103 protein-coding genes, 1 tRNA gene and 1 riboswitch (1 of these 105 cut by a window edge) are annotated in these 114041 nt (G+C 59.5%); of the genes, 54 read left to right on the top strand and 50 right to left on the bottom strand.

The window, feature by feature from the left end; genetic code table 11:
- Positions 1 to 117: 117 nt before the first annotated feature.
- Entirely contained in the window at positions 118 to 2364 is a 2247-nt protein-coding gene (locus JOD69_RS05655; RefSeq protein ID WP_086133013.1) for a CHASE2 domain-containing protein, read from the bottom strand.
- Positions 2365 to 2924: 560 nt separating this feature from the next.
- On the opposite strand from JOD69_RS05655, the gene JOD69_RS05660 reads away from it, so the two are divergent.
- The gene (locus JOD69_RS05660; RefSeq protein ID WP_086133012.1) at positions 2925 to 3350 is read left to right on the top strand and encodes a hypothetical protein; all 426 of its coding nucleotides are present in this window, start codon (positions 2925 to 2927) and stop codon (positions 3348 to 3350) included.
- A 27-nt stretch (positions 3351 to 3377) separates the two neighbouring features.
- Here JOD69_RS05660 and JOD69_RS05665 read toward each other — a convergent pair whose 3' ends face one another.
- Positions 3378 to 3557, bottom strand: coding sequence for a hypothetical protein (locus JOD69_RS05665; RefSeq protein WP_133716295.1), 180 nt, complete (start codon positions 3555 to 3557; stop codon positions 3378 to 3380).
- A gap of 149 nt (positions 3558 to 3706) precedes the next feature.
- A riboswitch (TPP riboswitch) is annotated at positions 3707 to 3855 on the top strand.
- A gap of 57 nt (positions 3856 to 3912) precedes the next feature.
- On the opposite strand from JOD69_RS05665, the gene thiC reads away from it, so the two are divergent.
- Together thiC and JOD69_RS05675 are read left to right on the top strand one after the other, a co-directional pair.
- Complete coding sequence (gene thiC / locus JOD69_RS05670; protein ID WP_086133011.1) at positions 3913 to 5787, top strand: phosphomethylpyrimidine synthase ThiC; 1875 nt, start codon at positions 3913 to 3915, stop codon at positions 5785 to 5787.
- A gap of 218 nt (positions 5788 to 6005) precedes the next feature.
- Positions 6006 to 6404, top strand: coding sequence for a hypothetical protein (locus tag JOD69_RS05675; protein WP_086133010.1), 399 nt, complete (start codon positions 6006 to 6008; stop codon positions 6402 to 6404).
- Positions 6405 to 6516: 112 nt separating this feature from the next.
- Here JOD69_RS05675 and JOD69_RS05680 read toward each other — a convergent pair whose 3' ends face one another.
- From JOD69_RS05680 to minC, 4 genes are all read right to left on the bottom strand, one after another.
- The gene (locus JOD69_RS05680) at positions 6517 to 8205 is read right to left on the bottom strand and encodes an AarF/UbiB family protein (RefSeq protein ID WP_077730957.1); all 1689 of its coding nucleotides are present in this window, start codon (positions 8203 to 8205) and stop codon (positions 6517 to 6519) included.
- 557 nt (positions 8206 to 8762) lie between these two features.
- Positions 8763 to 9041 carry a cell division topological specificity factor MinE gene (minE, locus tag JOD69_RS05685; RefSeq protein ID WP_077730956.1) on the bottom strand — a complete coding sequence of 93 codons (279 nt, stop codon included), beginning with the start codon at positions 9039 to 9041 and terminating at the stop codon, positions 8763 to 8765.
- Between the two features lie 2 nt (positions 9042 to 9043).
- Entirely contained in the window at positions 9044 to 9853 is an 810-nt protein-coding gene (gene minD / locus JOD69_RS05690) for a septum site-determining protein MinD (RefSeq protein ID WP_077730955.1), read from the bottom strand.
- Between the two features lie 29 nt (positions 9854 to 9882).
- Positions 9883 to 10620: a septum site-determining protein MinC gene (minC, locus tag JOD69_RS05695; protein WP_086133009.1), complete on the bottom strand. Its 738-nt coding sequence runs from the start codon at positions 10618 to 10620 to the stop codon at positions 9883 to 9885.
- Between the two features lie 200 nt (positions 10621 to 10820).
- On the opposite strand from minC, the gene JOD69_RS05700 reads away from it, so the two are divergent.
- The 3 genes from JOD69_RS05700 (at position 10821) to JOD69_RS05710 (ending at position 13346) form a co-directional block, all read left to right on the top strand.
- Entirely contained in the window at positions 10821 to 11693 is an 873-nt protein-coding gene (locus tag JOD69_RS05700) for an aldo/keto reductase (RefSeq protein ID WP_077730953.1), read from the top strand.
- Positions 11690 to 12100, top strand: coding sequence for a DMT family transporter (locus tag JOD69_RS05705; RefSeq protein ID WP_086133008.1), 411 nt, complete (start codon positions 11690 to 11692; stop codon positions 12098 to 12100). The genes JOD69_RS05700 and JOD69_RS05705 overlap by 4 nt, the downstream gene beginning before the upstream one ends.
- A gap of 85 nt (positions 12101 to 12185) precedes the next feature.
- A complete protein-coding gene (locus tag JOD69_RS05710) occupies positions 12186 to 13346 on the top strand; it encodes a nucleotide pyrophosphatase/phosphodiesterase family protein (protein WP_086133007.1) in 1161 nt (386 codons plus the stop codon).
- A 193-nt stretch (positions 13347 to 13539) separates the two neighbouring features.
- Here the strand turns inward: JOD69_RS05710 and JOD69_RS05715 are convergent, their stop codons facing one another.
- Positions 13540 to 14346 carry a VacJ family lipoprotein gene (locus tag JOD69_RS05715; RefSeq protein ID WP_086133006.1) on the bottom strand — a complete coding sequence of 269 codons (807 nt, stop codon included), beginning with the start codon at positions 14344 to 14346 and terminating at the stop codon, positions 13540 to 13542.
- Positions 14347 to 14497: 151 nt separating this feature from the next.
- Here JOD69_RS05715 and rnt point away from each other — a divergent pair, with 151 nt between their 5' ends.
- On the top strand, positions 14498 to 15148 hold the full coding sequence (gene rnt / locus JOD69_RS05720; RefSeq protein WP_086133005.1) for a ribonuclease T: 651 nt from the start codon (positions 14498 to 14500) through the stop codon (positions 15146 to 15148).
- Here the strand turns inward: rnt and grxD are convergent.
- On the bottom strand, positions 15137 to 15472 hold the full coding sequence (gene grxD, locus JOD69_RS05725) for a Grx4 family monothiol glutaredoxin (protein ID WP_077730948.1): 336 nt from the start codon (positions 15470 to 15472) through the stop codon (positions 15137 to 15139). The genes rnt and grxD overlap by 12 nt on opposite strands.
- Positions 15473 to 15634: 162 nt before the next feature.
- Between grxD and JOD69_RS05730 the strand changes: the two genes are divergently transcribed.
- Together JOD69_RS05730 and JOD69_RS05735 are read left to right on the top strand one after the other, a co-directional pair.
- The gene (locus JOD69_RS05730) at positions 15635 to 16654 is read left to right on the top strand and encodes an isocitrate/isopropylmalate family dehydrogenase (RefSeq protein WP_086133004.1); all 1020 of its coding nucleotides are present in this window, start codon (positions 15635 to 15637) and stop codon (positions 16652 to 16654) included.
- A 193-nt stretch (positions 16655 to 16847) separates the two neighbouring features.
- A tRNA-Glu gene (locus JOD69_RS05735) sits at positions 16848 to 16923 on the top strand.
- Between the two features lie 182 nt (positions 16924 to 17105).
- Here JOD69_RS05735 and JOD69_RS05740 read toward each other — a convergent pair.
- The 4 genes from JOD69_RS05740 to JOD69_RS05755 form a co-directional block, all read right to left on the bottom strand.
- Entirely contained in the window at positions 17106 to 18563 is a 1458-nt protein-coding gene (locus JOD69_RS05740; protein ID WP_077730946.1) for a potassium transporter TrkG, read from the bottom strand.
- Between the two features lie 128 nt (positions 18564 to 18691).
- A complete protein-coding gene (nhaD, locus tag JOD69_RS05745; protein WP_077730945.1) occupies positions 18692 to 20119 on the bottom strand; it encodes a sodium:proton antiporter NhaD in 1428 nt (475 codons plus the stop codon).
- Between the two features lie 218 nt (positions 20120 to 20337).
- Entirely contained in the window at positions 20338 to 21042 is a 705-nt protein-coding gene (locus tag JOD69_RS05750) for a response regulator (protein WP_086134836.1), read from the bottom strand.
- On the bottom strand, positions 21039 to 22622 hold the full coding sequence (locus JOD69_RS05755) for a DUF4118 domain-containing protein (RefSeq protein WP_086134837.1): 1584 nt from the start codon (positions 22620 to 22622) through the stop codon (positions 21039 to 21041). Before JOD69_RS05755 ends, JOD69_RS05750 begins: the two co-directional genes overlap by 4 nt.
- A gap of 597 nt (positions 22623 to 23219) precedes the next feature.
- Here JOD69_RS05755 and JOD69_RS05760 point away from each other — a divergent pair.
- The gene (locus JOD69_RS05760) at positions 23220 to 24806 is read left to right on the top strand and encodes a glucan biosynthesis protein D (protein ID WP_086134838.1); all 1587 of its coding nucleotides are present in this window, start codon (positions 23220 to 23222) and stop codon (positions 24804 to 24806) included.
- A 141-nt stretch (positions 24807 to 24947) separates the two neighbouring features.
- On the opposite strand, the gene JOD69_RS05765 is transcribed toward JOD69_RS05760, so the two are convergent.
- The gene (locus JOD69_RS05765) at positions 24948 to 27821 is read right to left on the bottom strand and encodes a discoidin domain-containing protein (protein ID WP_086134839.1); all 2874 of its coding nucleotides are present in this window, start codon (positions 27819 to 27821) and stop codon (positions 24948 to 24950) included.
- 27 nt (positions 27822 to 27848) lie between these two features.
- On the opposite strand from JOD69_RS05765, the gene JOD69_RS05770 reads away from it, so the two are divergent.
- Complete coding sequence (locus JOD69_RS05770; protein ID WP_168183856.1) at positions 27849 to 28001, top strand: hypothetical protein; 153 nt, start codon at positions 27849 to 27851, stop codon at positions 27999 to 28001.
- Between the two features lie 5 nt (positions 28002 to 28006).
- On the opposite strand, the gene JOD69_RS05775 is transcribed toward JOD69_RS05770, so the two are convergent.
- Complete coding sequence (locus JOD69_RS05775; RefSeq protein WP_086134840.1) at positions 28007 to 28912, bottom strand: alpha/beta hydrolase; 906 nt, start codon at positions 28910 to 28912, stop codon at positions 28007 to 28009.
- 27 nt (positions 28913 to 28939) lie between these two features.
- Positions 28940 to 29572, bottom strand: a complete 633-nt coding sequence (locus JOD69_RS05780; protein WP_205781112.1) for a hypothetical protein — start codon at positions 29570 to 29572, stop codon at positions 28940 to 28942.
- Positions 29573 to 29821: 249 nt separating this feature from the next.
- Between JOD69_RS05780 and JOD69_RS05785 the strand changes: the two genes are divergently transcribed.
- The 6 genes from JOD69_RS05785 to JOD69_RS05805 are packed head-to-tail and all read left to right on the top strand — an operon-like array spanning position 29822 to position 33725.
- Entirely contained in the window at positions 29822 to 30580 is a 759-nt protein-coding gene (locus JOD69_RS05785) for a BON domain-containing protein (RefSeq protein WP_086134841.1), read from the top strand.
- A 17-nt stretch (positions 30581 to 30597) separates the two neighbouring features.
- A complete protein-coding gene (locus JOD69_RS05790) occupies positions 30598 to 31113 on the top strand; it encodes a type 1 glutamine amidotransferase domain-containing protein (RefSeq protein ID WP_077730938.1) in 516 nt (171 codons plus the stop codon).
- Between the two features lie 24 nt (positions 31114 to 31137).
- Positions 31138 to 31335 carry a hypothetical protein gene (locus JOD69_RS05795; RefSeq protein WP_210023813.1) on the top strand — a complete coding sequence of 66 codons (198 nt, stop codon included), beginning with the start codon at positions 31138 to 31140 and terminating at the stop codon, positions 31333 to 31335.
- Between the two features lie 55 nt (positions 31336 to 31390).
- A complete protein-coding gene (locus tag JOD69_RS24525; protein ID WP_245245480.1) occupies positions 31391 to 32047 on the top strand; it encodes a phosphoribosyltransferase in 657 nt (218 codons plus the stop codon).
- A gap of 32 nt (positions 32048 to 32079) precedes the next feature.
- Positions 32080 to 32745: an alpha/beta family hydrolase gene (locus JOD69_RS24530; RefSeq protein WP_245245481.1), complete on the top strand. Its 666-nt coding sequence runs from the start codon at positions 32080 to 32082 to the stop codon at positions 32743 to 32745.
- Positions 32742 to 33725, top strand: a complete 984-nt coding sequence (locus JOD69_RS05805; protein WP_210023814.1) for a ribose-phosphate pyrophosphokinase — start codon at positions 32742 to 32744, stop codon at positions 33723 to 33725. Before JOD69_RS24530 ends, JOD69_RS05805 begins: the two co-directional genes overlap by 4 nt.
- A 140-nt stretch (positions 33726 to 33865) precedes the next feature.
- Here the strand turns inward: JOD69_RS05805 and JOD69_RS05810 are convergent, their stop codons facing one another.
- On the bottom strand, positions 33866 to 34096 hold the full coding sequence (locus JOD69_RS05810) for a hypothetical protein (RefSeq protein ID WP_205780798.1): 231 nt from the start codon (positions 34094 to 34096) through the stop codon (positions 33866 to 33868).
- Positions 34097 to 34517: 421 nt separating this feature from the next.
- On the opposite strand from JOD69_RS05810, the gene JOD69_RS05815 reads away from it, so the two are divergent.
- Positions 34518 to 35213: an SDR family oxidoreductase gene (locus JOD69_RS05815; RefSeq protein WP_077730933.1), complete on the top strand. Its 696-nt coding sequence runs from the start codon at positions 34518 to 34520 to the stop codon at positions 35211 to 35213.
- 47 nt (positions 35214 to 35260) lie between these two features.
- Here the strand turns inward: JOD69_RS05815 and JOD69_RS05820 are convergent, their stop codons facing one another.
- Positions 35261 to 35890: a ribonuclease H family protein gene (locus tag JOD69_RS05820; protein WP_168175448.1), complete on the bottom strand. Its 630-nt coding sequence runs from the start codon at positions 35888 to 35890 to the stop codon at positions 35261 to 35263.
- A gap of 760 nt (positions 35891 to 36650) precedes the next feature.
- Here JOD69_RS05820 and JOD69_RS05825 point away from each other — a divergent pair.
- From JOD69_RS05825 to JOD69_RS05850, 6 genes are all read left to right on the top strand, one after another.
- Positions 36651 to 37052, top strand: coding sequence for a hypothetical protein (locus JOD69_RS05825; RefSeq protein ID WP_077730931.1), 402 nt, complete (start codon positions 36651 to 36653; stop codon positions 37050 to 37052).
- Between the two features lie 179 nt (positions 37053 to 37231).
- Complete coding sequence (locus JOD69_RS05830) at positions 37232 to 37450, top strand: hypothetical protein (protein ID WP_077730930.1); 219 nt, start codon at positions 37232 to 37234, stop codon at positions 37448 to 37450.
- Positions 37447 to 37848 carry an ATP-binding protein gene (locus JOD69_RS05835; RefSeq protein WP_077730929.1) on the top strand — a complete coding sequence of 134 codons (402 nt, stop codon included), beginning with the start codon at positions 37447 to 37449 and terminating at the stop codon, positions 37846 to 37848. Before JOD69_RS05830 ends, JOD69_RS05835 begins: the two co-directional genes overlap by 4 nt.
- A 166-nt stretch (positions 37849 to 38014) precedes the next feature.
- A complete protein-coding gene (locus tag JOD69_RS24535; RefSeq protein ID WP_086134847.1) occupies positions 38015 to 40426 on the top strand; it encodes a PAS domain S-box protein in 2412 nt (803 codons plus the stop codon).
- 68 nt (positions 40427 to 40494) lie between these two features.
- Positions 40495 to 41388, top strand: coding sequence for a methane monooxygenase/ammonia monooxygenase subunit C (locus tag JOD69_RS05845; protein WP_240502553.1), 894 nt, complete (start codon positions 40495 to 40497; stop codon positions 41386 to 41388).
- Between the two features lie 155 nt (positions 41389 to 41543).
- Complete coding sequence (locus JOD69_RS05850) at positions 41544 to 41981, top strand: nucleoside deaminase (protein WP_086134849.1); 438 nt, start codon at positions 41544 to 41546, stop codon at positions 41979 to 41981.
- Positions 41982 to 42629: 648 nt separating this feature from the next.
- Here JOD69_RS05850 and JOD69_RS05855 read toward each other — a convergent pair.
- The gene (locus JOD69_RS05855) at positions 42630 to 43865 is read right to left on the bottom strand and encodes a GNAT family N-acetyltransferase (RefSeq protein ID WP_168183771.1); all 1236 of its coding nucleotides are present in this window, start codon (positions 43863 to 43865) and stop codon (positions 42630 to 42632) included.
- Between the two features lie 354 nt (positions 43866 to 44219).
- Here JOD69_RS05855 and JOD69_RS05860 point away from each other — a divergent pair, with 354 nt between their 5' ends.
- Positions 44220 to 45041, top strand: a complete 822-nt coding sequence (locus tag JOD69_RS05860; RefSeq protein ID WP_086133732.1) for a cyclase family protein — start codon at positions 44220 to 44222, stop codon at positions 45039 to 45041.
- Between the two features lie 137 nt (positions 45042 to 45178).
- On the opposite strand, the gene JOD69_RS05865 is transcribed toward JOD69_RS05860, so the two are convergent.
- Positions 45179 to 46750 (bottom strand): aldehyde dehydrogenase family protein, encoded by a 1572-nt coding sequence (locus tag JOD69_RS05865; protein WP_086133731.1) that lies wholly within the window; start codon positions 46748 to 46750, stop codon positions 45179 to 45181.
- A 341-nt stretch (positions 46751 to 47091) separates the two neighbouring features.
- Between JOD69_RS05865 and JOD69_RS05870 the strand changes: the two genes are divergently transcribed.
- Positions 47092 to 48267, top strand: a complete 1176-nt coding sequence (locus JOD69_RS05870) for a hypothetical protein (RefSeq protein ID WP_086133730.1) — start codon at positions 47092 to 47094, stop codon at positions 48265 to 48267.
- Positions 48268 to 48282: 15 nt separating this feature from the next.
- Positions 48283 to 49371: a saccharopine dehydrogenase C-terminal domain-containing protein gene (locus JOD69_RS05875; protein ID WP_086133729.1), complete on the top strand. Its 1089-nt coding sequence runs from the start codon at positions 48283 to 48285 to the stop codon at positions 49369 to 49371.
- A gap of 80 nt (positions 49372 to 49451) precedes the next feature.
- Here JOD69_RS05875 and JOD69_RS05880 read toward each other — a convergent pair whose 3' ends face one another.
- The 3 genes from JOD69_RS05880 to JOD69_RS05890 form a co-directional block, all read right to left on the bottom strand.
- The gene (locus JOD69_RS05880) at positions 49452 to 51152 is read right to left on the bottom strand and encodes a SulP family inorganic anion transporter (protein WP_086133728.1); all 1701 of its coding nucleotides are present in this window, start codon (positions 51150 to 51152) and stop codon (positions 49452 to 49454) included.
- A gap of 189 nt (positions 51153 to 51341) precedes the next feature.
- Positions 51342 to 52016: a carbonic anhydrase gene (locus JOD69_RS05885; protein WP_086133727.1), complete on the bottom strand. Its 675-nt coding sequence runs from the start codon at positions 52014 to 52016 to the stop codon at positions 51342 to 51344.
- A 595-nt stretch (positions 52017 to 52611) separates the two neighbouring features.
- Complete coding sequence (locus tag JOD69_RS05890; protein ID WP_086133726.1) at positions 52612 to 55521, bottom strand: FAD-binding and (Fe-S)-binding domain-containing protein; 2910 nt, start codon at positions 55519 to 55521, stop codon at positions 52612 to 52614.
- 333 nt (positions 55522 to 55854) lie between these two features.
- Here JOD69_RS05890 and JOD69_RS05895 point away from each other — a divergent pair, with 333 nt between their 5' ends.
- From JOD69_RS05895 to JOD69_RS05940, 10 genes are all read left to right on the top strand, one after another.
- Entirely contained in the window at positions 55855 to 56640 is a 786-nt protein-coding gene (locus JOD69_RS05895; protein WP_086133725.1) for an SDR family oxidoreductase, read from the top strand.
- 2 nt (positions 56641 to 56642) lie between these two features.
- Complete coding sequence (locus JOD69_RS05900; RefSeq protein ID WP_086133724.1) at positions 56643 to 58091, top strand: aldehyde dehydrogenase; 1449 nt, start codon at positions 56643 to 56645, stop codon at positions 58089 to 58091.
- A 5-nt stretch (positions 58092 to 58096) separates the two neighbouring features.
- The gene (locus tag JOD69_RS05905) at positions 58097 to 58516 is read left to right on the top strand and encodes a RidA family protein (RefSeq protein WP_077730918.1); all 420 of its coding nucleotides are present in this window, start codon (positions 58097 to 58099) and stop codon (positions 58514 to 58516) included.
- A 15-nt stretch (positions 58517 to 58531) separates the two neighbouring features.
- On the top strand, positions 58532 to 59044 hold the full coding sequence (locus tag JOD69_RS05910) for a 3-hydroxyanthranilate 3,4-dioxygenase (RefSeq protein WP_086133723.1): 513 nt from the start codon (positions 58532 to 58534) through the stop codon (positions 59042 to 59044).
- A gap of 130 nt (positions 59045 to 59174) precedes the next feature.
- Positions 59175 to 59573: an endonuclease domain-containing protein gene (locus tag JOD69_RS05915; RefSeq protein ID WP_086133722.1), complete on the top strand. Its 399-nt coding sequence runs from the start codon at positions 59175 to 59177 to the stop codon at positions 59571 to 59573.
- 34 nt (positions 59574 to 59607) lie between these two features.
- Positions 59608 to 60618, top strand: a complete 1011-nt coding sequence (locus tag JOD69_RS05920; RefSeq protein ID WP_086133721.1) for an amidohydrolase family protein — start codon at positions 59608 to 59610, stop codon at positions 60616 to 60618.
- Positions 60615 to 61433: a cyclase family protein gene (locus JOD69_RS05925; protein ID WP_168183770.1), complete on the top strand. Its 819-nt coding sequence runs from the start codon at positions 60615 to 60617 to the stop codon at positions 61431 to 61433. The genes JOD69_RS05920 and JOD69_RS05925 overlap by 4 nt, the downstream gene beginning before the upstream one ends.
- Entirely contained in the window at positions 61430 to 62701 is a 1272-nt protein-coding gene (gene kynU, locus JOD69_RS05930; protein ID WP_086133719.1) for a kynureninase, read from the top strand. Before JOD69_RS05925 ends, kynU begins: the two co-directional genes overlap by 4 nt.
- Positions 62691 to 64058: an NAD(P)/FAD-dependent oxidoreductase gene (locus tag JOD69_RS05935; protein WP_086133718.1), complete on the top strand. Its 1368-nt coding sequence runs from the start codon at positions 62691 to 62693 to the stop codon at positions 64056 to 64058. The genes kynU and JOD69_RS05935 overlap by 11 nt, the downstream gene beginning before the upstream one ends.
- 304 nt (positions 64059 to 64362) lie before the next feature.
- Complete coding sequence (locus JOD69_RS05940) at positions 64363 to 65901, top strand: cytochrome B6 (RefSeq protein ID WP_240506862.1); 1539 nt, start codon at positions 64363 to 64365, stop codon at positions 65899 to 65901.
- A 116-nt stretch (positions 65902 to 66017) separates the two neighbouring features.
- Here the strand turns inward: JOD69_RS05940 and JOD69_RS05945 are convergent, their stop codons facing one another.
- A complete protein-coding gene (locus tag JOD69_RS05945) occupies positions 66018 to 66935 on the bottom strand; it encodes a dihydrodipicolinate synthase family protein (RefSeq protein WP_086133717.1) in 918 nt (305 codons plus the stop codon).
- A gap of 544 nt (positions 66936 to 67479) precedes the next feature.
- Between JOD69_RS05945 and JOD69_RS05950 the strand changes: the two genes are divergently transcribed.
- Positions 67480 to 67851 carry a DUF393 domain-containing protein gene (locus JOD69_RS05950; RefSeq protein ID WP_086133716.1) on the top strand — a complete coding sequence of 124 codons (372 nt, stop codon included), beginning with the start codon at positions 67480 to 67482 and terminating at the stop codon, positions 67849 to 67851.
- A 124-nt stretch (positions 67852 to 67975) separates the two neighbouring features.
- Here the strand turns inward: JOD69_RS05950 and JOD69_RS05955 are convergent, their stop codons facing one another.
- Positions 67976 to 69157 carry a hypothetical protein gene (locus JOD69_RS05955; protein ID WP_086133715.1) on the bottom strand — a complete coding sequence of 394 codons (1182 nt, stop codon included), beginning with the start codon at positions 69155 to 69157 and terminating at the stop codon, positions 67976 to 67978.
- A gap of 520 nt (positions 69158 to 69677) precedes the next feature.
- On the opposite strand from JOD69_RS05955, the gene JOD69_RS05960 reads away from it, so the two are divergent.
- The 4 genes from JOD69_RS05960 (at position 69678) to JOD69_RS05975 (ending at position 75048) form a co-directional block, all read left to right on the top strand.
- Positions 69678 to 71702, top strand: coding sequence for a methyl-accepting chemotaxis protein (locus JOD69_RS05960; protein ID WP_086133714.1), 2025 nt, complete (start codon positions 69678 to 69680; stop codon positions 71700 to 71702).
- A 25-nt stretch (positions 71703 to 71727) separates the two neighbouring features.
- The gene (locus tag JOD69_RS05965) at positions 71728 to 72702 is read left to right on the top strand and encodes a nitrate- and nitrite sensing domain-containing protein (RefSeq protein ID WP_086133713.1); all 975 of its coding nucleotides are present in this window, start codon (positions 71728 to 71730) and stop codon (positions 72700 to 72702) included.
- A 338-nt stretch (positions 72703 to 73040) separates the two neighbouring features.
- On the top strand, positions 73041 to 74366 hold the full coding sequence (locus JOD69_RS05970; RefSeq protein WP_168175446.1) for an amidohydrolase family protein: 1326 nt from the start codon (positions 73041 to 73043) through the stop codon (positions 74364 to 74366).
- Positions 74367 to 74412: 46 nt separating this feature from the next.
- Positions 74413 to 75048, top strand: coding sequence for an NAD(P)H-dependent oxidoreductase (locus JOD69_RS05975; RefSeq protein ID WP_077730904.1), 636 nt, complete (start codon positions 74413 to 74415; stop codon positions 75046 to 75048).
- Between the two features lie 93 nt (positions 75049 to 75141).
- Here the strand turns inward: JOD69_RS05975 and JOD69_RS05980 are convergent, their stop codons facing one another.
- A complete protein-coding gene (locus JOD69_RS05980; protein WP_168183768.1) occupies positions 75142 to 77046 on the bottom strand; it encodes a heparinase II/III family protein in 1905 nt (634 codons plus the stop codon).
- A gap of 692 nt (positions 77047 to 77738) precedes the next feature.
- Between JOD69_RS05980 and ampD the strand changes: the two genes are divergently transcribed.
- Positions 77739 to 78323: a 1,6-anhydro-N-acetylmuramyl-L-alanine amidase AmpD gene (gene ampD, locus JOD69_RS05985; protein ID WP_077732080.1), complete on the top strand. Its 585-nt coding sequence runs from the start codon at positions 77739 to 77741 to the stop codon at positions 78321 to 78323.
- A gap of 210 nt (positions 78324 to 78533) precedes the next feature.
- Here the strand turns inward: ampD and lspA are convergent, their stop codons facing one another.
- From lspA to murJ, 4 genes are read right to left on the bottom strand one after another with little or no spacing between them, the layout of a single operon-like run.
- On the bottom strand, positions 78534 to 79010 hold the full coding sequence (gene lspA, locus JOD69_RS05990) for a signal peptidase II (protein WP_077732079.1): 477 nt from the start codon (positions 79008 to 79010) through the stop codon (positions 78534 to 78536).
- Between the two features lie 4 nt (positions 79011 to 79014).
- Positions 79015 to 81834, bottom strand: a complete 2820-nt coding sequence (ileS, locus tag JOD69_RS05995) for an isoleucine--tRNA ligase (RefSeq protein ID WP_086133711.1) — start codon at positions 81832 to 81834, stop codon at positions 79015 to 79017.
- Complete coding sequence (gene ribF / locus JOD69_RS06000; protein WP_086133710.1) at positions 81831 to 82787, bottom strand: bifunctional riboflavin kinase/FAD synthetase; 957 nt, start codon at positions 82785 to 82787, stop codon at positions 81831 to 81833. The genes ileS and ribF overlap by 4 nt, the downstream gene beginning before the upstream one ends.
- Before the next feature lie 10 nt (positions 82788 to 82797).
- A complete protein-coding gene (murJ, locus tag JOD69_RS06005) occupies positions 82798 to 84354 on the bottom strand; it encodes a murein biosynthesis integral membrane protein MurJ (RefSeq protein WP_086133709.1) in 1557 nt (518 codons plus the stop codon).
- Between the two features lie 224 nt (positions 84355 to 84578).
- Here murJ and rpsT point away from each other — a divergent pair, with 224 nt between their 5' ends.
- On the top strand, positions 84579 to 84857 hold the full coding sequence (rpsT, locus tag JOD69_RS06010) for a 30S ribosomal protein S20 (protein WP_086133708.1): 279 nt from the start codon (positions 84579 to 84581) through the stop codon (positions 84855 to 84857).
- Between the two features lie 43 nt (positions 84858 to 84900).
- On the opposite strand, the gene proB is transcribed toward rpsT, so the two are convergent.
- The 19 genes from proB to JOD69_RS06105 form a co-directional block, all read right to left on the bottom strand.
- Positions 84901 to 86025 (bottom strand): glutamate 5-kinase, encoded by a 1125-nt coding sequence (proB, locus tag JOD69_RS06015; RefSeq protein WP_086133707.1) that lies wholly within the window; start codon positions 86023 to 86025, stop codon positions 84901 to 84903.
- Positions 86009 to 87043: an Obg family GTPase CgtA gene (gene cgtA / locus JOD69_RS06020; protein WP_077732073.1), complete on the bottom strand. Its 1035-nt coding sequence runs from the start codon at positions 87041 to 87043 to the stop codon at positions 86009 to 86011. The genes proB and cgtA overlap by 17 nt, the downstream gene beginning before the upstream one ends.
- A gap of 77 nt (positions 87044 to 87120) precedes the next feature.
- The gene (gene rpmA, locus JOD69_RS06025; RefSeq protein WP_077732072.1) at positions 87121 to 87384 is read right to left on the bottom strand and encodes a 50S ribosomal protein L27; all 264 of its coding nucleotides are present in this window, start codon (positions 87382 to 87384) and stop codon (positions 87121 to 87123) included.
- 20 nt (positions 87385 to 87404) lie between these two features.
- Positions 87405 to 87716, bottom strand: coding sequence for a 50S ribosomal protein L21 (gene rplU, locus JOD69_RS06030; RefSeq protein ID WP_086133706.1), 312 nt, complete (start codon positions 87714 to 87716; stop codon positions 87405 to 87407).
- 148 nt (positions 87717 to 87864) lie between these two features.
- A complete protein-coding gene (locus JOD69_RS06035) occupies positions 87865 to 88677 on the bottom strand; it encodes a formylmethanofuran dehydrogenase subunit C (protein ID WP_086133705.1) in 813 nt (270 codons plus the stop codon).
- Positions 88674 to 89570, bottom strand: a complete 897-nt coding sequence (gene fhcD / locus JOD69_RS06040; RefSeq protein ID WP_077732069.1) for a formylmethanofuran--tetrahydromethanopterin N-formyltransferase — start codon at positions 89568 to 89570, stop codon at positions 88674 to 88676. The genes JOD69_RS06035 and fhcD overlap by 4 nt, the downstream gene beginning before the upstream one ends.
- 84 nt (positions 89571 to 89654) lie before the next feature.
- On the bottom strand, positions 89655 to 91325 hold the full coding sequence (locus JOD69_RS06045) for a formylmethanofuran dehydrogenase subunit A (RefSeq protein WP_086133704.1): 1671 nt from the start codon (positions 91323 to 91325) through the stop codon (positions 89655 to 89657).
- Between the two features lie 601 nt (positions 91326 to 91926).
- Entirely contained in the window at positions 91927 to 93210 is a 1284-nt protein-coding gene (locus JOD69_RS06050) for a formylmethanofuran dehydrogenase subunit B (protein ID WP_086133703.1), read from the bottom strand.
- A 167-nt stretch (positions 93211 to 93377) separates the two neighbouring features.
- Positions 93378 to 93602, bottom strand: a complete 225-nt coding sequence (locus tag JOD69_RS06055; RefSeq protein ID WP_077732066.1) for a hypothetical protein — start codon at positions 93600 to 93602, stop codon at positions 93378 to 93380.
- A gap of 130 nt (positions 93603 to 93732) precedes the next feature.
- Positions 93733 to 94278 carry a hypothetical protein gene (locus JOD69_RS06060; RefSeq protein WP_086133702.1) on the bottom strand — a complete coding sequence of 182 codons (546 nt, stop codon included), beginning with the start codon at positions 94276 to 94278 and terminating at the stop codon, positions 93733 to 93735.
- 61 nt (positions 94279 to 94339) lie between these two features.
- The gene (locus JOD69_RS06065; RefSeq protein WP_086133701.1) at positions 94340 to 94708 is read right to left on the bottom strand and encodes a hypothetical protein; all 369 of its coding nucleotides are present in this window, start codon (positions 94706 to 94708) and stop codon (positions 94340 to 94342) included.
- Between the two features lie 19 nt (positions 94709 to 94727).
- Positions 94728 to 96947 (bottom strand): hypothetical protein, encoded by a 2220-nt coding sequence (locus tag JOD69_RS06070; protein WP_086133700.1) that lies wholly within the window; start codon positions 96945 to 96947, stop codon positions 94728 to 94730.
- Positions 96944 to 97624, bottom strand: a complete 681-nt coding sequence (locus JOD69_RS06075) for a carboxypeptidase-like regulatory domain-containing protein (protein WP_086133699.1) — start codon at positions 97622 to 97624, stop codon at positions 96944 to 96946. Before JOD69_RS06075 ends, JOD69_RS06070 begins: the two co-directional genes overlap by 4 nt.
- Before the next feature lie 9 nt (positions 97625 to 97633).
- Positions 97634 to 98482 (bottom strand): hypothetical protein, encoded by an 849-nt coding sequence (locus JOD69_RS06080; RefSeq protein ID WP_077732060.1) that lies wholly within the window; start codon positions 98480 to 98482, stop codon positions 97634 to 97636.
- 9 nt (positions 98483 to 98491) lie between these two features.
- Complete coding sequence (locus JOD69_RS06085) at positions 98492 to 98896, bottom strand: hypothetical protein (RefSeq protein ID WP_077732059.1); 405 nt, start codon at positions 98894 to 98896, stop codon at positions 98492 to 98494.
- Positions 98893 to 99588, bottom strand: coding sequence for a hypothetical protein (locus tag JOD69_RS06090; protein ID WP_077732058.1), 696 nt, complete (start codon positions 99586 to 99588; stop codon positions 98893 to 98895). The genes JOD69_RS06085 and JOD69_RS06090 overlap by 4 nt, the downstream gene beginning before the upstream one ends.
- Positions 99589 to 99599: 11 nt before the next feature.
- Positions 99600 to 101915 carry an Ig-like domain-containing protein gene (locus tag JOD69_RS06095; RefSeq protein WP_086133698.1) on the bottom strand — a complete coding sequence of 772 codons (2316 nt, stop codon included), beginning with the start codon at positions 101913 to 101915 and terminating at the stop codon, positions 99600 to 99602.
- A 27-nt stretch (positions 101916 to 101942) separates the two neighbouring features.
- Complete coding sequence (locus tag JOD69_RS06100) at positions 101943 to 103355, bottom strand: SBBP repeat-containing protein (protein WP_086133697.1); 1413 nt, start codon at positions 103353 to 103355, stop codon at positions 101943 to 101945.
- Positions 103352 to 103690 (bottom strand): SBBP repeat-containing protein, encoded by a 339-nt coding sequence (locus tag JOD69_RS06105; protein WP_086133696.1) that lies wholly within the window; start codon positions 103688 to 103690, stop codon positions 103352 to 103354. The genes JOD69_RS06100 and JOD69_RS06105 overlap by 4 nt, the downstream gene beginning before the upstream one ends.
- 111 nt (positions 103691 to 103801) lie before the next feature.
- Between JOD69_RS06105 and JOD69_RS06110 the strand changes: the two genes are divergently transcribed.
- Positions 103802 to 103993, top strand: a complete 192-nt coding sequence (locus JOD69_RS06110) for a hypothetical protein (RefSeq protein WP_139841037.1) — start codon at positions 103802 to 103804, stop codon at positions 103991 to 103993.
- Here JOD69_RS06110 and JOD69_RS06115 read toward each other — a convergent pair.
- Positions 103990 to 104454 (bottom strand): hypothetical protein, encoded by a 465-nt coding sequence (locus JOD69_RS06115; protein ID WP_077732054.1) that lies wholly within the window; start codon positions 104452 to 104454, stop codon positions 103990 to 103992. The genes JOD69_RS06110 and JOD69_RS06115 overlap by 4 nt on opposite strands.
- A 408-nt stretch (positions 104455 to 104862) precedes the next feature.
- On the opposite strand from JOD69_RS06115, the gene JOD69_RS06120 reads away from it, so the two are divergent.
- From JOD69_RS06120 to fae, 6 genes are all read left to right on the top strand, one after another.
- Positions 104863 to 105876: a beta-ribofuranosylaminobenzene 5'-phosphate synthase family protein gene (locus tag JOD69_RS06120; RefSeq protein ID WP_086133694.1), complete on the top strand. Its 1014-nt coding sequence runs from the start codon at positions 104863 to 104865 to the stop codon at positions 105874 to 105876.
- 36 nt (positions 105877 to 105912) lie between these two features.
- Positions 105913 to 107037: an ATP-grasp domain-containing protein gene (locus tag JOD69_RS06125; RefSeq protein ID WP_086133693.1), complete on the top strand. Its 1125-nt coding sequence runs from the start codon at positions 105913 to 105915 to the stop codon at positions 107035 to 107037.
- Positions 107038 to 107079: 42 nt separating this feature from the next.
- Positions 107080 to 108075, top strand: a complete 996-nt coding sequence (gene mch, locus JOD69_RS06130) for a methenyltetrahydromethanopterin cyclohydrolase (RefSeq protein WP_086133692.1) — start codon at positions 107080 to 107082, stop codon at positions 108073 to 108075.
- Position 108076: 1 nt separating this feature from the next.
- Positions 108077 to 108991 carry a RimK family alpha-L-glutamate ligase gene (locus tag JOD69_RS06135; RefSeq protein WP_240502624.1) on the top strand — a complete coding sequence of 305 codons (915 nt, stop codon included), beginning with the start codon at positions 108077 to 108079 and terminating at the stop codon, positions 108989 to 108991.
- A 35-nt stretch (positions 108992 to 109026) separates the two neighbouring features.
- Positions 109027 to 109890 (top strand): triphosphoribosyl-dephospho-CoA synthase, encoded by an 864-nt coding sequence (locus JOD69_RS06140; RefSeq protein WP_348529946.1) that lies wholly within the window; start codon positions 109027 to 109029, stop codon positions 109888 to 109890.
- A gap of 107 nt (positions 109891 to 109997) precedes the next feature.
- A complete protein-coding gene (gene fae, locus JOD69_RS06145) occupies positions 109998 to 110510 on the top strand; it encodes a formaldehyde-activating enzyme (protein ID WP_077732049.1) in 513 nt (170 codons plus the stop codon).
- Between the two features lie 83 nt (positions 110511 to 110593).
- Here fae and JOD69_RS06150 read toward each other — a convergent pair whose 3' ends face one another.
- Positions 110594 to 111313 carry a HisA/HisF-related TIM barrel protein gene (locus JOD69_RS06150; RefSeq protein WP_086133691.1) on the bottom strand — a complete coding sequence of 240 codons (720 nt, stop codon included), beginning with the start codon at positions 111311 to 111313 and terminating at the stop codon, positions 110594 to 110596.
- Between the two features lie 11 nt (positions 111314 to 111324).
- Between JOD69_RS06150 and JOD69_RS06155 the strand changes: the two genes are divergently transcribed.
- The 3 genes in view from JOD69_RS06155 to pabB are tightly spaced (at most 1 nt apart) and all read left to right on the top strand, a layout consistent with a single transcriptional unit that may run on beyond the window.
- Positions 111325 to 112323, top strand: a complete 999-nt coding sequence (locus JOD69_RS06155; protein ID WP_086133690.1) for an ATP-grasp domain-containing protein — start codon at positions 111325 to 111327, stop codon at positions 112321 to 112323.
- A 1-nt stretch (position 112324) separates the two neighbouring features.
- Positions 112325 to 113383 carry a hydantoinase/oxoprolinase family protein gene (locus JOD69_RS06160; protein WP_086133689.1) on the top strand — a complete coding sequence of 353 codons (1059 nt, stop codon included), beginning with the start codon at positions 112325 to 112327 and terminating at the stop codon, positions 113381 to 113383.
- Positions 113380 to 114041 carry the 5' portion of an aminodeoxychorismate synthase component I gene (gene pabB, locus JOD69_RS06165; protein ID WP_077732045.1) on the top strand. The gene runs 745 nt beyond the window's last position, so 662 of the gene's 1407 nt are visible here — the first part of the coding sequence; its start codon is at positions 113380 to 113382; the stop codon falls past the right edge of the window. Before JOD69_RS06160 ends, pabB begins: the two co-directional genes overlap by 4 nt.

A 114041-nucleotide genomic window follows, 5' to 3' on the forward strand; every position in this document is an offset into this window, starting at 1 on the left:
GCACCGAATACCGTGCTCCCGATCGCAAACGGCGGTTTGTCGGCAAGGGATTGCCGACCTACGTCTAAACGCCGTTGCCTGCCTGGTGGATTAAAAACCCATTGCGTCGCTACCGCGTCACTTGGTCAACGGACGGGCCGAGTCCGATTTTTCGATGCGAATGCCGAGCGGCCGGCCGCCGGCCGAATGCGCTCCCCCGAGACGCGTCTCGCATGTTTTAAGATAAAACCGGGCCGGTCCGTCATCGGGTAATTGTAGGACAAGCTGATTGAAAGCGGCATAGGCTTCGGGCCACCGCTCTGCCTCGAAGTGCCCTAGGGCAATCTGAAACCGGGCATTGAGTTCTTGCCAGCGGGACATTTCCGGCTCCGAGGGAGAAATCAACTGCGCTACGGATACCGGCCTGGTTTTTCCGGCCAGGAGAAATTGTCCCAAGCGTCTGGCCCGGATCTCGGCAATGTCCGCCAGCACCGCTTCCGACACCAGGATTTCGGTGCCGAGTATCTTGTTCAAGGCTTCCAGTCGCGCGGCGATGTTGACCGTATCGCCGACCGCCCGGATTTCGCCGCGGCTGTCGGTGCCGATATAACCTATGCGGAGCTCGCCGCAGTGAATCCCGATCCGCACCGGAAAATCGAGCCCATGAGTTTGTTCGAACCGGCGGACCGCTTGCTGGATTTCCAAGGCGGCCTGCAGCACGTTGCGCCTCGTTTCGGAATCGTCTCCCTCGGTGATCCAAATCGCCAGCATGGCATCCCCGATTACGTCGGAGATCCAACCCCCGTGCCGCGCCACGGGCTGAAAGATGACCCGGTAATAATCGTTCATAAGATCGGCGAGAGCCATCGGCTCCATGGTCTCGGCCAAGGATGAGTAGCGCCCCGCGTCGGTGGCGAGGCAGATGCCGTGGGTCAAACGTCCGTACGACGGCAATGCTTTTATGTCCTCATCGCGGGTGAGCTGGCTGAACACGTCGACCGGAATGAAACGCTCGATCACCGACTGCATTTTTTCCTCGCGCCGAACCCGCCGTAGGTGGCTAATGAGCACACTGCTCATTACGGCTGCCGGTGCCTGCCAAATCAGCGGGATGAACAGGGGCAGCCACAAGCCGTCGGCGCGGAATAGCGCCCATGCCGTCAACAAATACCCGCCGCTCAGCGCCGCGATAAAGACCATAGCCCTTTGAATCGAGAGCAGTTGAGCGCATGAACCGAGCGCAAGTCCCCAAAGGAATAGCCAAATGAGTTCCTTCAGCGGTGTAAGCGCCGGCAGCACCGATTTGTCTTCGAGCAGGTTGGCCAGCGCCGTCGCCGCCAGCTCCACCGAACTGACCGTGGAGTACGGTGAATTGAACAGACCTTCGGTATATTCGGGTTGAAAATCCTCGAGATACCCGATCAGGACGATCTTGCCCCCGAGCGACTTCAAGAGTTCTTCGGATGACGACTCGGCAAGTTTGTAATAGGGAATGGTCGGAAAGGTGCGAGTGGGTCCGTAGTGATTGAAATAACGCGACCGCCCGTTTTCATGAACACGGAACAGGGCGCGCAGCATCAGGCGCGTTTTTTCCGGTATGAGTCTTTGCTGCAGGGTCTCTTCGAGAATTGGAAGCAGATCGGACCGCGATTGGAGCAGTGCGGTGAGTTCCCTCTGCAAGGTATCGAATTGCTCCCGCTCGGTCGGCTGATTTTTGAGGAAGTCTGCGGCGCCCGGTGCGGCTTCCCCGAAAACGCGTAACAAATCGTCACGGGCCTTAAGCAAGGCATGGGCCAACAACAGCCGGGTGGGCAAGGTCGCCTGACCTTCTTCTCCGAAGAAGGTGAGAAAGCGGTTTATCCCATTGTCCTCCCTCGGCAGCAGAAACGGCGCGGTCGCCAGAGCCGCATCGGCCAATTGGTCCGTGGAATGTACCACCGATTCCAGGTATACGCCCTCGGAAACCTGGCGCGGCTTGACGTAATCGGTCAGTACGACGCGTCCCATCCGGCGCATGGCGTCGGCCATGTCCCGGTCGTCGTCCGGATCGGACGCCGGACTGAAAAAAAACACATTGAACGCGAGCAGTTCGGCATCGGATGCTTGAATGTTCCGAATGACCTGCGCATTGAGCCGACGAGGCCATGACTGCGGATCGTTCGGCGTCTGCAGGCGCAACGCGGACTCGTGATCAATGCCGACGATCACGATATCCTCGGGAGGTTTTTCTGCGCCTCTCAGACGGTAAAGCAGGCCGAGATCGAATTCCTGTTCGAGTTGTGTCCGTGCGGGTACGACGCCGAGCATTAAACCGCTGAGCGCGATCAGAAGCGGCGCTCGGACGCGCCGAAGGCCCTCAAGCACCAGGCGGATACGAATGCTCATAAGGTGTTTCGAGTCCCGTGATTCGCACTTTGACGAGGGGAACGGTTATTGGCTGATGTCACTACAACAAATCCTGAAAGGAATCCGTCCTGATCGCAAGAATCCTTCGCCGGTTGGGGGGAACTGTCCAGAACAGTCCACGGTCCCGCCGGCACTAGCCCGCATTTCTCACACCCTCCAATCGCAAACGGTCATCCGGGGAAGGGGCTGGCCGGCGCTCCCGGCCAGGTCGTTTGCGATTGGAGCACCCGAATGACCCTTCCAATCGCAAACAGAGGCAGTAGGATGCCGTGAGGAACGAACCGCCCTTCGACTAAGCTCAGGACGGGCATCGTTCGCGATCTCGACGTAGTGTCAGCTACGCCTTCGCCGTCGCTCAGTCCGTGCGGCGCGCCACAGCGGCGTCTCGAGGCCCTCGCTACGAAAAGGTGTGAGCAATGCGGGCTAGTTCCCGGAGCCGGCTACATTATACGGAGTGAAATTGGGAAATACGTCACGGAATTATCGTTTGCTTCGTCCTAGCCTAAGTCATCTACGAAACGTTGGAGGGGCCCCGGCCGATGAAGACAAATCCGCATAATGAAAGGGCGTCGGACCTGGAGATTTATACGTTTCGCTTGCGTTTCGAAGGTTCCACCGATATTCCCCTCGAGACCGGCGGGTATTGGTGCGATGCGGAGGGGCGCCTGATCGAGGGTGCCGATGCGGTCAACGGGAAACTGCTGCTGGCGCTGACGGAGCCGGAGCTCAAACATGGGCGCTTGCTCATTGCCCCGGTATCTCCCGACACGTTTCGCGCCGGCCGGCTCACGGCTGACGATCTGCGGTCGTACGATGCGTTCGAGCCGCGAGCGCTATTCGATTCCGGACTGCGGCATCACACTCTGCCGGAAATTCCGGAATCCGTGTGGCGATTCTGGTTCATATACCGACAGTTTGCGCTCGGACGGCCGAGACGGTCGCAAGCCGCCATTCAGAGCTGGTAGGGGCCGCGGAGCACCCTGTCTCCACGCTCAAAGCACCATGATCAGTTGACTTCCGAAAACGTCGACTTCGTAATGGGTCAGATTAATGATCTGAAAGGCACATGCCTGTGCCTGGGCGGGATCGTCGAAAAAGCCGATCACGACGCCCGCAACGGCATAGCCATATCCGTTAAACATGCGAATGACATTTTTGATTACCGTTTCCATCGGTACCTCCTTGGCAATCTGCGTACGCCATTCATTTCGGCAGATAAATCCGCTCGATGGGCGGAAGAATCGAAACGCTCCGATCGCCTCGCACTCGGCGGCCCCCTGCCTTGCCAAATCCCCTTTCATGCTTTAGCTTAGCCCCATATCCGTAAGGCTGGGGGTGCCCTGCTGCCGTTCTCGGCGTGGTCGATCATTTGCGAACCGGCTCACCGACGACCGTGTCCCGCAGGGCTGAGAAACACCCTTCGAACCTGATCCGGTTAACACCGGCGTAGGAAAGCCTGTCCTGAGCCTGGCGATGGACCCGTCTTGCCTGCGCCCCCTTTTTCCGTTTTTGAACCAGGAGAAAGCGATGAGCGCATTTCCCGAAGAATTCCTGCATGAAGCAGTAACCGCCAAACGAGCTTCCATACGGCCGTTCGCCGCTTCAGAAAAGATTTATGTCCAGGGCAGCCGTCCCGATGTCCGCGTGCCCATGCGCCAGGTCGTTCAATCCGACACTCCGGCCAGTTTCGGCGCCGAAAAGAACCCGCCGATTTATGTCTATGACACATCCGGGCCTTATACCGATCCGCAAGTAAGTATTAATCTGCGTCTGGGCTTGCCGCCTTTGCGCGAAGCCTGGATCGGGGAGCGCGGCGATACCGAGGAGCTTTCCGGGCCGAGTTCCGAGTATGGACGGAAGCGCCAGGCCGACCCCGCTCTCGCCCATTTCCGCTTCGAGCATATCCGCCGGCCGCGCCGGGCCAAAACCGGGGCTAACGTGACTCAGATGCATTACGCGAGGAAAGGCATCGTCACGCCGGAAATGGAATTCATCGCCATCCGCGAAAATCAGCGCCTGGAAGCGGTCAGCGAGATGTACAAGCTCCAGCATCCGGGCGAATCCTACGGCGCGTCCATCCCCAAGGTCATCACCCCGGAGTTCGTCCGGGACGAAGTCGCCCGCGGCCGCGCCATCATCCCGGCCAATATCAATCATCCGGAATCCGAGCCGATGATCATCGGCCGCAATTTCCTGGTGAAGATCAACTGCAACCTGGGCAACTCGGCCGTCACCTCCTCGATCGAGGAAGAGGTGGAAAAAATGCTGTGGTCGATCCGCTGGGGCGGGGACACGGTGATGGATTTGTCCACCGGCAAAAACATCCACGAGACCCGCGAGTGGATCATCCGCAATTCGCCGGTGCCGATCGGTACGGTACCCATTTATCAGGCCTTGGAAAAAGTGGACGGCAAAGCCGAGGAACTGACCTGGGAGATCTTCCGCGATACCCTGATCGAGCAGGCCGAGCAGGGCGTGGATTATTTCACCATCCATGCCGGCGTGCGCCTCGGGTATATCCCGCTGACCGCGAAACGCGTGACCGGCATCGTGTCGCGCGGCGGCTCGATCCTGGCCAAGTGGTGCCTGGCCCATCACAAGGAGAATTTCCTCTACACGCATTTCGAGGAAATCTGCGAGATCATGAAAGCCTACGACGTTAGCTTCAGCCTGGGCGACGGCCTCAGGCCCGGCTCCATCGCCGATGCCAACGACGAGGCGCAGTTCGCCGAACTCAAAACCTTGGGCGAGCTGACGGAAATCGCCTGGAAACACGACGTGCAGACCATGATCGAAGGCCCCGGCCACGTGCCCATGCACATGATCAAGGAAAACGTTGAAAAGCAATTGGAACTTTGCCGGGAAGCGCCCTTCTACACCCTGGGGCCGCTCACCACCGACATCGCGCCGGGCTACGATCACATCACCTCGGCCATCGGCGCCGCCATGATCGGCTGGTTCGGAACCGCCATGCTCTGCTACGTCACGCCCAAGGAGCACTTGGGACTGCCCAACAAGCAGGATGTCCGCGACGGCATCATCGCCTACAAGATCGCCGCCCACGCCGCCGATCTCGCCAAGGGCCATCCGGGTGCTCAGGTTCGCGACAACGCCTTGTCCAAGGCGCGTTTCGAATTCCGCTGGGCGGACCAGTTCAATCTCAGCCTGGACCCGGAAAAGGCCCTGGAATTCCACGACGAAACACTGCCCCAGGAAGGCGCCAAGCTGGCCCATTTCTGCTCCATGTGCGGCCCGCACTTCTGCTCGATGCGGATTACCCAGGACGTGCGCGATTACGCGCAAACCCATGGACTCAAGGAAAACGAGGCCTTGACGGCGGGCATGGAGGAGAAGGCGGAGGAATTCGTGAAGAGCGGGGCGGAGATTTACCGTAAGGCGTGACCGTTGCCGAATGGAATCTTGCTCATATCGTGGTGACGCTCGCCTGCGGTCGCAATACGCGGTTGCAGGCTGTCCCCTCTCTGATGCCCCATAGCAGTGCCGTGCCGCGCAGAAAAATTTTATCGAGGCGGCGGTTGAGTTGACGGCAGGTGACCTAATGTATCGTGATTTTTGCTATAGTCGCCTGCGTTTCCAACCATAAGAAAAGAGAGGAAATCATGGAATCGAACGTCGTCAAAGGCGCAATCGGGTTCGCCATCGTCATGATCGTCGGTTTTATCATCGTCGGCACGACGCGCGAAACTCAGCAGGAAAAAATGCAAGGCGCCTTCCTGCAAACATCGAACCTGCTCAGCAGTTTGGCTTTGGACAAATGCACCGAGGCGGTAAAGAGTGAAATCGGCACTCATCCCTACAGCCCGTCCGAATCCGACAGCGATCACGTTAAATACGTCACCTTGATCTGGAACAACGTCGGCTCGGCGAAACGCGCCGAATGCCGTTACATCATGGATCAGGGCATCACCCTTCTGAAGATCGACGACCGCACCATCATCGAGAACGATGTAGCCGCGACCACCGCTCCCAGCGCGCCGCGTCCGGTACACCACCAATAAGCCTCGGAGAACGAAGACCCGCCTGCAGGGATCGAGCGGATCGCGACGGCGATTCCGCCGCGGGCGGTCTCCGGCGGCGCGACGAAAATCTGCGCTAAGAACCGATTCGAGGCTATCTTTCCCCTCTGCGCGAGGTTTTCCAAATCGAGATCAGCACCCATAATCCGCCGATGCCGGCGGCGGTAAACCCCAAAACGCCGAGGGCGGGCAGGCCGAACAGGGTGGGGCCGCCGCTGACGGTCATGACGATGGACGATCCGATGATGAGCGAAGCGGTCACCATGCCTACGGTTAATCGGCTGGCGGCCCGGTCCATGAGCATCCCGAAACGGTCCAACTGGCTGAGGTCTACGTGAACGTTGACGGCTCCGCTCCGGAGGAGCCTCATTAGTCTTCGGATGTCTTGCGGCAGGGCACTCAGGACCGACATCAGGCTGGCCAGATTGCGCCGGCCTTTTCGAAGCAGTGTGTCCGGGTGGTACCGAAGCACGCTGGCTTGCTGCAATAGCGGAGTCGCTTGCGCGACGATGTCGAAATCGGGATCGAGCTGGCGTCCGGTACCCTCGAGTGTGATCAGCGCCTTGAACAGCATGGTCAAATCTGGCGGCAGGGTAAGCTGGTGGTCCCGCATCAGACTCGTCATTTCTGTGAGCATGTCGCCCAGACGGAGCTGTTTGAGCGCGACACCGTGATATTTATCGATGAACATGCCCACTTCGGCGACCAGTCGCTCGGTGCTGGGCGCGGCTTCGCCTGCCCAATCCAGCAATACGTCCACCACCGTGGCGGCATCCCGGACCACGATGGCATTGAGCATGTCCACCACTTGGTCCCGCCGCGATTCCGACAGCGAGCCGACCATGCCGAAATCGATGAAAGCCAGCCTGTTTTCGGGTAGAAAAATAAAGTTGCCGGGGTGTGGGTCGGCATGGAAAAAGCCGTCGATCAATACCATCTTGAGCACGGCGTCCGCGCCGCGTTGAGCCAGAATCTTGCGATCGAGTCCCGTGGCGTCGAGCGCCTTGAGATCCCGTCCGGCTATCCCTTCGATATATTGCTGAACATTGATCCGCTCGCCGCAGTATTCCCAGTAAACTTTGGGGATCACGATCGTGGGGTCGCCCGCGAAATTATCGGCGGCCCGCTCGGTGTTCCGTCCCTCGGTCAGCAGATCGAGCTCGTTGCGCAGGGAGATCTTGAATTGCCGCAGTACTTCTTGCGGATGGAATCGACTGACGTCGGGGAATTCGTGCTCGACGATTCCAACCAGACGCTCGAGCAGGCGTAAATCCGCTTCGATGGTCGGGCGGATACCGGGGCGGCGAATCTTGACGATCACCTGTTGACCGTCGGGAAGACGGGCTCGATGGACCTGTGCGATGGAGGCGGCGGCCAAAGGCGTTTCGTCGAACTCGACAAACACTTCGCTGACCGACCCGCTCAAATCTTCCTCGATCTGCGATCGCAGTTTCTCGAAAGGAAGCGGCGGCACCCGGTCATGCAGTTTTTCGAATTCCGTGATCCAGTCCGGTGGAAACAAGTCCACGCGAGTGGCAAGGATTTGGCCGAACTTGATGAAGGTCGGCCCCATCTCTTCCATGGCCTTGCGCACGCGTTGCGGCGGATCGAGGCGAAGCAGCTCCTCGAAGCGGGTCCAGTTGAGCGCCCGCCCGGCCTTTTCCAGCAGCCGCTCGAGTCCCAGGCGCTTGACCATGTCGCCGAAACCATAGCGGATCAGGATGGACGCGATGTCGTGCAATCGCCCGAGATCACGCATTGCACTCAGAGTTTCAAGTATCATCGTCGAATGATTCGCTATTGGAGGAAACGCTCAAAATCCGTGCCGATCGCCGCGACGGAATTCGACGAGCGCGGTTGTGTGGCGGGCTGCCTGAACGCCGCTATCCTAGCCCGCATTCCTTACACCCTCCAATCGCAAACGGTCATCCGGGGAACACCCGGACGACCCTTCCAATCGCAAACGTCATCCGGGGAGCACCCGGACGACCCTTCCAATCGCAAACGGTCGCTTCGGGAAGGGGCTGGCCGGCGCTCCCGGCCAGGCCGTTTGCGATTGGAGCACCGAAGCGCCCCTTCCAATCGCAAACGGCATCTCTGGGAGCGCCAGAGATGCCCATCCCGCTGCGGACGCCGATTCGCTCGCCGAACCCTTAGATCGGTTGCCAAGGGGGATATTTCTTACCTTATGTTACACGATTGGCTTATCGCGCCAGCCAGCCGAGCGTCTGCTGGACATCGTACCTATCTAGGTCGGTTTCCCGGCTGCGCGTCGGGGCGCATTCAGCTTTCGTCGGCAGCGGCGTCGACGCTTGGCTGAGGGTCATTATGGCGTGTCATTCAGCGCCGTGGACTTCGCTTGCGCTCGTTATCTTCGGGCAGGACGATATTGAGTTCCAAAATCTCGCGGTTTTCATCCTGTTCCATGGAAACCGTGATGGCGTTTTGGTCTATGTTCACGTATTTGCGGATCACTTCCAGCAAATCCTTTTGCATGGCGGCGAGATATTCGGGTTGAGAGCGCTGCGAGCGTTCGTGCGCCACCAGGATCTGAAGACGCTCTTTGGCGATAGCCGCACTCGACGGCCGAGAACTTCGAAAATAATCCAAGAGTCCCATAATTAACCCCCGAACAGCCGACCGAACAAGCCTTTCCTTTCCTCTTCGAGGAAGCGATGGGGGACATTTTCGCCTAAGTACCGGCGTATCACATCGGCATATGCCTGGCCGGCATCGCTCTTGTCGTCGAGAATGACCGGCGTTCCCGCGTTGGATGCACTGAGCACGGCTTTCGATTCCGGTATTACGCCGAGCAGATGCAAGGAGAGAATCTCCTGTACGTCGTCCACGCTGAGCATTTCGCCCAGTTTGACCCGTTGCGGGGAATAGCGGGTCAAGAGGAGATATTCCTTGATCGGTTCGAGTCCCTGTTCGGCGCGGCGGGACTTGCTGGCGAGTATGCCCAGCATGCGATCCGAGTCGCGGACCGAAGAAACTTCCGGGTTGGTGACGACAATCGCGTCGTCGGCAAAATACATCGCCAGATTCGCGCCGCGTTCGATGCCGGCGGGGGAGTCGCAGACGATGTATTCGAAGGTTTCGGACAACTCGTTCAGAACTCGCTCGACACCATCCAGGGTGAGCGCATCCTTATCGCGGGTTTGCGAAGCGGGCAGAATGTAAAGGTTCTCGCAGCGTTTGTCTCGGATCAGGGCCTGATTCAAGGTGGCTTCCTGATTGATGACGTTCACGAAGTCATAGACCACGCGTCTCTCGCACCCCATGATGAGATCCAGGTTGCGCAGCCCGATGTCGAAATCGATGACAGCGGTGCGGTGGCCTTTCAACGCCAATCCCATGGAAACGGCGGCGCTGGTGGTCGTTTTGCCAACACCCCCCTTTCCGGAAGTCACAACGATAATTCTCGCCACTCGTGCTCTCCAGATTCAAAAAGCTTTGTTTACAGGTTTTCGATGATTAACGAACTGTCGCGCAGATAAATTTGCACCGGCTTGCCGCGCATGGATTCGTCCAAATTTTCGCTGATCTTGTAGTGTCCGCCGATGGCAATCAGTTCTGCTTGCAGGTCCGCGCAGAAAATCCGCGCATCCAGGTTTCCCTGTACCCCCGCCAATGCACGTCCGCGGAGTGAGCCGTAAATATGGATATTTCCGTCCGCCATGACCTCCGCCCCGGGACTGACTTGGGACAGAACAATCAGGTCGGCGCCGGAGGCGTAAATCCGCTGCCCGGAACGGACCGGCTGCTCGATCAGTTTGCTTCCGCTCGGCAGCTTGGCCGTCGCGCGCGATGAGGATTTCGAAGCGGAAGGCGCAGGCGCTGGTCCGGCGACGGTTTCGTGCTTATGTTCCGGAAATATGGCCAGTTTCGCGTCTTGCGCCGCCGCTTGCAGCCTTGAACTTCCGCCGCGGGTGCCGACCGGAACCAAATGATGATCGTGCAGGATGTCGATCAAATCGAAGAAATCGACATAGGCGTTGTTGGGAAGGTCGCTGAGATCGATCACCACCGGGGCGTTACGGAAAAATTCCGGTGCTTGCCGGATCTTGTCTCTGAGCTGTTGGGCGACAAGCGCGTTGTCGCTGTTCGAAAGCTTCAGGATCGGCAGCGTAATGGAACCCGATTTGATTTCGAGCGAAACGGACCGGGCCGACTGTTCGTTAGACTTGACGGGCATCCTGATTGGGCGGGGCTCATCGGCGGAATTTGCGATGGGCGCATTCTATCACTCCCTTAAAATTTGCGTAAACGCAAGCCGCGAAAAGCGAATTTCTCGACTGAGGTTCCATCGAGCGAGCAGGGCGCGCGCCAACGATGCTATGATCTTCGAAACGATCGCCAGTTTGCTGCGTCGCGCGTAGCCAGGAGGGAAGCTTCATGAGCCAAAGAGAGATAGATGGTACCGGCATTAGGGTTGTGCCCGTTGGGCTAGGTGCCATGCCGTTGTCCATCCAAGGCAGGCCCAGCGAAGAACAAGCGTTTCAGGTCATCGAGACCTTTCTCGCCGAGGGCGGCAATTTTATCGATACGGCAAACGTTTATTGTCTGGACGATTCCGACATCGGGCACAATGAACGCCTCATCGCCAAAGTTCTGGACCAACTCGGCAAACGGGATCAGGTTGTCATCGCAACCAAAGGCGGTCTCAGGCGCCCGGGCGGCGAGTGGGTGATCGACGGGGACCCGAAATTTTTGCGGGAGTCCTGCGAACGAAGCCTCAAAGACCTGAAGACGGATTGCATCGAGTTATATCAGCTTCATGCCGTTGATCCCAATATCGGCTTGCTGCCTTCTCTGGAAGAGCTGATAAAGCTCCGGGACGAAGGCAAAATCAGGCATATCGGGCTATCCAATATCACTAGCCTGGACATTCTCCAGGCCGCTCTCGATCACGCGCCTATCGTTTCCGTCCAGAACCGTTGCAATCCGTTCGAAAAGCAGGATTTCGCCAACGGCGTGATCGACTATTGCGGTTTGAAAGGCATCACCTATATCCCTCATAGTCCGGTAGGCGGACACTACGGTCACGTTCGTCTCGGTCACAGCGAATTGTTCGAACGTCTGGCCGAAAAGTACCGATCGTCCCGTTACGGCATCGCCTTGGCCTGGCTGCTGGCCAAAGGCGAGCATATCATTCCCATTCCGGGAGCCAGCAAGCCGACCAGCATCGCGGACAGCATGCGCGCCTTGCACGTCCACCTCGATCCGGAGGATGTTCGCGCAATCGACAACATACCGGAACTTCGGTGACTCATTGGCTTTTGCCCGCGACGACGGCATTCATCTGCTGGGGAATTTGGGCATTTCTGCCGAAACTCACCACGCGCTATATCGATCCCAAAAGCGCCATTATTTACGAGGCTGCCGGCGGGCTCGTCGTAGCGTTGGTTGTTCTGGCCCTTTTTGTCTTCAAGCCGGCCACGGAGCCGCGCGGCATGGTGTTGGCGTTGAGCACCGGGGTCCTCGGGGCCATGGGAGCTTTCGCTTATCTTTACGCCATGACCAAAGGCCCGGTTGTGTTGGTCTCCACGGCTACGGCCTTGTATCCGACCGTCGCCGTGGTTCTGGCCTATTTTTTCTTGAACGAGTCGGTTACTCTCAAGCAAGCGATCGGGATCGTACTAGGTCTGATCGCGATGGTATTGGTTAGCACTTGAAGAGCGATTAGTCGGTTCTGCGCAACGCGCCTTAAGGTTGCGTAGCCCATACCGGCAATGATGCTTGCCAGGGAATAAAACGCGCATGCAATTACCGGACTATCAAGGCGCCGGCATCGTAAATCTGCTCAGCTCGCTCATTACCGGGCTCGGTGGCGAGCCGAACGGCTATGCGCCCCTCAACGGCCTGTCATCGGCGGAGGTGGGCGCTTACCGCAATGTTGTTCTGATCGTAGTCGATGGACTCGGTTATGAATACTTGATCAGGCAGGACCGCGGCAGTTTCTTGCGGCAACATCTCCGCGGACGCATGACATCGGTCTTTCCGTCCACTACCGCGACGGCCATAACGAGCTTCTTGACCGGACTGGCGCCGCAACAGCACGGTTTGACCGGATGGCACATGTATTTCAAGGAGTTGGGTGCCGTACTGTCGGTATTGCCTGGTGTGCCTCGATACGGCGGGATACCGCTGGGGAAATGCGGCATCGAAGCCGAAAAATTTTTCGGCCATGTGCCGATCTTCAATCGCATTCCGCTGCCTTGCTATATCGTTTCCCCGCGCCGTATAGCCCATTCGGACTTCAATTTGGCGCATCAAGGCAGAGCCGAATTGCGAGATTTCGATACGATCGAGGAATTTTTCGGCGTGATCGTTCGGACTCTCCGGAAGGATGTTCATCGCAAATTCATTTATGCCTACTGGTCTGAGCTCGACCATATCGGCCATGAGAATGGATCGGCAAGCCCGGAGGCGGAACAGCATCTGGCTGAACTGGACAGCGCCTTCGAGGCGTTTTTCGGAAACATTGCGGGAAGCGATACGCTGCTCATCGTCGCGGCGGACCACGGTCAAATCGATACCAGCCCCGAGCGTGTCATCGAGCTGGACGATCATTCGGAGCTGAATGAATGCCTGATATTACCTTTATGCGGTGAAAGACGGGCTGCATATTGCTATGTGAAATCGGGCGAGACGCAACGCTTCGAACGTTATGTACAAGATAACTTGGCCGCTTACCTCGAATTGCATCTCAGTCGGGATCTTCTCGCTTCCGGCTGTTTCGGTTCAGGCACGCCTCACCCCCGGTTGACCGAACGCATAGGCGATTACATGCTGATCATGAAGGAGAATTACGTGATAAAGGATTGGCTCCCCGGCGAACGCCCATATCGGCAGATCGGTGTCCACGGCGGCATGAGCCCGGAGGAGATGTTCGTCCCGCTTATCGTGGCGGCGGCTTAGGCGGGAAGGCTGCGTACGAGTAGGCTCGGGTTATGCGGAGACTCGGTTAGATGCGGCCTCGGAGATCGCACTTCGACCCGAAGAGTCGAAGCTTTGTCTATCACGATGCGAATGGATTCGAAGGTAGGCGTGCAAAGAAAAAAACCGGCACGGGAACGTCCGGTGCCGGTTTATGCGTCTTCTGACGTAGCGCTTAAAGCTGTTCGTTTTCCGGTTTTTCCTTCTTTTCGGTATCTCCGTTGTTTGGGCTCAAGCCTTCCAATTCAAGGTCCATTTCCTGCTCGAACTCATCCTCCAGAGGAGGGTTGCCGTCATGGATCAGGTAATTGCGCTGCTGAAAGTAAGCGTTACGAATAAACTCGTAACGGTCGACCGAGGCCTCGTCAACGATTTTGGTGGCGCTCAGCAGGTCGGCGCGCATGTCGACCGTTTTCAGAGTGCCCGTTCCATAGGGAATCGCGGCCGGAGTGATCCAGTTAATGGGGTTGGCGGCGGTGTCTCCGGCCAAGCCGAGGGCGCCGCGGGGCGTGCTCGGTCCGATGAACGGCAGAACCAGATAGGGACCCGACGGAATGCCCCAGGCGCCCAAGGTCTGATCAGTATCTTCGTTGTGTTTCGGTAGATCGAGCTTGGAGGCGACATCGATGAATCCGCCCACACCCAGAACCGTATTGACCAGGAATCGGCCGGTGTCTTGCCCGGTTTGGAGAAGCTTGAATTGCAATAGGTCGTTGGCGATTACGCCAATGTCGTCCACATTGCTGAAGAAGTTGGTGATACCCTTATCGACGAACGACGGCGTGATATATTGATAGCCCTGACTGACGGGCTTCATGACATAATCGTCCAGAGTATCGTTAAATTTCTGAACGCCGCGGTTCCACCCTTCCCAAGGGTCGCGTGGATCATGCTTGGTGGCGGTCGCGCAGCCGGCAAGACTCACGATAAGCGCGAGTCCGAAGACCGGCAATGAAGGGCGTAACTGGCGAGTTGTTTTCATTTTTTTTGTTCCTTTCCCGAAGTCGATCAGGCTTTCTCTAAAATTAGCATATCCAGGGCGAAGCTTCGAGCTACCGTGAACTTAAATTCGAGTTGACGGGAAAATATAATGAGCTTAGCGAACCTAGTCGAGAAAAAAATGCGATCGAATAATGCCTGATCATCATCTCGCCAGTTTGGCGCGCCGCTTCCGCGGCTATTTGCCTGTCGTCGTCGACGTCGAAACCTCGGGTCTAAGCCCTTCGGAACATGCTTTGCTGGAAATTGCCGTGGTTATTCCCGAGATGAACGGCAACGGCCATCTCCAGATCTGTGAGACCCATTCCACTCATATCAAGCCGTTTCCAGGTGCTCGCATGGATCCGGCTGCCTTGAGTTTCAACAAGATCGATCCTTATCACCCGTTTCGATTCGCGGTGGATGAGAAGGAAGCGCTCTCGAAGATCTTCCAGCCCGTTCGCGCCGCCGTCCGGCGCACCGAGTGTACTCGGGCGATCCTGGTCGGGCACAATCCCGCCTTCGACATCGGTTTTTTGAACGCGGCAGTAGCGCGGTGCGGGATCAAGCGGAATCCTTTTCACCCTTTCAGCACTTTCGATACCGCTACTTTAAGCGGTCTGGTTTACGGCCAAACCGTGCTGGCGAAGGCGGTGCAAGCGGCGGGATTCGAGTGGAACAACGACCAAGCGCATTCCGCGATTTATGACGCCGAGCAAACCGCTCGCCTGTTCTGTACGATCGTAAATCGCTGGAAAGACCTGGTAACGATTGAAAAAGGCAGCCCGGAGGATTTACTCGGATGAATCCACCGAAGTAGGAGCCGCTTCGCTCAGCCGCTTCTGCAACTCGCCGCTTTCGAACAGCTCCAACATGATATCGCTTCCGCCGACCAGCTCGCCGTTAATGTAAAGCTGCGGAAACGTCGGCCATTGAGAAAATACCTTCAGCCCCTCTCTCAGCTCGGGATCTTCGAAGATGTTCACGTAAGCGTACTCGACGCCGCAGCGTTCCAAAATTTGCACTGCCCGTCCCGAAAAGCCGCACTGAGGAAAATCGGGAGACCCCTTCATGTAAAGGATCACCGGATTCTCGGCGAGTTGTTTCTTGATGCGTTCTGTAACATCCATACCGGCTGTCTCAAATTAAAGTGGATAAAATACCTTAGTGAATCTATCAGAAATGATCGGCGCTCGGAAGGCCGACTCTGATGCTTAAACTTTGTCGTTTACTGTTGGATAATCCGCTAAAGCGACAATTTCATCACTCAAAATAAATAAGGAATTCTCTGCATGCATCAGATTACCCTCATTCCCGGTGACGGTATCGGACCTTCCATCGTCGATGCCGCGGTCAGCGTGATCGAAGCGACCGGCGTAAGAATCCACTGGGATCGGCAATTAGCCGGCATGGCGGCTGTCGAAAAACATGCCGATCCATTGCCCGATGCGACCATCGAATCAATCCGGAACAATCGAATTTGCTTCAAAGGCCCGCTGACCACGCCGGTCGGCGGGGGTTACCGAAGCGTCAACGTAACCTTGCGACAGACATTCAACTTGTATGCGAATGTTCGTCCGGCCATTTCTTTCGAAGGCACCAGCACACCGTTTCAAAATGTAAACCTGGTGACGGTTCGCGAGAATACGGAAGGCCTCTACGCCGGTATCGAGCATTTCATCAAGGTCGATGCGGAAAAACTGGGAGCAGAAAGCATCGCGATCGTTACCAAGAAAGGCTCCGAACGGATCATCGAATACGCCTTTCAATATGCGCGCAAAACCCAGCGCAAAAAAGTGACGCTGGTGCACAAAGCCAACATTTTGAAGTGTACCTCCGGGCTGTTTTTGGAAATCGGTCGGGAAGTCGCCAAGGCTTATCCGGAGATCGAGTTCGAAGACAAGATCGTCGACGCCTGCTCGATGCAACTGGTCATGAGGCCGGAAGTGTTCGATGTGATCGTTACCACCAACTTATTCGGGGATATTCTGTCCGACTTGGCGGCAGGTCTCATCGGCGGGTTGGGATTGACCGCAGGCGCGAACATCGGCACCGATGCCGCTTTATTCGAGGCCGTGCACGGCAGCGCGCCGGATATTGCCGACAAGGGCATTGCCAATCCGACGGCCATGATCCTGGCGGGCGCCATGATGCTCGAACATATCGGGGAGCTCGACGCTGCCCGGAAAATCGAACAAGCCGTCCGTAAGGTCATCCGCGACGGCAGAATCGTGACGCCCGACCTAAACGCGAATTCGCCCTACGGAACGCAACATATGGCCGATGCCATAATCCGCGAGCTCATCGAGTAAGGCTGATCGGAAAGCACCGTTCTCGTAGAAGTTTTCTGCTGCCAGGCAGCCCAACACAGTATCTCAAGATTGGCCCCATGACCGACTTACATGGGGCCAAACGCAGACGGACCTTGTTCGCCAAGGCGCGAATAGGAAAAATTGGATTTGATCAATCGGACGTCTCGCGCTAATCTATTAGGCCTTCCGCTACGTCCCCATCGTCTAGCGGCCCAGGACTCCGCCCTCTCACGGCGGCAACAGGGGTTCGAACCCCCTTGGGGACGCCAAGTTTATATAACCTTGGGACAGTAAGGTCCCGACGGTCGTTTGTCCTTCCGCCCGCAATACTTTCTTGCCTTTCCGTTCCACCGGAATACACCGAATCGGTTCCTTGAGCAGTTGCCGGAGCGCTTTTCGTGCCGCGGCCACATCGCGCTGCATCCAGCGCGTCAAACCTCTGGAGTGACGCTCATTTGCGCCAGTAGGCCGGCGTGAACAGGATCAGCGCCGTGAACACCTCGATGCGGCCAAGAAACATGGCCAAGGTGCAGATCCACGTTTGAAAGTCGGTCAATCCGCCATAATTCGTGGCAGGCCCTACTTCTCCTAACCCCGGACCCGCATTGTTGATGCTGGCGAGCACGGCGGAGAACGATGACAGGAAATCGAGTCCACTGATTACGAGCAATAAGGTAAGGACCACGACGCTCATGAAATAGACAAAAATAAATCCGAGCACCGACAGGACGATCGGTGACTGAATGACCATATTGCCGAGTTTGAGCGGGTTGACCGAAGTGGGGTGAGTCAGCAGGAACATCTGGAGCTGGCTTTGTTTGACGAGAATCAGGGTCCGCATCATCTTGATGCCGCCGCCGGTGGATCCGGTGCAGACGGCAACGCAACTCACGAAGAACATCCACAGCGGCGCAAAAATCGGCCACTCGTTGAAATCGGCGGTGACAAACCCGCAGTCGGTGCCGATGGACACCAAGCTGAAGCTCGCGTGGCGAAGGGCGGTCGGAAAATCCGCATAAGTGCCCTGAAGCCACAGATAAAGCCCAATTGCCACGCAACTGCCCACCACAAGCACCAGATAAGGTAGCAACTCGACATCATGCTTGTACGGCATCAGGCTCCTGCCGCGGAGCGCCAGAAAATGCGTGGCGAAGTTCATCCCCGCCAGCAGCATGAAAACGATCAAAACCGCCTCGATTGCGGGCGAATTGAAATGGCCGACACCGGCGTCGTAGGTGGAGAACCCGCCGAGCGACAAGGTTGCAAATGCATGGCAGACAGCGTCCAGCCACGTCATCCCTGCCCATTTCAAGGCAAAAATGCAGGCCACGGTGATGCTGCCGTAAACCAGCCAGAGATTCTTGGCCGTCTCGGTAATGCGCGGCGTGAGCTGGCTGTCTTTCATGGGGCCGGGCGTTTCAGCCATAAACAGCTGGCGGCCACCGACACCGAGCACCGGGAGAATCGCCACCGCCAAGACGATGATTCCCATGCCCCCCAACCAGTTGAGTTCATGCCGCCATAAATTGATGGCGGGCGGCAGCCGATCCAATCCGGTCAGAGTCGTGGCGCCGGTAGTCGAAAGTCCGGACATCGTTTCGAAGTAGGCGTCGGTAAACGACAGGTTCTTCAGATACGACATCAGTGGAAAAGTTGCAAAGGCGGCCATTCCGGTCCAGGCGAGCACCACCAGCATAAAGCCCTGTTTGGCCTTTAACTCCCTATCGAATTGGCGGGTCAGTATCCAAAGTAGCAAACCCGCACCCAAGGTGAGCAGCATGTCCTCGATGAAAAGCAGTTCCGTCCCATCCCGATAAATGAGCGACGTCAAAATAGGCAAGATGTAGGTCATGCTGAAGACCATTAGCATCAGCCCGAAAACCCGGGCCAGTGACAGAAATTGAATCATGCTGAAATGCTTTTTTGTTCTTAAGATTTCTGTATGCGCAGAATAAAAGGCATCGGAATTTCCGTCCGTAAGCGATCACTATCCCATTTTCTTTGAGACGATAGCCATTCCAGAACTTACCCGGCGCGCTAAAAATACCGGGCATTGATCACGAAATGCGCGACTATGCTGCCGGCATACCCGAGCGCAATGGCCGGAACCCATTTCAGGTGCGTGCTGAAGGTATAGAAGCCTTTGGCTTGACCGAGAAGTCCCACACCCGCCGCCGAGCCGATGGCGAGCAGGCTTCCCCCGACACCCGCCGTCAGCGTCACCAATAACCATTGCCCCTGTGAGATATCGGGCATCATCGTCAGCACGGCGAACATGATGGTGCCGTTATCGATGAAGGCGGAGATGATGCCCACCAGCACGTTGGCGATGGTGGGGTCGAGATCGGTATAAAGGAACTGCGAGGCGTAGTTCAAATAGCCGATGAAGCTCAAACCCCCGACGCTGACCATGACGCCGTAGAAGAACAGCAGCGTGTCCCATTCCAATCGCGAGACGTTGTGGAATACGTCGAAATGATGCCGTTCCTCCAGGTCGTAGGGGATTTCCATGGCATCGGTATCGGCGACTTCGCCCGAATTGCCGCGTGGCGCCGCAGTCTTCTGCAGGTAATAGCTGAAGAATTTCAGATAGGTGAGCCCCGCCAACATGCCGGCGGCCGGCGGGAGACTCAGGAAGTTCTCGAAACAGACGGCGGTGACGATGGTCAACAGAAACAACAGAATAATCGTTTTCGCCCCGCGCCGCAGGGCGAAAGCCTCCAGAGCGGGTGCCGGCTTTTCCTTGGGAACCCAGAAGTACATGATGGCTGCCGGCAGGACAAAATTGACGATGGAGGGGACCAGCAACGAATAGAACTCGATGAACGGCACGACCCCTTTTTGCCAGACCAGGAGGGTCGTGATATCGCCGAACGGACTGAAGGAGCCGCCGGCATTGGTGGCAACCACCACGTTGACGCAGGCCACGCCGATGAAGCGGCGGTTATCCCGCCCCATCGCCATGATCACGGTGCCCATCAAAAGGGCGGTGGTGAGATTGTTGCACACCGAGGACAGCAAGAAGGACAGGCATCCGGTGATCCAAAACAGCTGCCGATAGCTGAAGCCCTTGCGCAGCAGCCAGATACGCAGGGATTCGAACACCCCCCGATCTTCCATGGCGTTGAGGTAGGTCATCGAAACCAGTATGAACAGGAATAGCTCCGCGTACCCCTCCAACCCAGTGCGGAATGCTTGCTCGGCCTGCTCGCCAAGGCCGTCCCGGACGTATACGGCAGCAATCAAGACCCAGATGAGGCTGGCGGCAAGAACCATCGGCTTCGATTTCCTGAGTTCCGTGACCTCCTCGATCATGGCCAGCGCATAAGCTCCGAGGAAGATCGCGACGGCCAGATAGCCGACGGCATGATGGGTCAGATCCAGCGGCGGCGGTAGGCTGCCCTCGGCGCTCAGGGCCGGGACCGGTAAGGCGGCAAGCACGATCATCAGCCATTTCTTATTCATGATTGATCGGCTTGTTGGTGAGTACGATGTAGCCGTGTTTCTTGACCGATCAGCCGCTGATGACGGCTGCCCGCTTGTCTCGTTATTAAGACGTGAAGCATGGATGGCATTCCGCTGTTTAATGTTGAACGAAAAGGCAATGCAGACCTGATCATGCAAAGGCGAGCGCCGCCGGTCATTGCTTGGCTGCATCAATGCACGCGCTCGTGGGTCTTCGATCATTCGTCGTCGCACAGACGGTATCCCACACCGGGTTCCGTCAGGAGATAGCGGGGTCTGGCGGGATCGGCCTCGATCTTGTGTCGCAACTGGCCCATGTAAATCCGGACGTAATGGCTGTGCTCGGTATGGCCCGGACCCCAGACCTCGTTCAGCAGCTGTCTGTGGGTGACGACACTTCCCGCATGACTGATCAGGGCGGTCAGTAGGCGATACTCGATCGGCGTGAGATGGATCTCGCGGTCTTCGAGAGAAACTTTCCGCCGGGTCAGTTCGACCTTTAGGTCGCCGACTTGAAACACATCGCGCGGCGGTCCCCACGAACGCTGCGAGGCACGCCGCAGCAATGCCCGGATACGCGCCACGAGTTCCGCCGTACTGAAGGGTTTGGTCAGGTAATCGTCCGCGCCGGCATCGAGAGCCTGGGTGATGTCGTTTTCGTGATTTCGGGCCGACAGGATGATCAGAGGGACTCCAGTGCGTTTCCGTAACCGATCCACCACCTCCACGCCATCCATGTCCGGCAGTCCAAGATCGAGGATCACGAGTGCCGGTTTGGCGCTTCGCGCCGAAGCCAAACCCTCGGTCCCGGTCTCGGCCGTGATCACCGACCAACCGTCCTGGCCGCTCAGACAGGTGCTCAAGAACATCCGCAAGTGCGGATCGTCCTCGATGACCAATATGACGGGGCGGGTTTCCGTCATGACCGCGATAAAGCCTCGTTTTCCAGCTCGATGTCCGGCGGCGTTTCCGTGAGCGGCAGTTCCAAGCGGAAGACGGATCCTCCGCCGGCCCGGGGCTCGACGCGAATGTCGCCGCCGTGTGCGCTGATGATGGCCCGGCAGATGGCCAAGCCGAGTCCGGCGCCGCCCTGAGGCGCTTCCGGGTAAATGCGGAAGAACTTGTCGAAGATCTGGTGCTCGAATTTTTCCGGAATTCCGGGACCCCGGTCGGCTATGAAGAGGGTCAGCAATTTCGGGGACAGTTCTGCGGTAATCTCGATGGGGCTCGCTTCCGGCGTATATTTGACGGCATTCTCGAGAAGGTTGACCAAGACTTGCTGCATCAAAACCGCGTCGACATGGACCAGCGTCAATCCGTTATCCAGTTCGACCGTGACCGGTCGGTCTTGAAGCTGTTTTCGCATCCGGCGCAGGGCGCTGCCGATGATTTCCTCAAGGGCGTACCACTGTCGATTCAGAGCAACCTTCCCGGCTTCGAGCCGGGCCATGTCCAGGATCTTATGCGTGAGATCGGACATTCGCTTCGCGTCCTCATGGATCGCTCGGATCAGCTTTTGGCGGTGCTCGGCATCCAGGTGTTCGTCGCCTTCGACCAGCGTTCCCGAGGCGCCGACGATCGTCGAAAGCGGGGTGCGGAGATCGTGGGAAATGGCGCTCAGCAGCGAATTCCTCAGGGTTTCCGCCTCTATTCGGATGGCTGTGCAGCGAGCTTGTTCGGCAGCCCGAACCCGCTCCAGAGATTGAACGATTTGATGGAGAAAGAGATCCAGGAGCGTCCGTTCTTCCGACGAAAGCCTTCGGTGGGCCGGGAGCGCCATCACCCATACGCCGAGGACGCCTTCGGAGCCGACCAGCGGCCAGTAGAGCGAGGTCCCTACAGAATTTGTGTCGGTGCCGCCGCCGGGCGGCTGCGGTTGCCCCTGGTCAAAAGCCTGTTGTGCAAGGGCAAGATCCAGATCCGGCATGCCTGGCGGCCAAAGATCGCCTTCCGGACAGTGCAGCCGGGCTTGGCCGTCCGGAACGAGCAGGGTGTTCGGGAGCCCAAATTCGGAGTAGATATGTTTGATGCCGGCTGCGATCACGTCCGCCTCCTGGCGCGTACCGGCCAGTTCCTTGCTCAGCCGGTACAGCGTCGAGGCGCGCTGTTCCCCCTGCGCCGCCACGGCGGCCTGCGATCGAAGCGCATCCATCAGGCTGCTGGTCACGACCGCAACGATCAGCATGACGGCAAGGCCGATCAGATGCTCCGTATCGGAGACGGCGAAGGAAAAAATCGGAGGGGCAACGAAAAAGGCGAAAGTCCCGGCGCTCTGAAGAGAGGCCAGGATGGAGGGGCCGCGTCCGAACCGGATAGCCACGAAAAACACGCCCAGCAAGTAAATCATCAGGATGTTCGCTGGGCTGATCTGACCGCGCAGCGGCCAATTGATCAACGTGCAAAGCGTGGGAGCCGCCAACCCCCAGAAATATCCAACCGCTCGGCGGTAGGGCCTATGCAAGGAAGTAGGGGCGTGGGATGAGGTGCTCGTGGCGGATACCATGCGCTTTGGCTGCTCTAAAAGGCCGGAATTGACCGAGGCGAACTCGCCGTATTCGTGACTTCGGCCGGCCTCAATCGCGTCTTTGGACTAATCCTAGTGTGCCGATATCCTTGCTAAAGCTCTCTCGAAGCATGCGTAGCCGAGGTACTGTTCCGACGGGTCTGCGCCGTTCACTCTAGGCTTTCGGATCTAAAGATGGTGTAAATTTTGCGTCAATAATGAGTGGCATATTTATTTCAAAACAGAAAGCAATCGAGATGTCAGCCATCGCCCTCCACCGTGATCGATATCAAACCGCTCCCCCGGCGATTGACCTACCGCGCTGCCTCCAAGCGTACTCTGGCCTATCGGGGCCGCGGCGTTACCTCGGAACCAAGGCCGTAACCCGCCGAGCGACCTCGAATCGGTGGGTTACGCTCCGCTAACCCACCCTACGTTTCATGTTCACTCGAATGCCGAATGGAATTAGGAATCGCGTTCGGGGCAAGAGCCGGGCACTTCTCGGAATTGCCAAGACAATGCCGGTTTCATACGATTTCATCGGCGTTCGTTATTGAAACGCTAAGTCATTAGTACCAGTTACAGAATTACAATCCAATGAATCAGAAGTTGAGTCGGCGCGGATTCTTGAAATCCGCTTCCTTAGTAGCCTTAGGGGGAACGCTTTTCAACGTGGCTCGGGCTGTCCCGCCTGCGTCCGAAGGGCTTCGTTTGGGCCCTGGTCAGCTCTTTTCCTTTGAGGCGCTGATCGAGCGGGCTGCTGCCATGGCCAAGGCGCCCTATGAATCACCACCCAAACCCCTGCCCAAAGTCGTTCAGCAGATCGATTACGATGCTTGGGGGAATATCCGTTACCGTCCCGATTATGCTTTGTTCGCGAATGGGCCGTCCCTCTATCCGGCTACTTTTTTTCACGTGGGCCAGTTCTTCCAGAAGTCGGTCAAGATGCACGTTCTGGAGCACGGAGTGGCGCGGGAAATCTTGTACAGACCCAAGTATTTTTCGATGCCCAAGGACAGCATCGCCCGCAAGCTGCCTGAAGATACGGGCTTTGCAGGTTTTCGCCTGCAGGAATCTCGGAAGCGCAAGGACTGGCGCACCCAAGACTGGATAGCCTTTCTCGGCGCCTCATATTTTCGGGCTATCGGCGCCTTGGGCCAGTACGGACTGTCCGCCCGCGGCGTTATCGTGGACTCCGCCGAACCCACGCCCGAGGAATTTCCGGATTTCACCGAATTTTTCATCGAGGGCGCTCGGAAAGAGGACCAGCCGGTCTCGGTTTACGCTCTGCTGAATAGCCCCAGCCTTACCGGTGCCTATCATTTTTCGATCCGGCGTACCGAGGGCGTGATACAGGACGTCGAGGTGGTTCTTTTCCTGCGCAAGGACATCACCCGGTTGGGACTGGCCCCATTGACCTCCATGTATTGGTTCAGCGAAAAGGAGAAACGCCAACGCGAGGACTGGCGCCCGGAAGTCCACGATTCCGACGGTCTCGCGATCTGGAACGGCAACGGCGAACGGCTCTGGCGTCCGTTGATCAATCAGCCCTTCGCCGTGACCTCCAGCTTCGCCGACAAGGGGCCGAAAGGTTTCGGCCTGATGCAGCGCGACCGGGTGTACGAAAACTATCTCGACGGCGTCAACTACGAACGGCGGCCCAGCCTGTGGGTGGAGCCGCTGGACGACTGGGGCCCCGGCGCCGTCCAATTGGTGGAACTGCCTACGGACGACGAAATCCACGACAACATCGTGGCTTACTGGCGGCCGGACGGACCGGCGCGTGCCGGCAACTCCTACCGGCTGCGCTATCGGCTGCACTGGCTGGGGGACGAGCCCTACCCGGCGCAGGTGGCCCGCTGCGTGGCGACCCGGATCGGGCGTGGCGGTCAGCCGGGAAAACCTCGGCCGAAGGGCGTGTACAAGATATGCGTCGAATTCGCGGGCTCGGCGCTGGATCCGCTGTGGGGCGATTCGGTCAAGGCCGAACCGGTCGTCTCCGCGTCCGGCGGAACCGTCTCCGGCGCCTTCATCGAGCCGGTGCCGGGCACGCGCCGCTGGAGGGCTATCTTCGACCTCGTCCCGACCGGCAGCGATCCTGTCGAGCTCCGGCTCTACATCCGCGGCAACGGCGATGCGCTGACCGAAACCTGGCTCTACCAGTTCCGCGCGGGCCCGGCCTAATTCCAAATCGCTTTCAATCAGGAATTGATTTTTGTAGGGTGGGTTAGGCCGCGAGGCCGTAACCCACCGAGCGGCCTCGGACCTGTCCTGAACCAAGTCGAAGGGTCGGTGGGTTACGCTTCGCTAACCCACCCTACAAGTCTACAGATCGATCACGAGCCGGTTCAGATTCGGTGCCTTGATGAGATCGCCGTCGATCTCGCACGGTTTGCCGTCGGCGTGGGCTTGCCGCGCGCCGGGATAGCGAAGGACGATCCGTTTCGGCGCGGTTCCGGTCACGCTCAGATCGACCGTTACCCGCGATTCGTTGCGGCGGGCTTTGAGACTGACTGTTCCGAAGCAGGTCGGTAGCTCGTTCAGCGTAATGCCTTCGCCTTCCCACCAGGCATCGGGGACGGCTCGAAAAAGTTCGAGCGTGCCGCCGTTTTCCCTAACCAACATGCGGCGGATCGCGGTGGCGAATTCGGCGCCGATCCAGGTGTGAGGCATATCGCCGATATAGTCCGGCACGCGCGGGTCGGCCCAGACGACCTCGGCCCAATGACGCCAACCGGCGGGTCTTCGCCAGGTGAGCGCATCCCCGAGGAGCCGGAAGGCCTCCTCGGTTCGACCCAGCGCCACGAGCGCGTTCAGATTGCGAATCTCGTACGGCGTAAAGCCCCCTTGGAAGTCGGGCGCGCGAATGAGTTCGAGATGGTCGAGATACAGATCGTAGGTTGCCTGAATGTACTCCGCCGGAAGCACATCCTCCACACGGCAGGGTTCGAAAGCGATGGAGGTCGACGTGGGATCGACATCCTCGCGATCGGCGGAGGCATGGACCAGCCCCGAACCGAGCTCTTCGGTCGTCATTCGCAATGAGCGGGCCAGGTTTGCGGCGAACTCCTGTTCCTTGGTTTCGGCCAGGTTCGCGATTTCCGCATCGCCGATCTCGGCGGCCAGATAGGCGCAGTCGCGCCACGCCCGCAACGCGAAAAAGTTATCCCAGTAGCTGTAGGTCGGCTTGTTGTAACCCTCGTGGCTGATGGATGGCGCCAAAAGCCCATGGAACCGCGTTTCGGGCCCGTGCAGCGCATTGGTTCGCGCGCAGAGTTCCTCGATGAATCGGGTGGCCCGGACGACGGGTTCGAAAATGGCTTCGAGAAAGGCGCGATCCCGGCTGAAGCGATAGGTGTCGGCTGCGATCGCCACGAACTGGCCCTGGGCGTCGAATTCGATGTCGCTGCCGTAGCCGCGGTTCACGCTGCCGTCGGGATTGAGGATAGGCGGGACCATGCCGTTGTCGTAGATGCGTTTCGAGTACCACAGCACGTAGCGCTCGGCCTCTTCGATCAAACCGGCGTAGAGCAGGGCGAGGGCTTGCGAGGAGCCGTCGCGTATCCAGGTTCGGTCGTAATTGCGCGGACCGGGCTTGAAGGCATAGCGGGTGGCGTTCACCAGGATGAGTCCCGTCTGTGCCTCGACCGTATCGCTGACTTCGCGGTCTCCCACCGTAATTCTGCGCGGGCCGATCTTCTCGCGCCAAACTCGAGCGACCTTCTCGCGAATGCTGGCGAAGTCGACCTCCGTGTCGGGTGCGATACCGTCCCTGAGCGGAGCCGATACGACGAAGGAAGCGGTCTCGCCCGGATCCAGGGAAAAGTCGAACTCGCATGCGGCACTCAGGAGACCGGAATCGGAATGCAAGCAGCGTTCGGTGTGCTGCGGCTGGTTCTCGATCAGTTTCACCACGTCTCCGTCGTGAAATTCGGCGATCGTCGCGACATCGGGGGCACTCGAAAAACCGGCATACCACCCATCGTTGACCCGAACCTCCTTTCCGTCGATGGCTATCGAGTTGATGATCGCGTGTCCGCCGTGTTGCCAATACGGGTTGATTTGGGCGGGGCGCAGCGCGAGGACGAGCGCCCCTTGCTGCGGCACGCCGGCGCGGTTCGTGATGCGGTACTCGACTATCGCTTGCCCTGCATCGGCGAGGGCGGTCGCCCTAAGTTCCACCTCCCGCGCCGACCACGCGACGGAAGGAATGGGCAGCGCGCCGTCGGCCAGCGTTTGAGTGATCGCGGAAGCGCCGGGCGCGCCGTGAAGCGTTCCGTCCAGTCGAAACAACGGCATGAGTTGGCCGGAACCGGGGCGGGGCTCGAGATTGCCGTATTCGTCGAAAAGGGCATCCTCGGACCGATCGATCTCCCCGAGCACGGTCCAATAGACCTGCCGCTCCAGAAGAGCCTGCGGATAAAGATCGCTGCGCGCCACTTGCGCCGCGCGCTCCAGTTGGCCGATCGGCATTCTGTCCTTGTTCAGGATGCGGAGCTTGAGTTCGTCGACGACAGCCCCTTCCGGACTGCTTGCCTCGTGAACCGTGAAGCGCAGATAGCGGCTCGTGGTGGATCGCCAATAAAAGCTGTCGTAGTCGCCGTTGCCGAGGATGATGCGGCCGACCTCCCGAAAGTTCTCGCCGTCGTCGGAAAGCTCGACCGAAAAGTCGGTTCCGTAAGTCTCTCCCCATTGGACCAGCACGCCGAGCGGCGATCGCGTATACCCGAAATCGACGGTAATGCTCTCGCCTGGAGGAATCTTGACCGGCCCACGGCCCAACGCCGCGATTCGCCCCGGCTCTTGCACCGACGCGGCCTCGCCCGGACCGTACAGGTTGATTTCGACGATTTCGAGGCCCCGCTCCGGCTCCGGATCGGCGCAAGTCCAGCGCACGAATCGAGCCTCCGTCGGCGGAAACGCGAAGACGTCTTGACCGCCCTCGCCGTGGCGGGTGGCACAAAGAGGCGTCCACGCTTCGCCGTCGAGCGAGGACCCGAAAGAATATACCTTGGGCGCATGCCTGCCCCAGTAAACCTCGAGTCCTCCGAGGATCGCGATCCGGCCGAAATCGATCTCGAGCCAGGGGGCCACCGACGGTTCGGAGACCCATCGCGTCGAGTAGGAGTCGTCGATGGCGGCTCGGGGATCGCCGCCGCTGGCAGTCACCGTCCATCGGCCTTTGTAGGGGACATTCATGCGCACTCCGCAGTCGGGTGTAGTGAGTTGGCTCAGAAGATTAACACCATTGCAGCGCTGATCCGACTGCTGGCTTCACCCTTCCGCGGCAGGCGGCTCGAGGTATTCTTGCGCCACAGTTTCGTGCAGAAAGAGATAGCCGAATCCTCGGCACATCCACTGCGCACGGAATACCGGTGAAGACGTCAACTTCGCCCCATGCCATGCCCTTGTTTTCGAAGAAAGCCAATGATCAACGAGTTGACACGCTCGGGCGCGTCCGCCTGAACCCAGTGACTCGCCTCGGGGATGCGTTCGACCCGGATATTCGGAACCCATCGTTCCAAACCCTGGGTCAGCCCGATACCGAGATAGCGATCCTGCGCACCCCAGATCAAAAGTGTCGGCGCATGAATGGGGCGGATCTGCCGCCGGAATCGGAGAAGGTTGCGGCGGAACAGGGCACGGTAATAATGAATCGCCGCAGTCAGCGCGCCCGGCTGCGCCAGGGCTTGCTTGTAGCACTGAATGTCGGCTTCGGTGAACGCATCGGGCCGCACCGGATCGGTCCGCAATATCCGGCCTAATCCGGCATAATCATCCGCTCGAATCAGCCTTTCGGGCAGCCACGGGAGCTGGAAGAAGAATACGTACCAGGACTTCCGCAACTGCGCCGGCGTCCTGAGTTCCTGAAAGAAACGTTCCGGATGCGGGGCATTCAGGACGATCAAATTCTCTACCGCCTGCGGATGGCGCATGGCCAGAAACCAGGCGATGGCACCGCCCCAATCATGTCCGACCACCGCGCATCGCTCTTGGCCCAGCGCGTGAATGATCGCGAGCACGTCATCCGCCAGGATTTCCAGGCGATAACGCCTGATCCCAGCGGGTTTTTCGGACTCGTTATAGCCGCGGAGATCCGGGGCGACCGCGCGAAAACCCGCTTCCGCCAGTGCCGGGATTTGGTGACGCCATGAGTACCAGAATTCCGGAAATCCGTGCAGCAACACGACGAGAGGCCCGGTTCCGGCTTCCACCCAGTGCAGGCGTATTCCGTTGACTACCGCATAGCGGTGATTCCAGTGCTGGGATGATGCCTCTCCGGGTGCCATACGTTATCGATAGCTACTGCGCGGAAGTCAGCTGTGCGAGGTCCCCGGCTTCTCGGCGAGGAGGGCCCGCAGCGCGGCCTTGGGCTCGTCGAGAAGGGGGCGGCCATGGTCGAAGCAGAGCACCGCGAAGTCCAGGTCCAGCAAATTCCGCACGCTCTGCCGGGTTAGCGCCGGGTTCTCGTGATACTCGGCCGGCACAAAGGCCAAGACGTCGCCGGCTCCGTGCGACAGAAGATCCGGGCAAAACAGGATGCCGGGCGGCTGGGGTGACAAGAAGGCGTAATGCGCGGTTTCGGGTCCCGGCGTGTGGATCGCCCGAAGGCCCCCCGGCAGCACATCGCCTGCCCGGTAGCGCAGGTCCGGTTCCTCGTCCATGGGCCGCGTGCCGTCGGGCGCATACACCTTCACACCCAAACGACGGCGGTAATGCCAGGCGGCCCGCTGATGGCAGGCGGCGGTGAGGCAAATCGCCTCCACCGGCCCTAAGCGTTCGAGGACCGCTGTCTCGACCCTCAAGGGATCGATAAGGACTATGCGATCGCCCGCCGCGATGGCATGTGCATCGCTCTCGTAACCGATACGATCATCCTGCACGGACCAGCGCCAGACCCCGGGCACCACGGTTTCGATCGTTGCGGCAATGGCTTTCGGTTCGGACATCACACATCCTTTCAGATCGTCTTCTTTGTTTAGACGCCGGCCTCATCCGTATGCTCCTGTCGGTCGCGCGGCGTGCTCGATCGCGCCACTTCGCACGGTGATCGTCGAATAGCCGATGGAATTTACGAATCACCCGCAATCCGTTCGGCCGCCTTTTTCATTTCGGTAACACTCGCGTGCAACTCCCTTTCGGGAGACGAGTCTGATTAGTCAGGCGAGCGCAGTACGGAACACTCCGAGGAGAATGCCATGAAGCGGAACTCAACACTGTACGGGGCGGCCGTGGGGGCCGCGTTGATGTATTTGCTCGACCCGGATCGCGGGCGATATCGCCGGGCCGTTCTCCGCGACAAGACGACGAGCAGCATGAACCGATTCGATGACGCGTTTCAGGTGGCCCTGCGCGACCTTCGCAATCGCGCGGTCGGCATGATCGCGGAGCTCAACGGGTGGCTGACGGCGGGGCCTGTCCCGGACGACTTGCTGGTTGATAGGGTACGGTCCAATATCGGACGGGTGGTCTCCCATCCCAAAGTCATCGACGTCAAGGTGCAGGACGGTTTTGTGACGCTCTCCGGTCCGGTACTGGCGCATGAACACAAACCGCTCTACCGGTGTGTGGCCTCGGTACGTGGCGTCAGGGGTGTGGACGATCGGCTGGAAGTACATGAGACCGCGGAGCAGATCCCCGAACTTCAGGGCGGAGTTCCGCGCCGCCGGATACGCCCGGACATCCTGCAGGAGAACTGGGCGCCGGCCACCCGGCTGATCGCCGGCGCCACCGGAACCACCCTGGCGATCAATGCCCTACGGCATGCGAGTCCGCTTACGGCCGTTTTGGGTTTGGCGGGTTCCACCCTGATTCTGCGGGCACTGACCAACAAACCGCTCACGAGCGGACCGAGCGTCGCCGAGGGCTACCGTCCCGAAGCAATTCAATCGCCTCGCCCCGCGCCCGAGACGACCCAACAGCCTCCCCCGTCCGAACGGGAGGAAGCGCTCCATTAAGAGAAGAGAGACTCAGGATGAAAGTCCTCATACTCAGTTCAGACTATTTCGAGGATGCCGAACTCCTCGTGCCGTACTACCGGCTGAAAGAGGAGGGAATTCCGGTCGAGATCGCTTCCGACAAAACCGGGACGATCATCGGCAAGCACGGCTACGAAGTGGCGGTCGACAAGAAGCTTTCGGAAATCGTTCCGCAAGATTACGACGTTCTTCTGCTCCCCGGCGGCAAAGCGCCGGCCGCATTGCGGGAGGAACCCTCGGCCTTGGCGATCGCCAAGGCTTTCATGCAGAACGATCGGCCGGTAGCGGCCGTTTGCCACGGGCCGCAGATCCTGATTTCGGCCGGTGTGCTGAAAAATCGGCACGCCACTTGTTATCGGGCCGTCGCGGACGAAATGAGGCAAGCCGGAGCCCATTATGAAGACCGGGAGGTCGTCGTGGACGGCAATCTGGTAACGTCGAGACAACCCGCGGATCTCCCGGCGTTCATGCGGGAATTCATGAAGCTCCTGAAAAACAGGGCTTCTCGTTGATACGGAAGAATTACCGGAACAGCCATGAATACCGAACAAGCCCGCTTGCGGGAACTCCAAATGCAAATGGAGGAATGGCAAGCCGAACTCGACCGGCTGGAAGCGTGGCCAGCGACCCGGCTCGAGCAAAAGGAGCGGATCGAGGCGCTAAGGCAAAAACTGCGGATCGGCGCGGAACAGTTGAGCGAGTGGCGCGACGGCGGACGCTTGGAAATACCTTAAACGCAACCGGGGCTAGCGATGAAACCCGGTGTCTTCAGCAGTGCTCGTAAATCCTATGGATACACTTTTCGAAAACCGCACGGATGCCGGACGCCAGCTGGCGCAGGCTTTGGGCGCTTATGCCGGCCGTTCCGACCTGATCGTGCTCGCCCTGCCCCGCGGAGGGGTGCCCGTGGCGTACGAAGTTGCCCGTGCCCTGAAAGCGCCCTTGGACCTCTTGATCGTGCGAAAGCTCGGAACACCCGGCAATCCGGAGTTGGCCATGGGCGCGATCGCCAGCGGAGGCGCCTCCGTCCTGAACCGCGATGTGGTATCGATCTACCGGATCAGCGACGAAGTTATCGAGAACGCCGCCGCGAAAGAGCGCCAGGAACTGGAGCGCCGCGAGCGGCTTTACCGGGGTGATCGTCCGTACCCCGATATCGAGAACCGCTGCATCATCGTGGTGGACGACGGCATCGCCACGGGAGCGACCATGCGCGCCGGCCTCGCCGCCCTGCGCCAGCGAAACCCGGCTTGCGTCGTGGTCGCCGTGCCGCTGGCTCCCACGGATACGGTGGAGCGTTTGCGCGCCGAAGTCGACGAGGTGGTCTGTCTGACGACTCCCGAGCCGTTTTTTGCGGTAGGTCAAGGATACCGGGACTTTTCCCAGACCACCGACGACGAGGTTCGGGAGATTCTTACCCGAGCCTGGGAGGAGACATCGGATTAAACAAGCTTTTTGTTCGGCAGGGAGATGAAGAGATGAATCAAGCCGCACCCTCGGATTCCATTGAATTTCCGGTAGGTCCGGCGGGCGTGACGCTGTCCGGCTCGCTGTTCATTCCGGACCAACCTCAAGGACTCGTGATCTTCGCCCACGGCAGCGGGAGCAGCCGGTTCAGCCCGCGCAACCAGGCCGTCGCCGATTTCCTCAACCGCGCCGACCTCGCTACGCTGCTGTTCGATCTTCTCACCGCGGAGGAACACGAGGTCGACCAGTACACCCGTCAATTCCGTTTCGACATCGGTCTTTTGACCGACCGCCTGGTGGGCGCGATCGACTGGGCCACGCAATACGAATTGACCACCGACCTTTCCTTCGGATTGTTCGGCGCCAGCACCGGTGCGGCGGCGGCGCTCCGGGCCGCGGCCGAGCGTCCGGAATCGGTGGCGGCCGTGGTATCGCGGGGCGGACGGCCGGATCTCGCGGAGGAGCGATTGCCCGAGGTTCTGGCACCCACGCTCCTGATCGTCGGCGGTTACGACGATGTGGTCATCGAGCTCAACCGCTTGGCGGCGGAGCGCATGAATGCCGTGAACCGGCTGGAGATCGTCCCCGGCGCGACCCATCTGTTCGAGGAACCCGGCACGCTGGAAAAGGTGGAAGAACTCGCCCGCGACTGGTTCCTGAAGTATCTGCGCCGATGAACCGCGGCCCGCTTCGCCTGTTCGCGCTGAGCGAAAGCCGGACATTGGGAGAAAACATCGCCCGCGCATTGGGTTCTGACTTGTCCTTAGTCGAGGAAAAAGATTTCGACGACGGCGAGCACAAGGCGTATCCGGCCGAGAACGTGCGGGACTCCGACGTATTCGTGGTGCAATCGCTGTACGACGAGCCCGGCAAGACCGTCAACGACAAACTGTGCCGCCTGTGGTTTTTTGTCGGTGCGCTCAAGGATGCGTCCGCCGCCTCGGTGACCGCGGTCGTGCCGTACCTTGCTTATGCTCGAGCCGACCGGAAAACCCGGCCGCGCGAACCGGTCACGCTGCGTTATGTGGCGCAGCTGTTCGAGGCTGCGGGCACGGACCGGGTCATCACCCTCGACGTCCACGATCTGGCGGGTTTTCAGAATGCCTTCCGCTGCCGAACCGACCATTTGGAAGCCGGGAAGCTGCTGATCGAGCATTTCGCGGCGAAACTCCACGGAGACGTGGCCGTGGTCTCGCCCGACGCAGGTGGGCTCAAACGGGCAGAGAGCTTCCGCCGCAAATTGGCCCGGCGGCTCGGCGCGACTGTCGGCAGCGCCCTCATGGAAAAGTACCGCAGCGATGACACGGTACGCGGTGCGGTTCTGGCGGGAAATGTGCGCGGCAAAACGGCCCTCATCGTCGATGACATGATCAGCACCGGCGGCACCGTAGCGCGTGCCGCCCAGGTTTGCCGCGAACAAGGCGCCTTAGCCGTCCATGTCGCCGCAACCCACGGGCTGTTCGTCGGCGAGGCTGCGAATGTCGTGGCCGGTCCCGTCCTGGACAGCCTGGCCGTCACCGACAGCGTTCCGCTTTTCAGGCTTCCTCGGGAAACGGCTCAGGGGAAGCTGACGGTCATCCCGATCGCGCCGCTGTTCGCGGAAGCCGTCCGGCAGATCCATGCCGGCGGTTCCGTCAGCGGGTTGATGGGGGATTGAAAGAGCCGGCCGAAACCGCTGAGCGCCCAACAAGTAAGTCGGGAATCCTTTCCCGACGTTAACGGGTCGGCACGCAGGCTTGTCGGCAAAGGATTGCCGACCTGCGAACCTGAGCTTGGACCGATAAACGCCAGCCCGGTTTAATGTTTGCCGCCTTTATGTCCGCCTTTGCGCGTCGGCTCGCGATCCTCCTCTTTTCCGTGACCGCTGCCGCCCCGCTTTTTCCCGCCGCCGTGAATTTTGTTCACCGTGGCCCACGCGCGCCGCTCGGCTTCCTCTTCGGGGACGCCGCGCGATTCGTAACCTTCCTCGATGTGCCGAGCCTGCCGTTTCTGCTTCTCGGTGTACTTTTCTTTACTTCCTCTGGCCATAGCCCTGTCCTCTGCCGTTTGGACCGATGTTCGAATGGGAACAAGCCGACCTCGGTCGAACTTATTCCAAGCCGTTTTCGAGAAGGGATTCATGTTTGTAGTTAGGCCGTCAGGCCGTAACCCGCCGAGCGGCCTCGGACCTGTCCTGAGCCAAGTCGAAGGGTCGGTGGGTTACGCGGAGCCTGTCCTGAGCCTGTCGAAGGGCTAACCCGCCATCGATGGGTTTCGCTTCGCTCTACCCATCCTACGATGAATGTTCACTCGAACGCCGGATAAAATTAGACCGGCTCAGGGCCGACGAGTTTGGTCTGGCCGGTGAGTCTTATGACGGCGCCGGCCGCGAACTCGCATGGGAATCCGGCGGTCTCAGTTGAGGAAGTCCTATCGTGGAATTCTTACGGCAACTGGAGTTTCGAGCGTCATGACAAGCGTTCTCATCACGGGGAGCAACCGCGGATTGGGGCTGGAATGGTGCCGCCAATACGCCCAGGCCGGATGGCAGGTCTTCGCTACCTGCCGATACCCCGACGAGGCGGATGAATTGGCGCGGTTGGCGGACCGTTACAGAGCCGTGCGCATCCACCAGCTGGACGTGACGAACGCCGGCCGGATCGTTGCCTTAGCCGAGGAACTGCGGGAAACGCCCATCGATCTCCTGCTCAACAATGCCGGGGTTTATACCGAGAAATACCTGCCCTTGAACGCGCCCCTCAATTACGATGACTGGGCATACACGTTTCAGGTCAACACCATGGGTCCGCTCCGCATCACCAAGGCATTCGTCGAATCTCTGGCGCGCAGCGAAAAGCGGTTGGTGGTGGCGATCACCAGTCATATGGGCTCCATTGCCGAGATCGACAGCCCCGGCAGTTACTTCTACCGATCCAGCAAGGCCGCGCTGAACGCGGTGATGAAGGGACTCTCGCTGGAACTCAAGCCGTTGAACATCGGCGTGCTTCTATTTCACCCCGGCTGGGTGGGGACTCGGATGGGCGGCACCGGCGCGCCTTTGACGCCGGAAGAAAGCGTGCGCGGCATGCGAAAGCTCATCGACAAGTTCACGCTGGCGGATACCGGCCGTTTCTTTCGCTATGACGGCACCGAGATCCCCTGGTAAGAAATGCGCCCGGCTCGTGCGATGCCGACCGCTCCTCGGAACCGGAGTCATATAGCGCTCGCGGCGGCTTTCGCCAAGCGATGGGCAGCTTGATTGTGCTCTCGCGGCACTGCGCACAGGTCGAGCCGCTCGAACCGACGGGCCAAACGGCGGATTGCGGCGAATCGATGATCGTGCGGGTGCCGCTGCCAGAGCTGAACCAGAGCGGGGCAGTCGGTGTGCACTCGGAGAACGGTCCCGCGGGACTCCAATGCCAGCTCCAAAGCCCGTTCCAACGCCCCGATCTCGGTTTCGAAGGGTGGGAGAACGGACGGCACCCGCCCGGCGCTCTTCGCCACGACTTCTCCATGAGCATCGGTCACGATCGCCCCGATTCCGTTCGCTGCGCCCGAAGCCGTGCGGACGCTCGAGCCGTCGCACCAGGCTGAAAATCCTTCCGGGGGAAGCGGGCTCGCATAAACCAGCCAAATCAGGCGATCGCGGATTTGCAGGATCGTTTGCGCCCGCGCGGGTTGTAGGCGCACCTGCCGCGCGCTGCGCTGCCGGATGCGTTCGGCTAGCGCTGCCGGACCTGCCTGCTTGGCCGCAGCGATCAGCTCGGCCGTATCCGAGTCCGCGTCGAGCAGCCCATCGATCATCCGGTTGAGATGTCGGGATTCGTTGCGACTGGTATTCATCACCGGTTGGAGTCGGGAAGAGGGAGCAAGTTTTCCCGCCCACGCCCACAGACGCCGCCGGACGCTGATTTCGCGACTCGCGTTTTTTCCTAGCGTTTTCGAAAACGGTCTAGTGCCTGCTCTCCTTGGTAAAGCCAACGGCCGTTGGTTTTTCATGTCTGGATTATTTCGAAAATGGAAACATTATCGTAAATAAAAAGACTTTTATGATGTTTAATTAAACTATCTGATCTAATCCATAAGAAATCGTTATTAAACAAAAGGAACAATCGTGACGATACTGATACTAACTGGATGTACATCAGCAAGGGGAAATCACTATGACGAGCGTTGAAATATTCTTGGCATTGGTATTTTTCGGCACCACCGGCGGGTCCATCGGGTTCTGCCTGAAGAATTACGACCGGATGGACGATAAGGACAAACAATGAGCAAGCGTTCGCGCCATACGCGCATAAAAAGCCGGGGTTTGGAAGCCCCGGCTTTTTTATGTCGAACAAGAACCCGGCGGCTCGAATGACGAATGCCCGCCAACCGCCTTCGATCGCGGGCTGAAGCCTGTCTTGAGCTGTGTCGAAAGGCCCGCTCCCGCAAGAAATTATCCATAATCCGCATCCGGGTGCCTCTGATCAGACAAGCGTGACCCTGCCGAAAGACCGAAGAGCGTTTTGCGGCATTCTTCACGCATTTTCATGTCTGAATGATCAAATCACTTTGAAAAAAGCCATCGGCTTTTTCACTCCGGCTCGAGAGGCACGCAATGCCCGAAACGATTGTGATCGTTCACAATAAGGTCCCGGCCCGAATCCGCATCCGGGTGCCTCTGATCAGAAATAAGCGGACTATGGCCGAGCTGCTCAAGCAAAGCCTGCTCGGGGACGCTCAGGCGAGGGGGATCTACCATGCCGAACCGAACATCACTACGGGGACCTTTCTGATCAAATATCACCCCGCCCTGCATACCGAGGCGGAGGTCATCGATCGGGTCCGGGCCATTGCACGGAACATCTCCGCCGGAACCATCGAGATTACCGCCAAGCACAAGAATCCCAAGCTCGGCAAGATGCAACCGCAGGCCTTTTTCACGCGGGAGCTGTTCGTGAGCATCGGCGGGAATGTCATTGCGGGACTCGTATTGGCGGCTCTGATCGCCCGCGGATAGTACGCCTGTCAGCCGGATCCGTGTCGATACGAGTCTTTCTATCCGGCGGATGGCCCGCCGAAACGGACCGGCCCGGTTCGGATGCGCGAACGACAATTCGTGGTTTTGCGGGAAGAGCCCGTGTCGCATCGGAAATCCGCTTCGGGGTGCAAGATTCCGCGCCCGCGGCGGATATTCGAATGAACCGCCCGGATATCGTACTCTTTCCTTTTTCGGCGACGGCCATTGCCATTTTGTTGGAGGCTCCGGCGGTGCTGGCGTGGCCGAGCGGAATAGCGGACGATAATCCGGATCGTCAGGCAAAAAGTTATTCGTTTGCCGGAATCGGAGAGAGAACCGTAGGAGCGCTTCACGCCATAAACATGAATGATGCAGCGAACGGAGAGGCGCGTTCATGATCGACGGAATACGCGTACCCATCGATTCGGAGTCGCAAATTCTAATCGCTCGGCAGCAGGCCCGATTGTTGGCGGCGGAGCTGGGCTTCTGGTCGGTCGAACAAAGCTTTATCGCCATGGCCATCTCGGAGGTGGCCCTCAACATCCTTCAGTACGCCGGAAAAGGCGAAGTCATTCTGAGCAAGGCTCAAAAGAACGGCAGCCAGGGCATCGTCGTCGTGGCCCGCGACGATGGGCCGGGTATTCCCGATGTCGAATTGGCCATGCAGGAGGGATATTCGACGAGCGGGGGAGCCGGGCTGGGTCTGGCGGGTGCCAAGCGGCTGATGGACGAGTTCGAGGTCGTGTCCGACGTCGGGAAAGGGACGACCGTGACGATGAAGAAATGGGTGCGGTAGGTTGCGGTCCAGCGGTCTATGGGTGAAGCGCCGCAGGCCGACTTCCGGCGGATTGAATTGAGCGGCGGTCCGGGAGTCCAATAGCCGAGCAAGTCGTTATTTTGCCCCGTGAAAATGCAGCGTTTTTCCGGCCAGATGCCGTACCGCCGTGTCTTGGAGACATGCAATGAATGACGAAACGGTCGAGAGTGAACTCGCGGCCCAATACACGGCAGCATTGCGCGACTATTTGGCCGGCGTGGAAGGAAATCCTTTACTGCGGGCCTATCGGCTGGGACGCCAGGCCGTGGCGGAGAATTTGAGCCTCTCGGCGGTGGCCGCGATTCATCATAAAGCGCTGGCGGGCCTTTCGGCTCGAGCCATCGCTCCTTCCGAAGGCGTCGATGTCGAATTGCAGGCGGAGGTATTTTTTCGAGAGACGCTCGCGCCTTTCGAAAGGACGTCGCGCAGCCATGATGACGCCATGACCCGAATGCGCCTGCTCAACGAGAGTTTGGAAAGGACCAATAAGCGCCTGACCGAGATCTACCGCGACAAGGAACAAGCCATCGCCGAATTGAGCCAAAGCGAGGAAGCCTTGCGCATGTGTCACCTCGAGCTGGAAAAGCAGGCGAAGACGCAGAGCATGGAGCTTACAACGGCCAAAGCGACCCTGCATGCGGAGATCGCCGAACGCAAGCTCACCGAAATCGCTCTCAGGGAAAGCGAAGCCCGGTTCAGGGCGATTTTCGAGCGGGCCGGCATCGGCATCGCACTCTTGGACAAGAACGGAAGGATCAGGGAATGCAATTTCGCCCTGCAGGAGATGCTGGGCTTTAGTGCCGAGGAGCTGCACGGCCGGGTCATTTTCGACCTGAGCTACCCGGACGATCTCGAAGTCAGCATTCAGCGGTTCAAGGGCTTGGTCGAGGGGAAATACAAGCACTATAGCCTGGAAAAGCGCTTTATCCGGAAAAACGGCACGGTGGTCTGGGTCCGCAAGACCGTTTCCGGAACCTACGGGTTCAGGGGCGAACTGCAATTCGCCATCGATATGGTCGAGGACATCACCGAAAGCAAGGTCGCCGAGGAGTCTTTGCGGGAAAGCGAGGCCCGGTTTCGTCAGATCGTCGATATGACTTGCGAGTGGATCTGGGAACAGGATGCGGAAGGCCGCTACACCTATTCCAGCACCGCGGTTAAAAGTATTCTCGGTTATGACGCCGAGGAAATCATCGGAAAACCCTATTACGAGCTCTTCTTCCCGGAAGACAGAGAACGCTCTGCGGTGCTGGCACCGGAACTGATCGCTCGCGAAGAGTCCTTTGTTCGCCTGATCAACCGGTATCAGCATAAGGACGGCCGCGAAGTGTTTACCGAATCGACCGGCATCCCGCTCTCCGACAGCCGGGGCCACTTGCTGAGGTGGCGCGGGGTGGATAACGACGTTACCGAACGCAAACGCTTCGTGGACGCCCTAAGGCTTAGGGACCGGGCCATCGCCGCGTCCAGCGTGGGTATCATCATCACCGATCCCCATCAGCCGGGGAATCCCATCATCTACGCCAATCCCGCCTTCATCCAGATGACGGGCCGCAGCCGGGACGAGGTGGTCGGGTGGAATCCCCGCTTTCTGCAAGGTCCGGAAACCGATCCGAAGGCGATCGAGGAGATTCGGAAAGCCGTATGGGAAGAGCGTGATTGCCATCTGACGCTGAAAAATTACCGCAAGGACGGCACGCCGTTTTGGAACGAGCTGTTCATTTCTCCGGTGAGGGACGAAAACGGCCGGGTGACCCATTTTATCGGCACCCAGACCGACGTCACGGTATTGCGGCGCATCGAGGAAGAGCGTCACGAAATGGAAATCGCAAGGCAGATCCAGTTGTCCCTCTTGCCGAGCGTTCCGTTGCGGATGGAAGGCGTTCAGGTGGCAGGGTATTGCCTGCCGGCGGTCCATGTCGGCGGCGATTATTTCGACTATTTCGCCACTGAAGAGGGGGTCGATATCGTGATCGCCGACGTGTCCGGGCACTCGGTGGGCGCCGCTCTGATCATGGCCGAAACCCGCAGCACGCTGAAAATGGGAACCGACTGGATGGCGAAAGGACAGGCGAGGCTCCGCAACGGCGCAAAAAGGACTCTGTCGGTCTTGAATGATCTCCTGTTCGAGGATTTGAACCAGGCCAGCTTTTTCATCTCCATGTTCTACCTGAGCTACCGTTCGGATACCCGGCGGATCAGCTACGCCAATGCGGGGCACAACCGTCCGCTGTTGCTGCGTAAAGGCGAGCGGAACTGCACGGAACTGGATGCCGAGGGGCTCATTTTGGGGGTAAAGAAAGGAGTGATCTTCGAAGAGAAAGCACTCGCCTTGAACGAGGGCGATATGGTGCTTCTCTATACCGATGGGATTACCGAGGCGCGCAATAAACAAGGGGAGTTTTTCGGCGAATCCCGTCTCTGCGAGCTCGTTATCGCGCATGCTCAGGCATCCCCTCAAGAGCTGATCCAGATTATCGTCGACGAGCTCGGCGTGTTTTGTCAAAGCCGGTCCTTCGATGACGACATTTCTCTCGTGGTGCTGAAAGCACTTTAAGCCGAGGAGCGTTTTTCGAATGCCGGGGGTCCAATGATTGGATTTTCGACTTATCAAAGAGGTGGCTTGTGTCCACGCCGATTCGGACCGGAGCTTCGGATATTGCCGCGAAAGAACCGCCCTTGTTCAGTCTGAAGCGTCTGGTGCTGGTACTGGCGAGCTATGCGGCGCTCTACCTGACGGCTCGCTGGTATGAGGGGACTTACGCGTGGTCGACCGGGCTCGACGCCTTTGCGCCGGAGTTCGAGACCTACTGGATGAATCTCTTTTACGCCGAAATCTTGGTGGAAACGATCGTGGCCGCTCTTCTTTGGGGCTGGCTATGGCGGAGCCGGGATCGCAATTTGGAGAGGTACTGGGCGCACTTCATCGACACCGAGACAGCGCTGTCCAGAGCGAAAGGCGAAGCCTTGCGCGAACTGTTATGGAAAACGCGTGATCGCGATGTCGTGACATTGACCCCGCGCGAGGAGCTGCGCCGGAACATGACCCACCTGATCTGGCTGGCCGCTTATGCGTGGGCTTTCTATTGGGGAACCAGCTTCTTCACGGAGCAGGATGCGACCTGGCATCAAACGGTCGTGCGCGACACCGACTTTACCCCCAATCACATCATCGTGTTCTACATGAGCTACCCCGTTTACATCATTACGGGCTGGGGTGCCTTTCTGTACGCGAAGACGCGCCTGCCATACTTCGCCAAGGGATTTTCCGTGCCCTACCTGTTTTCCGTGGTCGGCCCGTTCACGCTTTTGCCGAACGTCGGTTACAACGAATGGGGTCACACCTTCTGGTTCATGGAAGAAGTGTTCGTAGCGCCCCTGCACTACGGCTTCGTCGTTTTCGCCTGGTTCGCGCTGTCGATCGGCGGCGTATTGCTGCAGGTTTTTGCCAGCATTTTGTATCTGATCAAAAAAGACTTATCGCCCGAGCCGGATTCGCGACCAACGCCGAACGGCTGAAAGCGCGAGATCACGGCGGCGTGAAAGTGGTTGCCTTGGGGGCCGACATCGAGAATCATTGCGACATCGCCGTCGTCCGGTCTCGGCTCAAGACCGACCGTGGCAAGAATTGCTTTAGCACCGACTCTTTATCATCGACCGATGGAGCAAAGGGCATGGATACATTCATGCAGGCTGCGTTCGAAGAAGCCGAGAAGGGATTGCAGACCGGGGGAATACCGATCGGATCGGTGCTGATGCATCGGGATCGCATCATCGGTCGCGGCCACAACCGGCGCGTACAGCAGGGGAGCCCCATTCTGCATGCGGAAATGGACGCCTTGGCGAATGCCGGACGTCAGCCCGCATCGGTTTATCGCGAGAGCACGCTTTATACGACGCTATCGCCCTGCGCCATGTGCACGGGAGCGATTTTGCTGTACCAAATTCCCAGGGTCGTGATCGGCGAGAACCGGACGTTCCTCGGTGAAGAGGAACTGCTGCGGTCGCGCGGCATTTCCGTCGAGGTACGCAACGACCCCGACTGTATTCGCCTCATGTCGCGCTTCATCGAGACTCACCCCGAGCTGTGGGGAGAAGATATCGGTGTCTAAAACGAGCTCAAACTATTAACCCGGCCTATGAATATAGGCCGGGTTAATCCGGGGCAGGGTTTCCTTAGCGCGGCGACAAGCGAGTGAGCTAAGGCCTAAGCGTGTACCGGCCTGGGCGGCGGCCCGAAATACCAGGAGGGTATTTACGGGCCTGACTATTAACCCGGCCTATAAATATAGGCCGGGTTAATCCGGGGCAAGGATGCCCCGGCGCGGCGACAAGCCGCGTGAGCCCAGGCCGGGCGTGTACCGGCCTGGGCGGCGGCCCGAAATACCAGGAGGGTATTTACGGGCCTGATTAATAGGGTGATCGCGCTACGGGGCAACGCCCCTCGTGAGTCGTAGGTCGGCAATCCATTGCCGACAAACTGTGTCTGTCAGGATGGAGCCCCGCCCCTTACGGGTTGTAGGTCGATACTCCCTTGCCGACAACCGCTAGAGCATTTTTATACCTACTGTACGGGCATTCTGCGTAGGTCGGGAATCCCTTCCCGACGCCGAAGCCGCCCTTCCCGACGGTGCAGTTGGGCCAGCGGGTTCGTCGGCAAAGGATTGCCGACCTACGAAAGCTTGAGTCGATCTACCCTGGCCGAAGGCGCCAACGACTCCGGCCAGGCCTGTTTTGCCGTAGAGCGAGATGAAAACGCTCTAAAACGCGGACAGCCGGCGTATTCTCCATGGAAGCGCCTGCATGACCTTGGGAAACCGGCGCGTCACGACCTCGCCGATACCGCCGCGCGCAGTCACCATGTAGCGGTGGAGCAGCAAGGCTTCCGTCCTCATGCTCAGCGGCAGCGCGGCCGTCTTGACGGCGCAGCTGTCCAGCCATTCGATTCCGGTGCCTAGGAGGTCCGCATCGTCATGGAGGCGGTGAATGCCCTCCAAATCCAGCAGAAAACCCGGACCGCATCGGGCATAGGGCGGACTCTCGTCGTAGGCCATCTTGAACCCGAAGCATCCCGGAGGCGCGAGGAAGGCGCTGCGCGCCGCGACCAGCCTGTCGCCGACCCGCAAAGTAAGCAGCGAGAGGCGCTTACGGCGGTGCGCCTCTTTGAGAATGTCCTTGGCGATCGCAGCGCCATCGGGCATGGATGCCATGGAGGTGCCGATCTTTCCCTTCCATTGGCTGAATTCCAGGGAGATGAATTCGTCGAAAAGACGGTCGACGTCGTCGGATCTGTCGAGATCGGCGACCCGTACCGGTCCTAGATCCTCGAGCAGGCGGCGCAAGCGCCTGAGATGTCGGCGCCGTTTGCCCGACAGTACGCGTGCGAAATAGGTCTCGGCATCCGTTTGGCGGCGGTACAGGTGCGATTCGCGGACATCATGTACATGGCACAATCGATGGTCCTCGGTAAGCCAGCACTCGGCCGCGCGGAGGATCTCGCTGTCGCCGGGCAGGTCCTTGAACAGGATGATAGTCGGCGGGTGCTGCCGGGCGAGCAGCCATCGGCCCAATGCCGCCAGGCTGTTGCCGACCGCCCCGTAGCGGAGCAGCGGCGTGCGGCGCAGCGTCCAACGATAGGCGTCCTGCCACGGACGCAGACAGCGAACCGGGCACAGCGGGTGAAGCAGTGTCTGCTCGAACGGAAAGAATCCGATCAGCGTTTCGGGCGCTTCCGAACCGCTGTCGTCGGTCCCGTGAACGAGCAGAAAACGCAGGCGTCGCTTGCTTTTCGAGATCTTGAGCAGCGGCAGAAAATACCACGGTTCGTAGAAAGGATTGGGGTGCGCCGCTTTTTCCGCCAGGTCTTCGAGAGCCTCGCGATGGTGTTCGATGCCTTCGATCGTGTCGATGACGGTGACCGAACCTAGGCGCGCATCCCCGAACGGAAATATACTCGGCCGAGAGACGCCGCGCGCGGCTCGGGCAGTTCGGTTCAACCAGTCATTCCTGCCCGTCGAGTGCCGTTTCAATACCCGCCTCCGAGCGTCCCGCGCGGGACAAGGGTTTGCGCAGTCCTTTCATGTTTGGAGGAGTGGAGCGCTCTCGAACCCTATCGGGCTCGATTGGAAACCTGATCACATCGTCGGGAGGAGAGAGGAATCTTGTTTGCTCTCGGTTCGACAGGATCGGCTCGGGGCCGGAAATGCGTGATGACTCGTTCATGGAATCCCTTCGCAGAAAACGTAAAGAACGTCAGTGTAGAAGCCTTGGCGTCCCTGATCGTGAAATAATGGGATTTGGACAAAATGTCGTCAAGAGGCGATCCGAAACGATCATCGAGGTGCCGAGCCATGCGTGTTACCGTTCGATCCCGATTTAAACCGAGCGTGCCGGCGGCTCTGCTGGCCGCGCTGGCGGGTTGCGCTTCGCAGCCGGATTTGGGGTCGTCCGGCCGGTGGGTGGACCTCACCCATTCTTTTTCTGCCGAGACCGTGTACTGGCCCACTGCGACGCCCTTCCGTCTGGAACCGGTGTTTGTCGGGACGACCGAAAAGGGCTTTCATTACGAGGCCTATCAGTTCCAAGCGGCGGAACATGGCGGCACTCATCTGGATGCCTCGAATCATTTTTCCGCTCACGGTCTCGCGGTCGACCGGATTCCGCTCGACCGGCTGATCGGTCCAGCCGTCGTGATCGACGTATCGTCCAATGCCGCGAAAAATCCCGATTACAGGGTGGGCCAAGACGATTTTGCCGCTTGGGAAAAGAGCCACGGACCGATACCCGAAGAGGCGATCGTATTGCTGCATACGGGCTATGGCCGGTTTTGGCCGGACCCGGTCAAGTATTTGGGTACCGCCGAGCGGGGCGAGGCGGCGGTGGCGAAACTCCACTTTCCCGGCCTGGCCCCCGAAGCCGCGCGCTGGTTGGCCGAACGGCGCCGCATCAAAGCCGTCGGATTGGATACGGCGAGCATCGACTATGGGCAGTCATCGCATTTCGAGGCCCATAGAATTCTCTCGGAAAAGCGCATTCCGATTTTCGAAAACGTCGCCCGGCTCGGCGAACTGCCCACGACGGGCGCCATGGTGGTGGCCCTGCCGATGAAGATCGAGGGCGGCAGCGGCGCGCCTCTCCGGATTATCGCGTGGGTGCCTGGAAAGAATCGATAAGGCGGTTGCGGGACTAATTTACGGCTTGTGGGAGCGGGCTAAAGTGAAGTAGGTCGGCAATCCTTTGCCGACGCACCGGGTCGACAACGGGCTTGGTCGGCAAAGGATTGCCGACCTACGACCTGTCGTTTCCCGGTTCACGACTTCCGGTCCTGCCCGGCATCCGCTGCGAAAAACGATATCCCCTGCGCCAGCGGGAGAGCCTCTCCCCAATTGATGGTATTGGTCTGCCGCCGCATGTACATCTTCCAGGCATCGGAACCCGCTTCGCGACCGCCTCCGGTATCTTTCTCGCCGCCGAAGGCTCCGCCAATTTCGGCGCCCGACGTGCCGACGTTGACATTGGCGATACCGCAGTCGCTGCCCGAAGCCGACAAGAACCGCTCGGCCGATCTGAGATTCAGGGTGAACAGCGACGAGGACAGTCCTTGCGATGCGCTGTTCTGCAGGGCGATCGCCTCTTCCAGACGGCGGAACGTCATCACGTAGACGATAGGCGCGAAGGTTTCGCGTTGCACGATGTCCCAATGGTTTTCCGCCCGGATCAAGGTCGGCTCGACGAAACAGCCGGGCCGCTTGAGCACCCGACCGCCGTAGAGCACCTCGCCGCCTTGGCGCCGTGCTGCGTCCACGGCGTTACGGTACGCCTCGACGGCTGAGGGATCGATGAGGGGCCCCATGAGGGTCGAAGGGTCCAGGGGATCGCCGATCCGCACTTGGCCGTAAGCCCGGATCAGCCTGTCGACCAGTTCGTCATGGACATCCTCGTGGACGATCAGCCGCCGAATGCTGGTGCAGCGCTGGCCGGCCGTTCCCGCGGCACCGAACACGATGGCCTGGAGCGCGAGGTTCAGGTCGGCGGTCTCGTCGACGATGACGGCATTGTTGCCGGACAGCTCCAGAAGGCTCCGCCCCAAGCGTTCGGCGACTTTCACCGCCACCTGGCGGCCCACGGCCGTGGAACCGGTGAAGGAGATCAAGGGCAGCCGCGCATCGCGGACGAAACGGTCCAGCAATTCCGGATTTTCCGGCAAGAAGGTGGAAAAGATACCCGGATACCCCATCTCCGCCACGGCTCGGTCGCACAGGTGCTGGACCGCCATGGCGCAAAGAGGCGTCTTGGGGGATGGCTTCCAGACCACGGTATCGCCGCACACCGCCGCGACGAACGCATTCCAGGACCAAACCGCCACCGGGAAATTGAAGCCCGTGATGACGCCTATCGGCCCCAAGGGATGCCATTGCTCGTAGAGCCGGTGTTCGGGGCGCTCGGAAGGCATCGTGATCCCGTACAACATGCGCGACAGCCCGACGGCATAGTCGGCCATGTCGATCATCTCCTGCACCTCGCCATCCCCTTCCGCCTTGATCTTTCCCGTTTCGAGCGCCACCAGGCTGCCCAAGGCATCCTTGTGTTCGCGCAAGGCATCGCCGATCCGGCGGACCAGCTCGCCGCGTTCGGGTGCCGGGACCAGGCGCCATTCCTCGAAGGCTTTCCGGGCCTCTTCCAGCACGGTTTCGTACTGCGCTTCCGAGCACAGCGTGACCTCGGCGATAATCTCGCCGGTAGCCGGATTGCAGGAGCTTAGCCGCGGAGCATCGCGAGCCTCCAGCCATCCTTCGTAGGCGGAATAGCTGCCGACGTTGACGTCCAGAAGATGCAAAGTCTCGAACAGTCGATCCTTGAAGGCGTTGTCGTGAGTGTGCATAGGCGTTTTCCGGTTTGAGGCATAGAGCCTTGTGCCAGTTAGATTCGGGGCGGCAGGGAGAGGTTCGGATAGCCGAGATCATCAACCTTCCGAGACTTCGGCTGTCTAATCTATCGTAGGTCGGCAATCCCTTGCCGACACCGGGGTCGACAAGCGGGTTCGTCGGCAAGGGATTGCCGACCTACGAAATCTGTCAATCGCCCCGAGTAGATCGGGGACCCTTTCCCAATCGCCAATAGTCGCTAAGTCGCGACCTTCCTTTTGGGAGAACGGTTTGGGACTAGGGTTTGCCTTAATCCCGCCCTATCGTACGCTTTTCACAGAGGCAGAGAGGTCTTGCAATGTCCAGCCCACATGATGACTTTGCCCACAGCCTGGTCCGCGAGGTGCTTGCGGGTCCCACCACCCTTCGCGCCCATCCCGATCGTCCCGCCAAGCTGCTGGTGCCGCGCCCCGACGGCCGGATGGCCGGCATCGATCTCACGCCTTTCGAAGCGGAACCCCAGCCGATGACCGCCGGCCATTATTTTCACGGAATCAGATCCGTAGATGAACTGCTGACGGCTTATCGGGAAGCTCGGCAGTCGAAACCGTTCGAAGAGGATCTGCCGGAAGCCTTGGAACACGTGGACCCTTATGCCCGCGAGTTTCTCGACGGCGTGCTGGCCCGTGCCCGGCGTTTTCTGACCGATGCCGAGGCGAAGCTGATCGGCGACTGGGTCGGCCGGCTCGATGTCTACGTGGCGGTCAAGGCCATCGAATCGCTGCTGTACAGCCAGGCCGATCTGACCTTGCTGAAGATCGCGCCGCGCCTGGGCTGGACCGTCCATTTCGATCATCTCGCGATCCGCTGCGGCTCGTCGGCCCACAGGGATGCCGAACGGGTCGTGGAAAACCTGCGCCGCCATCACGGCTATGTGCCCTCGCAAGTCGAAGGCGAAGATTTCTATCAGTTCGAGGACGGCTGGAACGCCTACCTGCTCTACAAAATCCTGGAAAACGGCCAGGTGCTGCGGCTGTTCATCGATCAGTCGGATGCCGATAATCCCACCCAGATCATCCAGCATTGGAATCACGTTTACGGCTACACCGCCCATCATCTGGCGATCCGGGCCACGCGGTTCGAGGAAGGCCGGCGCGTCGCGGTCGGTTTGTCGAAGCTGATGCATACCATGGAGGCGGAAGGCATAGCCATCATGACCCCGACGGGTGACTACACCGATCGGCTGCTGCTACAGGTATTCACCCGGCCCGAGCGGAACCGGGAAGTTCCGGAACGGATTCGGGAGGTCTTGAGGACTCACGGTGCGGAGCTGGAAACCGTCATCGAAAACGCCAAGCTCCTCGAACTTCTGTCGCGCCGGGAAACGAGCCCGGAACTGGCCGAGCGATTCTTCGCGCTGTACGACATTCCTTACGAGCGGGACAATCCGCTTCATTCCGCCCCGATCTACAACTATTTCCTGCCGGAACAGGCGGCCCATGTCATTCGTACCTCGGTCCAGACCGCCGCCTAGCGAGGAGACCATGTCATGCGGAACGTCTGCGTCCTGGGCGCCGGCACCATCGGTTCCCTGATTGCCGGCCTGCTTTCCCGAGCGGGCGACTATACCGTTCATCTGGTCGATCACGATGAAAACGCCCTGAAGCGGGCTGCCGAGGACATCGATCGGCAAAACCTGACGACCCTCGCCGTGGATGCGATCCACGGCAGCGGGCTCCGACATTGCCTGTCGGATTATCCTTTCGGAGCAATCATCTCTGCGCTGCCGTACTACTGCAACCCGCTGGTGGCCGAGTACGCCATCGAATCGGGCCTGCATTATTTCGATCTGACCGAGGACGTGACCGTTACCCGTTACGTCCAGAACCTCAGTCAAGGCGCGGAGACCGCTTTCGTTCCGCAATGCGGCCTGGCGCCCGGTTTCATCAACATCGTGGCGAACGATCTGATGGGACATTTCGACGAACTGGACACCGTGAAGCTGCGGGTCGGCGCGCTGCCGGTGCATCCCAGCAACGTCCTGAAATACTCTCTTACCTGGTCCACCGACGGATTGATCAATGAATACGGCAATTTCTGCTATGGGCTCGAGGACGGCCACGAAGTCGTCCTGATGCCGCTGGAAGGCTATGAAACCATCGAAATCGACGGGCTGCTCTACGAAGCCTTCAACACCTCGGGCGGCCTCGGCACCCTGGCCGATACCTACAGCGGCAGGGTCAAGACGCTGAACTACAAAACCCTGCGCTATCCCGGCCACTGCGAGAAGATTCACTTCCTGATGCGGGACCTCAAGCTCAACAAAGATCGGGAAACCCTCAAACGCATCCTCGAAAACGCCATCCCCAAGACCGTGCAGGACGTGGTGCTGGTTTATGTCTCGGTTAGCGGCAAGCAGCGCGGCGAACTGTACGAAGAGAACTACGTGAAGAAAATTTATCCGCAGACGATCTACGGGAAGCTGTGGTCGGCCATCCAGGTGACCACCGCCGCCGCCGTGTGCGCAGTCGTCGATCAGGTGTTGAACCGGACCGAGCTCTACCAAGGCTTCGTGACGCAGGAGAGCTTTCGGCTCGAGGATTTTTTGGAGAACCGGTTCGGGCGGTATTACCGATGAGGTGAATCGCCTGGATGCGAGGGTGTAGGATGCGCTTCGTCCCTCAACGCACCCCATGGCTCTAAACCGCTGTAATCCGGTTATAAGGAAGTGGAGGATAGGTTTTCCTTTTCCCCACGTGACAGCGGTCTATCCTCCGGATGGCGGGAGCCCGCCATGAGAGCCGCATGGCGCAGGGCATCCAGGCGTTTGGCGTAGTGATGGTCCCGATGAATCAAGCTCAACACGTCCAGACCCCTCAATACCTTGACCAGTTGCGGCTGCATACCCACGAAGAAGAGGTGTTGTTTGTGCTCCCGCGTCATGCGGATCATGTCTTCCACCGCCTTGGCTGCCGACGTATCGATGAAAGGTACATCGGATAGGTCCAGGACCACGCTCTTGAAGGTGCTGAATTGCCGTACCCGCTCCAGGCGGCGGACCATGTTGTTGGCCGAGCCGAAACTCATGGGCCCATCGATATGGATAAGTATGATCTGGCCGTTGTTGCGGGCCAGGATGGCCGCCTCCTCGGAGATCAGGGGCGGTTCCGGAGCCTCGTGGGTGATGATGCGCAGCCTCGATTCTTCGAATTCCCCCATGCGCTTTACGAACAGGAGGTTCGCCAGTACCACGCCAACGCCCACCGCCTGGATGAGATCCACGAATACCGTCAGGCCCAGCACCACCAGCATGATCAGCACGTCGGCCCGTGGCGCATGAACGACATGCCGCACGAACCACCAGTCGATGATATCGATGCCCACCTTGAGCAGGATGCCGGCGAGTACGGCAAGCGGGATCTTTTCGGCTAATGGGCCCAGCCCCAATAGTATGGCCAGGAGGAACACTGCGTGGAGCATGCCCGAAAGGGGCGTGCGTCCACCGGTGCGGATGTTGACCACCGAGCGCATGGTGGCCCCGGCTCCGGGTAATCCGCCGAAGAACCCGGCGACTATATTGCCGATGCCCTGGCCGATACACTCCCGATTCGAATCGTGCTGGGTCCGGGTGAGATTGTCGCAAATCAGCGAGGTTAGCAGGCTGTCGATGGTTCCCAAAAGGGCCAGGATCGCCGCCGATTCCAGCATCACCAGCAAGAGATCGGCCTGAAAAGTCGGGATGATGAGGGTGGGAAAGCCTTCCGGCACCTCGCCGATAACCGGCGCGGCCGGTAGCCAGAAATAGGCGGTGAGCGTGCCGATTACCAGGGCCAGGACCGGCGGCGGAACCCACTGGCCAATACGGACGGGGGTCAGCGACACGATCCCCAGTGAGAGGAGGGTGAGTCCGACCGCCTGGGGATCGAGGCTGTCCCAGAACTCCGGGATCGCCCGCAGCGTGGCCAGCACCCCTTCCGGTTTGGGGGAGTGCCCCAGCAGGGCGGGAATTTGCAGAATGAGAATGATGCAGCCGATCCCGCTCATAAAGCCGGAAATCACCGGAAACGGGACCAGCCGAATGTAGCGCCCCCATTTGAGGAGGCCGATGAGAATCTGGATGACGCCGCCCATCATCACGACAGTGAAGGCGAGGGCGGGTTGATGGACATAGAGCAGGAGGACTTCGGCCATGACCACGGTCATCGGACCCGTGGGGCCGGAGACCTGAGCGGGCGTTCCGCCGAACAAGGCGGCGAAAAAACCCACGAAGATGGCTCCATAGAGTCCGGCGATGGCCCCTGCCCCGGAGGTTACGCCGAAGGCAAGCGCCAAAGGAAGGGCCACGACCGTGGCAACGAGGCCGCCGTAGATGTCGCCGCGAAGATTATTGAAGTGAAGACCGTAGATCAGCGGTTTCATGGTTCGATCTCTCTTGCCACATTTCAGGCGGCGATAAGCTTAGAGACAGCTGCTTACCTGCAGCCTATCTGTTAGCAAGTGTACATCTCCGGTATAGGCGGACGGAATGGCGCACCCGAGAACGGATTCCTCGAGCCGCAAGCCCGGCGGGCGATCCTGCTGCAGGCGAGCGATATGAGCTTCAAGGCATTAGATGATTCGTTTGACGGCAAGCTGCATGGCGGAGGGGATGGGTGCGGACGGGTGCTCCGGCAGAGCGAGAAACTGGCCGCGTCCAGGGACATAGGCGAAAACTTCGGCCTTATCGATCTTGTAAACCCAGCCATAAAGCTTGATAGTCCCTCGGACGAGTCCCGCGGCAACCACGGGGTGCGTACGCAGGTTTTCCAATTGAACTAAAACATTCTCTTGCACGGCGGCCGTCAAGAGGGAATTGCCTTCCAGATGAGCGTAATTTTCCCGAGTGATCCGGCGGGTCGCCTCGGCATGGCCGAGCCAAGCGCGAGCGGCCGGGAGGTCGGCCACGCATTCCGGGCCGCTCAGCAGCGCCTGCATGGCCCCGCAATAGGTATGGCCGCAAACGATGATTTCCTTCACTCCCAGATTGGCGACGGCGTACTCGATGGTGGCCGCTTCCCCGCCGCCGCTAGCCCCATAAGGAGGAATGATATTCCCCGCATTCCGCAGGATGAACAGGTTGCCCGGTTTCGACTGCGTGATCCAGTTCGGGTCGATACGCGAATCTGAGCAGGTAATGAAAAGGGCAAGTGGATTCTGCCCGCCCGCCAGCTTTTTGAATGACTCTCTCTCTGATTTCGAGAGGCTCTGCTGAAACCTGTGAAAGCCTTCCACCAGTTCTTTCATGGGATTACCTTCCTCACCATGGGCACACGCGCAGGGACGTCTTATTCCGCTCAGAGTGATACCCGCCCCGCCGACTCACAGATACAAATTCGGTGGTTTAATCTCTTTGACCGTACCGGGCTTCTTGGTTCAGCAACCGCTTTTGGAAGCCGTGCCGGAAAACCGCTGCGACTCCTAATTCCATTCGGCATTCGAGTGAACATTCATCGTAGGATGGGTAGAGCGAAGCGAAACCCATCGATGGCGGGTTGGCCCCTAGTCTCAGCTCGGGACAGGCCCTTCGACAAGCTCAGGACAGGCCCAAGCTCAGGACAGGCTCCGCGTAACCCGCCGACCCTTCGACTTGGCTCAGGACAGAGGCCGTTCGGTGGGTTACGGCGCACGCGAAGCGCAGTGATCGACGGTCGGTCAGTGCTGATGTGCGCCTAACCCACCCTACGAAAATGAATGCCTGATTGAAAGCGATTTGAAATAAGGGAAGCTCCGGCCAAAGTAAATTTCGGCACTATGAATTAGGTCCACAGGATATGCGGAGGCACGACGCGTCCTACGAGCTGAGCTCAGTCGAGAGAGCCCCTCCCACAAGCTTGTATTTTCATGGCAATCCCATCGCCATAAGCATCACCTCGACAGGGTGATAGGCCCGCACCCCGAGCCCGTCGGCGATTTGGCGGCGGCAGCTGGTGCCGAGAGCAACGATCAGCGCATCGGTTCCAGCCTCACGGATGGCGGGAAACAGGACCAGTTCGGCAATGTCCAGCGATACGGCGTAGTGCTCCTCCTCGTACCCGAAAACGCCCGCCATGCCGCAGCAGCCGGAGGGAATGGGTCGAACTTCGACGCCGGGAATCAGGGACAGCGTCTTTAAAAGCGGCTGCATTCCGATTAGCGCCTTCTGATGGCAATGGCCGTGCACCAGCAGTGTCTTGCCCGCTAGCGCGTCGCCGAAGGGATTTTTGCCGAGCCGACCGCTCTCATGAACGATGAATTCCTCGAAGGTCAGGGTGCGATCCGCCACGATACGCGCCTTTTTTCTGAGCTCCTCGCCCTCCAGTAAATCCGCCGCTTCGTCACGGAAGGTCAGGATTTCCGAAGGTTCGAGCCCGATGATCCAGCGGCCGGTCACCGCGGAAGGATACAGCCGCTCGACGGCCCGGCTCAGCCGTTTCCGGGCGGCGCTCAAAAGACCTTGGCTGATCTGTATCCGCCCGGATTCGAGACAGGGCGTTGCCGCCATGCGAAACCCGAGCCGTTCCAAGACCTCCAAGGCTGCGATTGCCAACTGGGGTTCGTAGTATTCGGTAAAGGGATCATTGAACAGCAGGACCTCTTCCTGCTGGCCGGCGGGTTCGGCCGGACGCCTCTGCTTCAGCCATAGGCTGAAAGGCGCGGCGGCGAGAGGCGGCAAGGGACGCTCCGGATGAAAGCCCAGCCGGGATTTGAGCCATGGCCGCGCCAGCACGGCGTTGGACAGGGCGGGCGCGAAGCTCGCGATCCGGCTGAGCCGGTCGAAGTTCCCCACGATACGCGCCCGCCACGGCACTCCGGCCCGGTCGTAGTGCTGCTGCAGGAATTCCGCCTTCATGCGGGCCATGTCCACGTTGGCCGGACATTCCGATTTGCAGCCCTTGCAGGCGAGGCAAAGGTCGAGGACTTCCCGCAGGAGCTCGCGATCCATCGCCGTCCAGGGTTCGGGGCTGTCCATGACTTGCCGGAAGACATTGGCGCGGCCTCGGGTGCCGTGTTTTTCCTCCCGTGTCGCCATGTAGGAGGGGCACATCGTGCCGCGCCCGGCGCTCTTCAGGCAGGCCCCGGCGCCGTTGCACTTCGAAGCGGCGATTCTTAAGCCCGCTTCGCGGCTCCAGTCGAAGTAGGCGGCAACCGGTTTCCCGTTCTCATGGGCTCTCAGATCCGAAACCAACGGCGGAGGATCGAAAATCTTGTGCGGGTTCAAAAGATCGTGAGGATCGAAGGCGGCCTTGATCCCGTGCAGGAGCACATAAAGTTCCCCACCCAAAAGACCTTCCAAATAAGGCGATCTCAGGCGGCCGTCGCCATGCTTGGCGCTGATCGTCCCGCCGAAACGGATCGCCCGTTCGAACACTTCTTCGACGATGCGCTCGTAAAGACGCCGGCCTTCCCGGCTGCGCAGATCGAGCAAGGGGCGGAAATGCAACACGCCCCATCCGGCCGGACCGAAGACGACGCAATCTACACCATGGCGGGCCATGACCGAGAAAACCGCCTCGGCATAAGCGGGCAGATCCTTGACTGACACTGCCGTGTCTTCGATGCCGGTGACGGCCTTGACCGGGCCCGGCATGCCCATGAGCAGACCCAATCCCGCCGCGCGCAGGGCCAGCGCCCGCTCCCGGAGCGGCGAATCGAGCACTTTCCGGGCATAACCCAAATTCCGCGAGCGCAATTCGGCCATCAGATTTGAGACCGTGGCGTCGACTTCACCGCCGGTTTCGTTCACGAAATCGATCAGCAGCACGGCGGCCGGATCGCCTTCGATCCAGAACCGGTTACGTTGCTGTTCCAGATTGGTCTTGGTGAGCTCCAGGATATGCCGGTCCACCAATTCCAATGCCGACGGCTTATGGTTCAGCGTCACGGCCACCGCCGAAAGCGCTTGCGGCAGGCTGTCGAACTGGACGCAGACCAAGCGGCGCCGGGCAGGCAGCGGCACGAGCCCGACTTCGATTTCGCCGACCAGAGCCAGGGTTCCCTCGCTGCCGCACAGCAATCGGGCCAGATTGAAAGGCGGCCCCCGAGATTCCCAAGGCTGCCCGCGCGCCAGCACGTCCAGGGGGTAGCCCGCGTTGCGGGGAATGCCGTCGGGGCGGGGAAAGCGATCGAGAATCAGCGCCCGATGGCGGTCGATCGCCTGATACACGGCGCGGTAAATCCGCCCCTCCAGATTGTCCAGCGCTAATTTTTCCCGAAGCTGTTCGCCTCCAAGTGATTCGAACCGGGCGATGCTGCCGTCGCTCAAGACCGCCTCGACGGACAGACCGTGATCGCGGGTCGTGCCGTAGCGCAAGGCATGGCTGCCCCAGGCGTTGTTGCCGAACATGCCGCCGATCGTGCAGCGGTTGGAGGTGGAGGGATCGGGGGCGAACATCAGCCCGAACGGGCTCAGCGCATCGTTGAGATCGTCGCGGATCACGCCCGGCTGGACCCGCGCCCGCCGCTGCACGGGGTCGATCGCGAGAATCCGGTTCATGTGGCGGGTGAAGTCGATCACCACGCCCTCACCGACGCACTGCCCCGCCAGGCTGGTTCCGGCTGCGCGGGGAATCAGCGGCAGCCGTTCCTGCGCGGCGAATCTCATCAGCGTCACGCAATCGTCCCGGTGCTTGGGCCGCGCCACGGCCAGAGGCATCTTCTGGTGGGGCGAGGCGTCCGTGGCGTAAAGCAGACGCGAGAGCCGGTCGGTCAAAAGCTCCCCTTCGAGCGCTCGGCTTAAAACCGAGAGTTTTGATAGCGGTTCGGATGTCATGACGGGTGGGCTCGTTAACTGCTTAGACCGGGGATAGAATCGGAGGTTAGAGCCTTCCATGTCGAGGTCTGACGGAAAACCGGGATTTCGTAGGGTGGGTTAGGCGCACTCCAGCATACTCCGATGTCAATCACTGTGCTTTGCGTGCGCCGTAACCCACCAACGCGCGGTGTGGTGGGTTACGGTGCGCGCCTGACTCGGTGGGCCGCGTACAGGCGGTATGTAGGCGCACCTAACCCACCCTACGACATGGATCAACCCGGCGAAACGGGTTTATGGCACACGCTGATCATTCGTTGTAAGGTTTGCAGAAAACCTATGGGAGCGATCTCGATGGGATTACTGGATGGTAAAAGGGCGCTGGTGTGCGGCAGCAGTCAAGGGATCGGCCGGGCCATCGCCATGCTTTTCGCGGATCAAGGCGCCGAGGTCGTTCTCCTTGCCCGCAACGAGTCGGCGTTGAAGCTCGTCTGTGGAGGGCTCAGTTCCGCACATCGGCAGAAGCACGGCTACTTGGTGGCCGATTTCGGCCATCCTGATCGCTTGAAGCAGATCCTGGAAGAACGCCTGCCGGCGCTTCTTCCCATTCACATCCTGGTCAACAACACAGGCGGACCGCCGGGCGGGCTTCTGTATGAAGCCGGGATCGAGGAATTCACTAGAGCCTTCACCCAGCACCTCATTTGCAGCCATATCCTGGTCCAAGCCCTGCTCCCCGGCATGAGGAGCGAGAGCTTCGGCCGGATCATCAATATCGTTTCGACCTCGGTCAAGCAGCCAATTCCGGGACTCGGCGTCTCCAACGCGGTGCGCGGCGCCATGGCCAACTGGGCCAAGACCTTGGCGGGCGAACTCGCGCCCTTCGGCATCACCGTGAACAACATCCTTCCGGGAGCGACCGAGACGGCGAGGCTCCGGGCTATCATGGAGGCCAAAGCCCGAAGCTCGAACAAATCCATCGATGACGTGGTCGAACAGACTAAACGCTCGATTCCCCTGGGACGGTTCGGAAAGCCCGAAGAAATTGCCTATGCGGCGGGCTTTCTCGCGTCCGATTTGGCTTCGTATATCACCGGGATCAACCTGCCCGTCGACGGGGGACGTACGATGAGCTTGTAAATATGCAACGAATCGCGAATTACATTGCCGGCGAACTCGTTCCGCCCGTCTCCGGCCGCTATCTCGAAAACATCGAACCGGCCACCGGCCGTTTGTTTTCGGAAGTGCCGGACTCCGATTCCGCCGATATCGACCGCGCCGCAGCCGCCGCAAGGACGGCGTTTCCCGCCTGGGCCGAGGCTCCGCTGGAAGAGCGATCCAGGCTGCTGCGCCGGATCGCGGATCTCATCGAAGCCAAGGCGGACGCGCTCGCCCGCGCCGAATCGGTCGATGCCGGAAAGCCTCTGAGCGCGGCGCGCCAGGTCGACATCCCGAGAGCCGCCGCCAATTTCCAATTCTTCAGCTCAGCCATCCAGCATTTCTTCTCCGAATCCCATGCCATGGGAAGCCAAGCGCTGAATTACACGCTCCGCGTGCCGCTCGGCGTCGTCGGCTGTATTTCGCCGTGGAACCTCCCGCTTTATCTCTTTACCTGGAAAGTCGCGCCCGCGCTGGCGGCGGGAAACACGGTCGTGGCCAAGCCCTCGGAACTGACGCCGATGACGGCGTTTTATCTCTCGGAAATCTGCCGGGAAGCGGGGCTTCCGCCGGGGGTTCTGAACATCGTCCACGGCACCGGCGCCAAGGCCGGGCAACGCCTGGTCGAGCATCCGAACGTCGAAGCCATCTCCTTCACTGGCGGCACTCAGACCGGAGCCCGGATCGCCCAAACCGCGGCCCCGCGGTTCAAGAAGCTCTCTCTGGAACTGGGCGGCAAGAATCCGAACATCATCTTTGCCGATTGCGATTTCGAACGCGCCGTGAGCACCACGGTCCGCTCGTCCTTTTTCAATCAGGGCGAAATCTGTCTGTCGGGGTCGCGGATCTTCGTCGAACGGCCGATCTACGAAACGTTCAGGGACGAATTCCTGCGACGGACCCAGGCGCTGCGCGTGGCCGATCCACTGAGCGGAGACTGCGACGTCGGCGCGCTCATTTCGGAAAGCCACCTCCGCAAGGTGCTGTCCTACATCGATCTGGCGCAGACCGAGGGCGGGCGGATCCTGACCGGCGGCAGGCAGGTGCGTCTTGAGGGCCGCTGCGAAAACGGATTCTTCGTCGAGCCGACCATCATCGAAGGTCTCTCCCCGGACTGCCGGGTCAATCAGGAGGAAATCTTCGGCCCCGTGGTCACCCTGATGCCTTTCGATGGCGAAGACCAAGCGGTCGAGTATGCCAACAGCACGATGTACGGGCTTTCCGCCACAGTCTGGAGCGAAAGCCTCAAGCGCTGCCATCGCCTGGCGAACCGGATCCATTCCGGGGTGATCTGGATCAACTGCTGGCTGCTCCGCGACCTCCGGACGCCTTTCGGCGGCATGAAGCAATCGGGCGTGGGCCGGGAAGGCGGCTTCGAGGCGCTCAAGTTTTTCACCGAAGCCAAGAACGTCTGCGTTTATCTCGGAGGATAGCGCGTATGGCGGGTCAGCGTATCGACTCGGAAAAAGCACCGGAACCCGTAGGCCTCTATCCCCATGCCAGGCGGGTGGGGAATCTCTTGTTCCTGTCAGGGGTCGGGCCGAGAAGACGCGGAAGCAAGATTATTCCGGGCGTCGAGCTGGACGAGGACGGGAATATCGTTGCCTACGAAATCGAGGCGCAATGCCGCTCAGTCTTCGAGAACGTCCGCCTGATCCTCGAGGAAGCGGGCTCCCACTGGGACAAGCTGGTGGACGTCACCGTCTTCCTGACCGATATGGAAAAGGATTTCCCGGTCTACAACCGGCTCTACGCGGAATACTTCAGGACCAATCAGCCCTGCCGGACGACCGTCGAAGTGTCGCGGCTGCCGACCCCGATCGCGATCGAGCTGAAGTGCATCGCGACCATCGAATGAGAACGGAGAATCGCCGTGAGAGAACTCAAGCCTTTCAACTTCCGCGAGTGGATAGACCAACACCGCCATCTGCTCAAGCCCCCGGTCTGCAACAAACAGGTGTTCGAGGACGCGGAATTCATCGTCATGGCGGTGGGCGGCCCCAACCGCCGCAAGGATTATCACTACGACGAAGGCGAGGAGTTCTTCTACCAGGTCGAGGGCGACATGGTTCTCAAGATCATGGAGGACGGAAACCCCAAGGACATCCGCATCCGGGAAGGCGATATCTTTCTGCTTCCGCCGCGCATCCCCCATTCCCCTCAGCGCTTCGCCGACACGGTGGGGCTGGTCATAGAGCGAAAGCGAGGACCGGCGGAAAACGACGGTCTCCTATGGTACTGCGACAACTGTTCGAATTTGCTCTACGAGGAATATTTCCACCTCGAAAACATCGAGAAGGACTTGCCGCCGGTTTTCGAGCGGTTCTATTCCAGCGAGGAAAACCGGACGTGCAAGAAGTGCGGGACGGTGATGGAGGCGCCTTGAATACACACTCGCGGCACACGGTAGGATGGGCAAAGGCCGGTGGTAGTCTGTGCCCATTACTTCGGCCCTCAGTTCCCTCTCCCTCCGGGAGAGGATTAGGGTGAGGGGATCGAAACTAGGTTTTCTTCCGATGAAACAACTGGCCCGAACGCTACGAAAACAACAGACCAACGCGGAGAAATTATTGTGGAGCTGGTTGAGAAACCGCCAGCTGGAAGGTTGCAAGTTCCGTCGGCAACAACCCATTGGCCCCTACATCGCAGATTTCCTCAGCCTAGAACCGAAGCTGATCATTGAACTCGATGGTGGACAGCATTCCGAGCAACAGGAACAGGACAATCAGCGAACCCGATACTTACAGGCTTTGGGTTATCGGGTGTTGCGGTTTTGGAATCATGAAGTGCTCGGCGATCTTGAGGCAGTGTTAGAGGCAATTCCGATTGCCATAGTTGTTCGATCCCCTCACCCCATCCCTCTCCCGGAGGGAGAGGGAGAAAGACCGGTACTTCGTAAAAAGGAAGGGGCTTGAGAACGGCTCATTATTAGGCACATGGAAAACAAACATGCTCAAAATCGACATCCATACCCACATCCTGCCGAAGAACTGGCCCGATCTTCGGGAGCGGTATGGGTATGGCGGATTCATTCAGCTCGATCATCACCGGCCGGGCTGCGCCCGCATGCTCAGGAACGGCGAATGCTTCCGGGAAATCAGGAGCAACTGCTGGGATGCCGGGACCCGGCTCAAGGACTACGATGAATTCGGCGTGCAGGTTCAGGTGCTTTCCACCGTGCCGGTTATGTTCTCTTACTGGGCGAAACCGGAGCATACCCTCGACCTTTCGAAACTGCTGAACGATCACATCGCCAGCGTTGTCGCCGAGTTTCCCAAGCGCTTCGTCGGGCTGGGCACCCTGCCCATGCAGGCGCCGGAACTCGCAATCGGGGAGCTGGAGCGTTGCGTCCGCGATCTGAAACTGGCGGGCGTCGAAATTGGCACCCACGTCAACGGCTTCAACCTGAACGAGACGCTTTTCTTTCCCGTCTACGAGGCGGCGGAAGATTTGGGAGCGGCCCTCTTCGTCCACCCTTGGGACGTTCTCGCCAACGAGCGCATGAAGAAATACTGGCTGAGCTGGCTGGTCGGCATGCCCGCGGAAACCGCCCTGGCCATCTGCTCGATGATTTTCGGCGGCGTCTTCGAGCGATTTCCCCGGCTTCGTGTTGCGTTTGCCCACGGCGGCGGGGCGTTCCCGGGTACTTTCGGCCGTGTTCAGCACGGATTCGAGGTGCGCCCCGATCTTTGCGCCGTGGACAATGCCGTGGAGCCCGCCGAATACCTGGGGCGCTTCTATGTGGATTCATGCGTTAACGATCCGCGCCTCCTGAGTTGCCTGATCGATCTCTTGGGCGAGAACGCGATAGCCCTCGGCTCCGACTATCCGTTCCCGCTCGGCGAAAACCGGCCCGGAAGGATGATAGCCGAGATGGAGCTGCCGCAATCGACCAAGGAGCGGCTGTTTCACGGGACCGCCCTGGAATGGCTCGGCCTCACAGCGGAATCCTTCGCATGACCGCCGTCGATGTCCATATCGGACGACGGATCTTCCGTATCGACTCGGCGAAATACTTCGATCTTTCCGTTCACATCGACGGCGGCGTCGAAGGACTCAGCGCCTTCGGGGTACCGCCCGCCGGAGTGCAAACGGTGGAAAACGCCTGGTTCGTCGGCGACACCCGGCGCGGCGGCAGCTGCAATGTGAGGGAATACCGTTTCATCCCCCATTGCCACGGCACCCATACCGAATGCGTAGGCCATGTCGTGGATCAGGACGTATCGGTAACGGCATTTCTGAAGGATGCCTGGATTCCTGCCACCCTGATTTCCGTGAAGCCGGAAAAAGGCATGGATTGCCCGGAAAGTTATATCCCCGGCAAAGCGGAAGGCGATGCGCTCATTACCCGGAGGGCGCTAGTCGAAAAGTTAAGAACGCTGGATGACGAAGATTTTCACCAAGTGCTCGTCATCCGCTCGCTGCCCAATTCACCGTCCAAGAGAACACGGCAGTACTTGGCGACGCCTTATTTTTCCAATGAGGCGATGGCGGAAATCGTCCGACGCGGCGTCAAGCATCTTTTGGTGGATATGCCGTCCGTCGACCGCATGGAAGACGAGGGCAGGCTGTCGAATCACCGCCTTTTCTGGGAGCTGCCGCCCGACGCCCACGATTTGAATCGCTGCAAAGCGCCTTTTCGAACGATTACCGAACTCATCTTCGTGGGCGACGACATTCGGGACGGTTATTACCTGCTCAATCTTCAAATCGCGCCTTTCCGCGGCGATGCGGCACCCAGCCGGCCGCTGATCTTTCCCGTGGAGGTTCCATGAGGTTCGAAGCGCACCGATCTCTCGCCGAGGCGCTGGACCGAGCGGATATTCTTGGTTCGTACCGAAGCGACTTTCACATCCCGAAGCGGGAAGATGGCTCGGAAGAGATTTATTTTTGCGGCAATTCTCTGGGACTTCAGCCGAAATCGGCGCGGCGCTACGTGGAGGAGGTGCTGGCCGCATGGGCGCGGATGGGAGTGCGGGGACACTTCGAGGGAGATCATCCCTGGCTGCCTTATCACGAGTTCGCGACGGAGAAACTGTCCCGGTTGGTCGGAGCCCTGCCCGTCGAAGTGGCGGCGATGAACTCCCTGACGGTCAACCTTCATCTCCTGATGGTGAGCTTTTACCGTCCGACGCCGGAGCGCCATAAGATCCTGATCGAGGAACACGCTTTCCCGTCGGACCGCTACACCATGGCTTCCCAAATCGCCTTTCACGGCTTCGACCCGGAAGAGTCGCTGATCGAAGCCAGATCCCGTCCGGGTGAAGCGATTCTTCGTGTGGAGGATCTATTAGAGCTCATCGAACGGGAAGGAGACGGCATCGCGCTGATCCTGTGGCCGGGCGTGCAGTTCTACACGGGCCAAACCTTTGCCATGGACGAAATCGCCGGAGCGGGGCACAGGAAAGGCTGCGTGGTCGGGTTCGACCTGGCCCACGCCGTCGGCAATCTGGTCTTGAAACTGCACGACTGGAACGCGGATTTCGCCGTTTGGTGTTCCTACAAATACCTGAACGCGGGACCCGGAGCCGTCGCGGGCTGTTTCGTCCACGAGCGGCACGCCGAACGCTTCGATCTTCCCCGCTTCGCCGGCTGGTGGGGGCATGACAAATCCACCCGGTTCGTCATGCCGCCGAGGTTCAGTCCTTTGCCCGGGGCCGAAGGCTGGCAGCTCAGCAATCCGCCCGTTCTCTCCCTGGCGCCCCTGCTTGCGTCCCTGGATCTGTTCGATCGAGCCGGAATGACGGCGCTGCGGACCAAGTCGGAATCATTGACCGGTTATCTGGAACGCCTGCTCAAGGAACGGTTCGACGACGAGATCGCCATCCTCACGCCGCCCGCCCCCGCCGAACGGGGTTGCCAGCTTTCGCTCAGATTGAAGGACGGCAAGCGGGTGTTCGAAAAGCTGAGCGCTTCCGGGATCGTTTGCGACTGGCGGGAGCCTGACGTGATCCGCGTGGCGCCGGTCCCGTTTTACAACCGCTACATCGAAATCTTCGATTTCGTGGAGCGGCTCAAGGGAGTGATCGAACATGCGGACTAAAGTTATCACCCTGATCGGCGGAGGGCTCGCCGGATGCCTCCTCGCCATGTTCCTGGCCCGCCGGCGGTTTTCCGTCCGGGTCTTCGAGCGCTTGCCGGACATGCGCAAACACCAAATTCCGGCGGGGCGGTCGATCAACCTCTCGCTGTCCACCCGCGGCATCCATGCCCTGAAGGAAGTCGGGCTATACCGGAATATCGAAAAACATCTGGTCGCCATGCCCGGCCGCATGATCCACGACAGGGACGGAAAACTGCTCTATCAACCCTATGGCAGGGACGAATCCGCCGTTCATTATTCGGTGGAAAGGGCCGCGCTCAACAAGATCCTGCTCGATGGGGCCGAAGCCGCCGGGGCCGAGCTTTTTTTCGGCGAAAAGTGCGAAGGAATGGATTTCGAAAACCGGCATCTGCTGCTCCGGCGTGAAGACGACGATAACCCGCGCATTCTGCCTTTCGATACGCTGATCGGCACCGACGGCGCGGGTTCCGCGGTGCGCCAGGCCATGATCGTACAGAAAGGCATCGACTGCCGAGACGAGCACCTGCCGCACGGCTACAAGGAGCTGGCCATCCCGCCAGGACCCGAAGGCGCTTTCAGGCTGGAAAAGAACGCCCTGCACATCTGGCCGCGCGGCGGCTTCATGCTGATCGCCCTGCCCAATCGGGACGGCAGTTTTACCGCCACCTTGTTCCTGCCCCATTCGGGCCTCGAGAGTTTCCGGACGCTCAGCGACGAGGGCGCCATCCTGCATTTCTTCGAAACCGAGTTTCCCGACGTGCTTCCCCTGATGTCCGACCCGGTTCACGATTTTCTGAACCATCCCACCGGGACCTTGGGCACGATTCGCTGCTTTCCCTGGCATGTCGGCGATCAGGCGCTGATTCTGGGCGATGCCGCCCACGCGGTGGTTCCCTTTCACGGGCAAGGGATGAACTGCGCCTTCGAGGATTGCGTCGTTCTCGACCGGTTGCTCGATGAACACGATAACTTCGAAAGCCTTTACCGAAACTTCGAGGCCCAGAGAAAGCCGAATGCCGAGGCCATCGCCGACATGGCGCTGGAAAACTACATCGAGATGCGCGATTCCGTCCGTGACCCCAAGTTTCACTTGCGGAAGCACATCGAATGGCTGCTCGAAGAGCGCCACCCGGCGAGATTCATCCCGCGCTACGCCATGGTCATGTTTCACCGCATTCCCTATGCCGTCGCCAAAGAACGCGGCGACGTCCAGGCCGGCATCATCGAGCGTTTGTCGGAATCCATAAACCGGGTAGACGACGTAGACCTCGACCTGGCCGACCGGCTCGTCACGGAAAGCTTGCAGCCCTTGGCCGCAATGCCATCGCGGTCTTGATGGCGGGCGGGGCATCAGGTGCGCCCCGCACTACCCGCACATCACCCAGCGAGGCTGGCGGCCACCCACCGACGCGAGCGGCACGACCATCGAGCATTGGTCCGGCGGGTTACGGCGCACGGAAAGCATGGTGATCAGCGGCCAGCGGATGCCGGCGTGCGCCTAACCCGCCCTACGACATTCCGGTTTCCGTCAACCGCCGAAAGAGCAGTAGGTATCCGGAACCAATAGATTGATCGGCAATTCAAATCTAGAACTACCCCGATCCGATTTATCTCCGATAGATGGCTCGCAAGGAGGTGTTATGCGATTCCGGAACAAGGCGATTTCAAGCAGCGCTGCCCGTTGGTTCCTCGGCGGCTTTGTTTTTCCCGTGGCCGTAGCGGCCGCTCAGACCAACGGCAAGCCGTTGGATGCCGTTGCCGAGGCGCAAACGCCGAGAGCCGCTCCCTCTTCCCGGCCGGAGTCGCAGAAATCCGAGCATGATCGCTCTGGCGCTTTCCGCGCCCCCCATGCCCAGCCTTCCTCGAACGCCTTTGGCGGCCAGCCCGATCAGGGCAAGGTGCTGGGCTTCGATTTCTACCGCGATCCCCTCAATGCCAAGAGGCCCATGCAGACTTTCGAGGAGATCATGCAGGAGGACAAGGCGGCCAAGCCCAAGATCACCGCCGATCAGCGAAAACTGCTGGAAAGCCGCTATGATCTGACCCCAAGACTCCATCGAGAGGCGAAAATGTCGCGGGGTAAACCCATTCCGGTAGGTCCCACCGCGCGGCTGCGCAACGGCATGACCTGGGACACGCTGGCCGCGATGACGCCCGAGGAGATTCGCGAAAAGGGACTCTTCCCTTATCCCGCCCTGCCGCATCCGAAGCAAGCCACCGGCGGCCAGGTCTTCCCGAAAATGCAGATCGAGATGTTCCCGCGGCTGGAGCGCTTCGATGTGGAATTCGATCTGCCGGACGCCTTTCTGCCGGAGTTCCCGCCCGCCATGTTCCTGCAAAACAGGCCGGAACTGGGTGACGTATCCCGGGGCGAGGTCGTCTCGATCAACAATTACTATGCGCTTTTCAAGGACCTGCTGACGCCCGTTCAGCTCGACGGCCTGCGCCTGCTGCTTACGCCGTTTCCCCAGGAAGAATTCAATCCCACCGACGACCGGAAAAGCGAACAGCCGAGCCTAGGCGTCACCTGCCTCGATTGCCATATCAACGGTCATACGACCGGACAATTCCACCTCAATCCGGACAACCGGCCGCAAGAGCGGCGCCTCCGCCTCGACACGGTCAGCCTGCGCGGCGTGTTCAATCAACAACTGCACGGTTCCAAGCGGAGTCTCCGCTCGGTCGAGGACTTCACCGAATTCGAATTCCGCACCGCCTATTTCAACGGCGATCCCATCCACGCCATGAAGAAAGGTTTTACCCAGTTCGATCGGGTGCAGGTTTCGCACATGGCGCAGATGCAGAACATGTTCGACTTCCCGCCGGCGCCCAAGCTCGACGTTGCCACCGCCAGGCTCGACCCCGCCAAGGCCACCGAGGCCGAGCGCCGCGGCGAGGAAGTGTTCTTCGGCAAGGGCAAATGCGCCGAATGCCATGTGCCGCCCGTCTATCTCGATGACCGCATGCACGATCTTCGCCTCGAACGCTTCGTCAATGAGGCGCCTCCGGGACCGATGAAAACGTTCACCCTGCGCGGCATCAAGGACAGCCCGCCCTACATGCACGACGGGCGCTGCCTGACCCTGGAGGACACGGTGGAGTTTTTCAACCTGGTGCTGGGGCTCAAATTGAACACGCAGGAAAAGTCGGACCTGGCGGCGTTCATGCGGGCGCTGTAAAAATCGCCTTTTTCCAAGCGCTTGAAGTTTAGATTGGTTCCCAAACTCCTGTTTGGGAACCCAAAGCGAGAGGCTCCCAAGTAGGAACTTGGGAGCCAGCGAAAGCAAGCCTTAGATCACCATCGGCCGGTCTCGGGCGCGATGCCGAAGCCGGCGTTGTGAAGAGCCGCGACCAGCATCGCCCTTTCGGTCTCCGATAGCGGCAATAGCGGCGGCCGGGGCGCAAGCCAGGCGGGATCGCCCGTCTGCGCGGCGCGAATCGCCTTGAATGCGGGAACGAAAGGGTAGCGCAGGACGATGTCCAGGAACATACGGACTCGCGTTTCGTCGTCCGGCGGCACGTCCGGCTTGAGCAGTGCTGCGATAAGGTCCGGAAAGAGGTTCGCGATGCCGCAGATGGTTCCGGCTCCGCCGGCGCGCATCAGACGCGGCAGATGCGATTCGTGGCCGAGCAGGATCGAAAGCTGAGGCACGCGTTTCAACAGCCCGGCGGTATGTTCGAAATCGCCGCCGCTGTCCTTCACCCCTGCAATGATGCCGGGATAAGCGGCCGCCAGCCGGGCGACGACTTCCGGCCGGATCGGCACGGCCGAGAGTTGCGGAATGTGATACAGATAAACGCGCAGACGCGTATCGCCCACCGTATCGATCAGCATCGAGTAGTAACGGAACACAGCCTCATCGGTCAAATTTTTCCAGAAGAACGGCGGAAGGATCAGGCACCGCGGGCAGCCGGTTTTCAGCGCGTGCCGGGTCAGCGCCACGGTGTCGGAGAGTGCGGCGCATCCGGTGGCGGCGAGCAGGCGGTCCGGCGCGATGCCGGCAGCCAGCAGCGCGTCAAGCCCCTCGCAGCGCTCGGCCACCGAGAAGGAGGGACCTTCGCCGGTCGTGCCAAACGGCACGATACCGGCTACGCCTTTCGCGAGCAGTTCCCGCACCAGTGCGGCGAGTCTCGCATGATCCACGCCGCCGTCCCGGCCGAGCGGCGTCAGCGTTGCACACCAAAGTCCGCGTATGGGAGCGGGTTCCGTCATGGTGAAGTCCTCCTCAGAATCCGGGTGAGGATGCGCCTATCTTATTAATCAGGCCCGTAAATACCCTCCTGGTATTTCGGGCCGCCGCCCAGGCCGGTACACGCCCGGCCTGGGCTCACGCGGCTTGTCGCCGCGCCGGGGCATCCCTGCCCCGGATTAACCCGGCCTATATTTATAGGCCGGGTTAATAAGGAAGCTCTGATTAAGTCCTTCGACAGGCTCAGGACGAACGGAATCCACTTGTTCAGAGCTTCCTTAAGTACGCACCGACTGCCGCGCTTTTCAGGCAAGGTTACCGGGGAACCACGGTGAAATCTACGGGATGGGGGTGCCGGCGGATCTTGTGGGTCGCCTCGCCCGTTGCCGTCGACCACCAGGTTTTAACTCCATTCGGCATCCGAGTGAACATTAATTGTAGGATGGGTAGAGCGAAGCGAAACCCATCGATGGTGGGTTAGCCCCTCGGCTCCGCTCGGGACAGGCCCTTCGACAGGCTCAGGACAGGCTCCGCGTAACTCACCGATTGGAATAAGAGGCAGAATCCATGAACGAAGACCAGGGAAAGATTACCGTCTATTACGATGGCGCCTGCCCGCGCTGTGTCCGGGAGCGCCGCCGCTACGAGCGGCTGGCGGGAAAAAGCGGCGAGCGGGTCTGTTGGTTCGATATCACGGGACGGGAGGACAGACTCCGCGAGATCGGCATCGATCCCCGCAAGGCCCTGACCGAACTGCATGTCCGCGACGAAAACGGGCGGATCGCGTCCGAGCTGGATGCTTACATCCTATTGCTGGAGAGAGTCGCGTTTCTAAGACCCTTGGCCTGGCTGATCGGACTGCCGGTGGTCCGCCCGCTGCTGGCTCGTCTCTATCACAAAATGGTAATCCGCCGGTTGAAAAAGAGCGGGCGGCTGTAGTGGGCTCGCCGAGCACTATCGCTCGAAGAATCGGGCTTTTTCTTTCGTTCAATCCCTCTGCCCACCATCGGACGAGCCATGCCGAGAAGCAAACCTGTCGCTCACGATTGACCGCACAGGGATACTATTTGACCTGATCGCCGCCGTCGATCGGGTGATCGGCAGAGCCGGTGCTTTTCATGGCGCATTGCGGAGCGTCGGCTTCCGTAGTCATCCCGCCAGGCGGAGGGTCTTCGCAGAAATCCTTAGCCACGGTCACGCCGGTCGGTTGCACGATGCCGGGATCGGTGATGGACGTCAGCAGGGTCCCGGTGTTCGCGTCGTACACCCTCAAGGCATCGGGTTGCGAGACGTACAATTTCGCTTTCTTCGGATGCAGCGCCATCTGATCCATTCCGTAGAATTCGGGAGCGTTGGAAATCGGAACCGAAAACAGCGGTTCGTTGCTGAAGGTCGCGTTCTTGGCGTCATAACGATAGACGTCCAGGAAACCCGCATCTCCCGGGGATTCGCCGTTACTCCGGGCAAAGGCCCGGTCTTCTGCAAAGTCGACCAAACCGGAAATCCCGGAGGATGTGCCGGATAATGCGCGCATGTCGACCCGTTCCAGTCCCGGAATCGTAAACGACGTTATTTCGGGAGCGCCACGGGCGATGACGAGGCCCGATCCGCCGTCCGGAGCGCAGAAGACATTATTGGGTTCGGCGAAACCGAGAGACAGCATCTCGCCGGTATCTCTCAAGGTCCCGGTGTCGCTGAGCGTGAGCCGGCGCACCGTTGCATCGGCGGACGAGGTGGCCAGTACCGAGCCGTCGCTGCAAACCTCGACCGAATTGGTATCGGTACCCACGGACAAGGTGCTGATCTCGGCCTGTTTGGCGATGTCGATGACCGAGATCGGCTGAGTGAAGAGGCCATCGGACACCAGCAGGAACTTCCCGTCGGGGCTGATCGAGAGATCCTCGCCATTGTTGGCGATGGGAATCGGATTCGTGCCTTCGGCGAGGCGGGGAGGCGACGCGGTCAGGTCGATGACGAAGACTTCGCTGTTGAAATTCGTCACGAATCCCCGGGTCTGATCCGGCGTGATGAGAACGTCACCGATCGCCAGGCCGGCGGTCGCTATGGTCACCGATCCCAGTACGGTGTCGGTATCGGCATCGAATATCGTGACCGAAGCCGTGGTGTTGTCCGCCACCATGCCGAGAGTCCTTGCGGACGCCGAAGACGCCTGTAAGGCCGGGACCAAGATGGCACCCATGAGAATCGCTGCCAGGCCGGTCCTTTTCCTGTAATCGCTGTTCATGTGACTTCATCCCTGCTGTTGCGATCGAGCGATGGCCGCGGTTTTTCGATGCGCGGAATCCGCTCCTTGCTGCGCTTGTTTGGTTAATGAGACTTGTCTTTGGGAAAGGAGTTGCACGCCGAGACGAATCATCCAAAAACGGCGCGACGGCTAGTTTCGAAAGGAACATGCAAACCCGTATGCGCAGAGTGAGTTCCCGCTGCTAAGAGAGTGATCGCTTTCGGGAGTGTCTCATTATGGTGCGCGCTCCCCTATTTTTGTGCGCCGGATCGATATGCTGCCGTATGTCCTTGGCATACAAGATATTCCCCGCAATCGGCCCGATTCCGGGTAATCGCGTCGACCGGTTCTCTGCGCTTACGCATGGCATGCATTATGTATTCTCGTCATGGAGTGCTAAACGGGGCACGAATCAACGGACAACGGCGTCCATCGGCGGTCATTACGACCCCGCTGGACGCTTTTTTTTGCCCGACGATCGCTCAGGCTGCAAACAGCTCCTAATTGCAAGGGAACATCCATGTACAACGTGCTTCGGCCAGCCATCGTTTTGCTGAGCCATCTTCGCTTTCCTTATAAATTTCTGTTCATCGGCTTGATCTTCGTCCTGCCGCTTGCCGTTTACCTGTACCTGCTGATCGTCGAAATGAACGCCGGCAGCGCATTCGCCCGCGAAGAGCGGTCCGGTGTGGAATACCTGAAGGCTTTGCAGCCTTTGCTGCAGGATTTTCCGAAACACCGTGGGATGGTTTACGCCGCACTCAACGGCGACCGGTCTTTCGATGACGATATTCGGGCCTTGCGAGCCCGCATCGAGGAAGCTAAAGCCGCGGTGAACGAGATCGACAGTCGGCTGGATTCCACGTTGCACACCGCAACCCGATGGAATGCCGTGAAACAAGCGTGGAATCGTCTTGCGAATCAATCCGCGGGCGCGGATGCGAAGGAAAATTTTGCCGCCCACACGTCCCTGATCGCCGGCTTACAGGGGCTGATCGGCCACATCGGAGAGACCTCCAATCTCGTCCTGGATCCCGTTCTCGATAGCGCCTACCTCGCCGATGCCGCAATCCTCAAACTTCCGGCCCTGATGGAGAACCTGGGGCAGGCGCGGGGCTTGGGCACCGGAATGGCCGCTCGCCAGGCGAACGACCCGGACGAGAAATCCCGCCTGATCATGCTGAACACGCTTATCCTGGAAAATCAGCGCGCCATCGAGCGAGGCATGGACGTCGTTTTCCAGACCAACTCGTCGGTCAAGCCCGCGCTGGCTGCCGGTCTCGAACAGAGTCTCACTCATCTCAAGACTTTCCTGGATTTACAGTGGAACGAGCTGATCTCCAACGATTCCATCGTGATGGCGCCTTCCGACTATTTTGCCGCCGGAACCCGCGCTATCGACGCCCAGTTCGCCCTCTACGATGCGGTTCTGCCCACGCTGGATCGCTTGCTGGAGGAGCGTATCGCCGCCTTTGACGCCAAAAACCGTCTGGTCGTCGTGATCGCCGTCACCACGGCTTTGCTGTCCGTCTATCTATTTGCCGCCTTTTATCTGTCGGTACGGCAGACAGTCCACACTCTGGTCAGCAGCGGCCGGCGTCTGGCCGCCGGTGATCTGACCGCGAAAACGCACATAAACTCGCGGGATGAGCTGGTGCAGGTGGCGGACGGCTTCAACGGCGTCGCCCGCGAGTTCAGCCGCTTTATTGCCGGCGTAGTCGCATCGGCCGAGGAATTGAGCAATGCCGCGAGCGAACTCTCCGGCGCCACCGAGCGGGTCGCCTACAGCGCGAATCTTCAGTCCGACGCAGCCGGAAGTACGGCGGCTGCCATGGAGGAGATGACGGTCAGCATCGGCGAGGTCGCCCGCCACGCCGGCGAAGCGGAGCGGATTTCCAGCCGGGCCAGGGAATTGTCCGCGCAAGGCGAGATCGTCGTCCGCCGCACCGCCGGTGAAATGGAAAGACTGGCCGACTCGGTCCATCAATCCTCCGAGATGATCACGGCGCTCGGCGCGCGCTCCAACGAAATCAGCGCGATCGTCAAGGTCATCACCGAAATCGCGGATCAGACCAATCTGCTCGCTCTCAATGCCGCTATCGAGGCGGCCCGCGCCGGCGAACAGGGACGCGGTTTTGCCGTCGTCGCCGACGAGGTCCGGCAGCTCGCCGCCCGTACCCGCCATGCGACGGACGAAATCAGGCAGACCATCGTGTCCATCCAGGACAGCATCGACCGGGCCGTGAGCACGATGCGGACCGGCAGCGAACAGGTCTCGGCCGGGGTTTCACTGGCGACCGAGGCGGCGAGCTCCCTCGCATCCATCCATGAAGGCGCGTTGCAGACCGTGCAGAGCATCACGACCATTGCGGCTGCCACTCAGGAGCAAAGCGTCGTCAGCCAGGATATCGCGCAGCACGTCGAGCAAATTGCCGGGAAGGCCGACGAAAGCACGACGGTTGCCCAGGAAACGTCCGCCATTGCCCGGCATCTCGAACAACTGGCAGCGAACCTCAAGACGATGGTTCACCACTTCCAGATTTGATTCCGCATCCGTAGAGGAGATTCTCATGTTTCCGATTCTGACCGGCCTGACCCTGTTACTGGCTTTTCTGGTGCTCCTCGTTGCCGTCGAGCAGCGATTCGAGAGAGCGCTGCTCGACCGTAAAGCGGCCGGTATCCTCCATTTGCGCCGAACCACGGAATTGATGATCAGTCTTCAGCAACACCGGGGCATGGCCAATTCCTGTCTGAACGGAGATACGGCTTTCAGGGCGCGTCTGCCGTCCGTTCAGAAGAACATCGAAGAGCAGTTGCGGGCGACAATGCCTCTCGCCGACGAAGGTGCCGATGCGCATGCCGGGCAGTTGTCCCGCTGGCGAGCCATTCACGATTCCTGGCAGGAACTGAAACGCGGGCTCTTCGACCTCTCTCCCGCGGAGAGTTTCGCCGCCCATACGCGGATCATCAGGGAAGTCCTGTGCCTCATGGAGGAGGCGGCGGATGGCTCCGGGATAATGTTCGATCCCGATCCGTCCAATCGGCGCATGGCGGCGATTCTGGTACGCCGGCTTCCCGAACTGATCGAGCAGATCGGGCAGGGACGCGGCCTTGGGGCGGGTGTGATCGCGTCCGGAAAATGCCCGCCGGTGTTCCGGATCAAACTCGGTTTTTTGGCCCATCGCATCGACAGTCTGTTGAACGAGACTCAGGCGGCGCTGCGGGACCTTTCTCCGCCGACCGGCCAGGATCTGCAAGCAGGATTGGCGCACTGCCGCGAATCGACCGGGAAATTCGTGAATCTCCTCAATGAACGCATCATTCAGCCGAGCCGCATCGAGCTCAAGCTCAAGCCCTATTTTACGGAGGCGACCCGGGCAATCGAGGCCAATATCGCTCTGATCGATCAACTCATGGATACGCTCCACGGCGTATTTGCCTTACGAGCCAACGAACTGGCAAGGCCAAAGCGCTATGTGCCGTTGTTCGCCGCGGCCGTTTCGATCCTGGTTGCCCTTGTTCCATTGACAAGGCTGCTGCCTTAAGTCCGTATCGGGAGATTCCCGAATCGTTGTAGGTCGGCAATCCCTTGCCGACAAACCTGCCTGCCGGCCCGTTAGTGTCGGGAAAGTATTCCCGACCTACAACAGGAGGGAGCCACACCAAACCGAAAAATCTCCCAGGCTCTTTTCCCCGGTGCGGAAGGCACAAGACGCGTGAATCCCGTTCGCTGCGCTGCAATGAATGGTCCGAACCGCGGTCGAAAGAAATAGTTCGCGTGTCCGTGAATCGGAAGATGAAGCGATACGGATCGCCGTGCATGCACGGGTTATTGGCAATCATTTTGTCGCTCCTGGTGTTCGCCAGCGGGAGTAGAGCGGATATGAAGGCTTTTGTCGGCGGTACCCTGATCGATGGAACCGGCGGCGCGCCACGCGCCGATGCCGTAATCGTGGTGGAGGGCGAGCGAATTGCGGCGGTGGGAAACCGGGGCGAGATACCGATTCCTCCCGAAGCGCGGGTAATCGACGCGAGCGGGAAATGGATCGTTCCCGGATTGATCGATGCGCACATACACTTCTTTCAATCGGGCGGTCTTTATACCCGTCCGGATGTGATCGATCTGCGGGATGTTCGCCCTTATGCGGACGAGATCACCGGGATCAGGCAGCGCATCCCCGACACCTTGTCTCGATACGTGGCGAGCGGCGTGACCTCGGTGGTGGACGTCGGCGGTCCGTTCTGGACCTTCGAGGTGCGGGATCTCGCGAGGCGGACCGAACGGGCGCCGCGCGTCGCGGTGGCGGGACCTTTGATCGCGACTTATTTTCCGCAGGAACTCAAGGCCGAGGATCCGGCGCTGATCAAGGTCGATTCTGCCGAGGAAAGCCGCGCCACGGTGCGAGAGATTTTGGCGCGCAAGCCGGACCTCATCAAAATCTGGTTCATTCCCTTGCCGGGCCGGAGTCTTGCGTTTCAGACCGCCATAGTGCAGGCCGCGATCGAGGCGAGCCATGCCGCCGGCACTCGGGTCGTGGTGCACGCGACCGAACTGGAGACCGCACGGGCGGCGGTGCAGGCGGGTGCGGACATTCTCGCCCACAGCGTGGAGGACCGCCGGGTCGACGAGGCCTTCATCAAGCTACTGAAGGATCGGAACGTGGTGTACGTGACCACCCTCGTCGTCAACGAGGGTTATCAGGAGGTGCTGGGACGGAAGGTTCGGCTGACCGACATCGAACGCCGCCTCGGCGATCCCGAGGCGATCGCGACGTTCGACGAGCTGGCTAGCCTGCCCGTTTGGAAAAGGCCCTGGGCTTTCCACTGGTTCAGCCGGGATATCGCATTCTGGAATCTGAAGCGTTTGCAGCAGAGCGGCGTGACCGTCGCCGCCGGGACCGATGCCGGCAATATCGGCACCTTGCACGGGCCGGCGCTGCACCGGGAGTTCGAGCTGATGGCCGAGGCCGGCTTGTCGCCCGAGGAGATTCTGACCGCCGCGACGCGAGGCGGAGCTCGCGTCATGGGGCGAAGCGCCGAATTGGGGACCGTGGAGCAGGGCAAAATCGCCGATTTCGTGCTGCTCGACGCCGATCCGCTGGCCGATGTCACTCATTTGCGCCGCATTTTCCGCGTGGTCAAGGGAGGGGCCGTTTTCGATCCCCGAGCGTGGGACGAGCAAAAGCCGTCGATGCGATCCCGACTTTGAAACGAACTTCGAACAAAGTACGCTGTTGAATTTCTAGGAGATATCCATGGAAGCCAAACCGAAAATTCTCGCTTTTGCCGGCAGTGCGCGAGAACGCTCCTACAACAAAATGCTGGTGCGGATCGCCGCGGCAGGCGCCCGTCGGGCCGGCGCCGAGGTGACGATGGCAGACCTGCGCGATTTTCCGATGCCGATCTATGACGGTGACTTGGAGAGCCGCGATGGCATTCCCGCCAACGCCCTGAAATTCAGACATCTGATGATGGCGCATCAGGGGCTTTTGATCGCTTCGCCCGAGTACAACAGCTCGATTACGCCGCTCCTCAAGAACACCATCGACTGGATATCCCGGCCGGTCGGAGGCGAGGATGGCCTGGCGCCTTTCCGGAACAAGGTCGCCACCCTGCTGTCGGCTTCGCCCGGAGGCTTCGGCGGTCTCCGCGGCCTGGTTCACTTGCGGGCGATCCTGGGCAACATCGGTGTCATCGTCCTGCCCGACCAATTGGCGGTGGCCAAGGCTCACGAAGCGTTCCAGCCCGAGGGCACGCTGACCGATCCCAAACAACACGCCGCCGTCGAAGCCTTGGGGGCAAATCTCGCCGCCACTTTGGCGAAATTGCATGGACAGACCCTAATGCCCGAGCCGGAGGAGCGTCGGCACGATCTGAGCCGAATCGGGTAAGGTTCGGCCACAGAGCGAGAAAGGCCGAGCGGTCGTGGAACAACAACGCCTTGGCTGTCTTCATGCCGCTACGCGCCGTATTTCAGCATACGCCTACGGCGAATCGAGCGGGCGGAATACCAGGTAGAACTGCGTCTCCGTTGCCATGGCTTCGAGGTAGATGCCCCGGCGGGTGTACGGCGCGGCGGAATCGGGGACGGTGCCCACAAACACCCGCTGCAGCTCGGCGCCGGCGATCGCCAGGGCAAACCGGCGGCCGGCGCAGTCGAGCGTGCCGCTCCAAGTGCCCGCCGCCGCATAGGCGGTCCAGTCCTTCCAGTAACCGAAGGCCGTCGCAGCGGGCAGCGATGCCCCTTCCGCGACAGACGGCCGGTCGGCGGTCACGGCACAGGGTGTGTTCATGACGACACCGATCGCGTGCGGCGTGTCCGAGCCGGTGGTCACCCCCACCTGATCGATAAAGTCGCCGGCGCCGATGGCGAGCCGCCGGGTTGCGGTCACGCCGGGACGATAGCTCGGATGGGACACCGCCGCGAACGAGCCGTCCGGCGCGACCTCATCGAGCTGTCCCTCGGACGGCCAGGGATTTTGCCCGTCGCCGTCGACCAGCGGCACGTTGTGCGCCGGTGCCCGGCTGAAATAGCCCTTGTGCAGCGGCGAGCCGTAGCCGACCGTGCCGGCGTCTTTGAGAAGCCAGGTGTCGCCGTATTGCAGTTCATAAGTGAGGGCTTCCTGCTGGGCATGAAACCGGGCTTTCTGGCCATAGCGCAACAGGGCATGCCAGCCGTTCTTCACGAGCTGAACCGCATCGAGGCCCGGCACCGGTCCCGACGCCAGCTCGGGCAGTACCGGCATCGAATCGACCGGCTTGGGCGGATCGAGCAGGGTGTCCCAGCTCAGCTGGCCCTTCGCTTCGTCCAGCCCGAGCCAGGTCGGCAACACCCGGCGGGAGGCCGCCCACAACTTGCGGTTCGGCGCCTTGCGATTAGGCGGCGAATCGTTGAGGGTCGGGGCGTCTTCATTGGCAAAGCGCACGGTCACCGGAGAAATCATCAGGTTCTGCGCGATCCAGAGTTCCCGGGCGAACTCGGCCAGCCGCCCGCGCAACGAGGCGCCGACCAGCAGCTCCACCAAGGCCTGGACCGTATACTCCTGATAGGACAGGGAGTGCTCGTACCAGAACCAGTCCGGCGACACACCGGTCGCCAGGAGCGACGGAAGACCTAAGGCCGAATGCTTGCCGAAGCCGATCAACTCGGGTTGTTCGAACTCGAGTCCGATCAACGTCACGGCCGCGGCATGCCAGACGGCGATGTTGTGGACCTCGCGCGACGACGCCATCACATTGGCCGCCAACGGCAGGAACAGCCCCTCGCGCCAGTGGTCGGCGCGGGCCGCCGGGACATGGGGTTTCAGCAGCCGGACCGCTTCGATCAACACCAGGGCGCGGGTCGCTTCGTCCAGACTCTGATTCATCAGCTGGGCTCGGCCGTTCCAGGTCTGCAACGGGAAGCCGCGGTAGGCGTCGGCGTAGAAATCGAGCTGCGAAGCCGCCCAATCCAAGTAGCGCGTATCGCCGGTCAGGCGGAACAGTCGGGCGGCGTCCAGCACGCGGTCGATGTTGTAGATCCGATTATGGGCGATCCAGGCGGCGCGCAGCTTTTCGTGGCCGGGCTGGTCGGGCGGTATCGGCTGATCGGGGGTCCAGTGGAGGAGAACGCCCGTGTTCGGATCGACGTAGTCGTGGATCCAGCCGGCGACCCAGTCCGCGCTCTCGCGGGGCGTGGTCATCCAGTGATCGATCCAGTCGGTTCGCTCCTGCAACCAAGCCGTCCAGCGAGGATCCTGTGCCACGCGCCGGCGGGCCGCGTCCCAGTACTCACGGGCGGCACGGGCCGGTGCATAGCCGCCTTCGCCGGCCTTCAGCGTGGCGAAAGCAGATTTGCTTTCCTCATTGCTAGGCAGCCCTGACAACGGCGGGGTTTCTCCGACGGCCATGGGATTGAAAAATACCCCCGCTAGCGCTAGAGCCAGCCTGCTCCATAATCGGAAATCTCTCATGCTTGAAGCACTCCCTTGATGGTCATGGATGAAAAAACTGTCGTGAATTGCCCGGGAAGTTAAGTTCGATTTCAGCCGTCTTAATGCATCGAAAACGGGTAATATAATGTATGCGGCGTGCCGGGATTGCCTTTGCCCGTACTGTTTTGCTATTTCGCGGGATACGGAGTCGTATATTCGGTATGCAGCGTACCATGGAAAGAAACAGCTTCTTTTTTATCATGGCCGACACGGTTCTTGTTATCTTTAAGAGCTCTGTTTTCAAGTCGAAACATTTCTGCCGGGATTATTATTTTTGCCGGCCGATTTCGAATCGGAAAGGTTTCGACCTGTACCTCGAAAAATCGCGGCTTAAGGTATATCGAATGTGTTGTAGCTTTACTGAATCCGTTTCAGTCTATGCGTTGCCGGACCGGTAGCAATCGATGATGATTTTCGGTGTCGCACATTGCGATAACTCTATACTCGGTTTTTACAATGCGCTTTATATTCGTCGCGGGACTTACTTTAAAGGGAAAGTCTTTTTTATATCGTGACTCGACCCACAAAACCGAAAGCGGACAGATTGTCTTGTAGATATACTCGGCGGACAGGACGAATTCTCGACGATTTACAACTCGGTTTGGAAAATGAAGATAATCGATAACTGGCTGGCAAACGCGAGGCGGCTAGAGAGTTGCAATTGCGACGACAGGCCCGATTCAGGGGATATTTCGCTGGTGGTGATACATGGCATCAGCTTGCCTCCGGGCGAGTTTGGCGGCAACTGGATCGACTGTTTGTTTACCAATACCTTGGAACCGACTGCCCACCCTTATTTCGAGCGCATACACGGCTTTCGGGTATCGGCCCATGCGCTCATTCGCCGCGACGGCGAGATCGTTCAATACGTTCCGTTCCACCGGCGCGCTTGGCATGCCGGGATTTCGAACTACGAGGGGCGGGAGCGCTGCAATGATTTCTCGATCGGCATCGAGTTGGAAGGGGCCGACGATATTCCCTATACCGACCGGCAATACGAGCACCTGGCCGATTTGCTCTCCGCCTTGCTGGCGAATTATCCGGGCTTGTCGCCGGACCGGATCGTCGGTCACAGCGACATCGCTCCGGGGCGAAAAACCGATCCGGGCCCGAGTTTCGATTGGGAAAGGGTTTACCGCTTGCTGTCCGCAAGAGGTTTTCAGCCGACCGGAGGCAGAGGCATTCTCGTCTGAGGTGAAACCGTCGTAGGCGGGGATGAGGCGATAGCCGTTCCCGGTAAATGCGCCTTACTCCGGGAATGCTGGGCTTGTTCCGGTCTATGATCCAGCAGGTCGGAAATCTTTTGCATGCGAAGCCGATTGCCCGTCCGTTGTGTCGGGAAAGGATTCCCGACCTACTTGGCTATCGTTTATAGGCCGGCAATCCCTTGCCGGCAAATAGGTCTACACCAGGCTGGCCGTCGACTGCCGCGGTCTCACGGAGTCGATCAGCAGCATCGCTACGCCTATGGTGATCGCGGAATCGGCCACGTTGAAGGCCGGCCAGTGCCATTCTCCATAAAACACGTCGAGAAAATCGATAACGTATCCGTAAATGATGCGGTCGATGAGATTGCCCAGCGCGCCGCCCAGAACCAGCGCCCAGGCCGCGGCTTCCCAGCGTTGGCCCTTGCCGAGCCGGCTCAGCCAATAGCAGATAGCGCCGCTGGCGATGACGGCCAGGCCGATGAAGAACCACCGCTGCCATCCTCCGGCTTGGCTCAGAAAGCTGAACGCGGCGCCCTGGTTGCGTAGGTAAGTGAGCTGAAAAAAAGGCAGCAGGCCGACCGACTCGTAAAGTTCCATCGAGCGATCGATCAGTTGCTTGGTGAGCTGGTCCAGGCCGACGACCAGCGCGGAAAGCCAAAGCCAATTCAACATGAGATCAGGCGTAAAGACGGGTTTCGCCCTGTCCTGCCACGTTCTCCACGCAGCGGCCGCAAAGCTCGGGGTGGTCGGGGTGCTTGCCGACGTCCTCGCGGTGATGCCAGCAGCGTACGCATTTGGGTTTATCGGAAGCCCGAACTTTCAGCTCCAGTCCCTCGATCCCCGTCGGAAGCGTGCCGCTGTCCCCTTCGGGCCGAAGGCTCGCATACGAAGTGATGAACAAGAATCGAAGCTCGCTTTCGATAGGCGCAAGCCGTTCGAGAATCGGTTGGCTGCCGTAAAGCTCGACTTCGGCGTCCAGGGACGAGCCGATCTCGCCGCGCACCCGCAGTACTTCCAGTTCCTTGCTCACCGCCTCGCGGACTTTGAGCAGGAAATCCCAGAACTCGCGGTTGAACGGAGAGGATTCGTCCAGCGGGAACAGTCCCTCGTACCAGGTCTCCAGAAACACCGATTCGCTCCGCTTGCCGGGCAAATGACGCCAGATTTCATCGGCCGTGAAGCTCAGGATGGGCGCCAGCCAGCGGGTTAGTGCCTCGGCGATGTGGTACATCGCGGTTTGTGCGGATCGCCGCGGCAGGCTGTCCTCGCGGCAGGTGTACTGGCGGTCCTTCAGCACGTCGAGATAGAAGCTGCCCAGGTCGATGGAACAGAAGTTGTGGACCTTTTGATAGACCAGGTTGAACTGGTAGGTCTCGTAGGCTTCGACGATTTCCTGCTGGAGACGGAAAGTCCGGTCCACCGCCCAGCGGTCGAGCGCCAGCATCTTTTCGGGTTCGACCGAATGCCGCTCCGGGTCGAAGCCGCTCATGTTCGCGAGCAGATAGCGGGCGGTATTCCGCAGCCGCCGGTAAACGTCCGCCGTGCGTTTCAGAATCTCGTCGGAAACGCTCATCTCGGCCCGGTAGTCGGTTGCCGCGACCCAAAGCCTCAGGATATCCGCCCCGAGGTTCTGCATCACTTTCTGCGGAGCCACGACATTGCCCTTGGATTTCGACATTTTCTTGCCTTCCGCATCCACGGTGAAGCCGTGGGTCAGCACCTGCCGATACGGCGCGGCGTCGCGGATCGCCACGGAAGCGAGCAAGGACGATTGGAACCAGCCGCGATGCTGGTCCGAGCCTTCGAGGTACAGATCGGCCGGCGAATGCAGGTCCTCCCGCCGATCCAGCACGCAGAAGTGGCTGACGCCCGAATCGAACCAGACATCCAGCGTGTCGTTGATCTTCTGGTACTGCGCAGCCTCTTCGCCCAACAATTCCGCGGGGTCGAGATCGAACCACGCATCGATTCCCCGTTCCTCGACCCGTTGCGCGACCGCTTCGATCAGGTCCTCGGTGCGGGGATGCAGGGCGCCGGTCTCGCGGTGGACGAACAAGGCGATCGGCACGCCCCAGTTCCGCTGCCGGGAGACGCACCAGTCGGGCCGGTTCGCGACCATGCCTTCGATTCTCGCCTGCCCCCAGTCGGGTATCCATTCCACTTTCTTGATTTCTTCCAGGGCCTGGCGGCGAAGATCGTTCTTGTCCATGGCGATGAACCACTGGGGCGTCGCTCTGAAGATGACCGGCGTCTTGTGCCGCCAGCAGTGCGGATAGCTGTGCTCGATGCGCGCTTCGTGCAGCAGTGTGCCGCGTTCCTTGAGCACCTCGACCACATGGCCGTTGGCGTTCATGACGTGTTCGCCGGCGAACAGCGGCGTGCTCGGCAGGAACTTGCCGTCGTCCGCCACCGGATTTTCGACCGGCAGCCCATAGCGCTGACCGACGACGTAGTCTTCCTGGCCATGGCCGGGCGCCGTATGCACCGCGCCGGTACCGGCGTCGAGCGTCACGTGCTCGCCGAGAACGATAGGCACCTCGCGCTCGTAAAACGGATGGTGCAGCATCAATCCCTCGAGATCCGAGCCCCTGCAATACGCCACGACGCGGTAATCGTCGACGCCGCAACGCATCATGACATCTTTCATCAGGGCTTCGGCCACGACCAACCGCTCCATCGGTTCCCGGCATTGCACCACGGCGTAATCGAGATCCGGGTTGAGCGCCACGCCCTGGTTGGCCGGCAGGGTCCAGGGTGTCGTCGTCCAGATGACCACCGACAGCGGGCCTTCGCCCGGATGGCCCGGAACCGAGTGACAACGCTGGATCAGCGCGGTTTCGTCGAGAACCCTGAACCGCACGTCGATGGCGATCGAGCGCTTGTTTTCGTATTCGACCTCGGCTTCGGCCAGCGCGGAGCCGCAATCGGTGCACCAATGCACCGGCTTTGCCCCTTTCATCAGATGGCCGCGCGCGGAGATTCGGCCCAAAGCGCGCAGGATGTCGGCCTCGAAGCGAAAGTCCATGGTCAGGTAAGGATTTTCCCAATCGCCGAAAACACCGAGCCGGACGAATTCGCGGCGCTGGATGTCCACTTGTTCGGCCGCATAGGTTCGGCAGGCCTTGCGGAAATCGGAAGCGTTGACCTGCACGCCGGCTTTGCCGATCTTCTTCTCCACCATCAATTCGATGGGCAGGCCGTGGCAATCCCAGCCGGGCACATAGGGCGCGTCGAAACCGTTCAATCCCTTGCTCTTGACGATGATGTCCTTCAACACCTTGTTTACGGCATGGCCGATGTGGATTTCGCCGTTGGCGTAGGGGGGGCCGTCATGAAGAATGAACTTCGGGCGCCCACGGAACGTTTCGCGAATCTTCCGGTAAAGATCCATGCTGCGCCAGCGCTCGAGCTGCTCGGGCTCGCGCTGCGGCAGATTGGCCTTCATCGGAAAATCGGTGCTGGGTAAATTCAGTGTCGATTTGTAATCCGTGCTCATGATGCAGAGGATGATGTTGAATTTGAGATGGCGAAATAGCCTCTTGCAGTCATGACGTCCCGTTCGATCTGGGCCTGCAGTTCGGCTAAGCCGTCGAAGCGCTTTTCGTCCCGGAGCTTGTGGCGAAAAACGATTTCCACCTGTTTTCCGTAGAGGTCTCCGGAGAAGTCCAGCAAATAGGTTTCGAGGAGCACCGTACGTCCTCCCGCGACAGTCGGGCGTATGCCTACGTTCGCTACCCCCGGCAGCGGATGTTCGCCTATTCCGGACATTGTAACGGCAAATACACCCTGTACAGGAGTGTTTTTCCGTCTCATCAAGATGTTGGCCGTGGGAAAGCCGAGCGTTCGGCCGCGCTTCGCCCCATGGATGACGCGTCCGCAGACTGAATAAGGACGCCCCAGGAGTCTCGCTGCGCGAGCTAAATCGCCTGCCGCGAGGGCTTTGCGGATCGAAGTGCTGCTGACGCGTCGTCCATCGACCAATACCGACGGCGTGTCGACCACTTCGAAGCCGAATTCTTTCCCGGCCTGCCGCAACAAGGCAAAGTTGCCGAGCCGGTTTCTGCCGAATCTGAAATCGTCTCCGATCACCAGATACTTGATGCGCAGTCCTTCGAGCAGGATGTCTTGAATGAAGCTTTCCGCCGGCAACATGGCGAGCTGCCGGTTGAAGCGCAGCAGCAGCACCTGGTCGATCGGCAATTCAGCCAAGCGGGCCAGCTTTTCACGGAGCCGGGTCAAACGGGCCGGTGCTTCGTTCGGGAAAAAATATTCCCGTGGCTGCGGTTCGAACAGGACGACCACAACCGGCAAATCCAGCCTCCGTCCTGCTTCCGCCAGCCTTTCGATCACTTGGCGGTGACCAATATGGACGCCGTCGAAGTTGCCGATCGTGGCGACGCAGCCCCGTTCGGGAAGTTTCAGTTCGGCGAGTCCTCGAATCAAGCGCATGCGACGGTCCTCAGGTACCTTCCGGAACCAGCATGTGCCTGGGACGGAGCCCTGTCAGGGTAAGACACGACAGATAAGTCGCGAGGCCCAGCAGAATCCACAAAGCCAGATGCGAAATTCGGTCGGCGAGCGACCAGATCTGCCACGGATAAGCATTGGACGCATAGACCAGGATCGGGACCATCACGCCACTGGCGAGCGCTACACGCAGCAGGAAGATCGGCCATCCCGGTTCCGGTTTGTAAATCCGCTCCTTCAAAAGTTTGGCCAGGAGCAGTCCGGCGTTAAGGAGCGCCGCCAACGCCGTCGACAGAGCGAGACCCGCGTGACCCCAGCCGATCGGCGCGAGTTGAAAAATCAGAGCCAGGTTCAACGCGAGGTTGGCGATAATGGCGTAGACGCCATACCTGACCGGGGTGCGGAGATCCTGTCTAGAGCTGAAGCCCGGAACCAGCACCTTGATTGCGATGAAGCCCATCAATCCGATGGAGTAAGTCGTTAGGCTCCGGCTGGCCATCTCGGCGTCATGCGAAGAAAACCGATCGTACTGAAAAAGGGTGGAAATCATCGGTTCGGCGAGTAGCGCTAGGCCCAAGGTCGCCGGCAAGCCGATCAGGATGACCCAGCGGAGAGCCCAGTCCAGCGAACGGGAAAACCCGTCGCGATCACGGTTTGCATGATTTTTCGACAAATGAGGCAACATTACAGTGCCGATAGCGACGCCGAAAATGCCCAAAGGGAATTCCACCAGCCGATCGGAGTAGTAAAGCCAGGAGACGCTGCCGGACACTAAAAAGGAGGCAATCACCGTGTCGACCAGGAGATTCACCTGGGTTACCGAAACCCCGAAAATCGCCGGTCCTATCATCTTGATGATGCGGCGAACGCCGGCATCGTGAAACCCAAGGCGGGGTTTCGGCAGCAAGCCCTCCCGGAGGAGCGCAGGCACTTGAAATGCGAGCTGGACGACGCCGGCGATCAGCACACCCCAGGCCAAGGCGGTAATCGGTTCGGACAGGTAAGGGGCGAACCAAATCGCCGCAGCGATCATCAGAAGGTTCAGAAAGACCGGCGTGAAGGCCGGTATGGCGAAACGTCCCCAGGTGTTCAGAATGGCCCCGGCGAATGCCGTGAGGGAAATGAAGAAAAGATACGGCAAGGTGATGCGCAGCATCTCGACGCTGAGCTCGAATTGCTCCGCATTTCGATAGAAACCGGGCGCAAACAGCATGATCAAGACCGGCGCAGCGATAATGCCGGCGAAGGTGACAAGCAACAAGGCCAGCGACAGGCTGCCGGCCGTACGATCCAAGAACGGCCTGAGCTGGGTCGGGTCGTGGCGCTCCTTGTAATCTGACAGAACCGGCACGAAGGCCTGCGAGAAGGCGCCTTCCGCAAAGAGGCGGCGCAGGAAGTTGGGAATTCTAAACGCGACGAAGAACGCGTCGGTGCCGGGATCGGCACCGAAATAACGGGCGATGACGACATCTCGAACGAACCCTAAAAGGCGGGAGACGAAGGTCATGCCGCCGACGGCCGCCGTGGATTTCAGTAGATGCTTGCTCAGAGCCTAAAACCAGTGCTTTCGTTGAAGAAAAGGCCGTAGTATAAGGAATTTGGGCGATCAAGGCACTGTTAGAGATACGCTGCGAAAAGCTATCCGAAAATGGCCTATAACCTGCGAAAACGTCTGGCCCGATAATTTTGTGAAAATTGCGCTCTTGACTCTTGAATTACTTGTGACGAAAATAACGAATTCGCTTAAAACGATTAGGATTAGAGGTTTTCACCTTGGCTAATATTGCTTCAGCAAAAAAACGCGCCATACAATCGGAAAAACATCGCGCCCACAACGCGGCTCAGCGCAGCCGGTTGCGGACCTTCATCAAGAAGGTCATTCTGGCGGTAGAATCCGGCGACTTGGAGCAAGCGCAGGCCGCATTTCGCGCCGCAGTTCCCGTTATCGACTCGTCGGTTAACAAGGGCTTGATCCACAAGAACAAGGCCGCTCGCAGCAAGAGCCGTCTCAACGCCCGAGTCAAAGCGCTGGCTCTGAGCGCATCCGCCTAAGTTTCTGGCGGAAAGACGAGGCGGGCTGGCCCGCCTGCCTCTCTCAAGCCAGTACCAGATTATCGCGGTGAATCAGTTCCGGTTCATCGACATATCCAAGCAGGCATTCGATTTGCGAGCTCGGTTGTCGCATGATGGCGCGCGTTTCGTCAGCGCCGTAATTCACCAGCCCGCGAGCCACCTCTTTTCCCTCCATATCCACGCAAGCGACTAGGTCGCCCCTGTGGAAGTCGCCGTCCACGGCGGTTACGCCGATGGGCAAGAGGCTTTTGCCGTCTTCTCTCAAGACGCGCGCAGCACCTTCATCCAAGTGCAACTTACCCTTGAGTTTGAGCTGTCCGGCCAGCCAACGCTTCCTGGCCAGCATCGGGGATACATCGGGAATCAGAAAGGTACCCAATTCCTCGCCCGCAACCACCCTTGCCATGACATTTTGCTCCCGCCCGCTGGCGATAACCGTTGCCGTCCCGGACCGGGAGGCCAGCCGAGCGGCGCGCAGTTTGGTGATCATGCCGCCCCGGCCGAGTCCGCTGCGACTCTCGCCCACCATCTCGCCGAGGCGCGCATCATTGATGCTGGCCTGGTAGACGAGTTGGGCGGTGGGGTCCAGGGTCGGATCGCGTTCGTAAAGTCCCTTTTGGTCGGTCAAAATGATCAAGAGATCCGCTTCCAGGAGATTCGCCACCAAAGCGGCGAGCGTGTCGTTGTCTCCGAAGCGGATTTCCTCGTTCGCTACCGTATCGTTTTCGTTGATGACCGGCACCACCCCCAGTTCGAGCAGGGTGAGTAGGGTGCTTCGGGCGTTAAGATAGCGCTGCCGATCCGATAGGTCGTCGTGGGTCAGCAGGATTTGCGCGGTATGAAGACCGTGCCCTTGAAAGAGGGATTCATAAGTCTGAATCAGGCCCATCTGTCCCACGGCGGCGGCCGCCTGGAGTTCGTGCAGGGAGCGTGGGCGGGTTTTCCAGCCCAGCCGGCACATGCCTTCGGCGACCGAGCCGGAAGAAACGAGAAGAATTTCTATATCTTGGTGGCGCAAGACGGCAATTTGAGCCACCCAATCGGTGATTGCGGGCATGTCCAGTCCGCGCCCGCCCCCGGTCAGCAAGGCACTGCCGATCTTGACGATGATGCGGCGGGCGTGGGCGAATTCAGTCCTGTTCTGCATCTTTTGTTTGGTCCTGCTCCAGGAACGCCATAACGCTGTAGGTCAAGTCTTTGAGGCCGTCGCCTCGAACGGCGGAGACCCTAAAGACGGGGCCGGCCCATTCGAGACCTTCTATGATTTCGCGGCAGCGCTGTTGGGCTGCGTCGTCGGCCAGCCGATCGATCTTGTTTAATACCAGCCAGCGCGGCTTCTGGTCCAGGCCCTGGTCCCACTGTTGAAGCTCGGCGATCACTTTTTGTGCCGCCGTAATCGGGTCTTCCAGGCTTTCATAGGGTTCGACATCCACTACGTGGAGCAGCAGCTTGGTACGGGCAAGATGCTTCAAGAACTGCACTCCCAGTCCCGCTCCATGCGATGCGCCCTCGATGAGGCCGGGAATATCGGCCATGACGAAGCTGCGCTGATCGTCGACGCGCACGACGCCAAGATTCGGATACAAGGTGGTGAAAGGGTAATCCGCAACCTTGGGACGTGCGGCGGACACGCTGCGAATCAAGCTGGATTTTCCGGCATTGGGCATGCCCAGCAAGCCGACGTCCGCGATGAGCTTCAGCTCCAGGCGCAGGGTGCGCCGTTCGCCCGGCGTTCCGCTGGTGGCCTTGCGCGGCGCGCGATTGACGCTGCTCTTGAATCGGGTATTGCCGAGGCCGTGAAAGCCGCCTTGGGCTACCAATAATTTTTCGCCTTCCTTGACCAGGTCGCCGAGCTTTTCGCCGGTTTCGGCGTCGAACACCTCGGTGCCGGTAGGTACGTGGACGATGCAGTCGGCGCCCGAATGGCCGGTGCAGTTGCCGCCCGACCCGTTTTGTCCGCGTTCGGCGCGAAATCGCGAGTGAAAGCGGAAGTCGACCAGCGTGTTGAGATTGGTGGAGGCGACCAGAAAAACGCTGCCGCCGTCACCGCCGTCGCCCCCGTCGGGGCCGCCGAAAGGAACATATTTTTCGCGCCGAAAGCTGACGCAGCCGTTGCCGCCGTCGCCCGCTTCCACCCGAATTTCCGCTTCGTCAACAAACTTCATGGTAATGACAAAAAAGCCCCGTCACGGACGAGGCTTCTTCCTATTTAAAAGGGCGGCCCGTAAAGCCGCTTTGATCCTTAGGCTTCGCTTTGAACGATACTGACGTATTTGCGCTTGAGCGGGCCTTTCACCTTGAACTGGACCTGTCCGTCGGCCAATGCGAAAAGCGTATAGTCTCTTCCGCAGCCTACATTCTCACCGGCGTGGAATTTGGTGCCGCGCTGCCGCACGATAATGCTGCCCGCTTGCACGAACTGACCGCCGAAGCGTTTCACGCCGAGTCGTTTGGATTCTGAATCGCGGCCGTTGCGCGAGCTGCCGCCTGCTTTCTTGTGTGCCATCGTGATTCCTCGCTCTTCGATTAGGCAGAGATACCGGTGATCTGAATTTCGGTGTAATTCTGCCGGTGGCCCGCCTGCTTCATGTAATGCTTACGCCGGCGGAACTTGACGATTTTAATTTTCGGGTGCCGGCCATGAGCCTTGATGGTTGCGGTTACTTTGCCGCCATCAATGAAGGGTTTGCCTACTTTCAAGCCGGAATCCGTCTGAACCATCAATACCTTGTCGAATTCTATCTGCTGGCCGGCGTCGGCATTCAGGGTTTCGACCTTGACCACGTCGCCCTGTTTCACCCGATATTGCTTGCCGCCTGTCTGTATAACCGCGTACATTTTTGTTGGCTCCAACGCATGAAATTCTTTTAAACACGGAATGATAACCGTGTATACCCAAGGCAGTCAACCAGCTGCATTTTCTGACTCAAAACAAGCCCGCGTTAGCCGAAGTCGATCCGTCACTCGCACGCAGCGAAGTATGTCATCAGACGGCTATCAGTATTTCGCCCTTGCCCAGTCCGCACATGTCTCCGGCATAGCGCCGTACCCGCTTGAGGGTGTCGGACATTTCGGAGAACCGGGTCTCCAATCCCTGGAAGCCTTTCAGAAGCAACGGTATGAAGCCGAGCGTATGGGTGCCGCAATCATTGAAGGTAGCCGGAATGGATGCCGGTGTCCGGGCAAGCAGCACGGTACCCCGGTTCATGGCATAGCCGAGGTGTGCGCCGACTTCGCCGAGGACGGCAATGGTGCCGGCAGTCATACGCGAACCCAGATAATTCCCGGCGTTGCCCTCGATAAGAATGGCGCCGCGCCGCAGATGGTCGCCCACGCGGTCGCCGACGTTTCCTTTGACGATGACCACGCCGCCGGCCATGCCCTTCTTATTGCCGGGAAGGGCTGCGCCGAGGAAATCTCCGGCGTTGCCGCGAATCAAAATTTCGCCTTTTTTCATTTCGCAAGCGGCGTAAGCGTCGACGTTGCCGCTTACGATGATGCGTCCGCCCTTGAGGTGCATGCCCAAATAACTGCCGGCATCGCCCTCGACGCGGATTTCCCCCTGGCTCATGCCCTTCCCGATATAGTCGAGCTTACGGCTGCCGCGGAAGATAAGGCGGTCGGAACCTTGCCCTTCGATCGAAAACAGTTCATCGGCACGTATTTGCCGGTTGCCGTATTGCAGCAATTCGGCGCCGATTTCACTCGCGGATTTGTCGGCGAGCCGATCCGGCGTCAATGGGGACACGTCGATCCGTTGTTCGAGTTCGGCCTTCAGGGTGAAGGTGAGCGCCGTCATGCCATGATCTCCTGAAGATGGAATAGGAAAGGACCCAATTTGCCGCCGTAATTGCCCGCGCTGATGCGGCGTATGCCGTTTTCGGCGCCCAGGCTGCAAGCCGCCTCGATGCCGACCCGCATGGCTTTCTTGATGTCGTCATCGGTCAAGCCGTCGATGACGATCTCCATGACCGATTCGATTTCGGGGCTCAAATCCGTCCTGGTTTGACCTTTGAGCGTGGGGCAGAACGCGTCGTTGGTCGACGCCGACAAGGCTTTGTACTTGGAGCCGACCTTCGAGCCCGAGCGCACCACGCCGCCGGGGAAAGGCATGATGACGTTGGGGATCTTTTTCATGGCTTCGATGGCGGCCTCGCAAGCGGCCAAGGCCTGCGGCTGGCTTTCCGCCAGGATCAGGAAGTTGCCGCCGCCTACGGCCTTGACGGTGCAGGTGGTATCTTCGCAGAGGAACTCGCCGTCCATGACCGGGACGCGCCAATACCGTTTGCCGTTGATGCGCTTGGAGATCTGGAATCCGTCCCCGAAGAAGCGGAGATTCTTGCCCAAGGGAATCTTGTCGCCTTCGTGAATGCCGGCGAACAGTGCCGAGGTGGGCGAGGTCAGCACGCACTGGCCTGCGCGGGTTTCCACTTGCTTGGCCAAGGTTTTGCCGCCCATGGCGAAAATCAGCGCGGAGATGCCCGGTCGTCCGTCCGGCGTTTCACTCGGATCGAGTTCTCGCTCTATGCCTGCTTCGCAGCCACACGCGATTACCGAAGTGGCGAAGCCTGTCATGGCCTGAGCCGCATGATAAGCCCATTTGAGATTTTGAGCGGTGATGATGACCCGTGTGGCCCTCATCGGAAAGGCTTCGGCGAAAGTCGCATCGATCTGGACGCCGTTAATGTTCATGCAGTTCCTCACGGCTCTTTTGTTTTATTTGCAGAATTCGGGTGCTTTGCGTCTCAACGGGGGAGAATGCTCGCGCCATTCTTGTTAGGCCTGACCTTGGCAGGGATGAACGAGAATCTTGCTGCGTCCATCGTTCTCGATTTCCCAGTCGCGGATGATGAAGTTGTCCATCTTCATGGTGTGGTAGCGATCGAAATAGTCCCGCAGTCGCCCTTCGATACCCGCGCGCTCGAACTCCGGCTTGACGGTGTGCACATTGCCCCAGACGACTTTGACCACTTCGCCGTTGCGGACGACCAGTTCACCGTCCTTGAAGACATAATCGGGCTTGGTGAACATCGCCTCCTTGTCCTCCTGTTCGGTGTATACGGTAACGTCCCCGGCGGCTCCCGCGCCAAAATGGCCGCGGTCGCTGAGGCCGAGAAGCCTGGCGGCTCCGGCGCGGGTCATGATCGCGATCTCGTACAAACTGTACTCGCGGTCGATGGAGCCGAGCGTGCTCAGCGCGGCGGCATCGGCGTTGATGGTCGAGAGCATGTCGTTGCGGAAGCTCTTGTCCATCAGCAGCCGGATCAAATGGGGATAGGTGGTGAATGGCGCACCGTTAGGGTGATCGGTGGTGAGGAAAATGCGCCAGGGATCGTCCACCAGCAGGAAGATTTCGAGCCCGATACACCATTGCAGGGCATTGACGAAATTCTGGTCCCTGTACTTGAACGGTACCACCCCGCAGCCGGCGTCGCATTCGATGTCCATGCACACCCATTTGTTCGGATGGGCATGATGGGAATTGACGAACTGGCGCATGGAGTCGCCCGACGCGGTGACGGTCTGGCCGAACAGAATTTGCCCTACATCCGCCGTGATGTTGCGGTTCTTGTTGATGGCCTCCGCGATCTGTGCCGCGCCCGAAGAAAACTTGCGGTCGCCCTCGGTGCCATAACTATGGAACTGGATATGAGTTAGATGCATCGGCAAGCCTTCGATGCCGGTGATCGTGTTCAGCGTCGTTTCCAGATTGCCCGGCACCCCTAGATTGCAGCCGTGCACGTGCAGAGGGTGAGGTACGCCCAATTCGTGTACCGCCCTGGCCAGTTTCTGCAAAACCTGGCGCGGCGTGACGCCGTAATAGCTATGCTGATCGTCCAGATCCAGCTTGCGCTGGTTGAATTTGAACGCGCTGATTCCGCCGGGATTGACCACCTTGATGCCGATGCATTGGCTGGAGTGCAGAGTCCAGGCCACGTAATCGTTGATGACCTGCTGGTCGGCGCCGGACGAGAGTAGGCGCAGATAGAAATCATCGCTGCCGAGCATGGCATAGCCGCCTACGTCCATCAGCGGTACGTCGGCCATTTCCATGTGCGCTTGGCGGGCGTTGATGGGGAGCACCGCCGGTTCGAAGCCGGCGGTATAGCCCATTTCCGCATAGCGATAACCGGTGGTCAGCGTGGAGGGCGTGGCATGGCCGCAGCCGGCGCGTTTTAATCCCGAACGGGGCGATGGATCGGCGCGGTGATCCTCCGGCAGGAGGTTGCGGGCGATCGTCACTTTGCCGCCGCCGATATGCGTGTGCATGTCGATGGCTCCGGCCATGATCACTTTGCCGCGGCAATCGTATTCCTGATCGGGCGCCATGCCTTGAATATCGGAGTGAGGAACGATCCGGCCGTCGCGGATGTAAATGTCCAGCACCTGGCCATCGATGTTGTGCGCGGGATCGTAGACAGTGCCGCCCGTGAGTTTAATCAGCATGAAACAAGCTCTCCTGTGGATCGTTACCGCAAGGTGATACCGCTGGTCCGGTTATATCCGGAATCCGACCCAGTCCGGGCGGTCGCACCTCGGGGTCGTCGTCAGAAACACCAATCTCAGCGGATCGGTCTTGCCGCCGCAGTCGTCATGCAATGACGCTGGAGATCGATGGGTGGGATGAAAAGGCGGTACTGGCATCGAACTGATGTAAATGTCTTTATGGAGCCATTCCTAGCCGGAAGAGGCTAAATATGTCCAAGTCCCAGCAAAGCATTCGCCACTTCTCATCGTTGGACCCGCGTATTCACAAAGTTATGCAAAAACACGCGGTCCCAGGATTTTCTGGAAGGGACGGCCAATAAACTCGAATCAATCTGACACAATGCCTCTTCCGTAGGCTTGGTATAGCCCGGAAGAATAAGCAACCCGGTTTAACTTTTCAACTCGACGGCATCGGTTCGGACGGAAAAGGGTATCGCCAGAGTATGGGGCGGGGTGCAAACAGCGGTTTGAACGGGCTGATTCTGTGCCTGTCCTCCCGGTTTGCTCTGGAATGCGGCGGGGCAAGCCGGGAGGGAATAGGAACTATCGGAGACTGTTGCTACGTGGTAGAGCCGAGTGCTTGCTCGATCGCTCGAAGCACATCGGATGCTTTGAATAGCTCGGACTTGCGGAGTTGGTACAGCGGCATGGCGACGACATTGTCGCAACGGTACATGTGGCCGGCAAAGTCGATGCCGGGCACGCCCACGGGAATGAACACGTCGGGTTCGGATTCGAAGCGCATTCCCGAGCGGCCGATCACGACCGTGGGTACGTCACTCGCCGGAGGCGGCGTCGAGCTCAGGCTCGAAATCCAGAACAGGGCATCCGCTTCGCTGTTCGCGAGGAGTCGTGCCGCGCCGTTGTGGTAGGGGTCGTATTCTGGGTAACCTCGAGCATAGCTGACGCGCGTAGGATAACCGCTGATCCATGCGCACACCTGGCTCGCGGTGCGATCGCCGTCCTGTCCGCCCAGTGGCAATACGGCGGCGCGGGTGTCTTTATTCAGCGTCGCCACCATCTGGCACAGCTGCTGTACGGTCAGTTCGGCGTTAGGAAAGGCGAGTTGTCCCGCGGCCCAGGTCACGACGCTGTAATGGGCTTGGCGCAGCCGATCCACGACCGATTGCAGCTCCGAGACGGGGATGCCGGCGACCTGTTCCGCTTGAAGTTTCGCGCCCTTGGCCAGAGCCGAAAGCGCCGCCGCCACATCCGGCAGGCTCTCCTGGGCACAGGGGATGACCTTCGGCGGGCGGCCGTCGGGGGCGGTGGCCGCCTGGCCGGTCGGGGCGCGGCCGATGAAGATGATTTCGCGCTTGCCGGTGTCACCGTTGAACAGCGTTTCCTTGTTCCAGACGAAGCGTTCGAAGAAGCGCGGAAAATTGAGTTCGATATCGGTACCGAACGAGACCAGAACCTCCACCCGATTCTTGAGTTCGCCCAAGGTCGTCGCCATCCAGCCGGAATCGGCCAGCACCAAGAGGTTGCGCAAGCCGCCTTCGGCACGCATTTGATCGAACACGCCTCGGCAACGGTCGATCAAGGAAAGCGCCGCGCGGGTTTCGTCGACATCGGTGCCGAAGCCGCTGAATACCGGGAGGCGAGTGCTTTTCAATATTTCCGAGGCGCGCGCGACGGCCTGGTCCAGCGTAGCCGGCTTTCCGGCGATGCGTGGAACGGTATCGGCGATCGCTTGCTCGAAGCCGGGAATCGTTACGGCGTCACCGTTCTCGAGGATTCTGACCCGCTGGCCCTCGACTTCGATTTTCAGGTCGTCCGAGGCTATGCCGCAAAACGGGCTGGGAACGTTTTCGAAAACGCGGGTTTGGGTACTTTCGGTCATGCCATTTCTCTCAAGAGATATCAAGACGTCGGGTGGCGTAGCCGCCGAAGAGGTAAAGGATCATATGCGGACAGGCGCAGGTGTTGCACCAAATCGCGCAAGAATAGGTCTTTCGGCCTCAACTTTCAACTTCGGGCCAGCTAATACTTGGGCCCCGTAATCGTCTGCTATTTTCGGCGGCACGAGCCGTAATCGATCGGAAAGGTTTGGGTGGGATCAGTGATGGGTTTGGTGAGCCCCAGATCAGCCAGGACATCGGGTTGGCTCAGTCTGGACTTTGCTGCCGCCTGCTCAGATAGCACACGGTGAGTCGGCATTTCATAGGCGAAAGCCGATGCGCCCAAGACAGCCGCCGACAGAACTCCAAACAGCTTGGAAGTTAGTCTGCTCATTGCAGGTACTCCCGGAAGAATTCCCTGGCGGAACCACAATTTTCAAAGCTGAAGTAGTTTTCCATGGCCTGTAGGGAAGGAAGATTGGTGTTATGGATACCCAAGCTATCGAGACGTTCTCGTTCCTTGATCAACGCGGCATTTTTTTCCTTGGGCAGGGAATTCCACTACCCATATATTGCATTGGGTCATGAATATATTTCCCGTAATCCTCCAAAGTGCCCTTGAACTTTTCCAGCTTGATGACCTTGCCGTCCCAGTCGGAATAGCGCACGGGGATGTCGTTCTCGGGCCGGAGCCGTTCCGGCTGCCGACTATTGACCAAGACGCGAATCCGATAGCCACCCTTGAAGAATTGCAGCGCTGGATCCTCGTTTCCCAGTCTCGTGCCATACGGCAAGTGGCTGGGAACCGCTTTCGGTCCCCAGCCGGGGATATGGAACTGACCTTGCTCGTCCGTGACCGCTTCTATTATTTCCAACTCTCCGGTACTTCGCCACGCAGGGTCGTACAGTACCCAGTCCGCCACCACGTTGACGCCCTCCAAGGGCTCCCAGGTCTCGGCGTCGACCACGGTCGCGGTAATCGGCTTGGCCGAATAGGTCTTGGCGCAGGCCGGCAACGATAGTGCGGTGAGAAGAAGATATAAGTACAAAATGATGCGGGGTAGTTCCATGGACGCTCCTTCACACGGAAGCGGGCTGCCGGATGCCGCCCGAAGTCTGAAACAGCTTGCTTCAGTTGTCCTCCCGGTCCGGCAACGGCGGCGAGGTGAGCGCCTGGTAGAAGTACTCGCGCGCGAATTTACAAAGGGGTCTGCCCCCTTTATCTTTTTGGCCCCGTTTTCCGTGCGCGAGCCGCTCCAAGCTCTTCAGATAATTTTGATAATCGGCAACGTATTGGTTGGGCTGGGTGTTCTTGAGGGTTTGCAGGGCATTCTGGATTGTATACAGGGCTTTCCGCTTCGCCTCGAACTCTTTCTCGACCTGCTTTTCTCGGCAAAATGCTTTTCCGGATTTGCGATTTTCACGTCCGGCAGCGTCGTGGAATAGCAGGAGTAGCGCGAGCACCAGGGTAATCAGGGGCGGCTCGAGTCCGGGTTTCATGAATGGGATCCCGCATGGATCAATAATTTACCCGCGCAGGCACGGGATCGAGCGGGTTTATTAGCGGTGGGGGTTCGGAGAGGTTAGTGTCGCTTAATGTTTCGTATATAGCCTGAGCGCCATAGATTCCCCGTTTCTCGCGGTACGGGGTGGAATCCATAGTATTGGTTTCCGGATCGAGTTGGTTGATTGTCGCAGTGTATGTATACGTATGAAGAGAGGGTTCTGAACTGAGATCCGGAGTGGACCCTGCCGGATACCCTTCCGGAAAGATTTTCATCCAATAGGCGGAAAAAGACCCTGGGTCGGTCAGCACCGCGAGCCGTCCATACCGGCTCACCAGAACGCCTTCGATCGCTGCCGTCGCGGCATACGTCTCAACCGGGTTGGCGGGATCGAAATTCGTCGGGGGTACAAAACGAAAGTAAGCGGAGAATCGATACCGGTACTTGCAGGTATCATAATCGACCTTGAGGATCTGGTCACAATAGTACTGCTTGAAAGGGTATAACCCAAAAGGCAACCCTCCCCATAAATATTGCTCCATAGTATTGTAACTGCCGATTTGGAAGTCGGGTTCGGCGATGTCCTTGGTGGCGACCGCCACCGCGTCTTCCTCCTGCCCTAACGGGCCGCGATAGACGACTTGCAGGTAGAGGTCCGTGGCGTTGATGGGGATGGGAGTCGGGAAGAGGAACGTAACCGGCTGCGCGTCGGCATTGATGCCGGCGGGCACGTCGGTCTCCTCCGAGACGACGATATCTTCCTGCTTCGAGCGGCACTGTTTCCAGTCGTTAATCCTGGCATTATTTTCATCCTCGGCGCCGTATTCCCCCGACAGGTCCGGCTGATAGCAGCTGTTGCGGTGAAACTTGGCCACGGCCTGGAGCTTGCCCGGCGCTCCCATGGGTTCCACTCCAGTGACGGCGGGCGTGACGTTTCTCAACTTAAGCTTGATCTTGCGGAAGCCGTCCGTGTTCTTCGCTTTCTCGACCGAGTGATCCACGACGCCGTAGACGCCCTCGTCGGGCAGGGAGATTTCCATCTTACCCCGGAAGAAGTAATTGATGAGGCCGGCGGAGTAGGCGACAGCGCGGGGGATGAGGAACTCGTGGGCAGAATCCAAGTCAAAGCGGTTCAGCGCAAAGACAGGAGCCACTCCTTTCTTTTCTAGTTCTGGATCGAATAGCGAATAGCTCGCTGCCCGTGGATTGTCCCTGGTTTCGCTGGGCCGGAGACTATCTGTGACGGTGTTTGCAAAGAAGGTAATCTCACCCGAGATGGCGGGAGGGCAAGGAGGCCGCCCTTGCGCCTCGGCCTCTGCGCACACAGTTACGACATCAAGGGGCTGTCCCTTCATCAAGGAAGACAATGTCGGAGAAGGAAGTGCCTCCGAGCTGAAAAGCGTCCCGGAGGAAAAAAATCCTCGATTAGTGTATTCGGCGATGCCGTTTCCCCCGGTGCCGTTTCCTTCAGTAGTTGTCCAGAACTGGCGCGGCGTGGTGAAATTGCCGGTATCGTCGGCGGAATATACCGGAGCATAAGTGGTGAACCACATATTGGCCGGGGGATTTCTCAGCGTCCACTTCTCGTAGAGGCTTGGATTCCACAGGCCCAGGAAATAGCCGGGAAATGCGCAAATCAGTCCATCGCAATGCGGTTCGTTGCGCACATGCTGGGGTTGGGCCATGTCCTGTAAGTGGTGGATAACGTGCCCCAGCGTCTGGAAGGTCAAGCCCCAGTTCTTGTCCCGCTCCGCCTTGTCAGGCTTGGTCAGCGCGTCATAAAAATACTGCCGCCCTTTCTTGTAAGAAAACGGCTGGTCCGTGCTGAAATCCTGGATATCCTCCAACGCCCAATTCGGAGAGGGCGCACCCGGCATCCAGCCGTCCACCGTCAAGCCTTGCCCATTTACTGGATTAAAAAAGTGATAGAGCGCCTGGATATCGCGGCGATTGTCTTCGAAAGCGGCACCATGCTGTATCAGTGCGCTAATGGTCATCAGGTTGCTAACGCCAAAGCCTAACAACGTGTCTGAATTAGGGAATTTTTGGCTCTCATCGTAGAGGTCTACGCCTTTCAGCCCAAGCTGTTTTAGCGTCGAAAGTTTGCTTAGAATTGAATCTTGTGCCGCATAAGCTGCCATTGTCGTATGCGTCCCTACTTCGTATCCACAGGCCGGAATCACCCATGCCAATATAGCGGCTATAAATATAAAGAAGAACGATTTTATTGTCATTTGGCATACTCCTTGAAAAACTCATCCGCCGATCCGCATCTTCCTTTATATTGATCAAGGAGACCAATTGACCAAACTTCAATATCGGCCTGTGGATCAATTGCCTTGAGGCGTTTTTTTTCAGCATCCATGGCCAAGATCATGAGCGGTATTTTTTTCCACTCGCAATCTTCCACAATATCTACCAAATATGAATACAATCCACCGTAGAAAATCTTGATCATTGTGTGAGTAACAACGGGATCCGCTTTCGCTAACTTTATAGTTCGCCCGCTCACCCACGATTTGCGATGAATGCCTGGCGTTTTCGTCCCAGCCCCTGGATAGTTGTTTGTGATCATCTTCCACTCGTAGCCCGGCTTGAAGATGATGATTCGAGGGTCTTGATCGCGCAGTTCGTACAGCATCGGATTGAGCTTAGTGAAGCCTTCGAAGTGGAAGCGGCCGGCCTGGTCCGTGACGGTTTCCTTTACTTCGAGCTGGCCTCTATCACGCTCACCATCGAGGCTGCCGACCACCAATTGCCAGTTCGCTACCACGTTCGCGCCTTCCAGTGGCTGATTCGTCTCGGCATCCACCACCCGCGCCTCGATCGGGTCGGCGATGTAGAAAGGCGCGCCGCAGCCCAGCAAAGAAATCAGCACGAACGCCAGTAACAGGAATCGGAACTTGCTCATTTTGCTATCTCATTCATCGAGGAAATCTTGCCCGTAGGGGCAGCAAGCCCAAGTTTCATAAAGTCCCATCCAGGATATGTAGGCCGTTAGTGTGCCGGTTCGAAAAAATTCGCCATTTGAGCTCCATTTTTCATACTCCCTGAAAAATGCCTTGACCGATCCGCACCCTTTTTCTGAATAGTACTTTTCGTTCGAAAGCAACCGGTCATATAACCCCAAAGTCCGGAAACGGATATGGTTAGCCTTAAAGACTTCATTTTGCTTGCCAGTAGCCAGTATCACCAATGGAATTCTTTTCCATTTGCAGGGGTTCTGAGGAAGCTCTGTAGGATAAAGAACCGCCACATTCTCCAAGAGGATATTTAGATAAGAAAGCTCTCCCGCGTATTCTTCAAGATTTCCCTTAAACTTTCGCATCTCGATAGTCTTCCCGTTCCAATCGGACGTTCTGACGGAAGGCCCTTTGCCGCGCATTTGCTCCGCTGTCTTGCGGTTATAGAGGGCTAGATACTTATAGCCGCTTTTGAACAACAGCAATTGGGGATCCGTATCTTTCAACCGGGCGTTCTGGTACTCCAACGGATATCCGCTCGGTATCGCCTTCGGCCCCCAGGCCGGGAAACTGAATTGCCCGGCACTATCCGTGACGGTTTCCATTACCATCATCTGTCCCAGGTTGGTGCCGCCTTCAAGGCCCCCTTCCAGTTGCCAGTTCGCCACCACGTTCACGTCTTCTAGCGGCTGTTTCGTTTCGGCGTCGACCACCCGCGCCTGAATAGGCTCCGCCGAGTATTTCGTCGCGCAGGCCTGCAGGGGCAACAGCAGCGCAGTCAAGATGGGAAGCAGGAAATTTTTCATGACCAGTCCTCACATGAAATCCAAACGCCATCCTCTCCCCGTAGGAAATGGCAGAACGGTGAGCGGCGCGCCATCCGGAAAAAGCGTTGATTTATGAGCCGGATCGAAGAAGTGGTTCGTACTGCGGTCGTTCGGCACGTCCTCGAACTGGGCGCCACAGGCGATGAGTTCCCCTATCAGATAAGATTCACCGTGCTTACAATTCACGAACTCCTCCGAATCGTCACCTTGGGTCGCGGGAAATTTCTGGGTGGCGTCAAGCCCAAGATTCCGCAGTACGGACTGGTCGGCCAGCATGGATTTGTCGGATGCTGCGCTCGACAATTCGCCGTGGGCCGGAATCTCATACGCGTGTGTCTGCCAAGCATTCACCAGCGCCGCCAAGGCCAAAGCGGGTATCGTCTGCCGTTTCATTTCAGATATTCCGAGAAGATTTCTTCCAAGCGGCCACATTCGTTCTTATCGCGTCTTGAGGACCACCATCGGTAATCGATGGTGCTGTTGCGCACTCCGCTCACTCCGGCCGCATTCAGCCTGTCCGCTTCCCGGAACATCGCCATCAGCCACCGCCTGAACTTCACCCATTTGCAGTCCTGGAAATGAAAACCGGAAGCGGACTTGACCATGCTCGCGTAGTCTTGCAGGCTGCCCTTGAACTTCTCCAGCCAGATGAGCTTGCCATCCCAGTCGGAATAGCGCACGGGGATGTCGTTCCTGGGCAGAAGCCGTTCCGGCTGCCGACGACTGTTGTCTAGGGCGCGAACCCGATAGCCACTCTTAAAAAAGTAAAGCCCTGGGTCTATATTTCCCAGTCTCGTGCCATGCGGCAAATGACTGGGAACCGCTTTCGGTCCCCAGCCGGGAATATGAAACTGCCCTTTTTTATCGGTCACCGCTTCGGCAACTTCCAGGGAGCCATCACTCCGCCAAGTGGGATAGTGCAATATCCACTCCGCCACGACATTAACGCCTTCGAGCGGCTCCCAAGTCTCGGCGTCGACCACGGTTGCGGTAATCGGCTTGGCCGAATAGGTCTTGGCGCAGGCCGGCAGTGATAGCGACGTGAGGACAAGAAGCAAGCGACAGGTCATGAAAAGGGTTTTCATCGGGCTTTACCTCACATGGAATCCAGGCGCCAGATCCCGCTGGGATCTTGCAGGAAATAGATCAGGAAGACGTGGTTCACGCCATCGATCGTGCGGCCGATCGCGTACTCAGCCATGCCTTCGGCATAGCTTCCTAACTGGGGCTCGGTATAGCTGCCGATGATTTCGGCCATATGCGGCATAAGCACATCAAACACCGGTCCGTACTTCGCTCGCGCCGGAGGACTCAGATAGTTCAGCGCCGTTATCTTGTCCCCGGCGATCAGGGCGCTGTTCATGCCGGTCCACAGGGACTGGAACATTTGATCCGTTTGCTCCGGATCCTGCACCACGATCGGGAAGCTCTGGGTGAAGACCGAACCATCCTCCAATGTCACTTTGACGGCCGTCCGATAGGTCCACGGCGTCGAATATGTAAGGTTGAAGTTCACGCTCGCGGTGAAATCGATGGTGCCGTTTCCGTCCCAATCGACCTCCACCTTCTGCACCGGGCTCGACGTGTTGTTCGTGACGCTGAAATCCACCTTGAGCGGCGACAGGCCGCTCTGCGGCTCGGCATGTATCAGTACGCCCGGCGCCGGTGCGCCGGCGACCGAGATCGACTGGCTGACCGTCTGTCCGTCGAGCGTCGTTAACGTCGCGGTGAGGGTTTGAGTCTCCGTGGCAATCGGCACGTCATAGGCGTAGAAATCACCGTCCACAAGGGTGGCTACTACGCCATTGACGCTGATGCCGGAATGGAGGGGCGCGAGGAATCGGCCGCTCACCGTCACGTGATCTCCCGCAACAGTGGCGCCGTCGGCGGGGCTCATGATAGTGAGCCCGAGCGCATTCACCAGTATGCTCACCGGTGCCGAGGTCGTGCTTGCGCCCAGGTTGTCGGTGGCCACGGCGGTAAGGGTATAGCTGCCCGCAGCGACATTGGTCCAGTTGAACGTGTAAGGCGCGCTGGTGGCTGTGCTTAGGATCGTCGTACCCTGGTAGAAGTCGACCTTGGCGATGTTGCCGTCAACGTCGGCGGCGCTGGCGTTGAGAGTGATCGTCGCCGGCGCCTGGAAGCTGGCGCCCGCCGCGGGGCTGGTGAGGCTCACCGTGGGCGGGGTGTTGGGCGGTGGGGCGGCTACCGTGATGCTTGCCGCCGCGGAAGTAGCCGTCGCGCCGAGGTTGTCCGTGGCTTTTGCTGTCAGGGAGTAGCTCCCGGCAGGCACATCGGACCAAGTGTAGGCATAGGGTGCAGTGGTGACCGTGGCAAGCCGAGTCGAGCCGCTGAAAAACTCGACCTGTGCAATGCTGCCGTCGGAGTCGGCGGCGTTGGCAGCGAGATTAATCGTGGCTGGTGCGGTGAAGCTCGCGCCGTTAGCTGGGGAGGTGAGGCTGACGGTAGGCGGCGCGTTGGCGCTGATGGTAATGGACACGACCGCCGATACGGTCAGCGCCCCGCGGTTATCGGTAGCGCGGGCCGACAGCGCATATTGCCCGGCCGATTTGGCGCCGCTCCAAATGACAGAGTAAGGTGGCGCGGTGTCGGTGCCGATGAGCGTTGTACCACGGTAGAACTCCACCTTGGCGATGCTGCCGTCGCTGTCCTGGGCTTCCGCCGAGACGGAGATTGGTTCGGTGGTCCCGAAAACCGCGCCATTCGCCGGGGCAGTGAGGTATACCGATGGCGGCTGATTGGCCGGGGCAATGGTGAGGATGACCGGTTCGGAGGTCGCGACCGCGCCGCGGTTGTCTATGGCACGGGCAGTGAGGGTATAAGTGCCGGCGGACATGCCGGCCCAATGAAACCAGTAGGCGTTGCCGGCCTCCAGATAAGATGAGGGGTTGTCGACCGAGCCCACGAGGACGTCATCCGCATAGTAGTCGACCCGGACCACGTGGCCGTCGGGGTCTACGGCGTCGGCGTTCAGGTCGAGGCCGGTCGAGGTGTCGAATGCGCCGCAGTTGGCCGGCGCAGTAAGCGCCACTAGTGGCGGCCGGTTGACAGTGATGACGACCGGCTCGGAGATAGCGGAAGCACCCAGGTTATCGGTGGCTATGACCCTAAGCGTATAGCTGGCTGCGGGTACATTGGACCACGTGTATGTGTAGGGCGTGCCGGTAGCCGTGCCGATCAGCGTCGTGCCTTGATAGAAGTCGACCTTGGCGATGCTGCCGTCGGTGTCGGTGGCGGTGGCCGACAGTGCGATCGTGGCCGGGGCAGTGAAGCTCGCGCTATTGAGCGGTGCGGTGAGGCTGACAGTGGGGGCGATGTTTTTGCCGGCGACCGCCGTCAGGGGCACCGCAGCGGCGAGCCAGAACACCATACGATAGATGAGGCGAGACATGGTTTCTCCCGTTCCTGTTCAATCGCTTCAGTTGCAGACGAGACCCGTATTGACGACCAGATGAAGCAAGGCCGAGTCTGCGGTGATTGGGTTGCTGCGGAACACGGCGGTGAGCCGGTGGATCCCGGCCGACAGCGTCGTCGTGAGAGTCGCGGAGCCGCCGTTCAGAGGGGCGCTACCCAATTGCGACGAGCCGTCCATGAAAAAGACATTGCCGGTCAGGTTCGGGTCGGAAACAGTCGCGGTCAGTGTCGTCGATGTTCGCGAACTTGCCGGGTTCGCCGATGAGCTGAGAGTCATCCCAACCGAGGACGCACTGAGCTTGAACACGACCGCATCCTCACCACCTTTGTTCGCCGTTTGAAAAGCGCCGGTAGTCGTCTCAAAACCGCCAGCGTCTTCCGTCGCTACGTAGGCGTTGCCAGTGCTGTCGACGGCAATCGCGTTACCGGCTCCGGAGGGCAGGCCGTCATCCACATCGCCTCCCGGTGTGGGGCCGGTTCTGACGAACGCGGAGTAAAGAAGGACATTCCCGGCCAAGCCGATTTTCGATACGAAAAGAGAATCTTCACTGTCCTGTTGTTTGCCGGGCTGAAGCGAATCGATCAGCGGAAATGTGTACGTGCTGGCAAGTCCCGTCACATACGCATGCCCCACATCATCAATGGCTATGCCATAGGCGACGTCTCCGCGTATCTGGAAGGCGTTGAATACCGAATAGCAATAGCGGGTACAGATTTCGCCCCCGAGAAACGACGCATAGGCGAATCCGTCTCCCCCCGGCAAGAGCTTTGCGACGAAAGCATTACCCAGGCTCGAGTTGGTGAGAAGGTACCCGGACTTGGTGGGCTGAAAGGCGTTCTTGACGGGGAAGTTGCTGGAGTAGGTTTCTCCCGCCACGTAGGCGCTACCTTGGGTATCGACCGCGATGGCGTTCGCCGAGTCGTCCATGGAACCGCCGAGGTAGGTGGAGAAAGCGAGCGCCGTGCCCGAGGCATTCAGCTTGGTTACGAAACCGTCCTGTCTGCCCTGACGCGTTGCCTGCAAAGCATTCGCGGTAGGAAAGTTATCCGACGTCGTCGAGCCCGCGACATAAGCATCGCCGCTAACGTCGACGGCGATGCCTTTGCCCGCATCGGTGCCGTTGCCGCCGAGAAAGGTCGCGTAAACCATCCCGGTGCCGTTCGGATTGAGCTTGGCGACAAAGGCGTCGGTGCCGCCCGTGTTGTCGCTGGTCGGCTGAAAGGCGTCCGGAGTCGTAGTGAAATCCGGTTTGGCGCTGCCGGTGAGGTAAGCGGCGCCAGAGGCGTCGACGGCGATGCGGGTGCCGGTTGCGCCAAGGACATAAGTCGAATATACGAGCCCGGTGCCGCTTGCGTTCGATTTGGTGACGAATGCGCCTCCGCCCGTCACGCCCGATTGGTAGGCGCCGCTTGTCACGGGATAATCGCTGCCGGTGGTCCGGCCGGTGACGTAAGCGTTCCGGCTTCGTCGACGGCGATACCCGTCGCCCAATCCAAGGTGTTTCGTCCCCCCAGATAGGTGGAATACACCAGGGCCGATCCCGTCGGGTCGATCTTGGTAACGAAGACATCCCTATCGCTGTTGCCCAACGACCGGTCGTAAGGATTCTTGAGCGGAAAGTTGGAAGAATACGTATACCCCGCAACGTAGGCGTACCCTGCCGCATCAACGGCAATGGCAGTGCCGGCGTCGTCCGAGGTTCCTCCGATGTAGGTCGAATAGCTCAGCACCGGGTCAATGACCAGAGGCATTCGCGTATCGTAGGCGGCGACACTAAAGCCAACTTGGTTTTCTGCCGTACGGACGTACTGTCCTTCGACCGCTCGTTTCTCTCCTTCTGCAAGCTGGTAGACGAACGGCCGTTGAAAGATCAATTGCCTGCTTCCGGTGTGAAGCACCAGATTTCCGTCGTCATCGATCTCGATACGCTCGGGACCTTCAAAAGCGATCCTGATCTGTGCCGGATCGCCGCCCGGCGAGACAACCAGGTCGTATTCCAGATGCCGCTGGTTGCCGTAATAGACGAGGTCGATGCCGGGATAGATTGCGGCTAGCGGACCTGGGCAAAACTTTCGATGCCGCTGAGATGCCTGGAAGAGTCGGAGCCCCTGAAATAGCTGGTCTTGCCGGGGAGTGGGTCGATGCCTGCTACCGCGGCATCCCGGCGTGCTCCGACAAAGCGCATGCGGAGTGTGTCGAGTGCAGGTTCGAGTGGGCTACCTGCCAAATCGACGACCGCTTCCGAATGCATCAGTAACACTCGGTAGCCGGCTCCCCGCGCGACGAAGTCGACCGCATCGTCGGCTTGGCCATGGTTCTTCTCGAAGGCCATGGGCAACTTTCCGTAGCTTCTCAGAATCAGGCCGGAATCGAGACCCTGGTGCGACGATGCCGCGGATTCGACGGCCCTGCCGCTCGTCGTCTCATTGCCATCCGGCCGCGGATCAGCCGCGATGCAGGCGGCGCAAGCCAATAAACCCGAGACAAGTCCCAGACCTTTCAAAAATAGGCTCATTCCTTTTCCCCCGAAGTGATGGTCGATGGCTAACCTTCATGAAAGGTGCGCTAGCTGCGGCGCGGTACAAGCGAAGTCCTCACCGCAAGTTGTTCTTATTCCTGAAGAGTTGCTTTTTTCAGTAGCCGGAAGTATAGCTGCAATTTCCGGCCTATCTTGTCCGGCGGCAGCGCCCTTCCGTCCGAGCTGAATCAGCCGCCTCTATGAACTCTATGTGAGAATCCATGCCATTCCGTTATCAAAGGCATTGCTGTCGTATGTCGGCGTTAATCCCGCACTGTTCATGCGTGATCGATCTGGTTCCATAAGCTCCAAGGTCGACAAACCGGAGACCATGCAATAGCATGTCCCTTTGCAGTTACTTCTCGAGCGGAAATATCCGCGGCTCTCCGGAAGTCGTTCTAGCCAATGTCAGTCAATTCCTCATCCCACCACAAGCTTCGTGCGCGAGTTATCGCTCCGGCGCGTTTGCACATGGGCTTTCTCGATCTGGGCGGGTCCTTGGGGCGGCGTTTCGGCAGTATCGGCGTCGGTGTCAACGAAATCGCGACGAGACTATCGATGATGCCTTCGGATCGGCTGACCGCGCACGGACCCGGCGCGGATCGGGCCATCGCTGCCGTCAACAAGTTCGTCTCCGCGCTGGAGCAGGATTTCGCGGTCGAGATTCGGATCGAGGACGCCATACCGGGGCACATCGGACTCGGCTCCGGCACGCAGCTCGAACTGGCCGTAGGTATGGCTCTGTCCCGGCTTTACGGTCTCGACCTGTCGGTGCGCAATCTCGCTCCCATTGTCGAGCGGGGCGCACGCTCCGGCATCGGTATCGCCGTATTCGAGCAGGGCGGCCTGGTGGTCGACGGCGGGCGCGGCGAAAACACGGTCATCCCGCCGGTCGTCGCTCGCCTGGAATTTCCCGCGGACTGGCGTCTCATTCTGGTGTTGGACGAGCGGGATCTGGGCTTGCACGGCAAGGACGAGATCGAGGCTTTCCGCGCCTTGCCGGTTTTTCCCGCCAAGGAAGCCGCGCATCTCTGTCATTTGCTGCTCATGAAAGGCTTGCCCGCATTAGTCGAGCGCGACATCCGAGGTTTCGGCGAGGTGATCGCGGAGTTGCAACGTTCGGTGGGCGATTATTTCGCACCTGCTCAGGGCGGACGCTTCACCAGCGCCGGCGTCGCCAAGGCCTTGGCTTTTCTCGAAGCTCAGGGCGCCGTCGGCATCGGTCAGAGCTCCTGGGGGCCGACCGGTTTTTGCCTGGTTGAGAACACGACGCGCGGGGAAACGCTGGTCACCGCGGCGCGGCGGCAGTTCGCCGGCACGGCGGGTCTCCGGTTTCTGCTGGCCACCCCCCGCAACAAAGGCGCGGATGTTATGTTGGAGCGAACGGATGCGTCGCGCGAAAAGACGTTGCGTTTATAGCCGCGGCGCGTCGGCGGCGAAGCCATTGAGCGATCATTGGAAAGTTTGCGCGACCTATCGGAACGCCTGCTGCTGATCGGCTGCTCGGCGAGAATGCTGGCGCAATCGGCGGCGCGTGCCGGAATTCGGCCGGTCTCGATCGATCTTTTCGCCGATCGGGAAACACGCGCCTGTTCCGAGCGCTGCGAAGCCGTCAACGGCGCCGACATAGGTTTCGAGCGGGAAAGCGTCTTGCGAGCCGCCGAGCGGCTTGCTCCGGCGGAGCTCGGATACGCTCTGGTTTACAGTAGCGGTTTGGATGCCGATCCCGGCATTTTGGAAGGACTTGCGCAAGGGCGGACGCTCTACGGCAATTCGCCGGAAATTCTCCGTTTATTGAAAACGCCAGATGCCTTCTTCGATCTGCTCCGGCAGCTCGATATTCCTTACCCGGAATCCAGCCGAACGTGGCCGCCCGATCCGGAGAACTGGCTGTTGAAGTCCGCTCGTAGCGAAGGCGGCAAGGGTGTGCGTTTTTGTGCCCGAGCGGAACCGGATTCGAGCGGCTATTACCAGCGCAGGCTTCCCGGCAAGGCCATGTCCGCCCTGTTTCTGGCGAACGGCGAAAATGCGCGGATCATCGGTTTCAACACGCTGTGGACGGCTGATTGTCATGTCGATCAGCCGTTTTTGTTTGCCGGCGCCATCAATCGAGCGGAACTTGCGTTAGAGCAGCGGCAGCAGGTGCAGGCGTACGTCGCTCGCCTGATCCGAGCGGTTCCGCTCAAGGGGCTGAACAGCCTGGATTTCATGCTCGATGGCGAGGTGTGCCGGGTTCTGGAAATCAACCCTAGGCCGAGTGCCACCATGGCCTTGTACGATGAGGATTTTTCACGCGGGTTATTGGCCGAACATATTCGGGCGTGCCGAGGGGGAATTCCGGGTGCTGCGGACACCGGCGGCGTCACCCGGGCCTTCAAGGTTTTTTTCGCATCGCGGGAGCTCGACGTGTCCGAAACCATGTGTTGGCCGGACTGGTGTACGGATACGCCGGTGCCGCGCACGCTGATCGACGTTGGTCAACCGGTGTGCACCGTTCGCGCGGAGGGGGCCGACTGTCCCGACGTTGAACGTTTGATCGAGCTGCGGACAACCGAGCTGCACGAACGACTGTACGGCTAGTACAATCACCTTTTCTTCAATGAACCGGGCAAGAGGGTAACCATGCAACACACTGTCAGCGTTAACGCGCACGCGCTTCCCATCGTCAAGTACATGATCGCGAATGCCGACAAGCTGCGGCTCAAGATCGACAAGCTGGGAAACGGCTGCACCATCATCGACGCCGGTATCGAGGCGGTGGGCGGTCTGGAGGCGGGGCGCTTGATCGCGGAAATCTGCATGGGTGGACTTGGGAGCGTCACGCTTACTCACTCTTCAACCTTCAGTCGCTGGCCTCTGACCGTGAACGTTCATTCCACGAATCCGGTAATTTCCTGTCTGGGCAGTCAGTATGCCGGCTGGAGCCTGTCCCACGGAGAGGGCAAAAGCGCCTTTTACGCGCTCGGTTCGGGCCCGGCGCGTGCGATGGCGACCAAGGTCAAGGACGGCAACGAAGAGCCTGTCGAAGAGCTTTATAAGGAACTGGGCTATCGCGACCACGGCAAGGAGACGGCCATCGTGATGGAGGTCGACAAGGTTCCTCCGGTCGAGGTGATCGAGAAAATCGCCAAGGCCTGCAAAGTGGACGCCAGCGGGGTCAACGTCATTCTGACGCCCACCTCCAGCCTTGCCGGCAGCATGCAGGTCGTCGGCCGCGTACTGGAGGTCGCCCTGCACAAGGCCCATTCGCTTCATTTTCCGCTGGGAAACATCATCGACGGCACCGGAACCGCTCCGGTTCCGCCGCCTCATCCCAATTTCGTCAAAGCCATGGGGCGCACCAACGACGCCATTCTGTTCGGCGGTACCGTGCATCTGTTCGTGAAGGGCAGCGACGAAGCGGCCGAAATGCTGGCCAACGAACTGCCGAGTTCGGTTTCCCGCGATTACGGCAGGCCGTTTGCCGAGGTGTTCAAGGATTACAAGTACGATTTTTTCAAGGTCGATCCGATGCTGTTCAGCCCAGCCAGCGTCATTGTCACGGCAGTCGAGTCCGGCCGCAGCTTCCATGCCGGCAAGCTCGACGAAGCGCTCCTGGAACGGTCCTTCGGAGAATAATTTGGGCCGCATCGCGATCATCACCGACGATCCGGGCTGGCACGGCGCACGACTTCGCGAGGCATTGGCAGCGAAAGGGTATGGCTATTCCTATGTGTCCTTGACTGCCTGCCGGCTGAATCTCGAGTCCGGCGGTTTGCCGGTGCTCCTGCCGAGCTTCGAGGACGGCCTTCCCGACGGCGTTTTCGTGCGTGGCGTGCCGGGCGGGTCGCTGGATCAGGTCGTTTTCTACCTCGACGTGCTGCACGCATTGAAGCTGCTCGGGATTCCGGTATACAACGACGGTCGGGCGGTCGAGCGCACCGTGGACAAGGCCATGACCAGTTTCATGTTGCAGTGCGCCGGCATACCGACGCCGCCCACCTGGGTGCTGGGCAGCCGCGAAGAGGCACTCGATCTGGCCGAGCGGGAGTTGCGCGCGGGCCATCAGCTCGTGTCCAAACCTTTGTTCGGCTCCCAGGGACAGGGCTTGCAGCGATATGAAAAGCCGGAGGACCTGGCGGGGCTGAGCGATAGCAGCGGCGTTTTCTACCTACAACGTTTCGTGAGTTGCGGTGAACAGCCCCACGACTTCCGCGTATTCGTCATCAGGGGCAAGGCGGTGGCCGCCATGCGGCGATGCGGTGTGAGCTGGCTGAACAACGTCGCTCAGGGCGCTCGCTGCGAACCGGTGCGTCTCGACGATCTGCTGCTGTGCCGATTGGCGGAGGATGCGGTAAAGGTTTTGGACATGGGCTACGCGGGGGTGGACATCATCCGCGATCACCACGGTCGGTACAGCGTGCTCGAGGTCAACAGCATTCCGGCGTGGAAGGGCTTGCAGAGCGTCAGTAAAGTATCGATCGCCGATTTGTTGGTCGACGACTTCCTGTCGCTTTGTCACCCCGAGCCTCACGGGGAAATCCGGGTTCGGTGACGTCGGTTCCGATGCCTATTCAACGGGACGCTTTATTGTCCGCTTACCTCGATGCCTGCGAGACGGAGCTTCGCGCCTTCAAGCCGGGGAACGTCAGCATTTATTCCGAGGCGCACGATATGACCGTGGAGGACTTCCGGCGTAGCGCCGCGGCCAGCGGGCCTTTCTTGTGCGACTCCGATCTTTCCCTGGGCGAGAAGATCTATCACGCGACTCGGGCGACTCGCGAGGTCGTCCCCTGCAATACCAATCTCGGCATCATCCTGCTGGCCGCGCCCCTGTTTCAGGCGTTTCAGGAGATTCGCGAAGGCGAAACGCTCAGGGATACGCTCCGGCGGGTACTCGGTGCGACGACGCAAACCGATGCGGACTGGACTTACAAGGCCATACGGCTGGCGCAGCCGGGCGGCCTCGGCGAGTCTCCGGATCAGGATGTTCGCGACGCGCCGGAGGTAACTTTGCTCGAAGCCATGCGTTTTGCGGAACATCGTGATCGCATCGCTTATCAATACACTAATTCTTTTGCAGATGTTTTTGATTTCGCGATTCCACGTTATCATAGGAAATTGTCCCAGTGGGGCGATAAAGAATGGTCGGCAGTGGCGGTGTTCGTAGGCTTACTCAAGCATATTCCCGACAGCCACATCGAGCGTAAGTTCGGCGCTCGATATACAGGGATAGTTGCCAGCCGAATGGCGCAGATCGATAAGGCGTTATCCGTTTCCGATAGACCGGAACAAGTCATGCCGCTCCTCCGAGAAGTGGATGCGGAGTTCAAGTCCGGCGGAATCAATCCGGGTACGACGGCCGATCTCACAGTAGCGTGTTTGCTGGCCGTGCGCCTGGAAGCGTTGCTGGGCCAGCGCAAGCGAAAGACGGGCTGTTTTCTGGAAGCGTAGAGGCACGTCGGCACAACAACAGGGATTTTTTATGCTTCGCTTGGGGAGGAGGATATGGCAGTGTCGTTACTTCGAAAGTTTTTTCTTTTACCAAAGAGGAGTTAGCAATGGGGAAAATCAATAAGATGTTGGTGGGTGAGGCTCTGTGCGGCGGCGGCAACGAAATCGCCCACATCGACCTGATCATGGGTCCGCGCGGCAGCGCCGCAGAGACGGCTTTCGCCAACTGCATCACCAATAACAAAGACGGATTCAGCAGCTTGTTGGCCGTAGTCGCGCCGAACCTGATGGCCAAGCCGAATACCGTCATGTTCAACAAAGTCACCATCAAGAACGGCAAGCAGGCTACCCAGATGTTCGGGCCTGCACAGCGCGGCGTTGCCATGGCTGTGGCCGATTGCGTCGAAGACGGCACCATTCCTGCCGACGAAGCCGATGACATTTTCGTCTGCGTAGGCGTATTCATCCACTGGCTGGCTGAAGACGACGCGAAAATCCAGGACTACAACTACGAAGCCACCAAGCTGGCGATCAAGCGCGCCGTTGCCGGCGAGCCGAAGGCAGCCGAAGTTGTGGCTCAGAAGGGTCAGATCGAGCACCCCTTCGCAGCGCACAAATAATCGCGCTTGTCGAAAAAACGTTGCCCCGGCACCGGGGCAACGTTTTTTTTTTCGTCCGTAAGTCACGAATTCTCAGACTTTCCTCAAGTCACCGCCTCCTCCGAATCCTCGATCACACGCCCGATCAGCCGCGAGTCAATAGTGCCGGAATGCAGGGCGCTGGCTAGCAACACGCCGGCCGTTTCCATGGATTTAAGCCGTATCAGATCTTGTTCGTCCCGCACGCCGCCGGCTACGATGAAGCGTCGGTGGGGATGTTTGCGTCTGAACGACGCCAAACGGTCGAAGTCGGGACCCGCCGTACTGCCCACATGGGAGAGACTCATCAAGATCACGGTTTCCGGCCAAAGTTCCGGGCTGTACAGCAGTTGCTCAGCCCCTAACAAGCGGTCGCCGAGAAAGTCCAGCGACAAGATGAAGTCCGGATATGAACGGGCCAGAAGCGGCAAAGATTCCTCGGAAAGCGATTCGCTGCCGACGACCGATCGGGCGTGCTTTTTAACTGGAAAAGACTCCAATTCGCTGAGGCGTGGCAGTCCTCGATCCATCCAGAATTCGACCTGCGGAAAGCTGCGCTCCAGTTCAACCGCCAAATCAGTTTGGGGGTCTTTGCCCATGAGCGCATCGAGATCGGCGATATAGACCCTTTTGAACGGATACAAGCCGAGCAAACCGCGTATGACGGCCTCCGGTTCGGGAGTCGAACACAACACGCTTTGCAGCGGACGGTATTGCTCGCGCCGGCCCTCCCTGGCGTGCACGGCGACACCGCCCATGATGTCGACGACGGGGATGATGTCCATTTGATGCAGGAATGAAGATACTGGTTTTCGAATATATTACCGGCGGCGGGATGCTCGGCGAAGCAATTCCACGCTCTTTGGCGCAGGAAGGGGAGTTGATGCTTACGGCGCTCCTCAGGGATTTGTCCGACTTGCCGGATGTTCGGACGGTCGTGTTCAGGGATGCGCGGCTCCCCCTTTCGGGCCGGAAGTTTTCCGGGGCCTCATGGGTCTTTGTCGATCGGAAAGACGATCTTGAGTGCCACCTTGTGGATCAGATCGAGCGTTGCGACGCGGTGTGGCCGATTGCCCCTGAAACCGGCGGCATTCTGGAGCGTCTTTGTCGTCGAGTCGAGGCGGCCGGCAAGGCGCTGTTGACCAGCCCGTCCGACGCCGTCAGCCTTGCCGCAAGCAAGCTGGCGACCGTGAAGCGCCTGCAAAATAAAGGCGTTTCTGCCGTTTCGACTTACGCTCTGAGCGAATCGATTCCTCTGGAATTCCCACGTGTCGTGAAGCCGGACGACGGCGTTGGTTGCGAAGGCGCCCGCATCATCGAAACCGAGTGGGTCTGGAAGACTTGGGCGGCCGAAACCGACGACCTTGCCCGGTATGTCGTTCAGCCTTTGATCGAAGGCGAATCGCTTAGCCTGTCCGCACTGTTTGCTCACGGGAAAGCGCGGCTGCTGAGCTGTAACCGGCAACGGATCGTCAGGTCGCGGGGCGGTTTTGCCTTGCGCGGCTGCGAGGTCGGCGCCATCCGGTCGGGTCTTGCCGCGTATCGAGCCTTGGCTGATTGGATCGCGGAGGCCGTGCCGGAATTATGGGGCTATGCCGGGGTCGATTTGATGCAGTGCGAACAGGGGCCGAGGGTGCTCGAGATCAATCCGCGACTGACCACGTCCTACGCCGGGCTGCGGCAATCCTTAGGCATTAATCCGGCCGCGCTGGTTCTGGAATTGTGGCGGAGCGGAATCTTGCCCGAATTCGACGCGGAATCGGGAAAGCCCGTCGAGATTGGTTTGGAGACGTGAAATGAGCATTGAAATGATCGGCTGGGACATCGGCGGAGCCCACCTCAAAGCGGCGGCGTTGAATGGCGCCGGCGAAATCGTCGCGGTCATTCAGGAGCCCTGTCCCTTGTGGCTGGGCTTGGATCGACTGCATGGCGCCATGAGCCGAATCCTGGAAGCCATTTCGCCGAGACCGGGCTGCCGCCATGCAATGACCATGACCGGCGAGTTGGTGGATTTTTTCGAAAACCGGGAGCAAGGCGTGATTGCCTTGGTCGAAGCGATGATTCAGCGCTGTCGGCAGAATTCGGTGCAGGTGTTTGCCGGACACGACGGGTTTCTCGATGCCAATGCCATCACCCCGGAAAGCGTTCCAAAAATCGCTTCGGCCAACTGGCTGGCGAGCGCGCTCTGGGTGGCGGAAAATCTGCGCGATGCCATGTTCGTGGATATCGGGAGCACGACCACCGATATTGCGCTGATTTGCGGCCACCGGGTCGAAACTCGAGGCTATACCGATTATGAACGAATGCGTTACGATGAGCTGATTTATACCGGGATAGTCCGTACCCCGGCGATGGCGCTTGCCGATCGGGCGCCCTTCGAGGGCGAGTGGATCGGTATCATGGCCGAACATTTCGCGACCACTGCCGACGTCTACCGGCTGTGCGGAGAATTGCCCGAGCACGCCGATCAGATGCCGGCGGCCGATAGCGGCGAAAAAACCGTCCAGGGAAGCGCCCGGCGTCTAGCTCGCTTGTTCGGGCGGGATGCGGAGTCGGCATCGTTGAAGCAATGGCGGCAGGCGGCCCGGTTCTTCCGCGAGCGGCAACTCGCGAAGCTTCGTTCGGCTCTGGATCGCCAGCTTTCGCGCGGCTTGATCGGCGACGATGCGCCTTTGATCGGTGCTGGCGTGGGACGATTTCTGGTGCGAGAATTGGCGGCACGATCGGGTTTTCCTTATAAGGACTTCAGCGAACTGTTTTCAATGTTGACGTCGCAAAACGATTTTCACGCTTCGGATTGCGCCCCAGCCGCAGCCGTAGCTTGTCTGGCATTGCGGGAGGTGGGGCGGACATGACGCCGAGAATCGAAGAGCTGCCTTATTTCGAGGACAGCGCCGCTTTGTTTCTGCCTTGGGCGGAGCGGCGCTGGGCGGTTTTTCTGGATAGCGGATTTCCGCATAGCCGACAGGGACGTTACGACATCATCGCGGCGGATCCCGTCGCGACGCTGGTCACGCGCGGGCCGCTCACCGAGATTCGATCGCAGGGCTCTATCACACTGTCGCCGGATGACCCGTTTACCCTGGTCAAGCAATATCTCGGCGAAAAGGCTCCGCAGCTTCCGGGCCTGCCTTTCTGCGGCGGCGCTATCGGATACTTCGGCTACGATCTGGCGAGGAGGCTGGAGAAACTGCCCGACAAGGCCCTGGATGCGGAGAACATCCCGGAAATGGTCGTCGGCATCTACGATTGGGCGGTCGTCGTGGATCACTGGGCGCGCCGTACCTGGCTGGTCGCACAAGGGCGCGATCCCGCCCTCGCGGTACGCTGGCCCCACTTGGTTCAGGCCTTCAGCCAAATCCAGACCATCGGATGGCAGCAGGCCGACTTCTATCTGCTCAGCGACGTCGTCTCGAATATGAGCCGAGCCTATTATGCAAAGGCTTTCGGACGCATTCAGCATTACATTCGCGAGGGTGACTGCTATCAGGTCAATCTGGCGCAGCGCTTTTC

Source organism: Methylocaldum sp. RMAD-M (assembly GCF_017832375.1).
Classification (GTDB): domain Bacteria; phylum Pseudomonadota; class Gammaproteobacteria; order Methylococcales; family Methylococcaceae; genus Methylocaldum.

Excerpts from the sequence above, each read along its gene's own strand:
- JOD69_RS06075 (WP_086133699.1), bottom strand. The coding sequence starts at position 97,624 with ATGAGCAAGTTCCGATTCCTGTTACTGGCGTTCGTGCTGATTTCTTTG.
- JOD69_RS05915 (WP_086133722.1), top strand. The coding sequence starts at position 59,175 with ATGAAACAACTGGCCCGAACGCTACGAAAACAACAGACCAACGCGGAG.
- JOD69_RS05860 (WP_086133732.1), top strand. The coding sequence starts at position 44,220 with ATGCGTGTTACCGTTCGATCCCGATTTAAACCGAGCGTGCCGGCGGCT.
- JOD69_RS05815 (WP_077730933.1), top strand. The coding sequence starts at position 34,518 with ATGACAAGCGTTCTCATCACGGGGAGCAACCGCGGATTGGGGCTGGAA.
- JOD69_RS05700 (WP_077730953.1), top strand. The coding sequence starts at position 10,821 with ATGAGCCAAAGAGAGATAGATGGTACCGGCATTAGGGTTGTGCCCGTT.
- JOD69_RS24535 (WP_086134847.1), top strand. The coding sequence starts at position 38,015 with ATGAATGACGAAACGGTCGAGAGTGAACTCGCGGCCCAATACACGGCA.
- JOD69_RS06060 (WP_086133702.1), bottom strand. The coding sequence starts at position 94,278 with ATGGAACTACCCCGCATCATTTTGTACTTATATCTTCTTCTCACCGCA.
- JOD69_RS05810 (WP_205780798.1), bottom strand. The coding sequence starts at position 34,096 with ATGGCCAGAGGAAGTAAAGAAAAGTACACCGAGAAGCAGAAACGGCAG.
- JOD69_RS05820 (WP_168175448.1), bottom strand. The coding sequence starts at position 35,890 with ATGAATACCAGTCGCAACGAATCCCGACATCTCAACCGGATGATCGAT.
- JOD69_RS05760 (WP_086134838.1), top strand. The coding sequence starts at position 23,220 with ATGAATCAGAAGTTGAGTCGGCGCGGATTCTTGAAATCCGCTTCCTTA.
- minC (WP_086133009.1), bottom strand. The coding sequence starts at position 10,620 with ATGCCCGTCAAGTCTAACGAACAGTCGGCCCGGTCCGTTTCGCTCGAA.
- cgtA (WP_077732073.1), bottom strand. The coding sequence starts at position 87,043 with ATGAAGTTTGTTGACGAAGCGGAAATTCGGGTGGAAGCGGGCGACGGC.
- grxD (WP_077730948.1), bottom strand. The coding sequence starts at position 15,472 with ATGGATGTTACAGAACGCATCAAGAAACAACTCGCCGAGAATCCGGTG.
- JOD69_RS06090 (WP_077732058.1), bottom strand. The coding sequence starts at position 99,588 with ATGAAAACCCTTTTCATGACCTGTCGCTTGCTTCTTGTCCTCACGTCG.
- JOD69_RS06085 (WP_077732059.1), bottom strand. The coding sequence starts at position 98,896 with ATGAAACGGCAGACGATACCCGCTTTGGCCTTGGCGGCGCTGGTGAAT.
- JOD69_RS05975 (WP_077730904.1), top strand. The coding sequence starts at position 74,413 with ATGGAAGCCAAACCGAAAATTCTCGCTTTTGCCGGCAGTGCGCGAGAA.
- kynU (WP_086133719.1), top strand. The coding sequence starts at position 61,430 with ATGAGGTTCGAAGCGCACCGATCTCTCGCCGAGGCGCTGGACCGAGCG.
- JOD69_RS05850 (WP_086134849.1), top strand. The coding sequence starts at position 41,544 with ATGGATACATTCATGCAGGCTGCGTTCGAAGAAGCCGAGAAGGGATTG.
- JOD69_RS05865 (WP_086133731.1), bottom strand. The coding sequence starts at position 46,750 with ATGCACACTCACGACAACGCCTTCAAGGATCGACTGTTCGAGACTTTG.
- JOD69_RS05675 (WP_086133010.1), top strand. The coding sequence starts at position 6,006 with ATGGAATCGAACGTCGTCAAAGGCGCAATCGGGTTCGCCATCGTCATG.
- JOD69_RS05740 (WP_077730946.1), bottom strand. The coding sequence starts at position 18,563 with ATGATTCAATTTCTGTCACTGGCCCGGGTTTTCGGGCTGATGCTAATG.
- JOD69_RS05895 (WP_086133725.1), top strand. The coding sequence starts at position 55,855 with ATGGGATTACTGGATGGTAAAAGGGCGCTGGTGTGCGGCAGCAGTCAA.
- JOD69_RS24530 (WP_245245481.1), top strand. The coding sequence starts at position 32,080 with ATGAATCAAGCCGCACCCTCGGATTCCATTGAATTTCCGGTAGGTCCG.
- JOD69_RS06105 (WP_086133696.1), bottom strand. The coding sequence starts at position 103,690 with ATGCCTCTGGTCATTGACCCGGTGCTGAGCTATTCGACCTACATCGGA.
- JOD69_RS06095 (WP_086133698.1), bottom strand. The coding sequence starts at position 101,915 with ATGTCTCGCCTCATCTATCGTATGGTGTTCTGGCTCGCCGCTGCGGTG.
- JOD69_RS05730 (WP_086133004.1), top strand. The coding sequence starts at position 15,635 with ATGCATCAGATTACCCTCATTCCCGGTGACGGTATCGGACCTTCCATC.
- JOD69_RS06055 (WP_077732066.1), bottom strand. The coding sequence starts at position 93,602 with ATGAGCAGACTAACTTCCAAGCTGTTTGGAGTTCTGTCGGCGGCTGTC.
- JOD69_RS06160 (WP_086133689.1), top strand. The coding sequence starts at position 112,325 with ATGAGCATTGAAATGATCGGCTGGGACATCGGCGGAGCCCACCTCAAA.
- JOD69_RS05890 (WP_086133726.1), bottom strand. The coding sequence starts at position 55,521 with ATGACATCCGAACCGCTATCAAAACTCTCGGTTTTAAGCCGAGCGCTC.
- nhaD (WP_077730945.1), bottom strand. The coding sequence starts at position 20,119 with ATGAATAAGAAATGGCTGATGATCGTGCTTGCCGCCTTACCGGTCCCG.
- JOD69_RS05905 (WP_077730918.1), top strand. The coding sequence starts at position 58,097 with ATGGCGGGTCAGCGTATCGACTCGGAAAAAGCACCGGAACCCGTAGGC.
- JOD69_RS05900 (WP_086133724.1), top strand. The coding sequence starts at position 56,643 with ATGCAACGAATCGCGAATTACATTGCCGGCGAACTCGTTCCGCCCGTC.
- JOD69_RS05925 (WP_168183770.1), top strand. The coding sequence starts at position 60,615 with ATGACCGCCGTCGATGTCCATATCGGACGACGGATCTTCCGTATCGAC.
- JOD69_RS05940 (WP_240506862.1), top strand. The coding sequence starts at position 64,363 with ATGCGATTCCGGAACAAGGCGATTTCAAGCAGCGCTGCCCGTTGGTTC.
- ileS (WP_086133711.1), bottom strand. The coding sequence starts at position 81,834 with ATGAGCACGGATTACAAATCGACACTGAATTTACCCAGCACCGATTTT.
- JOD69_RS05960 (WP_086133714.1), top strand. The coding sequence starts at position 69,678 with ATGTACAACGTGCTTCGGCCAGCCATCGTTTTGCTGAGCCATCTTCGC.
- ampD (WP_077732080.1), top strand. The coding sequence starts at position 77,739 with ATGAAGATAATCGATAACTGGCTGGCAAACGCGAGGCGGCTAGAGAGT.
- mch (WP_086133692.1), top strand. The coding sequence starts at position 107,080 with ATGCAACACACTGTCAGCGTTAACGCGCACGCGCTTCCCATCGTCAAG.
- JOD69_RS06065 (WP_086133701.1), bottom strand. The coding sequence starts at position 94,708 with ATGAAACCCGGACTCGAGCCGCCCCTGATTACCCTGGTGCTCGCGCTA.
- fhcD (WP_077732069.1), bottom strand. The coding sequence starts at position 89,570 with ATGAACATTAACGGCGTCCAGATCGATGCGACTTTCGCCGAAGCCTTT.
- JOD69_RS05875 (WP_086133729.1), top strand. The coding sequence starts at position 48,283 with ATGCGGAACGTCTGCGTCCTGGGCGCCGGCACCATCGGTTCCCTGATT.
- JOD69_RS05795 (WP_210023813.1), top strand. The coding sequence starts at position 31,138 with ATGAATACCGAACAAGCCCGCTTGCGGGAACTCCAAATGCAAATGGAG.
- JOD69_RS05825 (WP_077730931.1), top strand. The coding sequence starts at position 36,651 with ATGCCCGAAACGATTGTGATCGTTCACAATAAGGTCCCGGCCCGAATC.
- JOD69_RS06070 (WP_086133700.1), bottom strand. The coding sequence starts at position 96,947 with ATGACAATAAAATCGTTCTTCTTTATATTTATAGCCGCTATATTGGCA.
- JOD69_RS06050 (WP_086133703.1), bottom strand. The coding sequence starts at position 93,210 with ATGACCGAAAGTACCCAAACCCGCGTTTTCGAAAACGTTCCCAGCCCG.
- JOD69_RS05835 (WP_077730929.1), top strand. The coding sequence starts at position 37,447 with ATGATCGACGGAATACGCGTACCCATCGATTCGGAGTCGCAAATTCTA.
- JOD69_RS05965 (WP_086133713.1), top strand. The coding sequence starts at position 71,728 with ATGTTTCCGATTCTGACCGGCCTGACCCTGTTACTGGCTTTTCTGGTG.
- JOD69_RS06035 (WP_086133705.1), bottom strand. The coding sequence starts at position 88,677 with ATGACGGCGCTCACCTTCACCCTGAAGGCCGAACTCGAACAACGGATC.
- JOD69_RS05790 (WP_077730938.1), top strand. The coding sequence starts at position 30,598 with ATGAAAGTCCTCATACTCAGTTCAGACTATTTCGAGGATGCCGAACTC.
- fae (WP_077732049.1), top strand. The coding sequence starts at position 109,998 with ATGGGGAAAATCAATAAGATGTTGGTGGGTGAGGCTCTGTGCGGCGGC.
- JOD69_RS05775 (WP_086134840.1), bottom strand. The coding sequence starts at position 28,912 with ATGGCACCCGGAGAGGCATCATCCCAGCACTGGAATCACCGCTATGCG.
- JOD69_RS06115 (WP_077732054.1), bottom strand. The coding sequence starts at position 104,454 with ATGAGCCTATTTTTGAAAGGTCTGGGACTTGTCTCGGGTTTATTGGCT.
- thiC (WP_086133011.1), top strand. The coding sequence starts at position 3,913 with ATGAGCGCATTTCCCGAAGAATTCCTGCATGAAGCAGTAACCGCCAAA.
- JOD69_RS05955 (WP_086133715.1), bottom strand. The coding sequence starts at position 69,157 with ATGAACAGCGATTACAGGAAAAGGACCGGCCTGGCAGCGATTCTCATG.
- JOD69_RS05870 (WP_086133730.1), top strand. The coding sequence starts at position 47,092 with ATGTCCAGCCCACATGATGACTTTGCCCACAGCCTGGTCCGCGAGGTG.
- JOD69_RS06045 (WP_086133704.1), bottom strand. The coding sequence starts at position 91,325 with ATGCTGATTAAACTCACGGGCGGCACTGTCTACGATCCCGCGCACAAC.
- JOD69_RS05830 (WP_077730930.1), top strand. The coding sequence starts at position 37,232 with ATGAACCGCCCGGATATCGTACTCTTTCCTTTTTCGGCGACGGCCATT.
- JOD69_RS05945 (WP_086133717.1), bottom strand. The coding sequence starts at position 66,935 with ATGACGGAACCCGCTCCCATACGCGGACTTTGGTGTGCAACGCTGACG.
- JOD69_RS05680 (WP_077730957.1), bottom strand. The coding sequence starts at position 8,205 with ATGATACTTGAAACTCTGAGTGCAATGCGTGATCTCGGGCGATTGCAC.
- JOD69_RS05935 (WP_086133718.1), top strand. The coding sequence starts at position 62,691 with ATGCGGACTAAAGTTATCACCCTGATCGGCGGAGGGCTCGCCGGATGC.
- JOD69_RS05785 (WP_086134841.1), top strand. The coding sequence starts at position 29,822 with ATGAAGCGGAACTCAACACTGTACGGGGCGGCCGTGGGGGCCGCGTTG.
- JOD69_RS05755 (WP_086134837.1), bottom strand. The coding sequence starts at position 22,622 with ATGGTATCCGCCACGAGCACCTCATCCCACGCCCCTACTTCCTTGCAT.
- JOD69_RS06080 (WP_077732060.1), bottom strand. The coding sequence starts at position 98,482 with ATGAAAAATTTCCTGCTTCCCATCTTGACTGCGCTGCTGTTGCCCCTG.
- JOD69_RS05765 (WP_086134839.1), bottom strand. The coding sequence starts at position 27,821 with ATGAATGTCCCCTACAAAGGCCGATGGACGGTGACTGCCAGCGGCGGC.
- rnt (WP_086133005.1), top strand. The coding sequence starts at position 14,498 with ATGCCTGATCATCATCTCGCCAGTTTGGCGCGCCGCTTCCGCGGCTAT.
- JOD69_RS05980 (WP_168183768.1), bottom strand. The coding sequence starts at position 77,046 with ATGGCCGTCGGAGAAACCCCGCCGTTGTCAGGGCTGCCTAGCAATGAG.
- rpmA (WP_077732072.1), bottom strand. The coding sequence starts at position 87,384 with ATGGCACACAAGAAAGCAGGCGGCAGCTCGCGCAACGGCCGCGATTCA.
- JOD69_RS06155 (WP_086133690.1), top strand. The coding sequence starts at position 111,325 with ATGAAGATACTGGTTTTCGAATATATTACCGGCGGCGGGATGCTCGGC.
- ribF (WP_086133710.1), bottom strand. The coding sequence starts at position 82,787 with ATGCGCTTGATTCGAGGACTCGCCGAACTGAAACTTCCCGAACGGGGC.
- JOD69_RS05655 (WP_086133013.1), bottom strand. The coding sequence starts at position 2,364 with ATGAGCATTCGTATCCGCCTGGTGCTTGAGGGCCTTCGGCGCGTCCGA.
- JOD69_RS05660 (WP_086133012.1), top strand. The coding sequence starts at position 2,925 with ATGAAGACAAATCCGCATAATGAAAGGGCGTCGGACCTGGAGATTTAT.
- JOD69_RS05920 (WP_086133721.1), top strand. The coding sequence starts at position 59,608 with ATGCTCAAAATCGACATCCATACCCACATCCTGCCGAAGAACTGGCCC.
- lspA (WP_077732079.1), bottom strand. The coding sequence starts at position 79,010 with ATGTTGAATTGGCTTTGGCTTTCCGCGCTGGTCGTCGGCCTGGACCAG.
- JOD69_RS05880 (WP_086133728.1), bottom strand. The coding sequence starts at position 51,152 with ATGAAACCGCTGATCTACGGTCTTCACTTCAATAATCTTCGCGGCGAC.
- JOD69_RS05715 (WP_086133006.1), bottom strand. The coding sequence starts at position 14,346 with ATGAAAACAACTCGCCAGTTACGCCCTTCATTGCCGGTCTTCGGACTC.
- JOD69_RS05665 (WP_133716295.1), bottom strand. The coding sequence starts at position 3,557 with ATGGAAACGGTAATCAAAAATGTCATTCGCATGTTTAACGGATATGGC.
- JOD69_RS05885 (WP_086133727.1), bottom strand. The coding sequence starts at position 52,016 with ATGAAAGAACTGGTGGAAGGCTTTCACAGGTTTCAGCAGAGCCTCTCG.
- minE (WP_077730956.1), bottom strand. The coding sequence starts at position 9,041 with ATGGGACTCTTGGATTATTTTCGAAGTTCTCGGCCGTCGAGTGCGGCT.
- JOD69_RS06150 (WP_086133691.1), bottom strand. The coding sequence starts at position 111,313 with ATGGACATCATCCCCGTCGTCGACATCATGGGCGGTGTCGCCGTGCAC.
- JOD69_RS05970 (WP_168175446.1), top strand. The coding sequence starts at position 73,041 with ATGAAGGCTTTTGTCGGCGGTACCCTGATCGATGGAACCGGCGGCGCG.
- JOD69_RS05950 (WP_086133716.1), top strand. The coding sequence starts at position 67,480 with ATGAACGAAGACCAGGGAAAGATTACCGTCTATTACGATGGCGCCTGC.
- JOD69_RS24525 (WP_245245480.1), top strand. The coding sequence starts at position 31,391 with ATGGATACACTTTTCGAAAACCGCACGGATGCCGGACGCCAGCTGGCG.
- proB (WP_086133707.1), bottom strand. The coding sequence starts at position 86,025 with ATGCAGAACAGGACTGAATTCGCCCACGCCCGCCGCATCATCGTCAAG.
- JOD69_RS06120 (WP_086133694.1), top strand. The coding sequence starts at position 104,863 with ATGTCAGTCAATTCCTCATCCCACCACAAGCTTCGTGCGCGAGTTATC.
- rplU (WP_086133706.1), bottom strand. The coding sequence starts at position 87,716 with ATGTACGCGGTTATACAGACAGGCGGCAAGCAATATCGGGTGAAACAG.
- JOD69_RS05805 (WP_210023814.1), top strand. The coding sequence starts at position 32,742 with ATGAACCGCGGCCCGCTTCGCCTGTTCGCGCTGAGCGAAAGCCGGACA.
- JOD69_RS05750 (WP_086134836.1), bottom strand. The coding sequence starts at position 21,042 with ATGACGGAAACCCGCCCCGTCATATTGGTCATCGAGGACGATCCGCAC.
- JOD69_RS05780 (WP_205781112.1), bottom strand. The coding sequence starts at position 29,572 with ATGTCCGAACCGAAAGCCATTGCCGCAACGATCGAAACCGTGGTGCCC.
- JOD69_RS05710 (WP_086133007.1), top strand. The coding sequence starts at position 12,186 with ATGCAATTACCGGACTATCAAGGCGCCGGCATCGTAAATCTGCTCAGC.